This is a genomic window from Nocardioides pyridinolyticus (assembly GCF_054653575.1).
The window spans coordinates 1-113,811 of record NZ_BAAIFY010000003.1; the positions used below are offsets into that span (position 1 = coordinate 1).

Annotated in this window: 108 protein-coding genes, 2 tRNA genes and 1 pseudogene (1 of these 111 only partly in view); 49 read left to right on the forward strand and 62 right to left on the reverse strand. The window is 73.0% G+C overall.

Features of this window, described 5'->3' with window-relative positions; genetic code table 11:
• The 8 genes and pseudogenes from ACYQ0U_RS03560 to ACYQ0U_RS03595 all read right to left on the reverse strand — a co-directional run.
• A pseudogene (locus ACYQ0U_RS03560) lies at positions 1-255 on the reverse strand (Fe-S oxidoreductase); the annotation flags it as partial.
• Positions 256-454: 199 nt separating this feature from the next.
• The gene (locus ACYQ0U_RS03565) at positions 455-2,890 is read right to left on the reverse strand and encodes a hypothetical protein (RefSeq protein ID WP_459969488.1); all 2,436 of its coding nucleotides are present in this window, start codon (positions 2,888-2,890) and stop codon (positions 455-457) included.
• 88 nt (positions 2,891-2,978) lie between these two features.
• Positions 2,979-3,899 (reverse strand): DMT family transporter, encoded by a 921-nt coding sequence (locus ACYQ0U_RS03570; protein ID WP_459969490.1) that lies wholly within the window; start codon positions 3,897-3,899, stop codon positions 2,979-2,981.
• A gap of 142 nt (positions 3,900-4,041) precedes the next feature.
• Positions 4,042-4,809 carry an IclR family transcriptional regulator gene (locus ACYQ0U_RS03575; RefSeq protein ID WP_459969492.1) on the reverse strand — a complete coding sequence of 256 codons (768 nt, stop codon included), beginning with the start codon at positions 4,807-4,809 and terminating at the stop codon, positions 4,042-4,044.
• 34 nt (positions 4,810-4,843) lie between these two features.
• The gene (locus ACYQ0U_RS03580) at positions 4,844-5,197 is read right to left on the reverse strand and encodes a hypothetical protein (RefSeq protein ID WP_459969494.1); all 354 of its coding nucleotides are present in this window, start codon (positions 5,195-5,197) and stop codon (positions 4,844-4,846) included.
• A gap of 43 nt (positions 5,198-5,240) precedes the next feature.
• Entirely contained in the window at positions 5,241-6,437 is a 1,197-nt protein-coding gene (locus tag ACYQ0U_RS03585) for an MFS transporter (RefSeq protein ID WP_459969496.1), read from the reverse strand.
• Positions 6,438-6,528: 91 nt separating this feature from the next.
• A complete protein-coding gene (locus ACYQ0U_RS03590; RefSeq protein WP_459969498.1) occupies positions 6,529-7,788 on the reverse strand; it encodes a choice-of-anchor P family protein in 1,260 nt (419 codons plus the stop codon).
• 123 nt (positions 7,789-7,911) lie between these two features.
• Positions 7,912-9,195: a choice-of-anchor P family protein gene (locus ACYQ0U_RS03595; RefSeq protein WP_459969500.1), complete on the reverse strand. Its 1,284-nt coding sequence runs from the start codon at positions 9,193-9,195 to the stop codon at positions 7,912-7,914.
• 220 nt (positions 9,196-9,415) lie between these two features.
• Between ACYQ0U_RS03595 and hutH the strand changes: the two genes are divergently transcribed.
• Together hutH and hutU are read left to right on the forward strand one after the other, a co-directional pair.
• Positions 9,416-10,960: a histidine ammonia-lyase gene (hutH, locus tag ACYQ0U_RS03600; RefSeq protein ID WP_459969978.1), complete on the forward strand. Its 1,545-nt coding sequence runs from the start codon at positions 9,416-9,418 to the stop codon at positions 10,958-10,960.
• Positions 10,957-12,612: a urocanate hydratase gene (hutU, locus tag ACYQ0U_RS03605; protein WP_459969502.1), complete on the forward strand. Its 1,656-nt coding sequence runs from the start codon at positions 10,957-10,959 to the stop codon at positions 12,610-12,612. The genes hutH and hutU overlap by 4 nt, the downstream gene beginning before the upstream one ends.
• A gap of 50 nt (positions 12,613-12,662) precedes the next feature.
• On the opposite strand, the gene ACYQ0U_RS03610 is transcribed toward hutU, so the two are convergent.
• The 8 genes from ACYQ0U_RS03610 to ACYQ0U_RS03645 form a co-directional block, all read right to left on the reverse strand.
• A complete protein-coding gene (locus ACYQ0U_RS03610; RefSeq protein WP_459969504.1) occupies positions 12,663-12,806 on the reverse strand; it encodes a hypothetical protein in 144 nt (47 codons plus the stop codon).
• 71 nt (positions 12,807-12,877) lie between these two features.
• Positions 12,878-13,099 (reverse strand): hypothetical protein, encoded by a 222-nt coding sequence (locus ACYQ0U_RS03615; RefSeq protein ID WP_459969506.1) that lies wholly within the window; start codon positions 13,097-13,099, stop codon positions 12,878-12,880.
• Positions 13,096-13,632 carry a hypothetical protein gene (locus ACYQ0U_RS03620; protein WP_459969510.1) on the reverse strand — a complete coding sequence of 179 codons (537 nt, stop codon included), beginning with the start codon at positions 13,630-13,632 and terminating at the stop codon, positions 13,096-13,098. Before ACYQ0U_RS03620 ends, ACYQ0U_RS03615 begins: the two co-directional genes overlap by 4 nt.
• Before the next feature lie 58 nt (positions 13,633-13,690).
• Positions 13,691-14,554 carry an HpcH/HpaI aldolase/citrate lyase family protein gene (locus ACYQ0U_RS03625; RefSeq protein WP_459969512.1) on the reverse strand — a complete coding sequence of 288 codons (864 nt, stop codon included), beginning with the start codon at positions 14,552-14,554 and terminating at the stop codon, positions 13,691-13,693.
• Positions 14,551-15,642 (reverse strand): HpcH/HpaI aldolase/citrate lyase family protein, encoded by a 1,092-nt coding sequence (locus ACYQ0U_RS03630; RefSeq protein ID WP_459969514.1) that lies wholly within the window; start codon positions 15,640-15,642, stop codon positions 14,551-14,553. Before ACYQ0U_RS03630 ends, ACYQ0U_RS03625 begins: the two co-directional genes overlap by 4 nt.
• Positions 15,643-15,789: 147 nt before the next feature.
• Positions 15,790-16,647: a 3-hydroxybutyryl-CoA dehydrogenase gene (locus ACYQ0U_RS03635; protein ID WP_459969516.1), complete on the reverse strand. Its 858-nt coding sequence runs from the start codon at positions 16,645-16,647 to the stop codon at positions 15,790-15,792.
• Positions 16,641-17,171 (reverse strand): DnaJ family domain-containing protein, encoded by a 531-nt coding sequence (locus ACYQ0U_RS03640; RefSeq protein WP_459969518.1) that lies wholly within the window; start codon positions 17,169-17,171, stop codon positions 16,641-16,643. Before ACYQ0U_RS03640 ends, ACYQ0U_RS03635 begins: the two co-directional genes overlap by 7 nt.
• 156 nt (positions 17,172-17,327) lie before the next feature.
• Positions 17,328-17,930, reverse strand: coding sequence for a nitroreductase family protein (locus ACYQ0U_RS03645; protein WP_459969520.1), 603 nt, complete (start codon positions 17,928-17,930; stop codon positions 17,328-17,330).
• 10 nt (positions 17,931-17,940) lie between these two features.
• Between ACYQ0U_RS03645 and ACYQ0U_RS03650 the strand changes: the two genes are divergently transcribed.
• From ACYQ0U_RS03650 to ACYQ0U_RS03710, 13 genes are all read left to right on the forward strand, one after another.
• Positions 17,941-19,125, forward strand: coding sequence for an allantoate amidohydrolase (locus tag ACYQ0U_RS03650; protein WP_459969522.1), 1,185 nt, complete (start codon positions 17,941-17,943; stop codon positions 19,123-19,125).
• Positions 19,122-20,420, forward strand: coding sequence for a formimidoylglutamate deiminase (locus tag ACYQ0U_RS03655; RefSeq protein WP_459969524.1), 1,299 nt, complete (start codon positions 19,122-19,124; stop codon positions 20,418-20,420). The genes ACYQ0U_RS03650 and ACYQ0U_RS03655 overlap by 4 nt, the downstream gene beginning before the upstream one ends.
• Positions 20,405-21,550, forward strand: a complete 1,146-nt coding sequence (gene hutI, locus ACYQ0U_RS03660; protein WP_459969526.1) for an imidazolonepropionase — start codon at positions 20,405-20,407, stop codon at positions 21,548-21,550. The genes ACYQ0U_RS03655 and hutI overlap by 16 nt, the downstream gene beginning before the upstream one ends.
• Before the next feature lie 107 nt (positions 21,551-21,657).
• Positions 21,658-21,816, forward strand: coding sequence for a hypothetical protein (locus ACYQ0U_RS03665; RefSeq protein ID WP_459969528.1), 159 nt, complete (start codon positions 21,658-21,660; stop codon positions 21,814-21,816).
• A 57-nt stretch (positions 21,817-21,873) separates the two neighbouring features.
• Positions 21,874-24,837 (forward strand): helix-turn-helix transcriptional regulator, encoded by a 2,964-nt coding sequence (locus ACYQ0U_RS03670; protein WP_459969532.1) that lies wholly within the window; start codon positions 21,874-21,876, stop codon positions 24,835-24,837.
• 80 nt (positions 24,838-24,917) lie between these two features.
• Complete coding sequence (locus ACYQ0U_RS03675; protein ID WP_459969535.1) at positions 24,918-25,109, forward strand: hypothetical protein; 192 nt, start codon at positions 24,918-24,920, stop codon at positions 25,107-25,109.
• Positions 25,110-25,118: 9 nt separating this feature from the next.
• Entirely contained in the window at positions 25,119-26,228 is a 1,110-nt protein-coding gene (locus tag ACYQ0U_RS03680) for a cupin domain-containing protein (RefSeq protein WP_459969537.1), read from the forward strand.
• A complete protein-coding gene (locus tag ACYQ0U_RS03685; protein ID WP_459969539.1) occupies positions 26,225-27,121 on the forward strand; it encodes a ferredoxin family protein in 897 nt (298 codons plus the stop codon). The genes ACYQ0U_RS03680 and ACYQ0U_RS03685 overlap by 4 nt, the downstream gene beginning before the upstream one ends.
• 22 nt (positions 27,122-27,143) lie before the next feature.
• Positions 27,144-28,004 carry a 4,5-DOPA-extradiol-dioxygenase gene (gene ygiD, locus ACYQ0U_RS03690; protein ID WP_459969541.1) on the forward strand — a complete coding sequence of 287 codons (861 nt, stop codon included), beginning with the start codon at positions 27,144-27,146 and terminating at the stop codon, positions 28,002-28,004.
• Between the two features lie 37 nt (positions 28,005-28,041).
• Positions 28,042-30,405 carry an excinuclease ABC subunit UvrA gene (gene uvrA, locus ACYQ0U_RS03695; RefSeq protein WP_459969543.1) on the forward strand — a complete coding sequence of 788 codons (2,364 nt, stop codon included), beginning with the start codon at positions 28,042-28,044 and terminating at the stop codon, positions 30,403-30,405.
• Between the two features lie 33 nt (positions 30,406-30,438).
• On the forward strand, positions 30,439-31,833 hold the full coding sequence (locus ACYQ0U_RS03700; RefSeq protein WP_459969545.1) for a cytochrome P450: 1,395 nt from the start codon (positions 30,439-30,441) through the stop codon (positions 31,831-31,833).
• A gap of 96 nt (positions 31,834-31,929) precedes the next feature.
• Positions 31,930-32,340, forward strand: a complete 411-nt coding sequence (locus tag ACYQ0U_RS03705; RefSeq protein WP_459969548.1) for a hypothetical protein — start codon at positions 31,930-31,932, stop codon at positions 32,338-32,340.
• Positions 32,341-32,435: 95 nt separating this feature from the next.
• Positions 32,436-33,719 (forward strand): MFS transporter, encoded by a 1,284-nt coding sequence (locus tag ACYQ0U_RS03710; RefSeq protein ID WP_459969550.1) that lies wholly within the window; start codon positions 32,436-32,438, stop codon positions 33,717-33,719.
• Positions 33,720-33,735: 16 nt separating this feature from the next.
• On the opposite strand, the gene ACYQ0U_RS03715 is transcribed toward ACYQ0U_RS03710, so the two are convergent.
• On the reverse strand, positions 33,736-34,299 hold the full coding sequence (locus tag ACYQ0U_RS03715; protein WP_459969552.1) for a protein-L-isoaspartate O-methyltransferase family protein: 564 nt from the start codon (positions 34,297-34,299) through the stop codon (positions 33,736-33,738).
• Positions 34,300-34,360: 61 nt separating this feature from the next.
• Between ACYQ0U_RS03715 and ACYQ0U_RS03720 the strand changes: the two genes are divergently transcribed.
• Together ACYQ0U_RS03720 and ACYQ0U_RS03725 are read left to right on the forward strand one after the other, a co-directional pair.
• Complete coding sequence (locus ACYQ0U_RS03720; protein ID WP_459969554.1) at positions 34,361-34,738, forward strand: PLD nuclease N-terminal domain-containing protein; 378 nt, start codon at positions 34,361-34,363, stop codon at positions 34,736-34,738.
• Positions 34,739-34,784: 46 nt separating this feature from the next.
• Positions 34,785-35,000, forward strand: coding sequence for a hypothetical protein (locus ACYQ0U_RS03725; RefSeq protein ID WP_459969556.1), 216 nt, complete (start codon positions 34,785-34,787; stop codon positions 34,998-35,000).
• 3 nt (positions 35,001-35,003) lie between these two features.
• On the opposite strand, the gene ACYQ0U_RS03730 is transcribed toward ACYQ0U_RS03725, so the two are convergent.
• From ACYQ0U_RS03730 to ACYQ0U_RS03765, 8 genes are all read right to left on the reverse strand, one after another.
• Positions 35,004-35,462, reverse strand: a complete 459-nt coding sequence (locus ACYQ0U_RS03730; protein WP_459969558.1) for a cupin domain-containing protein — start codon at positions 35,460-35,462, stop codon at positions 35,004-35,006.
• A 367-nt stretch (positions 35,463-35,829) separates the two neighbouring features.
• Positions 35,830-37,041: an HNH endonuclease signature motif containing protein gene (locus ACYQ0U_RS03735; protein ID WP_459969561.1), complete on the reverse strand. Its 1,212-nt coding sequence runs from the start codon at positions 37,039-37,041 to the stop codon at positions 35,830-35,832.
• Between the two features lie 264 nt (positions 37,042-37,305).
• Positions 37,306-38,466: a class I SAM-dependent methyltransferase gene (locus tag ACYQ0U_RS03740; protein WP_459969563.1), complete on the reverse strand. Its 1,161-nt coding sequence runs from the start codon at positions 38,464-38,466 to the stop codon at positions 37,306-37,308.
• On the reverse strand, positions 38,463-40,406 hold the full coding sequence (locus ACYQ0U_RS03745) for an FAD-dependent oxidoreductase (RefSeq protein WP_459969566.1): 1,944 nt from the start codon (positions 40,404-40,406) through the stop codon (positions 38,463-38,465). Before ACYQ0U_RS03745 ends, ACYQ0U_RS03740 begins: the two co-directional genes overlap by 4 nt.
• The gene (locus tag ACYQ0U_RS03750; protein WP_459969568.1) at positions 40,399-41,115 is read right to left on the reverse strand and encodes an anti-sigma factor; all 717 of its coding nucleotides are present in this window, start codon (positions 41,113-41,115) and stop codon (positions 40,399-40,401) included. The genes ACYQ0U_RS03745 and ACYQ0U_RS03750 overlap by 8 nt, the downstream gene beginning before the upstream one ends.
• Complete coding sequence (locus ACYQ0U_RS03755) at positions 41,112-41,714, reverse strand: sigma-70 family RNA polymerase sigma factor (RefSeq protein ID WP_459969570.1); 603 nt, start codon at positions 41,712-41,714, stop codon at positions 41,112-41,114. The genes ACYQ0U_RS03750 and ACYQ0U_RS03755 overlap by 4 nt, the downstream gene beginning before the upstream one ends.
• A gap of 30 nt (positions 41,715-41,744) precedes the next feature.
• A complete protein-coding gene (locus tag ACYQ0U_RS03760; protein ID WP_459969572.1) occupies positions 41,745-42,401 on the reverse strand; it encodes a fasciclin domain-containing protein in 657 nt (218 codons plus the stop codon).
• A gap of 68 nt (positions 42,402-42,469) precedes the next feature.
• Complete coding sequence (locus tag ACYQ0U_RS03765; RefSeq protein ID WP_459969574.1) at positions 42,470-43,969, reverse strand: molybdopterin-dependent oxidoreductase; 1,500 nt, start codon at positions 43,967-43,969, stop codon at positions 42,470-42,472.
• A 132-nt stretch (positions 43,970-44,101) separates the two neighbouring features.
• Here ACYQ0U_RS03765 and ACYQ0U_RS03770 point away from each other — a divergent pair, with 132 nt between their 5' ends.
• The 6 genes from ACYQ0U_RS03770 to ACYQ0U_RS03795 all read left to right on the forward strand — a co-directional run bounded on the left by ACYQ0U_RS03770 (position 44,102) and on the right by ACYQ0U_RS03795 (position 56,726).
• The gene (locus ACYQ0U_RS03770) at positions 44,102-49,612 is read left to right on the forward strand and encodes a DUF7507 domain-containing protein (RefSeq protein WP_459969577.1); all 5,511 of its coding nucleotides are present in this window, start codon (positions 44,102-44,104) and stop codon (positions 49,610-49,612) included.
• Positions 49,613-49,660: 48 nt separating this feature from the next.
• Positions 49,661-50,407 (forward strand): enoyl-CoA hydratase-related protein, encoded by a 747-nt coding sequence (locus tag ACYQ0U_RS03775; RefSeq protein ID WP_459969578.1) that lies wholly within the window; start codon positions 49,661-49,663, stop codon positions 50,405-50,407.
• A gap of 223 nt (positions 50,408-50,630) precedes the next feature.
• Complete coding sequence (locus tag ACYQ0U_RS03780) at positions 50,631-52,817, forward strand: HelD family protein (RefSeq protein WP_459969580.1); 2,187 nt, start codon at positions 50,631-50,633, stop codon at positions 52,815-52,817.
• A 68-nt stretch (positions 52,818-52,885) separates the two neighbouring features.
• Positions 52,886-54,808 carry an anthranilate synthase family protein gene (locus tag ACYQ0U_RS03785; protein ID WP_459969582.1) on the forward strand — a complete coding sequence of 641 codons (1,923 nt, stop codon included), beginning with the start codon at positions 52,886-52,888 and terminating at the stop codon, positions 54,806-54,808.
• Positions 54,809-54,915: 107 nt separating this feature from the next.
• Positions 54,916-55,479 carry an anthranilate synthase component II gene (locus ACYQ0U_RS03790; protein WP_459969584.1) on the forward strand — a complete coding sequence of 188 codons (564 nt, stop codon included), beginning with the start codon at positions 54,916-54,918 and terminating at the stop codon, positions 55,477-55,479.
• Positions 55,476-56,726 (forward strand): anthranilate synthase component I family protein, encoded by a 1,251-nt coding sequence (locus ACYQ0U_RS03795; RefSeq protein ID WP_459969586.1) that lies wholly within the window; start codon positions 55,476-55,478, stop codon positions 56,724-56,726. Before ACYQ0U_RS03790 ends, ACYQ0U_RS03795 begins: the two co-directional genes overlap by 4 nt.
• Before the next feature lie 7 nt (positions 56,727-56,733).
• On the opposite strand, the gene ACYQ0U_RS03800 is transcribed toward ACYQ0U_RS03795, so the two are convergent.
• Genes ACYQ0U_RS03800 through ACYQ0U_RS03835 form a run of 8 tightly spaced genes read right to left on the reverse strand, consistent with a single transcriptional unit; the run spans position 56,734 to position 62,729 of the window.
• A complete protein-coding gene (locus ACYQ0U_RS03800) occupies positions 56,734-57,579 on the reverse strand; it encodes an acyl-CoA thioesterase domain-containing protein (RefSeq protein WP_459969588.1) in 846 nt (281 codons plus the stop codon).
• A 4-nt stretch (positions 57,580-57,583) separates the two neighbouring features.
• The gene (locus tag ACYQ0U_RS03805) at positions 57,584-58,099 is read right to left on the reverse strand and encodes a hypothetical protein (RefSeq protein ID WP_459969591.1); all 516 of its coding nucleotides are present in this window, start codon (positions 58,097-58,099) and stop codon (positions 57,584-57,586) included.
• A complete protein-coding gene (locus ACYQ0U_RS03810; RefSeq protein WP_459969594.1) occupies positions 58,096-59,526 on the reverse strand; it encodes a sensor histidine kinase in 1,431 nt (476 codons plus the stop codon). Before ACYQ0U_RS03810 ends, ACYQ0U_RS03805 begins: the two co-directional genes overlap by 4 nt.
• Positions 59,523-60,227, reverse strand: a complete 705-nt coding sequence (locus ACYQ0U_RS03815; protein ID WP_459969596.1) for a response regulator transcription factor — start codon at positions 60,225-60,227, stop codon at positions 59,523-59,525. The genes ACYQ0U_RS03810 and ACYQ0U_RS03815 overlap by 4 nt, the downstream gene beginning before the upstream one ends.
• A gap of 53 nt (positions 60,228-60,280) precedes the next feature.
• A complete protein-coding gene (locus ACYQ0U_RS03820; RefSeq protein WP_459969599.1) occupies positions 60,281-61,147 on the reverse strand; it encodes a fructosamine kinase family protein in 867 nt (288 codons plus the stop codon).
• Positions 61,144-61,638 carry a low molecular weight protein-tyrosine-phosphatase gene (locus ACYQ0U_RS03825; RefSeq protein ID WP_459969601.1) on the reverse strand — a complete coding sequence of 165 codons (495 nt, stop codon included), beginning with the start codon at positions 61,636-61,638 and terminating at the stop codon, positions 61,144-61,146. The genes ACYQ0U_RS03820 and ACYQ0U_RS03825 overlap by 4 nt, the downstream gene beginning before the upstream one ends.
• Complete coding sequence (locus ACYQ0U_RS03830) at positions 61,619-62,020, reverse strand: phage holin family protein (RefSeq protein WP_459969603.1); 402 nt, start codon at positions 62,018-62,020, stop codon at positions 61,619-61,621. Before ACYQ0U_RS03830 ends, ACYQ0U_RS03825 begins: the two co-directional genes overlap by 20 nt.
• 10 nt (positions 62,021-62,030) lie before the next feature.
• Entirely contained in the window at positions 62,031-62,729 is a 699-nt protein-coding gene (locus ACYQ0U_RS03835; protein ID WP_459969605.1) for a GntR family transcriptional regulator, read from the reverse strand.
• Between the two features lie 72 nt (positions 62,730-62,801).
• Here ACYQ0U_RS03835 and ACYQ0U_RS03840 point away from each other — a divergent pair, with 72 nt between their 5' ends.
• From ACYQ0U_RS03840 to ACYQ0U_RS03860, 5 genes are all read left to right on the forward strand, one after another.
• Positions 62,802-63,686: a dimethylarginine dimethylaminohydrolase family protein gene (locus ACYQ0U_RS03840; protein ID WP_459969607.1), complete on the forward strand. Its 885-nt coding sequence runs from the start codon at positions 62,802-62,804 to the stop codon at positions 63,684-63,686.
• 116 nt (positions 63,687-63,802) lie between these two features.
• The gene (locus ACYQ0U_RS03845; RefSeq protein WP_459969608.1) at positions 63,803-64,354 is read left to right on the forward strand and encodes a VanZ family protein; all 552 of its coding nucleotides are present in this window, start codon (positions 63,803-63,805) and stop codon (positions 64,352-64,354) included.
• A 9-nt stretch (positions 64,355-64,363) separates the two neighbouring features.
• Positions 64,364-65,434 (forward strand): histidinol-phosphate transaminase, encoded by a 1,071-nt coding sequence (gene hisC, locus ACYQ0U_RS03850; RefSeq protein WP_459969609.1) that lies wholly within the window; start codon positions 64,364-64,366, stop codon positions 65,432-65,434.
• Positions 65,435-65,485: 51 nt separating this feature from the next.
• Entirely contained in the window at positions 65,486-66,643 is a 1,158-nt protein-coding gene (locus tag ACYQ0U_RS03855) for a glycoside hydrolase family 3 N-terminal domain-containing protein (RefSeq protein ID WP_459969611.1), read from the forward strand.
• Complete coding sequence (locus ACYQ0U_RS03860; RefSeq protein WP_459969613.1) at positions 66,640-67,584, forward strand: glutathione S-transferase family protein; 945 nt, start codon at positions 66,640-66,642, stop codon at positions 67,582-67,584. Before ACYQ0U_RS03855 ends, ACYQ0U_RS03860 begins: the two co-directional genes overlap by 4 nt.
• A gap of 96 nt (positions 67,585-67,680) precedes the next feature.
• Here the strand turns inward: ACYQ0U_RS03860 and ACYQ0U_RS03865 are convergent, their stop codons facing one another.
• From ACYQ0U_RS03865 to ACYQ0U_RS03875, 3 genes are all read right to left on the reverse strand, one after another.
• On the reverse strand, positions 67,681-67,968 hold the full coding sequence (locus tag ACYQ0U_RS03865) for a DUF1905 domain-containing protein (RefSeq protein WP_459969615.1): 288 nt from the start codon (positions 67,966-67,968) through the stop codon (positions 67,681-67,683).
• Positions 67,969-67,986: 18 nt separating this feature from the next.
• Positions 67,987-68,955 (reverse strand): family 43 glycosylhydrolase, encoded by a 969-nt coding sequence (locus ACYQ0U_RS03870; protein WP_459969617.1) that lies wholly within the window; start codon positions 68,953-68,955, stop codon positions 67,987-67,989.
• A gap of 121 nt (positions 68,956-69,076) precedes the next feature.
• Complete coding sequence (locus tag ACYQ0U_RS03875; protein WP_459969619.1) at positions 69,077-69,856, reverse strand: helix-turn-helix transcriptional regulator; 780 nt, start codon at positions 69,854-69,856, stop codon at positions 69,077-69,079.
• A gap of 263 nt (positions 69,857-70,119) precedes the next feature.
• On the opposite strand from ACYQ0U_RS03875, the gene pdhA reads away from it, so the two are divergent.
• From pdhA to ACYQ0U_RS03890, 3 genes are read left to right on the forward strand one after another with little or no spacing between them, the layout of a single operon-like run.
• Positions 70,120-71,289 (forward strand): pyruvate dehydrogenase (acetyl-transferring) E1 component subunit alpha, encoded by a 1,170-nt coding sequence (pdhA, locus tag ACYQ0U_RS03880; RefSeq protein WP_459969621.1) that lies wholly within the window; start codon positions 70,120-70,122, stop codon positions 71,287-71,289.
• The gene (locus tag ACYQ0U_RS03885) at positions 71,289-72,278 is read left to right on the forward strand and encodes an alpha-ketoacid dehydrogenase subunit beta (RefSeq protein WP_459969623.1); all 990 of its coding nucleotides are present in this window, start codon (positions 71,289-71,291) and stop codon (positions 72,276-72,278) included. The genes pdhA and ACYQ0U_RS03885 overlap by 1 nt, the downstream gene beginning before the upstream one ends.
• Positions 72,279-72,293: 15 nt before the next feature.
• Entirely contained in the window at positions 72,294-73,673 is a 1,380-nt protein-coding gene (locus ACYQ0U_RS03890) for a dihydrolipoamide acetyltransferase family protein (protein WP_459969626.1), read from the forward strand.
• A gap of 82 nt (positions 73,674-73,755) precedes the next feature.
• On the opposite strand, the gene ACYQ0U_RS03895 is transcribed toward ACYQ0U_RS03890, so the two are convergent.
• Complete coding sequence (locus tag ACYQ0U_RS03895; RefSeq protein ID WP_459969628.1) at positions 73,756-75,597, reverse strand: M20/M25/M40 family metallo-hydrolase; 1,842 nt, start codon at positions 75,595-75,597, stop codon at positions 73,756-73,758.
• A gap of 110 nt (positions 75,598-75,707) precedes the next feature.
• On the opposite strand from ACYQ0U_RS03895, the gene ACYQ0U_RS03900 reads away from it, so the two are divergent.
• Complete coding sequence (locus ACYQ0U_RS03900; protein ID WP_459969630.1) at positions 75,708-76,754, forward strand: serine/threonine-protein kinase; 1,047 nt, start codon at positions 75,708-75,710, stop codon at positions 76,752-76,754.
• A 94-nt stretch (positions 76,755-76,848) separates the two neighbouring features.
• Here the strand turns inward: ACYQ0U_RS03900 and ACYQ0U_RS03905 are convergent, their stop codons facing one another.
• From ACYQ0U_RS03905 to ACYQ0U_RS03950, 10 genes are all read right to left on the reverse strand, one after another.
• Complete coding sequence (locus ACYQ0U_RS03905) at positions 76,849-78,327, reverse strand: carboxyl transferase domain-containing protein (protein ID WP_459969632.1); 1,479 nt, start codon at positions 78,325-78,327, stop codon at positions 76,849-76,851.
• Between the two features lie 60 nt (positions 78,328-78,387).
• Positions 78,388-78,966 carry a Rossmann-fold NAD(P)-binding domain-containing protein gene (locus ACYQ0U_RS03910; RefSeq protein ID WP_459969634.1) on the reverse strand — a complete coding sequence of 193 codons (579 nt, stop codon included), beginning with the start codon at positions 78,964-78,966 and terminating at the stop codon, positions 78,388-78,390.
• 172 nt (positions 78,967-79,138) lie between these two features.
• Complete coding sequence (locus ACYQ0U_RS03915; RefSeq protein ID WP_459969636.1) at positions 79,139-79,528, reverse strand: response regulator; 390 nt, start codon at positions 79,526-79,528, stop codon at positions 79,139-79,141.
• The gene (locus ACYQ0U_RS03920; protein ID WP_459969639.1) at positions 79,525-80,085 is read right to left on the reverse strand and encodes a hypothetical protein; all 561 of its coding nucleotides are present in this window, start codon (positions 80,083-80,085) and stop codon (positions 79,525-79,527) included. Before ACYQ0U_RS03920 ends, ACYQ0U_RS03915 begins: the two co-directional genes overlap by 4 nt.
• Positions 80,082-80,561, reverse strand: coding sequence for a pyruvoyl-dependent arginine decarboxylase (locus tag ACYQ0U_RS03925; protein WP_459969641.1), 480 nt, complete (start codon positions 80,559-80,561; stop codon positions 80,082-80,084). The genes ACYQ0U_RS03920 and ACYQ0U_RS03925 overlap by 4 nt, the downstream gene beginning before the upstream one ends.
• Positions 80,558-82,642, reverse strand: coding sequence for a sensor histidine kinase (locus ACYQ0U_RS03930; RefSeq protein WP_459969643.1), 2,085 nt, complete (start codon positions 82,640-82,642; stop codon positions 80,558-80,560). The genes ACYQ0U_RS03925 and ACYQ0U_RS03930 overlap by 4 nt, the downstream gene beginning before the upstream one ends.
• Positions 82,643-82,781: 139 nt before the next feature.
• A complete protein-coding gene (locus ACYQ0U_RS03935) occupies positions 82,782-84,188 on the reverse strand; it encodes a M1 family metallopeptidase (RefSeq protein ID WP_459969646.1) in 1,407 nt (468 codons plus the stop codon).
• Positions 84,185-84,751, reverse strand: coding sequence for an RNA polymerase sigma factor (locus tag ACYQ0U_RS03940; protein WP_459969648.1), 567 nt, complete (start codon positions 84,749-84,751; stop codon positions 84,185-84,187). The genes ACYQ0U_RS03935 and ACYQ0U_RS03940 overlap by 4 nt, the downstream gene beginning before the upstream one ends.
• 62 nt (positions 84,752-84,813) lie before the next feature.
• Positions 84,814-85,632: an ABC transporter permease gene (locus tag ACYQ0U_RS03945; RefSeq protein ID WP_459969650.1), complete on the reverse strand. Its 819-nt coding sequence runs from the start codon at positions 85,630-85,632 to the stop codon at positions 84,814-84,816.
• Entirely contained in the window at positions 85,629-86,540 is a 912-nt protein-coding gene (locus tag ACYQ0U_RS03950; protein WP_459969652.1) for an ABC transporter ATP-binding protein, read from the reverse strand. The genes ACYQ0U_RS03945 and ACYQ0U_RS03950 overlap by 4 nt, the downstream gene beginning before the upstream one ends.
• Before the next feature lie 121 nt (positions 86,541-86,661).
• Between ACYQ0U_RS03950 and ACYQ0U_RS03955 the strand changes: the two genes are divergently transcribed.
• Positions 86,662-88,140: a serine/threonine-protein kinase gene (locus ACYQ0U_RS03955; RefSeq protein WP_459969980.1), complete on the forward strand. Its 1,479-nt coding sequence runs from the start codon at positions 86,662-86,664 to the stop codon at positions 88,138-88,140.
• 12 nt (positions 88,141-88,152) lie between these two features.
• Here the strand turns inward: ACYQ0U_RS03955 and ACYQ0U_RS03960 are convergent, their stop codons facing one another.
• Positions 88,153-88,800 (reverse strand): hypothetical protein, encoded by a 648-nt coding sequence (locus ACYQ0U_RS03960; protein ID WP_459969654.1) that lies wholly within the window; start codon positions 88,798-88,800, stop codon positions 88,153-88,155.
• 77 nt (positions 88,801-88,877) lie between these two features.
• Between ACYQ0U_RS03960 and paaN the strand changes: the two genes are divergently transcribed.
• Both paaN and ACYQ0U_RS03970 read left to right on the forward strand, forming a co-directional pair.
• The gene (paaN, locus tag ACYQ0U_RS03965) at positions 88,878-90,548 is read left to right on the forward strand and encodes a phenylacetic acid degradation protein PaaN (RefSeq protein ID WP_459969657.1); all 1,671 of its coding nucleotides are present in this window, start codon (positions 88,878-88,880) and stop codon (positions 90,546-90,548) included.
• Between the two features lie 199 nt (positions 90,549-90,747).
• Positions 90,748-92,169 carry a DHA2 family efflux MFS transporter permease subunit gene (locus ACYQ0U_RS03970; protein ID WP_459969660.1) on the forward strand — a complete coding sequence of 474 codons (1,422 nt, stop codon included), beginning with the start codon at positions 90,748-90,750 and terminating at the stop codon, positions 92,167-92,169.
• A gap of 73 nt (positions 92,170-92,242) precedes the next feature.
• Here the strand turns inward: ACYQ0U_RS03970 and ACYQ0U_RS03975 are convergent, their stop codons facing one another.
• The 5 genes from ACYQ0U_RS03975 to ACYQ0U_RS03995 all read right to left on the reverse strand — a co-directional run bounded on the left by ACYQ0U_RS03975 (position 92,243) and on the right by ACYQ0U_RS03995 (position 96,826).
• Positions 92,243-93,484, reverse strand: coding sequence for an arginine deiminase (locus ACYQ0U_RS03975; protein WP_459969662.1), 1,242 nt, complete (start codon positions 93,482-93,484; stop codon positions 92,243-92,245).
• 9 nt (positions 93,485-93,493) lie between these two features.
• Complete coding sequence (locus ACYQ0U_RS03980; protein WP_459969664.1) at positions 93,494-94,078, reverse strand: TMEM165/GDT1 family protein; 585 nt, start codon at positions 94,076-94,078, stop codon at positions 93,494-93,496.
• Positions 94,078-95,214 (reverse strand): nickel pincer cofactor biosynthesis protein LarC, encoded by a 1,137-nt coding sequence (gene larC, locus ACYQ0U_RS03985; RefSeq protein WP_459969666.1) that lies wholly within the window; start codon positions 95,212-95,214, stop codon positions 94,078-94,080. Before larC ends, ACYQ0U_RS03980 begins: the two co-directional genes overlap by 1 nt.
• The gene (gene larB / locus ACYQ0U_RS03990) at positions 95,211-95,897 is read right to left on the reverse strand and encodes a nickel pincer cofactor biosynthesis protein LarB (RefSeq protein WP_459969668.1); all 687 of its coding nucleotides are present in this window, start codon (positions 95,895-95,897) and stop codon (positions 95,211-95,213) included. Before larB ends, larC begins: the two co-directional genes overlap by 4 nt.
• A 74-nt stretch (positions 95,898-95,971) precedes the next feature.
• Complete coding sequence (locus ACYQ0U_RS03995; RefSeq protein WP_459969670.1) at positions 95,972-96,826, reverse strand: prephenate dehydratase; 855 nt, start codon at positions 96,824-96,826, stop codon at positions 95,972-95,974.
• 70 nt (positions 96,827-96,896) lie between these two features.
• Between ACYQ0U_RS03995 and ACYQ0U_RS04000 the strand changes: the two genes are divergently transcribed.
• From ACYQ0U_RS04000 to ACYQ0U_RS04010, 3 genes are all read left to right on the forward strand, one after another.
• Positions 96,897-97,286, forward strand: coding sequence for a DUF4446 family protein (locus ACYQ0U_RS04000; RefSeq protein ID WP_459969672.1), 390 nt, complete (start codon positions 96,897-96,899; stop codon positions 97,284-97,286).
• A 283-nt stretch (positions 97,287-97,569) separates the two neighbouring features.
• Positions 97,570-98,919 (forward strand): hemolysin family protein, encoded by a 1,350-nt coding sequence (locus ACYQ0U_RS04005; RefSeq protein WP_459969674.1) that lies wholly within the window; start codon positions 97,570-97,572, stop codon positions 98,917-98,919.
• Positions 98,919-99,938 carry a CNNM domain-containing protein gene (locus ACYQ0U_RS04010; RefSeq protein WP_459969675.1) on the forward strand — a complete coding sequence of 340 codons (1,020 nt, stop codon included), beginning with the start codon at positions 98,919-98,921 and terminating at the stop codon, positions 99,936-99,938. Before ACYQ0U_RS04005 ends, ACYQ0U_RS04010 begins: the two co-directional genes overlap by 1 nt.
• A 3-nt stretch (positions 99,939-99,941) precedes the next feature.
• On the opposite strand, the gene ACYQ0U_RS04015 is transcribed toward ACYQ0U_RS04010, so the two are convergent.
• Positions 99,942-101,513, reverse strand: a complete 1,572-nt coding sequence (locus ACYQ0U_RS04015) for a bifunctional phosphatase PAP2/diacylglycerol kinase family protein (RefSeq protein ID WP_459969677.1) — start codon at positions 101,511-101,513, stop codon at positions 99,942-99,944.
• 67 nt (positions 101,514-101,580) lie between these two features.
• On the opposite strand from ACYQ0U_RS04015, the gene serS reads away from it, so the two are divergent.
• From serS to ACYQ0U_RS04040, 5 genes are read left to right on the forward strand one after another with little or no spacing between them, the layout of a single operon-like run.
• Positions 101,581-102,855: a serine--tRNA ligase gene (serS, locus tag ACYQ0U_RS04020; protein WP_459969679.1), complete on the forward strand. Its 1,275-nt coding sequence runs from the start codon at positions 101,581-101,583 to the stop codon at positions 102,853-102,855.
• A complete protein-coding gene (locus tag ACYQ0U_RS04025) occupies positions 102,852-103,679 on the forward strand; it encodes an HAD family hydrolase (RefSeq protein WP_459969681.1) in 828 nt (275 codons plus the stop codon). The genes serS and ACYQ0U_RS04025 overlap by 4 nt, the downstream gene beginning before the upstream one ends.
• Entirely contained in the window at positions 103,676-104,158 is a 483-nt protein-coding gene (locus tag ACYQ0U_RS04030) for a GNAT family N-acetyltransferase (protein ID WP_459969683.1), read from the forward strand. Before ACYQ0U_RS04025 ends, ACYQ0U_RS04030 begins: the two co-directional genes overlap by 4 nt.
• Complete coding sequence (locus ACYQ0U_RS04035; RefSeq protein WP_459969685.1) at positions 104,155-104,940, forward strand: Cof-type HAD-IIB family hydrolase; 786 nt, start codon at positions 104,155-104,157, stop codon at positions 104,938-104,940. Before ACYQ0U_RS04030 ends, ACYQ0U_RS04035 begins: the two co-directional genes overlap by 4 nt.
• A 14-nt stretch (positions 104,941-104,954) precedes the next feature.
• Positions 104,955-105,524: a hypothetical protein gene (locus tag ACYQ0U_RS04040; protein ID WP_459969688.1), complete on the forward strand. Its 570-nt coding sequence runs from the start codon at positions 104,955-104,957 to the stop codon at positions 105,522-105,524.
• Positions 105,525-105,562: 38 nt separating this feature from the next.
• Here the strand turns inward: ACYQ0U_RS04040 and ACYQ0U_RS04045 are convergent, their stop codons facing one another.
• The 4 genes from ACYQ0U_RS04045 to mobA form a co-directional block, all read right to left on the reverse strand.
• Complete coding sequence (locus ACYQ0U_RS04045; protein ID WP_459969690.1) at positions 105,563-106,108, reverse strand: bacterial proteasome activator family protein; 546 nt, start codon at positions 106,106-106,108, stop codon at positions 105,563-105,565.
• A 108-nt stretch (positions 106,109-106,216) separates the two neighbouring features.
• Positions 106,217-107,194, reverse strand: coding sequence for an NAD(P)H-quinone oxidoreductase (locus tag ACYQ0U_RS04050; protein WP_459969692.1), 978 nt, complete (start codon positions 107,192-107,194; stop codon positions 106,217-106,219).
• Positions 107,195-107,212: 18 nt separating this feature from the next.
• Positions 107,213-107,536, reverse strand: a complete 324-nt coding sequence (locus ACYQ0U_RS04055; protein WP_459969694.1) for a DUF6457 domain-containing protein — start codon at positions 107,534-107,536, stop codon at positions 107,213-107,215.
• A gap of 44 nt (positions 107,537-107,580) precedes the next feature.
• The gene (gene mobA / locus ACYQ0U_RS04060; protein WP_459969696.1) at positions 107,581-108,138 is read right to left on the reverse strand and encodes a molybdenum cofactor guanylyltransferase; all 558 of its coding nucleotides are present in this window, start codon (positions 108,136-108,138) and stop codon (positions 107,581-107,583) included.
• A gap of 18 nt (positions 108,139-108,156) precedes the next feature.
• Between mobA and ACYQ0U_RS04065 the strand changes: the two genes are divergently transcribed.
• The 3 genes from ACYQ0U_RS04065 to ACYQ0U_RS04075 all read left to right on the forward strand — a co-directional run bounded on the left by ACYQ0U_RS04065 (position 108,157) and on the right by ACYQ0U_RS04075 (position 110,404).
• Positions 108,157-108,921 (forward strand): carbon-nitrogen hydrolase family protein, encoded by a 765-nt coding sequence (locus ACYQ0U_RS04065; RefSeq protein ID WP_459969698.1) that lies wholly within the window; start codon positions 108,157-108,159, stop codon positions 108,919-108,921.
• Positions 108,922-108,932: 11 nt separating this feature from the next.
• The gene (locus tag ACYQ0U_RS04070) at positions 108,933-110,009 is read left to right on the forward strand and encodes a hypothetical protein (RefSeq protein WP_459969700.1); all 1,077 of its coding nucleotides are present in this window, start codon (positions 108,933-108,935) and stop codon (positions 110,007-110,009) included.
• A 164-nt stretch (positions 110,010-110,173) separates the two neighbouring features.
• Entirely contained in the window at positions 110,174-110,404 is a 231-nt protein-coding gene (locus tag ACYQ0U_RS04075) for a biotin/lipoyl-binding carrier protein (RefSeq protein WP_459969702.1), read from the forward strand.
• On the opposite strand, the gene ACYQ0U_RS04080 is transcribed toward ACYQ0U_RS04075, so the two are convergent.
• Together ACYQ0U_RS04080 and ACYQ0U_RS04085 are read right to left on the reverse strand one after the other, a co-directional pair.
• Positions 110,405-110,489, reverse strand: a tRNA-Ser gene (locus tag ACYQ0U_RS04080).
• Between the two features lie 48 nt (positions 110,490-110,537).
• Positions 110,538-110,921: a hypothetical protein gene (locus ACYQ0U_RS04085; RefSeq protein WP_459969704.1), complete on the reverse strand. Its 384-nt coding sequence runs from the start codon at positions 110,919-110,921 to the stop codon at positions 110,538-110,540.
• 109 nt (positions 110,922-111,030) lie between these two features.
• Here ACYQ0U_RS04085 and ACYQ0U_RS04090 point away from each other — a divergent pair, with 109 nt between their 5' ends.
• The 3 genes from ACYQ0U_RS04090 to ACYQ0U_RS04100 all read left to right on the forward strand — a co-directional run bounded on the left by ACYQ0U_RS04090 (position 111,031) and on the right by ACYQ0U_RS04100 (position 111,997).
• Positions 111,031-111,498, forward strand: coding sequence for a hypothetical protein (locus tag ACYQ0U_RS04090; protein WP_459969706.1), 468 nt, complete (start codon positions 111,031-111,033; stop codon positions 111,496-111,498).
• A gap of 67 nt (positions 111,499-111,565) precedes the next feature.
• Positions 111,566-111,659 (forward strand) — tRNA-Ser (locus ACYQ0U_RS04095).
• 206 nt (positions 111,660-111,865) lie between these two features.
• The gene (locus tag ACYQ0U_RS04100; RefSeq protein WP_459969708.1) at positions 111,866-111,997 is read left to right on the forward strand and encodes a hypothetical protein; all 132 of its coding nucleotides are present in this window, start codon (positions 111,866-111,868) and stop codon (positions 111,995-111,997) included.
• Positions 111,998-112,126: 129 nt separating this feature from the next.
• Here the strand turns inward: ACYQ0U_RS04100 and ACYQ0U_RS04105 are convergent, their stop codons facing one another.
• A complete protein-coding gene (locus ACYQ0U_RS04105; RefSeq protein ID WP_459969709.1) occupies positions 112,127-113,143 on the reverse strand; it encodes a LuxR family transcriptional regulator in 1,017 nt (338 codons plus the stop codon).
• 125 nt (positions 113,144-113,268) lie between these two features.
• Positions 113,269-113,811, reverse strand: the final stretch of a protein-coding gene (locus ACYQ0U_RS04110) for a phosphoenolpyruvate carboxykinase (GTP) (protein ID WP_459969711.1). 1,281 nt of this gene lie beyond the right edge of the window; the window shows 543 of its 1,824 coding nt (coding positions 1,282-1,824); the start codon falls outside the window, past its right edge; it ends in the stop codon at positions 113,269-113,271.

The window sequence follows — 113,811 nt, forward strand, 5'->3', positions numbered from 1 at the left end:
GGCGTCGAAGAGCTGCCCGAACGCCGTGAGGAGCGTGAAGAACAGGAGCCCGAACCCGACGAAGACGAACCAGTGCGCGGCGCCGACCAGGGTCCACTGCAGCATCCGGGTGTGCCCCAGCGTCTCCTTGAGCAGGGCCGCGAGGCGGGCGCCCTTGTGGTCGGTGCGCTGGGCCGGCTGCCCGATCCGGACCACGCCCAAGATCCCCCGGACCGCCCGAACGAACAGGGCGGTGCCGACAGTGGCGAAGGCCAACGAGACAACGATGGCGACAATCTGCAGGGGCTGCATGGGAGAGCGACTCCTCGGGTCCGTGATGCTCCTCGGCGCCCGCGGGGCGCGCCCGTGAGCCTATTCCCCGCGCTCCGTGGCGTCAGTGCCGGGAGTGCGTGAGAAGGATCCTACCGGCAGGTAACATCTCGGCCGGGTCAGCCCACGATCGCGACGGTGGGATTCAACGGGACCGGAGGCCGAGGACGCGGCCGGTGGGGGAGAGCTCGACGGTGACCATGACCTTCGGGTCGCCGGCCTTCCTCGCGCAGAAGGAGTAGGTCGTGCCGAGCCGCTGGTAGGGCTGCCCGACGGCCGTCATCACCTGACGGGTCGTCATCCCGGGCTCGACCAGTGAGCGCACCGCCGCCACCGGCTTGCGGAGGTCGGGGTTGCGGCACGAGTCCGGGGCGATGCCCTGGGCGCGCTCCCACGTCTGGAGGTAGGCCTCCGCGCCGCGGGCCATGTCGTCCTGGATCCTGGCACCGTCGCCCGCCTGCGCGGCCTCGGCGACCATCGCCAGGTCCTCGATCCAGTCGGGGTAGAGGCCGTACTGCGCGACGCCGTCGGCGTTGATGTCGTAGACCCGCTTGCCGGCGTGCTGCTGCCCGACGCGTACGCCGCCGAGGCCGGTGAACGGGTAGGTGACCGGGTTCGCGACGCCGGTGCCGCGCGGGTCGCCCTGCGCGCCGAGCCCGTTCATGTCGGCGCCGTACCCGAGGCCCCAGTAGTAGCGGGGGTCCGCCCAGCCGACGTGGGACTTCCACTTCTCGACGAAGCCGGTCGAGTCGCCGGCGTACGGGGCGATGAAGCCGCCCTGCTCGTAGATCCGCGGGTAGGCATCGGGGGTCGACCAGGAGTGGCTGGACATGACGCCGTGGTAGCCGAGCTCCTCGGTCTGGTCGAGCGCCTCGACCCGCGCCTTCACGCTCATGTGGTCGGGGTCGAAAAGCATGTGCCGCTCGGCGAGCTGGTCGATCGTGTACTCGCCCAGCGTGGTCAGGCCGCGGCTGTTGCAGTGCTCCGGCGGGCCGTAGACCGGGACCGCGGGGAGGCTGCCCTGGCCGAAGATCTCCGCGATCGCGCCGAACAGCGCGTCCTGCTGGCCGGCGCTGATGTCCGGCGCCGCGATCTGGCTGTGGTCGTGCGCGCCCGGGATCTCGGGCTCGCAGTGCTGCATGTCCCAGAAGGTGCCGGTCTCCATGAAGTTCGCGCTGTTGACCGCGACGCCCACCTCGCCGTTGTCGCCGGCGATGCCGGCGAGCGCGTTGTCGAACTTGTTGACCAGCTCCATCTGCCGCACGCCGAGCGCCTCGACCTCGTCGAGCTGCCGGTCGATGTCCTCGATCGAGCAGGCCGGGACGTCGCCCTGCCCCGGGACGACCTTGAACGTGCAGCCGAACGGCACGCTGGTCTCGATGCCCATGACCACGGCCATCTTCCCGGCGTTGATCACCTCGCGGGCCTGCCAGGGGTCGGTGACGATCCGGTAGAAGCCCTTGCCGGGGCCGCCGAACTGGGCGTCGATGTAGTCCTGCATGTCGTACATGTCCCGCGCCTGGAGGCGCACCGAGTCCATGTCGTCACAGGAGTTGTGCTTGATCGGGTAGAGCTGGCAGAGCTGGTTGTTCTCGACCAGGAGGTTCACGAAGATCCGCTGCCCGCCGCGCCACGAGCGCTCGAGCCAGCGGTAGTAGGTCCCCTCGTGGGTCAGCGAGTTCGGCGCCGGCCAGTCCTTGAACGTCGGCCAGCCCACGGGATCGTGGTGCGGCTCGCCGGACAGGACCGACTCCAGCACGCCGCCGTACCCGCCGGACGCGGAGTGGTCCGGGCAGTCGACGAGCGCGTACGGCGCGCCGAACTCGTGCCAGGGCCGGCCGCAGTGCGCGTCGCCGCCGAGGAACTCGAAGGCCATGCCGTGGGTGTGGGCATCGACGTAGCCGCGCACCTCCTGGAACGGCGTGATGCCGGCGTGTGGCCGGCCGGTGACGCCGATCTGGGACTCGGGGTAGGCGGTGCAGCCGGTCGCCTTCGTCGGGCGGAACGCCGAGGCGCCCTCGAGCCGGAGGCCGTCCCCGCCGTTCTGGAAGGTGTAGCGCCCCGACGGCCTGCGGGCGATCCGCCAGATCGTCGCCTTGCCCGGCTCGGCCGCGCGCTCGCCGCCGGCGACGACGACGAACTGCCGGTCGGCGTCGTAGATGAGGTACTTCCCGAGGTCGGTCGGCTTGAAGAAGAACGGCTCGCCGCCGCGGGTCAGCGTGTAGCAGCCGTTGGCCAGCGCGTAGCGGTTCTGGGGATGCTCGAGCCGCGACCCGGTCACCGGCACCGAGGTCAGCTCGGGGTCGGGGAGCGCCCGCTCGCCGTCGACGTACGCCGCCGCCTCGGCCTTCTCGCGCGCGGAGGTCGGGTCCTGCGTGCTCTCGCCGAGCTCGCCCGCGCGGGAGAGGGCGTTCTTGTCCGTCTTCAGTGCGGCGGCCGCCTGGCCGGCGTGCGCGAACCGCTCGCCGAGGCCGCCGGGGCGGATCCCCGCCGCGCCCCCGAGGCCGACGGCGCCGCCGAGGACCAGTGCTCCTGCCGTGACGGCCCAGACCAGGCGCCGGCTCGTGGACCGCTCGCTCACCGCGTGACTCCCGTCGTCGTGTCCCGTTCCAACGAGGGACTTCGGACCGGGTGATGGTTCCCGCCCGGCACCGGGGGGAACCGACGGTCTAGCCCGGCGGCGGGACCTCGGGCTCGCGGCCGAGCCCGGCCACCGCGGCGAGGATCAGCACGCCACCGAGGAGGCCGGCCGCGCCGAGCCGCTCGTCGAGCAGGAGCGCGGCCAGGACGGCGGCGGTGAGTGGCTCGAGCAGGGTGGCGATCGCGGCCGAGCTGCCGGGGGCGGTGCGCAGCCCGGCGTAGAAGAGCAGGTAGGCCAGCCCCATCGTCAGCACGCCGAGATAGACGAGCGTCAGGCTCACCACCGGGTCGCCCAGCGCCTCGACCTGGAGGCCCGAGACCAGCGCCAGCGGGGCGAGCGCGAGCGCGCCGACGGTCGTGCTCGCGGTCGCGAGGCTGAGCGGCGGCGTCCGCTGCGCGAGGCCGTGCCCGACGACGGCGGTGAGGGCGTACGCCGTCCCCGACCCGATCGAGGCCAGCACGCCCAGCGTCGGATGCGGACCGCCGGCGGAGCCGGCCGAGACGCTCACCAGCACCAGGCCGACGAGCGCGGCGGCGAGCACGAGGAGGTCGGTGCGGCCGGGGGCGCGACGGCGGCGCAGGCTCTCGACGACCGTCACGAGCACCGGAGCGAGGCCGAGGCTCACCACGGTCGAGACGGTCACGCCGACCGCGACCACGGCCGCGAAGTAGAGCGCCTGGTACGCCGCCGTGGCGACGCCGACGATCGCGACCCGTCCCGGGTGCTGGCGCACGAGCACGCGCAGGTCCCCGAGTTGGCGGACGACCGCGACGGCCACGAGCAGGAACAGGGCGCCGATGAGCATCCGCCAGGCGCTGATCGTCACGACCGACATCGACTGCGCGTCGCGGATCACGTGCACCGCGAGACCGCCGGTGCCCCAGAGGACGCCGGCGAGGCAGATCTGGAGCAGACCCAGGCGGGCGTACCCGGCGTGGGAGGGGGACATGGCGGTGCTCCTGGGACGGCGGTCCTGCGGCGGGGACTCCTGGTGGCGGAGCCAGTCATCGTGGCGGATCGCGGCGCGTGGCGCATGTGGATATCGGGATGTGGCCGCTGGGCTGTTGACCGCCGAAACCCCGCGCGCGCGGCTACCCCGGGTCCGCGCGTCCCCCGATCCGGCGGGTCAGCCGGGTGGCCGTCCGGGTGACCGCGTCGACCAGCGCCTGGCCCTCGACGTCCTCGAGGTCGTCGGGGTAGGTCGCCGCGACCGCCGCGACCGGGTGCTGGTTGTGGTCGAGGACCGGGACCGCGACGCTGGCCAGGCCGGGCGTGACCTCACCGTCCTCGACGGCGTACCCCCGCTGCCGGGTCTCCGACAGCACGGTGCGCAGGGCGCTGAGCGTGCGGGGGCCGCGGCCGTGCCGGTCGACGAAGTCGGCGGGCGTCGAGTAGAGCGCGCGGACCTGGCTGCCGGGCAGCCGCGCCAGGATCGCGCGGCCGCTGGCGGTGAGGTGGGCGGGCAGCCGGACCCCGACGTCGGTGACGAGCGGCGGCCGGCCGGGGGCGCGCTCCTCGAGCACGTAGAGCACCTCGCGGCCGTGCAGGATCGCCAGGTGCGCCGACTGGGCGGTCCGGTCGACCAGCTCGGCGAGCGGGCGGCGCGCGATCCGCTGGAGCGGCTCCTGCCGGGCGTAGCCGCTGCCGACCTCGAACGCCGCCGGGCCGAGCCCGAAGCGGTGCTCGTCGACGAGGTGCACGACGAAGCCCTCCTCCTCCATGGCGCGGAGGAGGTGGTACGTCGTGCTGCGCGGCAGGTCGCACGCGCGCATGATCCGGTCCAGCGGGACGGGGTCGGGCTGGCCGGCCAGGAACCGGAGCACCCGCAGCGCGCGGGTCGCGGCGGGCACCTGGCTCATGCCCCGAGGTTAGGGCCCTGAGGCCCGGGCCTGCCTACGGCTCCCGGCGGTGCGTCCCCCGGTCGGTGTCGGGGTCGAGTCGGTCCGCCGTGCGGATCGAGTCCTCGCGGTGCGCCTCCTCGAGGTGGGCCTGACGCTCGGCCTCGGCGACGCGCTGGGCGGCCCGCTCCTCCTCGGCCCGGGCCTGGGCGAGCTCGGCCTCGGCGGCGGCGAGCTCCTGCTGGGCGCTGTCGACCGCGCCGGTCTGGGCGGCGGCCTTCGCGCGCAGCTGCTCCGCGCGCTGGCGGCGCTGCTCGGCCCGGCGCTGGCGGGCCGCCATGAGGACGGCGACCGCGACGGCGAGGACGACCAGGACGGCGATGACGAGGACGAGAATGGTGCTGTTCATGGATTCCTCCCTGATGAGCTCCCCCACGGGGCCGTACCCAGCGTCAGGCGAGGTCACGCTCGTCGCGCACCGGCACCAGGGGCGCGGCGACCACCGGCAGCAGGGCGCTGAGGGCGAACGTCGCGGCGAAGCCGACGTGCGCGATCGCAGTCCCGGCCAGCGGCGGAACGGCCGAGGCGGTGAGGAACTGGGCCGTGTTCTGGACGCCGAGCGCGCGCCCGGACCAGAACGGTCCGGCCCGCTCGGCGACGGCGGTGAACGCGAGGCCGTTGTCGGCGACGGTCACCACGGTGGCCACGACGACCAGCAGCACCGCGACGCCGAGGTCGAGGGCGGCGGTGAGGCCGAGCAGCGCCATGCTGCCGGCCGCGGCGAGGGCGACCCAGCGCAGGGGGCGCATCCGGCTGCCCACGACGTCGGAGAGGTGGCCGGCCGCGATCCGGCCCAGCGCGCCGGCGACCTGGGCGACCGCGACGACGGTGCCGGCGGCGGCCGGGGACCAGTCACGGTCCTGCACCAGCCAGACCAGCGCGAAGGTCCACACGAGGAACTGCGGCGCGACCAGCAGCACCGACACCCCGTGGATCCGGGCCAGGAAGGAGTTCCGGCGGTACGGGCTGGCGACGGCCTCGGCGGTCCGCTCGGCCGGCCGGGGAGGGTCGAGGACCACCGCGGCGACCATCGCGGCGGCGAGCGCGCACGCGACCGTCGGCACCCAGAGGGCGGCGTGGGCGCCGGCCCGGTCGGCCACGACCGCCACGGACACGGCGGCGATGCCGACGCCGATCGGCTGGGCCATCTGGCGGATGCCCATCGCCAGTCCCCGCCGCTCGGGCGGGAACCAGCCGACGACGACGCGGCCGCTCGCCGCGTTGGTGCTGGCCGCGGTGGCGCCGGCGAGGACGAGCGTGACCACGAGCAGCGGCGTACCCCTCGAGAGGGCGCCGGCGACACCGCAGGCGATGGTGGCCGCGAGCCCGGTCAGCAGCACGAACCGCTCACCGCGGTGGTCGGTGACCCACCCCCAGGCGACCAGGGTGAGCATCACGCCGAGGGTGGGCGCGGCCGCGACGGCGCCGGCCTGGGTGAGGCTCATCCCCGAGGCGTGCAGGGTCGGGATCAGGAACGCCGGGCCGTGGATCATGACGGCGGCGGCGGCCTGGGCCAGCGTGCTCGCGCCGAGCATGGCCCAACGCCGCGCGGCGCCGACGTCCGACACGGGAGCGATCGTCTGGGTCATCGGACCCAGTCAACGCCCCTGCGGCCGGTCGCCGGCGCCACGTCTCGCGTGGTGGGCCAGGGCGGGTCTCCCACGTCTGGGGAGACGTGCCCTAGCGGCGGATCGTGGTCTGGGCGATGCCGAGGTCGAGCACGGCACCGGAGCCGTCGAGCAGGGTGATCCGCAGCGCGACGACCTTGAGGCCGCTCGGCAGCCGCTCGACGAGGTGGGGCTCGAGCTTCGCCACGCCGGGGATCTCCATCACCTGGTCGAGCGGCAGCTCCCGCGGCTCGCCGTTCACCGTCATCGCGCCGATCCGGGTGCCCTGGGTGCTGCGGTCCAGCTTGCCACCGGCCATCCGGGTGACGCTCGCCTTGCCGACGACCGCCTCGATCTCCAGTTGGCCGTCACCGAGGCTGAGCCCGGCGATCGAGCCGCGCTCCCAGGCCTCGCTGCGGTCCGAGAACCGCTTCGCCCACTCCTTGGAGCTCACACCCTCGACGTGCAGGCCGCCACCGAGGTCGAGGTCGACGTCGTCCTTGCCGAGGATCCTGCCCTGCGTGCCCTGGCAGGGCATCAGCGACAGCGGGTTGCGGCCGCTGATCAGCACGCCGCCGAGGATGCTGGCCTCGGTGCCGGCGGAGTAGCCGCCGAACCGGCCCCACTTCACGCCGGACAGCGCCTGTGCCCCGCTGCGCGCGACGAAGACCTCGGTGCCGCTCGGGAGGAGCTTCACCCGGAGCGCGACCGCCCACGCCTGGGCGCTGGTGGCGTTCTGCCGCTCGCGGACGTCGCCGACCGCGAGGCGGGCCAGGCCCGGGATCTCGACCGGCTGGCCCGGAGACGGGATGTCGATCTCCTGGGCCGGGCCGACCGGTGGCGTCAGCACGATCCGCCCGATGCTGGTCTTGGTCTCGGCGTGGAACCGGCGGCCGTCGTACCAGGCGTGCGACAGCGAGGTGACGCCGCGGATGCTGAGCGTGCCCAGCGGCGACTCGGCGAGCACCACCTCGGCGGTCGAGCTGCGCGAGTAGGAGTGCCGGGCGGCACCGTCGCGCCGGGTCCAGACCCGGGTCTTCACGCCCGAAGCCGTGCCGGCGTCGGGAAGTGCGACCTCGGCGACCACGTTGCCGCGGTCGATGCCGGGCTGCACCGAGCAGCCGATCGCGGTGAACGCGGTCATCCCGGAGTCGGCGGGTACGTCGCTGCCCTCGGCGCGCGTGCCGTAGGCACCGGCCTTCAGGGCGATGTCGGACCCGGCGCGCGGCGCCGGCTCGCGCACGGGCGCCGCCCCGGCGGGGGCCGGGACGAGCGTCGTGCCGAGCGCGGCGACGGCGAGCACGGCGAGGGTGGACAGGGGTCGTCGAAGCATGGTCGAGCTCCCGAGGGGTTCCGGGCTGGGCGGCCCCCTTCTCGAGCCGTGCTGGTGTGTGTCTTTTCCGAATGAAGTCCGACCGAAACCAGGTCTAGACAGGCTCGGGGTGCGGGCGGCGGGTCAGTTCGGCCGGATCTGGAGGCGAGCCTGGCCGAAGTCGAAGACGGACCCGGAGCCGTCGAGGAGCGTGACCCGCAGGGCGACCACGTGGATGCCGGACGGGATCTTCTCGACCACGAACCGCTCCAGCTTGGCCACACCGGGGATCTCGAGGACGCCGGTGTCGGGGAACTCCTGCTCCTCGCCGTTGGCGACGATCGTCCCGACCTTCGATCCCTTGATGCTCGTGGTCACCTTGCGGCCCTCGCGGGTCACGTTGGCCTGGCCGACGATGCCCTCGACGTCGAGCTGGCCGCCGCCCAGGTTCATGTGGCTCACGGTGGCCCGCTCGTAGGCGGTGCTCCGCTTGGCGAGCTCCTTGCCCATCTGCTCGGTCTTGAGACCGGTCGCGAGCAACTGTCCGCCGAGGTCGCTGTCGATGGACCGCTTCGACCACACCTTGCCGCGGGTGCCCTGGCAGGGCATCAGCGTCAGGGGGGTCCGGCCGCTGGTGACGTGGCCGTCGGCGGCGGTCCCCTGGGTCGCGGCGGAGAAGCCGCGGAAGATGCCGTGCTTGACGCCGGTGAGCGCCTGCGCCTTGGCCTGGCTGATCACCGAGCGGGATCCGCTGGCGGTCTTCTCGATGATGAGTGCGTTCGCCTGGGCGTGCGCGCCGTCGGCGTTCAGGCGCTCCTTGATGGTGCCGACGGCGATGGTCGCGATCCCGGGCACCTCGACCGGCTGGCCCGGCGAGGGGGCCTCGAGCTCCTGCGGCTCGCCGCCGCCCTCGGGCATGAGCGTGATCGAGCCGACGTTGGTGCGGGTGTGGGCGTGGAAGCCCTGGTTGTCGTGCCAGGCGCGCGCGAAGGAGACGATGCCGCGCAGCTCGACCGAGCCGAGCCCGGACTGGGCGATGACGAGCTTCTGGATGGAGTTGCGGGTGTAGGACGAGATCGCGTCGCCCGCCCGGCGGGTCCACACCTCGGTCTTGACGTTCGAGGCCTGGCCGAGGTCCGGGTAGGTCACCTCGGTCTCGTGGTTCTCCCTGTCGATGCCGACCCGGGTGGCGCAGCCGATGGCGATGTACGCCGTCTCGTCCGACTCGGAGGGGACGTCACCGCCGGTCGCCCGGCTGCCGAAGCCCGAGGCCTTGAGGGCGAGGTCGACGGACTTCCCCGCGCGCTCGGCGGGCTGCTGGGCGTGGGCAGTGCCGCCCAGCGTCGCGGTGAGGAGGCCGACGGTGAGGGCGCCGGCCGAGGCCACCGCCATCGTCCGTGCCGCCGTCCGGGCCGTCGTTCGTGCCACTGATCGGGTTGTCGCTCGTCGTGTCATGGTTCGCTCCCTCGTTGGTGCGGCGTCCCTCCCGGATGGGCCCCCGACGCCGAGTTGGTCGTGCTGGTCCAACGGGCCGTCACCACCGGGTGTTATGGCGTGTGAGTTAAGTCTCGGATGCCAGACACCGGCGGGTGTGGGCCGTCTGGCACGTTGTTCCTAGCCCCGCGACGATTGCTGCATGGTCGCTGGGATGGTCGCTGGCACGGTCACGGTGGGGGTCGGACCCGTGTCGTTCGCGGAGCTCGTGGCGGTCGCCCGGAACGGCGCACCGGTGGAGCTGGGAGAGGACGCGCTCCTGGCGATCGACCGCGCCCGGGGGGTCGTCGAGGAGCTGGCCACGGCGGAGACCCCGGCCTACGGCGTCTCGACCGGCTTCGGTGCGCTGGCGACCCGGCACATCCCGAGCGGGAGGCGGGCCCAGCTCCAGCGCTCGCTCGTCCGCTCCCACGCGGCCGGCTCCGGCCCCGAGGTCGAGCGCGAGGTCGTGCGGGGGCTGATGCTGCTGCGGCTGTCGACGCTGGCGACCGGCCATACCGGCGTACGCCGGGAGACGGCGGAGCTGCTCGCCGCGCTGCTGACCCACGGGATCACGCCGGTGGTGCGGGAGTACGGCTCGCTCGGTTGCTCCGGCGACCTGGCGCCGCTCGCCCACTGCGCGCTCGCGCTCCTGGGCGAGGGCGAGGTCCGCGACGCGGCCGGGCGGCTGGTGCCCGCCGCCGAGGCGCTCGCCGCCGCCGGCCTCGCCCCGGTCGAGCTCGCCGCGAAGGAGGGGCTCGCGCTCATCAACGGCACCGACGGCATGCTCGGCATGCTCGTGATGGCCATCGAGGACCTCCGGATGCTGCTGCGCACCGCGGACATCGCGGCGGCGATGTCGGTCGAGGCGCAGCTCGGCACCGACCGCGTGTTCGCACCCGAGCTCCAGGCGATCCGTCCACACCCCGGCCAGGCGCTGTCCGCCGCGAACCTCACCGCGCTGCTCGCCGACTCCGGCGTGGTCGCGTCGCACCGCGGCCCGGACTGCAACCGCGTGCAGGACGCCTACTCGCTGCGCTGCTCGCCGCAGGTGCACGGCGCCGCCCGCGACACCGTCGAGCACGCCGCGGCCGTCGCTGGCCGCGAGCTCGCCTCCGCGATCGACAACCCGGTCGTCCTCGGCGACCGCGTCGAGTCGAACGGCAACTTCCACGGCGCGCCGGTGGCCTACGTGCTCGACTTCCTGGCGATCGTCGCCGCCGACGTGGCCTCGATCAGCGAGCGGCGTACCGACCGCTTCCTCGACAAGGCCCGCAACCACGGGCTGCCGCCGTTCCTCGCCGACGACCCGGGCGTCGACAGCGGTCACATGATCGCCCAGTACACCCAGGCGGCGATCGTCTCCGAGCTCAAGCGGCTGGCCGTCCCGGCGTCGGTCGACTCGATCCCCTCCAGCGCCATGCAGGAGGACCACGTCTCGATGGGCTGGTCGGCCGCACGCAAGCTCCGCCGGGCCGTCGACGGCCTCACTCGCGTCGTCGCGATCGAGGTGTTCACCGCGGCGCGCGCGCTCGACCTGCGTGCCCCGCTCCGGCCCTCGCCCGCGACCGGGGCCGTCGTCGGGCTACTCCGCTCCTCCGGCGTCGCGGGCCCCGGCCCCGACCGCCACCTCTCGCCCGAGATCGAGGCCGCCGTCGCGCTGGTCGCCTCGGGTGCCGTCCTGTCCGCCGCCGAGTCCGTGATCGGAGAACTGCGATGACCAACCCCCGCCTGCCCATCCACGCGGCCCACGGCACGGAGCTCACGGCCCGGTCGTGGCAGACCGAGGCACCGCTGCGGATGCTGATGAACAACCTCGACCCCGAGGTCGCCGAGCGCCCCGAGGACCTCGTCGTCTACGGCGGCACCGGCAGGGCCGCGCGCAGCTGGGAGGCGTACGACGCGCTCGTCCGGACGCTGTCGACCCTCGCCGACGACGAGACGATGCTCGTGCAGTCCGGCAAGCCGGTCGGCGTCATGCGCACCCACGAGTGGGCGCCCCGCGTGCTCATCGCGAACTCCAACCTCGTCGGCGACTGGGCGAACTGGGAGGAGTTCCGCCGGCTCGAGGACCTCGGCCTGACCATGTACGGCCAGATGACCGCCGGTTCGTGGATCTACATCGGCACCCAGGGCATCCTCCAGGGCACCTTCGAGACGTTCGCCGCGGTGGCCGACAAGAGGTTCGGTGGGACGCTGGCGGGGACCATCACGGTCACCGCCGGCCTCGGCGGCATGGGCGGGGCGCAGCCGCTGGCGGTCACGATGAACGACGGCGTCGTCATCTGCCTCGAGTGTGACGAGTCCCGGATCCAGCGGCGGATCGACCACCGCTACCTCGACGTCCGCGCCTCGTCGCTGGAGGAGGCGGTGGAGTGGGCGGTCGCGGCGCGCGCCGAGCGCCGACCGCTGTCGATCGGCGTGCTCGGCAACGCCGCCGCGATGCTGCCCGAGCTGCTGGAGATGGACGCGCCGATCGACATCGTCACCGACCAGACCTCGGCGCACGACCCGCTGTTCTACCTGCCGGTCGGCGTGCCGTTCGAGGAGTGGGCGGCCCGCCGTACCGCCGATCCGGACGGCTTCACCAAGGAGGCCCAGGGGTCGATGGCCGCGCACGTGCGGGCGATGGTCGACTTCCAGGACCGTGGTGCCGAGGTGTTCGACTACGGCAACTCGATCCGCGACGAGGCCCGCAAGGGCGGCTACGACCGGGCCTTCGCGTTCCCGGGCTTCGTGCCGGCCTACATCCGGCCGCTGTTCTGCGAGGGCAAGGGCCCGTTCCGCTGGGCCGCGCTGTCCGGCGAGCCCGCCGACATCGCCGCGACCGACCGGGCGATCCTCGAGCTGTTCCCCGAGAACGAGCGACTGCGGAAGTGGATCACGATGGCCGGCGAGCGCGTGCACTTCCAGGGCCTGCCCGCCCGCATCTGCTGGCTCGGGTACGGCGAGCGGCACCTCGCCGGCCTGAGGTTCAACGAGATGGTGGCGAGCGGCGAGCTCTCGGCCCCCATCGTCATCGGGCGCGACCACCTCGACTGCGGATCCGTCGCCTCGCCGTACCGGGAGACCGAGGGGATGCTCGACGGCTCCGACGCCATCTCGGACTGGGCGATCCTCAACGCGCTGGTGAACACCGCGTCCGGCGCGACCTGGGTCTCGTTCCACCACGGTGGCGGCGTCGGCATGGGCCGCTCGCTGCACGCCGGGCAGGTGTGCGTCGCGGACGGGACGCCGCTCGCGGCCCAGAAGATCGAGCGTGTGCTGACCAACGACCCGGGCATGGGCGTCATCAGGCACGTCGACGCGGGCTACGACCGCGCGGTCGAGGTCGCGCGCGAGCGCGGGGTGCGCGTGCCCATGTCACCGTGAGCCGGTGACGACGCGGCCGGCTCGGACGGCGAACGGGACAACCCGTCGCGCTAGAAGACCCTTCGCCGGGTGCCGCCGATCGGCACCAGGTTCAGGATGAGCCCGACGATCAGCAGGATGATGCCGATCGTGGTGAGCACCGGAATGTTGGCCAGCAGCCCGATGAGCAGCAGGACCAGTCCCAGAATGACCATGATGTGTTTCCTCCCTGTCGTGTCCCCCCCGGACGTGCTTACCCCTTGGGTGGGACAGGTCAAACCTCGAGCTATCGCCGACGGCGGAGCCAGGAACGCCGCGGGGGCGCCACGAGGTGGTCCATGTCGGCGATCAGGTAGACGAGCCCGGTGACCACCCCGCCGATCGGCGGCGCCGCCTCGTGCTCCGCGGCCGAGAGCAGGAGCTCGGCCTCGAAGCCGAGGGTGCGGACCCGGGCCCGGTGGAAGGTCCGGCCGGTCAGCTCGAGGATGCGCGTGTCCGCGGCGATCACGTGCCGGACAGTCGCGCGAACGCCGATACCGGGTCGTCGCCGAAGAGACCTACCGGGAGGAAGGACTCGGCCGCCCAGGGCAGCCCCGTGCCCAGCGAGGCGTCGTAGGCCGCCAGGTCGGGGTGCGCCTCGACCTCGTGGGCGAGCGCGGTGACCGCCGCGGCTTGCTGGGACGGGCCGGCGGGGAGCAGGCGCGCGTGTACGAGCTGGCAGCACAGCCGGGTGACGATCTCCTCGACTTCGGCGACGTCCGGGACGTCGGCGACCACGAGGTCGTCGCCGACCGCCGTCACCTCGCTCAGCCGTGCGCCCGGCGGACCGGCGAACGAGGGCACCACGTCGAGTACCTCGCTGGCCGACCGTGTGATGGTCAGCCGGACACCCGAGGGGTCCTCGAACCGGATGAGCTCCTCATCGCCGAACCGTGCGACCGGGGTCAGCCGCCCGGGGATCCGCGCGAGCGCGGCACCGAGGGCCGCGATCGGATCTTCGTCAGGACCAGCGATGCCGAGACATTCCAGGGACGACGCCATGCAGGCAGTCTTCCCTCGGCCGTGGGACCTCACCCAGAGCGGCGGCGGGCTGTGGAGATCAGCCGAGACCGGCGATGGCCTCGTGGATGCTCAGCGTCCGGCGGGCGGACTCGACGTGGAGGCTCTCGACCATCTTGCCGTTGTAGGTGACGACACCGGAGCCCTGGCCGTCCTCGAAGGCCTGGATCAGGCCGCGGGCGTCCTCGACCGCCTGCTCGGACGGCGCAAATGCGCTGTTGGCGCCCTCGACCTGGCCCGGGTGGATCAGCGTCTTGCCGTCGAAGCCCATCTGCCGGCCCTGCGTGCACTCGGCGAGGAAGCCCTCGGTGTCCTTGACGTCGTTGTAGACGCCGTCGAGGACCGCGATGCCGGCCGCGCGCGCGGCGAGCAGGATCTGGTGCAGGCTCGGCAGGATCGGGGCGCGGCCGGGCACGTGCTCGGCGTACAGCTCCTTGACCAGGTCGTTGGTGCCGACCACGAAGCAGGACAGCCGTTCGCTCGCGCGGGCGATGCTGAGCACGTCGAGGACGGCGACCGGGGTCTCGATCATCGCCCAGAGCTTCGTGTGCTCCGGTGCGCCGTGCCTCTCCAGCGCGGCCACGAGCTGGTGGACCTCGTCGGCGCTGTCGACCTTGGGGACGACGACCGCGGCGGGGCCGGCCTGGGCGGCGGCCGCGAGGTCGGCGTCGTGCCACTCGGTGCCGATGCCGTTGACGCGGATCGTGACGGTGCGTCGGCCGTACTCACCGCTCGCGACGGCGGCGCACGCGGCCTCGCGGGCCGCCGGCTTGGCGTCGGGCGCGACGGCGTCCTCGAGGTCGAGGATGAGGCCGTCGCACGGGATCGTCTTGGCCTTCTCCAGCGCGCGCTCGTTGGAGCTCGGCATGTAGAGGACGCTGCGGAGGGGGACGAAGTCGGTCACGCGATCTCCTCGTACTGCTTCTTCAGCTCGGGGTCGACGGCGGCGAGCTGCTCGGCCAGCTCGACCATCACCAGGCACTGCTTGAGGGAGGCGTCGTCCTCCATCTTGCCGTCGAGCATCACCGCGCCGGTGCCGTCGCCCATCGCGGCGACCACGCGACGGGCGTGCGCGACGTCCTCGACGCTGGGGCTGAACACCTTGTTGGCGATGGCGATCTGCTTGGGGTGCAGGCTCCACGTGCCGACGCAGCCGAGCAGGAAGGCGTTGCGGAACTGGTCCTCGCAGGCCACCACGTCGGCGATGTCGCCGAACGGGCCGTAGTAGGGGTAGATCCCGTGCATCGCGCAGGCGTCGACCATCCGCGCGATCGTGTAGTGCCACAGGTCCTGCTGGTACGTCGCCCTGCGGGCCTCGATGTTCGCGACGCCGTTCTCGCTCGGCGGGTCCTGGCGCACGAGGTAGCCGGGGTGGCCGCCGCCGACGCGGGTGGTCTTCATCCGGCGGTCCGCCGCGAGGTCGGCCGGGCCGAGGGAGATGCCCTGCATGCGCGGGCTGGCGCCGCAGATCTCCTCGACGTTCGCGACGCCGCGCGCGGTCTCGAGGATCGCGTGCACGAGGATCGGCCGGTCGAGTCCGGCCTTGGCCTCGAGCTGGGCGAGCAGCCGGTCGACGTAGTGGATGTCCTCGGCGCCCTGCACCTTCGGCACCATGACCACGTCGAGCTTGTCGCCGATCGCGGGGACGAGCGTGGTCAGGTCGTCGAGCACCCACGGGCTGTCGAGGGAGTTGATCCGCGTCCACAGCTGGGTCGGCCCGCTCCCTCCTCCCAGGTTGGCGGTGCTCCTCGCGATCTCGACCAGGCCCTCGCGCGCGGCCACCTTGTTGTCGGCCTTGATCGCGTCCTCGAGGTTGCCGAGCAGGACGTCGACCGTGCCCACCATGTCGGGCACCTTCGCCGCCATCTTGGCGTTGCTCGGGTCGAAGAAGTGGATGGCCCGGCTCGGGCGCGCCGGGATCTCGGTGAGAGGGGTCGGCGCCCCCACCGCCAGGGGCCGGAAGAAGTCCTTCGCGCTGCGGGATCCGCTCATGGGGCGGAACGTAGCAGCGGATCCTTACTCGTCGGTATGACGGATCTGACACGCCGCCGTGCGTGTAACGCCGGGTTATTCGCTGTTCCCACCGGATTGCACGGGGGTGGGAGGAGCCGGTAACCCGGCGTTACAAGCGAGCGCGCCTCAGCTGTAGGTGTAGAACCCGCGCCCCGACTTCCGGCCGAGCAGGCCGGCGTCGACCATCCGCTGGAGCAGCGGCGGGGCGGCGTAGAGCGGCTCCTTGAACTCCTCGTAGAGCGACTCGGCGACGGCCTTGGTGGTGTCCAGGCCGATCAGGTCGGCGAGGGCCAGGGGGCCCTGTGGGTGGGCGGCGCCGAGCACCAGGCCGCGGTCGATGTCCTCGGCGGAGGCGAAGCCGGACTCGTACATCCGGATCGCGGAGAGGATGAACGGGATCAGCAGCGCGTTGACCACGAAGCCGGCGCGGTCCTGGCAGTCGATGGCCTGCTTGCCCAGACCCTCCTCCACCCAGGCCCGCGATCGCGCGGTGGTGTCGGGCGAGGTCAGCAGCGACGGCACGAGCTCGACGAGCTGGAGCACCGGGACCGGGTTGAAGAAGTGGATGCCGATCACCTGGGTCGGGCGCGAGGTGACGACGCCCAGCTTCATGATCGGGATCGAGGAGGTGTTGGAGGCGAGGATCGCGTCCGGCGCCGTGACGATCGCGTCCAGCGACTTGAACAGCGCGACCTTCGCGGCCTCGTCCTCGACGATCGCCTCGACGACCACGTCGCGGTCGGCCAGTACGTCGAGGTCCGCGACCACGCGGATGCGGCCGAGGACCTCGTCGGCGGACCCCTCCGATGGGCGCAGCTTGCCCTTGGCCTCCGCGCGCTGGAGCGACTTCTCCAGCCGCCCGAGCGCCGCCTTCGCGGCGTCCTCGCTCGACTCGACGACGACCACGTCCTGCCCGGCTCGCGCGCTGACCTCCGCGATGCCCGACCCCATCAGGCCGCCACCGACCACACCGACGTTCAACATGTCCCTCCCTCGGTCCGTCTCCTCCGCCGATTCCACCAGGGCCGTCGGCGGGACGGTGCGGCGGGTTCGGCTCGCGGGACGGTACGGCGCGCGGCGTACCGCTCCTTCCATGCCGCGACGGTCGCCTCGACGTCGCGCGGCATGGTGACGAGAGGCGGGCCGGGGCTGAGCGAGTAGCGGGCCCTGATCACCCGGGCGTTGAAGTCCTCGACGTGCTCACGGACCTGCCTCTCGCTGTGGTAGCGGTCCAGCTCGTCATCGAGGGCGGCGTCCTCCTTGCGCAGCGCCACGCTGGGCGGGAGCACCACGATGCGCTCGCGCTCGACCAGCTTCTTCAGCCACCAGTCGGGGTCGTGGGCGTCGCCGAGCCCCTCGATCGGCTTGCCCTTCCCTGGCAGGTCGTCGAAGTCCCCGCGCTCCATCGCCTGCCGGACCTGCAGGTCCACCCACGTCTGCTGCTGCTGGACGCGTGCCCGGGCGGCGGCGCGGCTGGCCGCCCGATCGGGGTCGCGCTCCTGGGGCATCTCCTCCAGATTACTGAGCCAGTGGGACCGGCGCAGACCGCGCGATGCCCGGTCGGAGGCGTCGTCACGGGCGCACCCGAGACGTCTCGGATGCGAGACCCGGCGTGCGGCGAGGTCGTTGACCGCGTCCGCTGGTGCCGGTGGACTGGGCTCGTGTCACCAGCGCCCGCGATGCACCAGGCCGTCCATCGGCTTGCGCGCCCGCTTGGCGGGAGAGCCCTGCGCGCCGACGGTCTCGGCCGGGTGGCCGATCGTCACGACGCCCACCGGGTCGAAGTCGTCCGGGATCCCGAACGCCGCCCGGACGGCCGCCTCCCGCGGCGGCGGCACGCCGATGAAGCACGAGCCGAGGCCGTGGTCGGTCGCCGTCTGCAGGATCAGCAGTGCCGCCATCGCGGTGTCCATGTCCCAGAACGGCTTGGGCCAGCGCGTCTCGTCCCGGTCCGCCCAGCCCTTGTCGGGCTGGGCGTAGCGGTCCAGGTACGCCGCCTTGCTCGAGCACGGCAGGATCACGATCGGGGCCTTCATCATCCCGGCCAGCCACCGGTCGGGGTGCTCGATGTCGTCCGCGGTCGCCTCCCAGAAGCGGCGGACGTCCTCGGGAGTGTCGAGCAGGAGGAAGGCCCAGCCCTGGCTGAACCCGGCGTTCGGCGCGCGGGTCGCGTTGCGCAGCGCGAGGTCGACCACCGCCGGGTCGACCGGGGCCGTGCTGTAGTTGCGGATCATCTTGCGGCGGCGTACGACGTCCTGGAACTCCATGAGGAGCAGCGTGCCTGACGACTTCGAGCGGATGTGGGCCGCCCTCGCGCCGATCGGCCGGTCGGCCCGCAGCGGCGGCTACTTCCGGCAGCCTTTCACGGCGCCGGAGCAGGAGCTCCGGGCGTGGTTCGCCGAGCAGTGCAGCGCCCGCGGGCTGCGGGTGGAGGCCGACGGCTTCGGCAACGTCGTGGGGTGGTGGGACGCCGGCGACGGGCCGGGCGTGCTGACCGGCTCGCACCTGGACTCCGTGCTCGACGGCGGCGCGTACGACGGACCGCTCGGCGTGGTGTCCGCGCTGGCCGCCGTCGACCTGATGCGCTCGCGCGGCGTCGTGCCGGCGCGGCCGGTCGGGGTGTCGGTGTTCGCCGAGGAGGAGGGCTCGCGCTTCGGGCTGGCGTGCCTGGGCTCGCGGCTGGCGACCGGCGCGACCTCGTGGGAGTCCGCGCGGACGCTGACCGACCGCGACGGCGTGGCGCTCGGCGACCTGCTGCCCGGTGGCGGGTCGACGCTGCTGGACGGCGTCGGGACGTTCGTGGAGCTGCACGTCGAGCAGGGCCGCGACCTCGTCGACCGGGGCGCGGCGATCGGGGTGGCGGGCGAGATCTGGCCGCACGGGCGCTACCGATTCGACTTCTTCGGCGCGGCCAACCACGCCGGCACGACCCGGATGGAGGACCGGGCCGACCCGATGCTCACCTACGCGTTCACCGCCCTCGGCGCGAACAAGCAGGCCCGGCTGGCCGGGCAGCGCGCCACCTTCGGCCGGGTCGTGGTGGAGCCCAACGGCACCAACGCCGTGCCGTCGCTCGTGACCGCGTGGCTCGACGCGCGCTGCTCGACCGACGCCGGGCTGGCCTCGCTCGCGGCGGCCATCGAGGCGCAGGCGAGCGACCGCGCCCGGCGCGACGGCACCGCGCTGACCGTGACCCCGGAGTCGGTCTCGGGCTCGGTCGTCTTCGACCCCGACCTGGCCGCGGCGGTCGCCGCCGACCACGAGGGCGGGGACTGGCCGATCATCGCGACGCAGGCCGGCCACGACGCCGGGATCCTCTCGGCCGCGGGGATCCCCACCGCGATGCTCTTCGTCCGCAACCCCACCGGCGTCTCCCACTCGCCCGCGGAGCACGCCGAGATCGCCGACTGCCTCGTGGGCGTCTCGGCGCTGGCCGACACCCTCGAACGGCTGACCCGGTGACGGGCCCGAGGTCGGCGTACCTCCTCGAGCGGGCGTGGGTCGACGGTGCCGTCCGGGACGAGGTGCTGGTCGAGGTCGAGGGCGGCCTCATCACAGCGGTCACATGGGCACCACTTCTCGTGGGAAACCCGCCCGACACGCCGGGTGGCGACGGCGTGTCGGGCGGGTTTCACCGGGTACCCGGTGAAACCCGCCGCCTGCCCGGCCTCACCATCCCCGGCCTCACCAACGACCACAGCCACGCGTTCCACCGGGCGTTGCGGGGACGGACCCAGCGCGAGCGGGGGACGTTCTGGACGTGGCGCGAGCAGATGTACGCGGTGGCCGAGCGGCTGACGCCGGACACGTACGTCGCGATCGCCCGGGCGACCTACCGGGAGATGGTCGCGGCCGGCTACACGAGCGTCAGCGAGTTCCACTACCTCCACGACCCCGAGCCGGCGATGGGGGAGGCGCTCCGGGAGGCCGCGCGCGAGGCCGGCATCGGCTTCACCCTGCTCGACGCCTGCTACGTCAGCAGCGGCTTCGGCGCACCCCCCGAGGGCGTCCAGCGGCGCTACAGCGACGGCACCGCGGAGCAGTGGGCCGAGCGCGTGGGTGACGGGCCGGCCGCGATCCACTCGGTGCGCGCGGTGCCCCGCGACCAGCTGCACGTCTTCCGCGGCCGCGCCCCGCTGCACGTCCACCTCTCCGAGCAGCGGCAGGAGAACGAGGCCTGCCTGGCGGCGTACGGCGTCACCCCGACCCGCCTGCTCCACGACGAGGGCCTCCTCGGGCCGGGCACGACGGTCGTCCACGCCACCCACCTCACCGACGAGGACGTCGAGCTCCTCGGCAGCACCCGCACCAACGCCTGCATCACGCCCACCACCGAGCGCGACCTCGCCGACGGCATCGGGCCGGCCCGGCGGCTGGCCGAGGCGGGCTGCCGCCTCACGATCGGCAGCGACAGCCACGCGGTCGTCGACCCGTTCGAGGAGCTGCGCGGCCTGGAGATGGACGAGCGGCTGGCGACGCAGGAGCGCGGGCACTGGTCCGCGGCGGAGCTGCTCGCGGTCGGTACGGCGGGGCGCCGGATCGCCGTCGGGGAGCCGGCCGACCTCGTCACCCTCGACACCCGGACGCCGCGCACCGCCGGCACCGGCGCCGCCGAGCACACCGCCGTCTACGCCGCGACGGCCGCCGACGTCACCCACGTCGTCGTCGCGGGCGAGCGGGTCTACACGAGCACCGACGACGAGGAGATCGGGCGCGAGCTCGATCAGGCGGTGGGAGCACTGTGGCCACGACCCTGATCACCCACATCGGCGAGCTGTTCACCGCCGACCCCGAGGGGCCGCTCACGATCGAGGACGCCGCGCTCGTCGTGGACGGCAGCACGATCGCCTGGACCGGCCCGGCGTCCGCGGCCCCGGACGCCGACGAGCGCGTCGACGCCGGCGGCCGCGCGGTGATCCCGGGCTTCGTCGACTCCCACTCCCACCTGGTCTTCGCCGGCGACCGGGCGCCGGAGTTCGCCGCCCGGATGGCCGGCACGCCGTACGCCGCCGGCGGCATCCGCACCACGGTCGCGGCCACCCGGGCGGCCACCGACGAGCAGCTCACCAGCCACGTCGCCCGGCTCGTGGCCGAGATGCGCCGCCAGGGCACGACGACCGTCGAGATCAAGAGCGGCTACGGCCTCACCGTCCACGACGAGGCCAGGTCGCTGGCGGTGGCCCGGCAGTTCACCGAGGAGACGACGTTCCTCGGGGCGCACGTCGTGCCCGAGGGTGACCCGGGGGAGTACGTCGACCTCGTGACCGGCCCGATGCTGGAGGCCGCGCGGGAGCACGCCCGCTGGATCGACGTCTTCTGCGAGCGCGGCGCCTTCGACGGCGACCAGGCTCGCGCGATCCTGGCCGCCGGCGAGGCGGCCGGCCTGCGCGGCCGCCTCCACGCCAACCAGCTCGGTCCCGGCCCCGGCGTGCAGCTCGCCGCCGAGCTCGGGCTGGTCGCGGTCGACCACTGCACCCACCTCGTGGACGCGGACGTGGCCGCCCTCGCCGACAGCGGCACCATCGCCACCCTGTTGCCGGGCGTGGAGTTCTCCACCCGCCAGCCCTACCCCGACGCCCGGCGGCTCATCGACGCCGGCGTGAAGGTCGCGATCGCCTCGGACTGCAACCCGGGGTCGTGCTTCACCAGTTCGCTGCCGCTCTGCGTCGCGCTCGCCGTCCGCGAGATGGGGATGACGCCGGCCGAGGCCGTGCACGCGGCGACGTACCGCGGCGCGGAGGCGCTGGACCGTGACGACGTCGGCGCGCTCGTGCCCGGCCGCCGGGCCGACCTGGTGGTGCTCGACGCGCCCAGCCACGTGCACCTGGCCTACCGTCCCGGTGTCCCGCTGGTGGCCGCGACCTGGCTCGGCGGCCGCCCGGCCTAAGACCCTCGGACGCTTCCGACGCCTCGGATAAGGCACCTTCCCGATGTGCCGGGCTACCTCAGACGAGCAACCTCCTCGTCACCGACCACGGAGCTGAGGAGCCCACCATGTACGAGAACAACCTGAACCGGGACCTGCTGAAGAGCGAGATGGACTACCGGGTCGGTCGCGTCCGCGACCAGATCGCCGGGCGCCGGCGCCGGCGCCGCCGGACGCTGGTCCGCCGGGGAGACGCGGGAGACGTCGGCTGGACCACCGTCCGCTGACCCGGGCGGAGCGAAATGCCCCCGCAGTCCACAGCTGAACAGGACAGACTGTCCGACGTGGCAACCCACACCTCTCGGACACTCGTCGGACGAGACGCCGAGCTCGCGGAGGTCGCTTCGCTGCTCGGCGTCTCCTCGTCAATGGGGTCATCGGGCGGAGCGTCCGCGGGTACGAAGGGGAGCACGCCCGGCACCGCTGTGCTGCTCTCCGGCGACGCCGGTGTCGGCAAGACCCGCCTGCTGACCGAGCTGCGCGACCTCGCCTTCACCGAGGGCTGGCAGGTCGTGGCCGGGCACTGCCTCGACTTCGGGGACAGCGCGCTGCCCTACCTCCCGTTCTCGGAGGTGCTCGGCCGGGTCGCCGCCGACCTCCCCGAGACCGTCGACGAGGTCGCCGCCCGGCACCCCGTCCTGGCCCGGCTCCAGCCCGGGCGCCGGATGATGGGCCACCAGGACCGCGAGGAGAGCAGCGCGCTCGACCGCGGCGACCTGTTCGAGGCGGTCCATGCGCTCCTGGAGGCCATCGCCGCCAAGGCCCCGCTGCTCCTCGTCATCGAGGACACCCACTGGGCCGACCAGTCGACCCGCGACATGCTCAGCTTCCTCTTCTCCCGGCCGTTCTCGGGGCCCGTGGCGATCGTGGCGTCGTACCGCTCCGACGACCTCCACCGCCGCCACCCGCTCCGCCGCCAGGTCGCCGAGTGGAGCCGGATCCGCGGCGTGCGGCGTCTCGCGCTCTCCCCGCTCCCGGAGGACGCGGTGCGCGCGCTCATCGCCGAGCTCGTGCCCGAGGGCCTCGCCGAGAAGGAGCTGAGCGGCATCGTCGACCGCGCCGAGGGCAACGCCTTCTTCGTCGAGGAGCTCACCAGCGCCGCCGCGGGTCCGGGCCGGTGGGTGCCCGACGACCTCGCCGACGTCCTCCTCGTCCGGCTCGACCGGCTCGACGACACCGCGCGGCAGGTGGTCCGCGCCGCCAGCGTCGCCGGCCGCCGGGTCGCCCACGACCTGCTGGCCGCGGTCTCCGAGCTCGGCGACGGCGCGCTCGACGAAGGCCTGCGCAAGGCCGTCGAGATGAACATCCTGGTCGCCAGCGACGGCCGCTACTCCTTCCGGCACGCGCTGCTCGGCGAGGCGGTGTACGACGACCTGCTGCCCGGCGAGCGGGTGCGGCTGCACGGCCGGTACGTCGCGGCGCTCCGGTCCGGCGCCGCGAGCGGGACCGCGGCCGAGCTGGCCCGGCACGCCCGGCTGGCGCTGGACCTCGACACCGCGCTGACGGCCAGCATCCAGGCCGGCAACGAGGCGTCCCGGGTCGGCGGCCCCGACGAGGCGGCGTACCACTACCAGCAGGCGCTCCAGCTGCTCGTCGACCCGCGGCGCTCGGCGAGGGTCGACCTCGACCTGTCCAAGCTCGTCGTGAGCGCGGCCGAGGCGCTGCTGGCCAGCGGGGACCCCGAGCGCGCGGTGAAGGTCGTGGCCGAGCAGGTCGAGCGGCTGCCGGTCGAGGCGCCGTCGAGCTGGCGAGCGCGGATGCTCGCCACGCAGGCCCAGATGATGCTGATGACCGAGGGCACCGACCCCTTCCCCGTCATCGAGGACGCCGTCGCGCTGGTCCCGGACGGGGAGAGCGGGCTGCGCACCCGGGTGCTCGCCGTCCACGCGCGGGTCCTCGCGGGCTACGGCCGCTACGAGGAGGCGCAGGCGGTCGGCATGGAGGCCCTCACCCTCGCCGAGAAGCTCGACCTCGCCGAGCTCGCCGCCGACGTGATCACCACCCTGTCGGGCCTGAAGAAGGCGGGTCCGAAGGAGGGGCTGCGGGCGGCGCTGTCCGACGCCGTCGCCCGGGCCCAGGAGTCCGGCGCGCTCTCCTCCGAGCTGCGCGCCCGCTACCTGCTCGGTCGCTCCTACCAGGACTGGGCGGAGTTCGACGAGACCATCGCGTGGTTCCGCGGCACCGTCGAGCGCGGTGCCGAGGCCGGCATCCCGTTCGCCCCCTGGGCGTTCGAGGCGCGGTGGCAGCTCGCGTGGGTGTACGACGTGCTCGGCCGCTGGGACGACGTGATGGCGCTGACCGACTTCAGCCAGGAGTCTCCGCCGCCGATCCCCCGGGCCCTCATCGAGCCGCTGCGCCTGCAGATCCGGCTGGCCCGCGGCGAGGACGTGTCGGACGAGGCCCGCGCGCTGCGCAAGTTCTGGGCCCGCGAGGGCGGGGTGGCGATCACCGCGAGCGCCGTCGAGATGGACGCCGCCGGCCACCGCGGCGACGCCGCCGGCGCCGTCGAGGCCTACGACGAGGTGGTCGCCGTGCTCAGCCGGATCTGGCACGAGTGGTTCAGCGCCCGCATCCGCCTCGGCGCCCTGGCCATCGCGGCGATCAACCGGGTCGTGCCGTCGATGTCGGCCGCCGAGCGCGCGCAGTACGCCGAGCGGGTCGACCGGATCCACGCCGACGGTCACGTCGTCCTCGAGCGCTACTCCGACCCCTCCGGCCACTGGGGACCGGAGGGCCGCGCGTGGGTCAAGCGGCTCGACGCCGAGACGCTGCGGTTCCGCTGGCTGGCCGGGATCGACGCCCCGCCGCAGGACGCGCTCGTCGAGACGTGGCGCGAGACGATCGTGATGTTCGCGGACTTCGGCCACGTGCACGAGCTCGCCCGGGTGCGCACCGCGCTCGCCGGGATCCTTCGGGCCACCGGCGACGCGGCCGGCGCCCGCGAGCACGGCGACGCGGCCCGCGAGGTGGCGCACGCGCTCGGCGCCGTACGGCTCCTGGAGGACCTCAAGGCGGTCGGCAGCACGCCGGCGCGCACCGAGGCGCCGCCGGACGCCCTGACCCCGCGCGAGACCGAGATCCTCGCGCTGGTCGCCGCGGGCCGGTCCAACGGCGAGATCGGCAAGCAGCTGTTCATCAGCGCGAAGACCGTGTCGGTCCACGTCTCGAACATCCTCGGCAAGCTCGGCGCGTCCGGCCGCACCGAGGCCGCCGCGATCGCGCGCCGCCGGGGACTGCTGCCGGAGTAGCCGCCGATCAGTCCGGGTACTCCTTGTTCGCCGGTCGGCGCCGCTGCAGACTGGCGACACACCACCTTCGAGGAGGACAGATGACCGACGGATCCCTGAGCGACGACGACATGACCACCGGTCCCGTGGTGGACCAGAGCGCCGGCGGCGACGCCGACGGCACCGACGGTGACGGCTCCGACGGCGACGCCACGGACACCACCGACGGTGACGGCAGCGACAGCGACGGCAGCGACAGCGACGGCACCGACGGCGACGGCACCGACGGCTGAGTGCCCCGAGTGACGGCACTCGACCTGCTGAGCGGTGACGCCCAGACCTTCCTCACCAAGGTCTGGGCGTCCCGCGTGCACCTCCACCGCACCGACCCCGACGACCTGGTCGGCCTGCTGTCGCTCGACGACGCCGACCACCTGCTGACCTCGACGGCGATCCGTACGCCGTCCATCCGGATGGCCAAGGACGGCTCGGTCCTGCCGGAGTCCGCCTACACCCGCGGCGCGACGCTCGCGGGCAAGCCGCTCACCGGCCTGGTCGACTCGGCCAAGGCCCTCGCGCTCTTCGGCGACGGCGCGACCGTCGTGTTCCAGGGCCTGCACCGGTACTGGCCGCCGCTGACCCGCCTCATCGCCGAGCTCGAGCTGGAGCTCGGCCACCCGTGCCAGGCCAACGCCTACCTCACGCCGCCCGGCTCGCAGGGCTTCGCGGTCCACTCCGACACCCACGACGTCTTCGTGTTCCAGGCCGCCGGCTCCAAGCTGTGGGAGGTCCACGGGCAGGACGGCCCCGAGGACGTGCTGCTCGAGCCCGGCCTCTCCATGTACCTCCCGACCGGCACCCCGCACGCCGCCCGCGCGCAGGACACGGTCTCCCTGCACGTCACCATCGGCATCAACCAGCTCACCTGGCGCGGCCTGGTCGAGCGCTCGCTGAAGGACGTCCTGGCCGGCGTACCCGACGAGCACCTGCCGGCCGGCTACCTCGACGACCCCGCCCTGCTCTCCGGCGCGCTCGCCGACCGGCTGACCGCCCTCGCCGAGGAGGTACGCCGCGTGGACGCGGTCGGTGCGGTCGAGGCGGAGGTCAAGCGGTTCCTCACGAGCCGCCCGCCGCGACTGCCGGGCGGGCTCCACGACGTGCTCGGGACGGTCGAGGAGTCGACCACCCTGCGCCGCCGGCCCGGCCACCCCTGCGTGCTGCTGGACCGCGGCGAGCAGGTCGAGGTGCTGCTCGGCGACCGCGCGATGACGGTCCCGGCCTGGATCCGGCCGGCCCTCGAGGAGGTCCGCGCCCGCGAGACCCTGACCCCCGCCGACCTCCCGCTCGACCGGCAGAGCAGCCTGGTCCTGTGCCGGCGCCTGGTCCGGGAAGGGCTGCTGGAGATCGCGTGACGTTCCGCTGCGCGGCCGAGAGCCTGCTGCGGGACGAGCCCGTCGGCGGCACGGCCACCCATGTCCGCACCTGGCTGCTGCTCGAGCACGTCGGGCCGTGGGGCGACGACGCGCTGCTCGACGCCCGCCTGCCCGACGGCCTCGGCGCCGCGCTCAAGCAGCAGGCGCGGGCGCTGCGGGCGAAGATCCTGCTGATCCGCCGCTTCAGCTCCAAGCCGGACGGCGCCGGGCTGCGCGTCTTCGCCGCCCACGCCGACCCGGTCGCGCCGCGCCTGGAGTCCGGCACTGTCACCGACCCGCGCGAGGTGCTCGACCTCGACCTGACGGCGTTCCGCGAGGGCGGCACCAGCGGGCTGGCGGCGTACGACGGGTCGCTGTTCTGCGTCTGCACCAACGGCCGCCACGACGCCTGCTGCGCCGAGCGCGGCCGGCCGGTCGCCCGGGCGCTCGACCAGGCCCACCCCGAGGAGACCTGGGAGGTCTCGCACATCGGCGGGGACCGGTTCGCGGCCAACATGGTCGTGCTCCCGCACGGCCTCTACTACGGGCGGCTCGACCCGGTGTCGTCGATCGCGGTCGCGGGCGCGCACCTCGCCGGCGAGCTCGACCTCGACCACCTGCGCGGCCGGTCGTCGCACCCGATGGCCGTGCAGGCGGCGGAGATCCATCTGCGCCGCGAGCTCGGCGCGACCCGCGAGGGCGACCTGCGGCTGACCCGGCGCCAGGTCGACGGCGACGTCACCACCTCCACGTGGACCGTGGCTGGCGGGAGCTACGAGGTCGCCGTCCGCACGCACCGCGACCAGGCGACCGCGAGCCGCCTGACCTGCCGGGCGCAGCGCGACAACCCCGTGCCCCGGCACGAGATCCTGACGGCGGAGCGGAGCTCCTGAGGGCCAGGGGCACACTGGGACCATGACCGAGCTGATGCCGGCCGCGTTCTTCGGTCACGGCAACCCGATGAACGCGCTCTCCGACAACCGGTACACCGCCGCCTGGCGCGCGTTCGGACAGTCCGTGCCGCGGCCGCGCGTGATCCTCGTGGTCAGCGCGCACTGGTACATCAACGCCACCGCGGTCACCGCGATGCCGCGGCCGCGCACGATCCACGACTTCTACGGCTTCCCGCAGGAGCTCTTCGAGGTCGACTACCCGGCGCCCGGGATGCCGGAGCTGGCCGCGGAGGTCAGCGACGTGGTCAAGCCGACCTGGGTCGGGGCCGATGTCGACAGCTGGGGCATCGACCACGGCACCTGGTCGGTGCTCGTGCACGCCTTCCCCGACGCCTCGATCCCCGTCGTCCAGCTGAGCATCAACGCCGACAAGCCGCTCGACTACCACCTCGAGCTGGGCGCCAAGCTGCACGCGCTGCGGTCCCGGGGCGTGCTCATCGCGACCAGCGGCAACGTCGTGCACAACCTGGGCGGCATGGACTGGCAGCTCGCCGACGACGGCTACGACTGGGCGCAGCGCTTCGACGAGGCCGCGAAGGAGCGGATGCTCGGCAACCCCACGGACTTCGCCGCGCTCGACGCGCACGCCGACTACGCCCACGCCGTCCCGACCCCGGACCACTTCATCCCGGCGCTCTACCTCGCCGGGCTCGCCGACGCGGCCGGGCAGACCAGCGACACCCGGGTCCTCGTCGACGGCTACGCCTACGGATCCCTCTCGATGACGGCCTACACCCTGGGCCTGGCCACCCCGGAGTCGTCGACCGCGGGCGGGTCCCCGCAGCCGCCGCCCGGCCTGCCTCCCGACGGCTCCAACATCTAGGGCATGGTCCGAGCCCGGTGAGTGGGTACGGGTCGGCGTGACCGATCCGACCGACCACTTCGTCCGTGTGCGCGGCGCCAGCGAGCACAACCTGCGGAACGTCGACGTCGACATCCCCCGGGACGCGATGGTCGCGTTCACCGGCGTCTCGGGCTCGGGGAAGTCCTCGCTCGCGTTCGGGACGCTGTACGCCGAGGCGCAGCGCCGCTACTTCGAGTCGGTGGCGCCGTACGCCCGCCGGCTGCTGCACCAGGTCGGCGCGCCGCACGTGCAGGAGATCACCGGCCTGCCCCCGGCGGTCGCGCTCCAGCAGCGCCGCAGCGCGGCGAGCGCCCGCTCGACGGTCGGCACGATCACCACGCTCTCGAACCTGCTGCGGATGCTCTACTCGCGGGCCGGCACCTACCCGCGCGGGGCGCCGCGGCTGGAGGCGGAGGCCTTCTCGCCCAACACCGTGGCGGGCGCCTGCCCGCGGTGCCACGGGCTCGGCGAGGTGCACGACGTCGCCGAGGACCTGCTCGTGCCGGATCCGTCGCTGAGCATCCGGGAGGGCGCGATCGCGGCCTGGCCCGGCGCCTGGCAGGGCGCCAACCTGCGCAGCGTGGTCGCCGGCCTCGGGATCGACATCGACCGTCCCTGGCGCCGGCTGCGGAAGAAGGACCGCGACTGGCTGCTCTACACCGACGAGCAGCCGCAGGTGCTGGTCGAGCCGGAGCGCGACCGGGTCGACTACGGCTACTACGGCACGTTCTGGAGCGCCCGCGCCCACGTGATGCACGTGCTCGCCGACTCCAAGAGCGAGCGGATGCGCGAGCGCGCGATGCGGTTCGTCCGCAGCGTCCCCTGCCCCGAGTGCCGGGGCAGCGGCCTCCGGCCGGAGGCGCTCGCCGTGACGTACGCCGGCCGCCCGATCGACGAGGTCAACGCGCTCCCGCTCGCGGAGGTGGCCGGCGTGCTACGGGCCGCTCCCGAGGTCGCCGAGGAGGTCGCCGAGGCCGCGGAGCGGATCTGTGCCGACCTGGTCGCCCGGATCGAGGTGCTGCTCGACCTCGGGCTGGGCTACCTCAGCCTCGGGCGCCCCTCCACGACGCTCTCGCCGGGTGAGGCCCAGCGGCTGCGGATCGCGACGCAGCTGCGCTCGGGCCTCTTCGGCGTGGTCTACGTGCTCGACGAGCCGTCCGCCGGGCTGCACCCCGCCGACGCGGAGCCGCTGCTCGACGTGCTCGACCGGCTCAAGGCCGCGGGCAACTCGCTGTTCGTCGTCGAGCACGACCTGGACGTGGTCCGCCGGGCCGACTGGGTCGTCGACATCGGCCCGGGCGCCGGCGAGGGCGGTGGGCAGGTGCTCTACAGCGGGCCGGTCGACGGCCTGGCCGAGGTCGGGTCGTCGGTCACCGGCCGCTACCTCGCGGGGCGCGGTGACCGGGTCGAGCGCGACGCCCGGTCGCCGCAGGGCTGGCTGCGGCTGGACGGTGTCACCCGCCACAACCTGCGCGACGTCTCGGTCGAGTTCCCGCTGTGCGTGCTGACCGCGGTCACCGGGGTCTCCGGGTCGGGGAAGTCGACCCTGGTCAGCCAGGTGCTCGCCGGGGACCCGGAGGTGACGGCGTCCTTCGACCGGGTCGTGCTGGTCGACCAGCGCCCGATCGGCCGGACGCCGCGGTCCAACCTGGCCACCTACACCGGCCTGTTCGACGCGGTGCGCCGGCTGTACGCCGCCACCGACGAGGCCCGCGCCCGCGGCTACGGCGCCGGCCGATTCTCGTTCAACGTCGCGGAGGGACGGTGCGAGACCTGTCAGGGCGAGGGCTTCGTGGAGATCGAGCTGCTGTTCCTGCCCGGCACCTACGCCCCGTGCCCGACCTGCCACGGCGCGCGCTACAACGCCGAGACGCTGGAGGTGACCCACCGCGGGCGGACGATCGCGGACGTGCTGGCGATGTCGGTCGACGAGGCCGGCGAGTTCCTCGCCGACGTGCCGGCGCCCGCCCGCAGCCTGGCGACCCTGCGCGAGGTCGGCCTCGGCTACCTGCGACTGGGCCAGCCCGCGACCGAGCTGAGCGGGGGCGAGGCGCAGCGGATCAAGCTCGCCAGCGAGCTCCAGCGCGCCCACCGCGGCCACGCGCTCTACCTCCTCGACGAGCCGACGGCCGGCCTGCACCCCGCCGACATCACGCTGCTGCTCCGCCAGCTGCACCGGCTGGTCGACGCGGGCAACACCGTCGTGCTCGTCGAGCACGACCTCGGCACGATCGCCTCGGCCGACTGGGTGATCGACCTCGGCCCCGGCGGTGGCGACGCCGGCGGCCGCGTGGTCGCCACGGGCTCCCCGGAGGAGGTGGCCCGCGCGGACGGCAGCGCGACGGCGCCGTACCTCGCCCGGAGGCTGCGACACTATTGACGAGTGTTCAATAGCGGGCGTACGGTCGGACGCGTGACGATCCTGGACGACGTCGACCAGCTCACGACCCAGCGCTTCCGCCGGATGAGCCCCGGCAACCAGGAGAAGCCGCCGCCCGTGGACCGGTCCGGCCTGCCGCCGGGCCCGCGCTGGCCGGTGCTCCTCCAGACCGCGGGCCTGCTGCGGTTCCGGCACTGGTTCCACCCCTACCTGCGGCGCAGGTACGGCGACGTCTTCACCGTCCGCCTCGCGCCGGGCGGCCGGCCGCTGGTGTTCTTCACCCGGCCCGAGCACGCCAAGGAGATCTTCGCCGGCGACCCCGGGGTCTTCCACGCCGGCAAGGCCAACGGCATCCTCGGCCCGATCATGGGCGAGCACTCGCTGCTGCTCCAGGACAGCTCGGAGCACAAGCGGGCGCGCAAGCTGCTGATGCCGGCGTTCAACGGGCACGCGCTGCGGGAGTACCAGGCGCTCGTCACCGAGGTGGCCCGGGCCGAGGTGGCGACCTGGCGCCCGGGACAGGAGTTCCGCAGCCTGGACCGGATGAACGCGCTGACGCTCGAGGTGATCCTGCGCGTGGTCTTCGGCGTGACCGACGAGCGGCGGCTCGCGGAGCTGCGGCCGCGGGTCAACAGGACCGTGGGCATCAGCCCGGCGATCCTGCTGGGCTGGGGCTACCCGTGGCTCCAGAAGTTCGGCCCGTGGAAGGCGACCATCGACAACCAGCGCGAGCTGGACCGGCTGATGTACGCCGAGATCCGCGAGCGCCGCGCCGCGCCGGACCTGGCCGACCGCACCGACGTGCTGTCCAAGCTGATCGTGCAGGGCGAGGAGGGCGACGCCACCCAGGAACGCCTGAGCGACACCGAGCTGCGCGACCAGCTCGTGACGCTGCTGCTCGCCGGGCACGAGACGACGGCCAGCGCCCTGGCCTGGGCGCTCTACGAGGCCGGCCGCGACCCCGAACTGCACGCGCGCTGCCGCCAGGCCGCGCTCGAGGGCGACGACGACTTCCTCGACGCCGTGCTCAAGGAGTCGATGCGGCTGCACCCGATCATCCCGATGGTGGTGCGGACGCTCATGCAGCCGGCCACGATCGCGGGCTGGGACCTGCCGCGCGGCACCACGGTCGGGCCGTCGATCATCATCGCCCACCACCGCGAGGACAACCACCCGGACCCGGAGGTGTTCCGGCCGGAGCGGTTCCTCGGCCAGAACCCGCCCACCAACACGTGGATCCCGTTCGGCGGCGGGGTGCGCCGCTGCATCGGCGCGGGCTTCGCGATGATGGAGGGCGTCGCCGTGCTGCGCGAGGTGTTCACGGCGTACGACGTCGCCGCGGTCGGCAGCGACGAGCCCCAGGTCCGCAACATCACCAGCGTCCCGCGGCGGGGCGCCCGGATCCGGGTGACGACGCCCGGTCGGTGACGCACGTCCGGGTGGCGTCGACCGACGTCCGTAGCCCGCGCCCGGATCACCAACGTTGGCGTTGTCGTGCCCCACCGTGCGCGGGACGCTCGTCGCATGGAGGGCGTGGAGGTCGCCGCCGCCCTGGACGGTCGCCGGATCCAGAGGCTCGACGACGGCTGGCCTGCGCTCGAGGGCACCGTCTCCGTCGTCGCCCTGCCGGACCCGCGCACCGGAGTGGGAGCGGTCCGGTTGACCTTCCCCACCGAGAAGGTCGACGTCTGGGACTACATCCTGAGATCAGAAGGTGAGGCCGGCTTCACCTCCAAGGTGCAGCTCGTCAGTGCGCGGGGACCAGCCCCCGTATCGCATCGGGTGACTCGCGTCGCCCGGTTGGGCATGCCCCGAGAAGACGGTCGCCCGGCCTACGAGCTCGACTTCGAGATCGCGAAGGGCGCCGTGAACGAAGCACCCTCGATCCTCTTCCTCGCAGCACGCGGAAGCATCGCTCGGGTGGACCCGGGCTAGTCGGACGGTGGGGAGCAGTCATGGATCTTGCTGACGACGACGGCGGCTGAAAAACACCTCGCCGACGGTGTTCGCCGGTGAGAGCATTCCCCCTCGTGATCGAACGCCTGCGCGCCCTGCGGATGGACACCACGCCGCTGCGCACCTCCCGTGACTTCCGGCTGCTGTTCCTTGCCGGCACGGTCTTCTACTTCGGCGCGATGATCACCTACGTCGCGGTGCCCTACCAGGTCTACCAGCTGACCGGCTCCAACCTCGCGGTCGGCGCGATCGGCCTCGTGGAGATCGTGCCGATCATCGTGTTCGGCCTGTACGGCGGCGCGCTCGCCGACCACGTCGACCGGCGCAGGCTGCTGATCTGGACCGGCGTCGGGCAGGCGGTCTTCACCGGGGTCCTGGCGCTCAACGCCTTCCGCGCCGAGCCCGACGTCTGGGTGATCTTCGTGGTCGCGGTCGCGCTGATCTCCTGCTCCTCGCTCCAGCGCCCCTCCCGCGAGGCGCTGCTGCCGCGCACGGTGCGCCACGACGAGCTCCCGGCGGCCAACGCCCTGGGCAGCTTCGGGATGCAGATCGGCCTGCTCGCCGGCCCGGCGATCGGCGGCGTGCTCGTCGCGTACGTCGGCATCGGCTGGTGCTTCCTCATCGACGTGTGCGGCCTGCTGGTCGCGTCGTTCCTCTACCTGCGGATGCGGTCCTACCCGCACCGCGACGAGACCACCCCGCCGAGCCTCGCGGGCATCAAGGACGGCATGGTCTACGCGTTCCGTCGCCGCGACCTGCTCGGCACCTACTTCGTCGACACCGTGGCGATGATGTTCGCGGCGCCGGTCGTGCTGTTCCCCGCGCTCGTCGAGGAGGTCTTCGACCAGCCGCAGCTGCTCGGCATGCTCTACACGGCCGAGGTCCTGGGCGCGATGGTGGCGACCGCGCTGAGCGGCTGGACCGCGCGGGTGCACCACCACGGCCGCGCGATCGTCCTGGCGGCCGCGGCGTACGGCGCGATGATCGCGCTGGCCGGGCTCATGCCGTCGATCTGGCTGGTCGCGCTGTTCCTCGCGCTGGCGGGCGCGGCCGACATGATCTCCGGCATCTTCCGGTCGACGGTGTGGAGCCAGACCATCCCCGAGGCGATGCGCGGACGCCTGGCGGGCATCGAGATGCTGTCGTACTCCCTCGGCCCGCTGTCCGGCCAGGTCCGCGCCGGCGTCACCGCCGACCTCTGGTCGGTGCGCGGCGCGATCACCTCCGGTGGCCTCGCGTGCGTCGCCGGTGTCTCGATCACCGCGGCGATCCTGCGCGACTTCTGGACCTACGACGCCCGCACCGACGAGCACGCCGTCACCGAGCGCGAGGTGCGTCGCGCCGCCGGCGAGGAGTAGCCCTCGGTCCGCGCGGTCAGACGAGCGGCACGAACCGGTAGTACCCGTGCCGGCTCACGACCGGCTCCCCGTCGCCCTTCTCGACCAGCAGCATCTCCCCGGCCACCGGCACCACCAGGCGCCCGGCCGGGGCGAGCTGGTCCACGAGGGTGGTGGGCAGCTCGCCTGCCGCCGCCGAGACGAGGATCCGGTCGTACGGCGCACCGGCCGGGTCGCCGTACTCCACGGGCGTCGCCTGCTCGATCCGCGCCCAGGGCCAGTCGCCGTGCGCCAGGTTCGCCCTCCCGTACTCCACGAGCTCCGGGACGAGCTCGAGGCCGAGCACGCTGCCGCCCGGCCCGGTCAGGTGGGCGAGCAGCCCGGTCGTCCAACCCGAGCCCGAGCCCACGTCGAGCACCCGGTCGCCCTCCCGCACCTCGAGGAGGCGCAGCATGTTCGCGACCGTGCGCGGCTGGGAGTTGGTCTGCCCGTGGCCGATCTCGATCGGCCCGTCGTACGCCGCCCGCCGCCGCTGGGCCCGCGGCAGGAACCACGTGCGCGGCACTGCCGCGAACGCCGCGTCGACCCGGTCGGGCGCCATGCTCGAAGTGTTCCACGGCAATCGCCTGACGCCGCCCCCTCCGCGGGGTGACACTTCGGCAGTGATCAAGCTCGAGCTGCTTCTCGGGGTCGTCACGTTCGCGCTCTGGGTGTACTGCCTGGTCGACGCGATCGGCGCCCAGCCCGCCAGGGTCCGCAACCTGCCCAAGGTCGCGTGGATCGTCCTCATCCTGTTCTTCCCGCTCATCGGGTCGGTCGCCTGGCTCGTCGCCGGCCGGCCGGACAGCGGCGGCCCCCGCCGCTCGCCCTACGAGCGCGAGGTCCCGGGCTTCCCGGAGTACGACCGTCCCGGCCGCGCCGCCGCCGTCGACCCGGCCAAGGACGAGGAGTTCCTCCGCCAGGTCCGCGAGCGCGCCGAGGCGCAGCGCAAGGCGTACGAGGAGAAGAAGAAGCGCGAGCGGGAGTCCGAGTCGGACTGATCGTCGTGTGCCACCATGCCGGTGGACATCAACGTCGGGAGGCGCCGTGGAGCGAGCGTTCTACTTCTGGACCGGTGCGATCCTCGCCGGGTTCTGGGGGTTCTTCGCTGTCTGGACCTATGGCTCCCACGACCCCGACGGGTCCCGCACCAACATGTTCTGGCTCAGCGTCGGCGGCACGATCGTGGGCGTCGTCCTCCTGCTCGTGGCCGTCATCGCGACGGCGGTGGGGATCGCGCTCCGCGAACGAGCCTCCGAGTGACTCCTAGCGCATCTCTGGATAGTCGCCCAGTACCTCGGTGCCGTACTCGGCAGCGAGGGCTGCCAACCGCTCGGGGTCGGTGAGCAGTTCCTCCTCGCCGATCGCGGCGACCGCTGCGAAGATCCGCTCGAATCCGGGCGGGGACACGATGGTCAGCATGCGTACTGGGTCGGCGGACAATCGTCGAAGCGCATGCGGCGTGCCCCTGGGAACCACGATGAAGGCGCCACTCGAGGCCTCGGACGTGATCCCGTCGGACCAGAGCTCCACCCGCCCTTCGAGCACGTAGAACGACTCCTCGGCGTCGGGGTGAGCGTGCAGCGGAGTCGTCTCCGCCCAGAACCTCTCCTCCATGAGCGAGTAGGCGTCTGCGACGTGCGAACCGTCGGTCTTGAAGTGATACGTGGACCCCAAGGCAGTGACCTCATCTCCACCTGTGGGAAGCAGAAACACTGACGACATCGGCTCCCCCTGACGACCGGTGGGCCAAACGCGGGCCCGGACTCAGGTGCACAAGGATGCCCCGAGAGCGAGGTCGATGTCACGCATGGCGCTGCCGGTCGAGCCGGCGACGGTCAGCACCGCCAGGCGATGACCGGTGAAGAGCGCACTCCCCTCCGCTGCGCCCCTCTTCACGAGGCACTGCAGAGCACGACGGCAGCAGCGCCACCGACCAGGACGCCGCGCGCGTCGTCGTGGTGCCACCTGACTTCGAGGCGGGCTGGCGGCGCGACCGGGTAGCTCGCCATAGCGCCGTCCTTCCCGCTCAGGCTCGGCACTCCGTGAGCACAGGTACTCGCATCGACGCTCCCATGCCGAAGGCACGGATCTAGCCCCGCCGACGGTGCCGGCGGGGTGGGGTCAGTCGATATGTCGTGGGTGGACGAGGCCCATGGGTGAGGTCCACTCGATGGTGTGGGGGTCGAGGAGTCGGTAGGTCCAGCCGCCGGTGGTCTTGAGCCGGTGATGGCCTCGACACAAGGGGCAGGAGGTTGGCGGTGGTGGTCGCGCCGTGCGGGTAGGGGTCGCGGTGGTCGAGGTCGCAGCCCCGGGCGGGGCGGTCGCAGTCGGCGAACACGCAGGTGCGGAACCTTGCCCGGACCTGTTCCTTCATCAGCGGGGTCGGTGAGTAGGCGCCGGTGGACATCTCCTCGGCCAGGTCCAGGACGGGTCGGACCGTCACCCGCGTGCCCGCCTCCTGGCACCACTCCTGGACCTGCTCCGGGGTGACCACGGACCGGGTGTTCTCGACCTCGACCATGGCCTGCCCGGGTCGGGCGTGGGCATAGAGCACCAGCTCGCGCTGGGCGGGCTCACCGGTGCCTCCGGTGGTGCCGACCATCCCGAGGGCCATGGAGCGGCGCACGTCGAGCGGGAGGGTGGGGTCGAGGGTGGCGGCGGTGGCGGTGAGGAATTCGTCGAAGGCCAGGGCGTCGGCGAGCCCGGCCCAGGCGGTGATGGGGACCTGGCCGGTGGCGCTGATCCCGCGGTACTGGACCTGGACGCCGCGCTGCTCGGCCTCGGCCAGGCGACGCCGCTCGGCCTCGGCGGGGTCGTGCTCGGCGCGGGCCTGCTCGACCTGGCGTTCGATCTCGGCCCACGAGCACCTGCTCGCCACGATCGCCAGCCGCTGGTCGACCGCGGCAGCCGCCTCGGGGGACAGGGTGCGGGTGTCCTGGGCGATCTTGCGGGCCTTGAACACCGCCACCTCCCCGGCCATCACCCGTCCCCAGATCCGGGGGAGCCGGTAGCACAGCTCGATCGCGTCGCCGATGAGCCGGGCGCCGGGCTCGTGCTTCATCCCGACCGCCAGCGCGAACTCGGCGACCGCGGACTCATCGATCGTCGGGGCACCAGCGCCGGCGACCTCCAGGGGCCGCATCCCCCACTCGATCTCCGGCTCGGGCTCGTCGCCGGGGTTCAGCTGCGCCCACTGCACGGCCTGGACCAGCTGCTCGACCTGCGCGTCCGCGATCACCGTAGCGGTGTCCCGGGCAGCGGTCAGCACCTCCTCGGCGCGGATGCGGGTGGTGGCTGCCATAGGTCCACTCAACCAGGACCCACCGACAGTCGAAGGCCCCAGAACCCCTTGTCCACAAGGGATCTGAGAATTCGAAGGTAAAGAAAGAATTCTGCCCCGGCCATTCTGCTACGGCCCGGGCCACCACGGTCGACCCCAGCGGACCAGAAACCCGACGGCGGACCGTAACCCGCGTTCCGGTGACCCCAGGCTGCGGTGACCACCCATCCCTGTAAGTCCGCGAAGCCGACGGACCCGCAGCTTGGCGACACCAGGGCGAGGAGGTCAGGCACCCGGCCGCTCCAGCGTCAGCTGCTGCACGTCGAGGTAGCCCGAGGCGAAGCCGGCGCGCGAGTAGGCCAGGTAGAAGTGCCACATCCGGATGAAGGTCTCGTCGAAGCCGAGCTCGAGGACGTCGGCGCGCCGGGCGAGGAACGTCTCGTCCCAGCGGCGGAGCGTCTCGGCGTAGTCCGGCCCGAACGCGAGCCGGTCGACGACCGCGAGCGTCGTCTCGGCCGCGCAGACGTCGTCGATCACCTGCGCCGACGGGAGGAAGCCGCCGGGGAAGATGTACTTGTTGATCCACGTGTAGCTGCCGCGCGTCGCGAGCATCCGGTCGTGCGGCATGAGGATCGCCTGGATCCCGACCCGCCCGCCGGGCGCGAGGACCCGGTCCAGGGTCTGGAAGTACGCCGGCCAGTACTCCCAGCCGACGGCCTCGACCATCTCCACGGAGACGACGGCGTCGTAGGTCCCGGTGACCTCGCGGTAGTCGCAGAGGTCGACCTCGACCCGGTCGGCGAACCCCGCGTCGGCGATCCGCTTGCGGGCGAGCTCCTGCTGCTCGGTGGAGAGCGTGATCGACCGGACGGTGGCGCCGCGGGCGGCCGCACGGACGGCCAACTCGCCCCAGCCGGTGCCGATCTCGAGCACCCGGGTGCCCTCCTCGACCCGGGCGGCGTCGAGGAGACGGTCGATCTTGCGCAGTTGGGCCTCGTGGAGGTCCGAGGAGGTGTCGAAGAGCGCGGCGGAGTAGGTCATCGACTCGTCGAGGAACAGGCGGAACAGGTCGTTGGAGAGGTCGTAGTGGTGGGCGATCAGCTCACGCGACTGCTCCGTGCTCGGCCGGTGCCGCGCGGGGGTACGCCGCCCGACGAGTCGCCGCGCCCGCTGGAGCGGACGCGGGACCAGGTCGGCGATGTCGGCCGCGAGGACGGTGAGGAAGCCGGCCAGGTCAGGCGCGTCCCAGGCGCCGGACAGGTAGGCCTCCCCGAAGCCGATGAGCCCGTCGCGGCCCAGCCGGTCGAAGAACTCCTCGGGCCGGTGCACGACCATGAGCGGGCCGCCGCGCCCGATCGAGCGGCCGTCGAGGGACACCGCGACGTCGAGCCGGTCGACGGCGCCGACGAACAGCCGTCGTGCGACGGCCGACCGGAGTGAGGTCACCGGACACCTTCCTGGTGGTGGGCGGGGCGGGGACGGACCGGCAGGCGGCGCAGCCAGAGCACGATGCCGTGCAGCCGGATCAGCAGGGCGCCGCGCAGGGCGGCGGGTGCCGCGCGCAGCGCGCCGTGGGTGGAGCGCGTGCCCTGGAGCGAGGCGCTGAAGACGGCACCGTCGTCGGAGTGCAGGGTCACGGCCACGTCGAGCCGCTCGTGCGGGACGGGGACGGCGAGGTCGTACCAGCCGTCGGTGCCGTGGAACGGCGAGACGTACATCGCCTTGTCGGTGCGGGCCCGGCCGTTCGCGTCCGGGTGGACGAGGTAGGCGTGCCGGTCGCCGTAGGTGTTGTGCACCTCGACCACGACGCACGGCCGGTCGCCCTCGGGGTTCACCCAGAAGACGCTGATCGGGTTGAAGCAGTAGCCGAATACGCGCGGGTGCGCGGCCAGCCACACCTTCCCCGACCCGAGCTTGATCCCGTGCCGGGCCAGGAAGTCGGCGAGGTTCTGCCGGATCGTGGACGACGGGTCGCCGAGGTGGTCGCGCGGCTCGAACCCGCCCAGGAGTCCCGCGGAGGGCAGGTGGTCGAGGTCGACCAGCCACGTGTGCGACCGGTGCGTGAAGGTACGCCGGAACGGAGACCGCCGGGTGTGCCGGATCGTCGTCTCGTAGACGCCGGTCGCCGGCACCGGCGGCGCGTCCCACGACAGCCCGAGCCGCTCGACCGCGGCGAGCCCGGAGCGCGCGCCGTCCTCGTGGAATCCCCAGCCGTGGTAGGCGCCCGCGAACACCACGCGGTCCGAGTCGATCTCCGGCAGGCGGGCCTGCGCGGCGACCGAGGCCGGCGTGTAGAGCGGGTGCTCGTACTCCATCCGCTCGATGACCCGGTCCGGGTCGACGAGGTGCTCGCCGCCGAGCGTGACCAGGTAGTGCGTGTCGGTCGGCAGCCGCTGGAGCCGGGTCAGGTCGTAGGTCACCGTGACGTGGCCGAGATCGTCGGCCGGGCGCCGGAAGTTCCACGAGGCCCACGCCCGCCGGGCCTCCGGCAGCAGGGACGTGTCGGTGTGCAGCAGCGCGACGTTCGGCGAATAGCCGATCGCGCCGAGCACCTCGCGCTGCGCGGGCGTCGGGTCCGCCAGCATCGCCAGCGCCTGCGACGGGTGCGTGGCGATCACCACGGCGTCGTACGACGCGACCCGGCCGTTGCCGTCGGTGATCTCCACGAGGTCGCCGATGTCGGCGATCGACGTCACCTTGGCGCCGGTGCGCACCTCGTGGATCGCGGCGCCGACCCGGCGGACGTACTCGTGCGAGCCGCCGGTCACCGTGCGCCACCGCGGTGACCCCGTGATGCTGAGCATCCCGTGGTGCTCGAGGAACGCGAACAGGTAGCGGGCCGGGTACTCCAGCGCCACGGCCGGGTCGCACGACCAGACGGCCGCGACCAGCGGCTCCATGAAGTGCCGGCGGAAGTACGGGGAGAACCCGTGCCGCTCCAGGAACTCCGCCAGCGTCACGTCGTCGCGCAGCCGCCGGGCCAGCCGGTGGAAGCGCGGGACCTCCGCCAGCATCCGCAGGTACGCCGGACGTCCGAGATTGCTCGGCGAGGGGAAGAGCCCCGTGGCGCCGAGCGCACCGGCGTACTCCAGCCCGGTGGCGTCGTCGCGCACCGACATCGACATCTCGGAGTCCTGGGTGCTGACCCCGAGCTCGCGGAACAGCCGCAGCAGCGTGGGATAGGTGCGCTCGTTGTGCACGATGAAGCCGGTGTCGACGGCCAGCCCGCCGGACCCGTCCTCGACCCCGTCCTCGATCCAGTGGGTGTCGGCGTGGCCGCCGAGCCGGTCGTCGGCCTCGTAGAGGGTGACCCGCGCGGAGCGGGACGCGACGTAGGCCGCCGTCAGGCCGGCAACGCCGGACCCGACGACGGCGATCTCACGCACTCGGCCTCGCGAAGTCGAACAGCGCGATCGGCTCGGACGTCGGCTTCGGCGAACCCCCCTCGGGCTCCACGGTGATCCCGACGGCGGTCGCCGTCGCTGCATCTCCCTCGAGGACGACCGTCTGGTCGGCCTCGACCGGCATCAGTCCGGCCGACACCATGCCCTCGTCGGGCTGGGCGTACCAGAGCTGGAACACCTTGCCCTCCGGCGGCGCCGCCATGTCCGTGGTGACGATGACCGACCGGCCCACCGAGTCGGAGTGGGTGACGGTCGCGGTGGAGCCGTCCTTGAACTCGAGCGTGGACTCGCGGGCGTCGGGCGCCCGCAGCACCTGGTCGGCCACGGAGAGCTGGACCTCGCTGGCCTCGTCCCACGGCTGCTGGGCGACCACGACACCGCCCCCGGCGATCAGTGCTGCCGCTGCCGCGGCCACCAGAAACCGGGCGGTACGCCGCCGCCGGACCGTGGCGGCGGACACCTCGGGCGGCAGCGGACGCACGGTCCGGATGCCGGCGAGCACGCGGTCCCGCAGCTCGGGGGGCGGCTCGGTGGTCGTCGTCTCGGCGATCATCGCGGCGGCCTCGCGGAGGCTCGCCACCTCCGCCTGGCACTCGGCGCACTCGGCCAGGTGCCGCTCGAAGGCGGCCCGCTCGAGGTCGTCGAGCGCGTCCACGGCGTATGCGCCGGACAGCGCGTGGATCTCGGTCATGAGCTCACCCCCAGGGCGTCGCGCAACCGGATCAGGCCGTCGCGGATGCGAGTCTTGGCGGTGCCGACCGGCAGGTCGAGCATGGTCGCCACCTCCGTGTGTGTGTATCCCCCGAGGAACGCGAGGCCGACGGCCTCGCGCTGCACGGATGTCAGGTTGGCGAGGGCCCCGCGGACGCGGTGCGCCTCGATGGAGGCCTGGGCGGCCTCGGCGGTCGCGTCATGCGCGACGTGCTGGTTCTGCGTCTCGTAGGTGACGTCGCGGCGGCTGGCCGCCTCGGCCGAGCGGACCCGGTCGACCGCCTTGCGGTGGGTGATCGTCAGCAGCCAGGCGAGGGGGCTGCCGCGGTCGGGGTCGAAGCGGGACGCCGTCCGCCAGATCTCCAGGAAGGCCTCCTGGGTGACCTCCTCGGCCTGCGCCGGGTCGCGAACCACCCGCAGCGCGAGCCCGTGGACGCGCGACGCGGTGGCGTCGTAGAGCTGTGCGAACGCCGCTTCGTCGCCCCGGCTCGAGAGCCGCAGCAGCTCGACGAGGTCAGGGCCGGACGCCCCGTCCGCTGGGGACGGGGCGCCGGCGCCGACGGGCCTCAGGTGTTCCACTTCTGAATCCTCGCGGATGACCGGTCAGGGTCAGGGCATCAGGACGGAGTCGATGACGTACACCGTCGCGTTGGCCGTCGGGATGTTGCCGCACAGCACCGCCGCGCCGGCCTCGCCCACGGTGAAGTCCTCACCGGAGCCCTCGACCGTCAGCTCGGTGCCTTCGAGCGTCTCGTGGGTGCCCGCGAGCTGCTCGGGCGTGAGCTCTCCCGGGACGACGTGGTAGCTCAGGATCTTGGTGAGGGTGGGCTTGTCGGCCAGGACGGCCTTGAGGTCCTTGGCCGGGATCTGCGCGAACGCGTCGTCGGTCGGCGCGAACACCGTGATGCCATCGGCGGAGTTCAGGGTGTCGACCAGGCCGGCCTCGCCGACGGCGGTGACCAGCGTCTTGAGCAGCGGGTTCGCGCTCGCGGCGGTGGCGACCGGCTCGGTGGCCATGCCGTTGAAGGACCCGGCGCCGTCGGCGGGGATCGAGGAGCAGCCGGCGCCGAAGGTCTGGGCCCCGGCGTCCGTCGTGTCGCTGCCCATGTCGTCGGAGGTCGACTCGTCCATCGGCGACTCGCTGCTCGCCGAGGAGGACGTGTCGGCCGCGGTGTCGCCGGAGTCGTCGCTGCAGGCAGCGAGACCGAGGGTGGCGGCGAGGGCGAATGCGGCGAGGCCGCTGGTACGGCGCAGGGAGCGGTTCATGGTGAAGCCTTCCGTGGGGGTCTGGACGTGAGGTGTTCGGTGCTGTGGGGGGATCGGATTGGTGTGACTCAGGCGACGTTCACGACGATCTGCTGGATGCCGCTGGAGCCTCCGGGGAACGGCGTCGCGCGGACGGCGGTCTGCACATCGCCCTCGCCGTCGACGGCGCGGACGGCGAGCGTGTGCTGGCCGGTCTCGGCGGTCCACGGCAGGTACCACTGCCGCCAGTAGTCGTGGCCGGCGGACGGGCCGAGCCGGGCCTGCTGCCAGGGGCCGCCGTCCACGCGCACCTCGACCTTCGCGACCCCGCCCTGGTGCTGGGCCCAGGCGATGCCGCCGATCACCGTCCGTCCCGGCTCGACGGTCGCGAGCGGCTTCGGGGTGTCGATCCGGCTGGAGATCTTGATCGGGGCGTCGGTCGCCCAGTCCCGCTGGGTCCAGTAGGCATCCTGCTCGGCGTAGGTGGTCAGCGTCATCCGGCTGATCCACTTGCACGCGCTGACGAACCCGTAGAGCCCGGGCACGACCATCCGCGCCGGGAAGCCGTGCTCGCGGATGAGCGAGGCGCCGTTCATGCCCACCGCGATCATCGCGTCGCGACCATCGGTCGCGAGGTCGAGCGGCGTGCTGATCGTCATGCCGTCGACGTCGGTGCTCAGGATCTGGTCGGCACCCGTGCCGTCGATGCCCGCGCGGCCCAGCAGGTCGGTCAGCCGGACACCGAGCCAGCGCGCGGCCCCGATGTAGCGGCCGCCGACCTCGTTCGAGACGCAGGTGAGGGTGATGTCGCGCTCGATCAGCTCCATCGCCAGGAGATCGTCGAAGGTGAACGTCACCTCCCGCTCGACGTCGCCGTCGATGGTGAGCGTCCAGCCGTCGACGTCGACGATCGGTAGGGTGAGTCGCGTGTCGACGCGGTAGAAGTCGGCGGTGGGCGTGCGGAACGGCGTGATGCCCTCGATGCGGTCCTCGAGGCCGGCCGGGAAGGATCCCGCCGGGTCGGCGGCCGCAGGGAGGTCCACGGCCGTGAGGCCGGTGCGGTACGACGTGATCCAGCGTCCCGCGCCGGCCAGACCGGCCGCGGCGACCGCCAGCACGCCGCCGGCGACCAGCACCCCCCGCCGCCCGCCGGCGGCGGGGGAGGGCCGGACGGTCCGGACCAGCCAGACCAGCGCGCCGACGCCGGCAGCGCCGGCGACCAGGCTCGGCAGCACGTCGAGCGCGGTCGCCCCGGATCGGGTCACGGCGGCCACCGCGGGGATCGCGACGAGCGCGACGAGCAGCGTCGCGCCGTACGCGAGCCGGCGTCGGGCCAGCAGCCCGGCGACCGCGGCCAGCACCAGTACGCCGGCCAGCACGGACCCGACGAGCACCGCCTTGTCGTGCGTGCCGAACTCCCGGATCGCCCACTCCTTCAGGGGTGTGGGCGTCAGGTCGATGACGGTGGAGCCCACGACGACGACCGGTGACGACGCGGGCTCGAGGAGGCTCGCGGCCAGATGGCCGGCGGCGACCCCCACGACCGCGGAGAGCAGGCCGAGGACGGCATGGGTGAGTCGGTTCCTCATGCAGGTGGTTCGGAGCGGACCGAACCTCAGGATTTGCTCAAGACGGGGTGTGCGCCCCGGATCCACCCCTACGGTTGCCCAGAAGTCGCATCTGTACTGCCCGGGAACGGGCTGAGGCTGGGGGGCCAGGCGATGACGTCGCTGACGCGCGCAATTTCGGAGCATCCGCACGACCGGGCACGCCGGTACGCCGTGATCGTGCTGTCCGTGGCACTGGTCCTCGGAGCCCTCTCCCTGGTGCTGCTGCCCGCGGCGCCCGCGCAGGCGACCGGGTCCGCCGGGTCGTCCAGCTCACCGCGGTTCGTGTGCACCACCGACGCGGTCTACAGCATCGACGGCGACTCGCACGTGCTGAGCAGGATCAACCCGACGGCCGGCACGCTGACGTCGAACGGCACCATCCCGGCGAGCAGCCGCGACGACCTCAACGCGCTCGCGCTGCCCAGCGGCGGGGGGCGCTACATCTACGCGTTCAACCGGGCCGACAACCAGGTCGTCCGCTTCGACGCTGACACCAACGACGCCGACACGTGGAACGCGCCCGCGAACACCAGCGCCAGCAGCGTGATCGCCGGCGCCATCAACCCGGCCAACGGCATCTACTACTACGCCTCCGGCGGCTCGACCTGGAAGGTGTTCGCGTTCAACACGAACACCAACGCCTCCATCGGTCAGGTCGCGACGATCTCGGGCCTCTCCAACAACGGTGACTTCGCCTTCGACGCCGTCGGCAACCTGTACGTCGTCAGCAACGCCAGCACCACGGCCGCCGGGACCTTCGCGCGCGTCAACGCGCCGGTCCCCACCAGCGCGGGCAGCTCGGCCCTCGCCGCGACGGTCCTCGCGACCCTGCCGGACAACTCCGGCCAGTACGCCTCGATGGCCTTCAACGCCGACGGCCACCTCGTCATCGGCACCAGCTCCGGCAAGGTGCTCAAGGTCAACCCGTCCAGCGGCGCGCTCGTCCAGACCAAGACCGTCTCGGCCAGCCTCTCCGACATGGCGTCGTGCAGCGCGCCGAGCACCGCATCGGTCCGCGTCGACCTGCCGCAGGGTCGCCACCACAACAACGACCAGTTCAAGGTGACGCTCACCGGCGGCGGCGTGACCAGCGGCAACACGGGCACGACCACCGGCACCGACACCGGGCTCCAGGACGACGCCGGCGAGGTCGCCGGCCCGGTCGTCGTGCTGCCGAGCACGACCTACACGATCACCCAGACCACCGGGAACGGCACCACGGACCTGAACGACTACACCACCACGTGGAAGTGCGTGAAGAGCGCGGACGGCACCACCGTCGCGCAGGGCACCGGCAACGGTGGCACCTTCACGATGCCGTCGACCTCGGGCCACACCGTGGTCTGCACGTTCACGAACCTGCCGCTGAACCCGGCCATCGAGATCGACAAGACCGGAAGCGCGATCAACGACCTGGACGGCAACGGCCCGGACGCCGGCGACACGATCACCTACGGCTTCAAGGTCACCAACACCGGCAACGTCGCACTGAGCGCCATCGCGGTCACCGACGTCAAGGTCGGCACGGTGACCTGCCCGCAGACGACGCTGGCCGTGGGCGCGAGCATGACCTGCACGCCCAAGACCTACCCGCTGACCCAGGCCGACGTCACCGCCGGCAAGGTCGACAACACCGCGACCGTGACCGGCACGGGCCCGGGCGGCCAGACCGTGACCGACGACGACAGCGTCTCCACCACGGTGCCCGCGAACCCGGCCATCGCGCTCGACAAGACCGCGGGACCGATCACCGACGTCGACGGCAACGGCCCGGACGCCGGCGACACCATCACCTACTCGTTCAAGGTGACCAACACCGGCAACGTCCCGCTGAACCCCGTCACGGTCAGCGACCCCAAGGTCGGCACCGTCACCTGCTCGCCGAACCAGCTGGCCCCGGGAGCCACCGTCGCCTGCACGGCCACGCCGTACGCCCTGACCCAGGCCGACGTGAACGCGGGCCGGGTGGACAACACCGCGACCGCCACCGGCAAGCCGCCGACCGGCGGGAACGTCACCGCGACCGACGCGGTCACGGTCGTCGTCCCGATGGTCCCGAAGATCGAGATCGACAAGAGCGCCGGGGCGCTCAACGACCTCGACGGCAACGGCGCCGACGCGGGTGACCAGATCAGCTACTCGTTCGTCGTGACCAACACCGGCAACGTCGCGCTGACCCTGGTCGCGGTCAACGACCCGAAGCTCGGCGGCGCGATCCCGTGCCCGACCACGACGCTCAACCCGGGTCAGTCGATGACCTGCCCCACCAAGGTCTACACGCTGACGCAGGCCGACGTGAACGCGGGCCGGGTGGACAACACCGCGACCGTCACCGGCAAGCCGCCGGTGGGCGACGAGGTCACCGCCGACGACTCGACCACGACGGGCCTCCAGGGCACGCCCGCGATCGAGCTCGACAAGACCGCGAGCGCCATCCTCGACCAGGACGGCAACGGCGCGGACGCCGGAGACAAGATCAGCTACACGTTCAAGGTGACCAACGTCGGCACCGTGACGCTGGACCCGTGGTCGGTCTCCGACCCGAAGGTCGGCGCCATCACCTGCCCGACCGACCCGCTCGCGCCCGGGCAGAGCAAGACCTGCACGGTCGCGAGCTACACCCTCACCCAGGCCGACGTGGACGCCGGCAAGGTCGACAACACCGCGACCGCGACCGGCAAGCCGCCGGCGGGGGCGAACGTGACCGACACGGACTCGACGAGCACCCCGGTCCCGGCGTACCCGTCGATCCTGCTGGACAAGACGGCCGGTGCGGTCACCGACACCGACGGCAACGGCCCGGACGCCGGCGACACCATCGCCTACTCGTTCAAGGTGACCAACACCGGCAACGTGACGCTGAACCCGGTGACGGTCGCGGACCCGAAGGTCGGCCCCGTGACCTGCCCGACGACGCCGCTCGCCCCGGGCGCCCAGGTCACCTGCACCGCGGTGACCTACCCGCTGACCCAGGCCGACGTGAACCACGGCAAGGTCGACAACACCGCGACCGCGACCGGCAAGCCGCCGGTCGGGAGCAGCGTGAACGACACGGACTCGACCACGACCCCGGTCCCGGCCGCTCCGGCCATCACGCTGAGGAAGACCGCGAGCGCGATCGACGACACCGACGGCAACGGGCCGGACGCCGGCGACAGGATCACCTACGGCTTCACGGTGACCAACACCGGCAACGTGACCCTCACCCCGGTCACGGTGACCGACCCCAAGGTCGGCGCCGTCACCTGCTCGCCGAACCAGCTCGCCCCGGGAGCGAGCGTCACCTGCACCGCGGCGCCGTACGTCCTGACCCAGGCCGACCTGAACGCCGGCAAGGTCGACAACACCGCGACGGCGTCGGGCAAGCCCCCGGTGGGCTCCGAGGTGACCGCGCAGGACTCGACCACGACGCCGGTCGCGCCCACCGCGAGCATCAACCTGGTGAAGACCGCCAGCACGGTGCACGACGTCAACGGCAACGGCATCGACGACGGTGACACGATCACCTACACGTTCCGGGTCACGAACACCGGCAACGTCACGCTGACCAACATCACCGTCGCCGACCCCAAGGTCGGTCCGGTGACCTGCCCGAGCGCGCCGCTGGCTCCCGGTGCGTCGATGGACTGCGACCCGCGCGTCTACACGCTCACCCAGGAGGACATCGACCACGGCTCGGTGGACAACACCGCCGAGGTGACCGGGACCCCGCCGAGCGGTGGCACCGTCACCGACGACGACTCCCGGACCGTGGACCTGCCGGCCACCGGCTCGATCCAGCTCTCCAAGACCGCGAGCGCGATCGACGACGTGGACGGCAACGGGCCGGACGCCGGCGACACCATCACCTACTCGTTCCGGGTGACCAACACCGGCAACGTCAAGCTCGACCCGGTGACGGTCTCGGACCCGAAGGTCGGCCCGGTCACCTGCCCGTCGGGCGGCCTCGAGCCCGACCAGTCCTTCGACTGCACGGACGTGACCTACACGATCACCCAGGCCGACGTGACCGCGGGCAGGGTCGACAACACCGCGACCGCGACCGGCAAGACGCCCGGCGGCGGCACCGTGCAGGACTCCGACGCCACGACGACCCCGGTCCAGCCGACGGTCACGAACATCAAGGTCAAGAAGACCGTCGACGACGCGACGCCGCGGGTCGGTGACGTGATCACCTACACGCTGACCGTCACCAACACCGGTGCCGCGGACGCGATGGACGTGGTCGTGACCGACGCCCTGCCGAGCGGGGTGACCTACGTGTCCGCGGACACCCCGTGCACCCGGTCCGGCTCGACCGTCGCCTGCGCCCTCGGCAAGGTGCCGGCCGGGGCCACCCGCACCCTGGACGTCCAGGCCAGGGTGGACCCGCTGCCGGCGATCGGCGCCGACCACCAGCACCTGTTCGACGTGCAGAAGACCGAGGTGCACGTGGACGTCGACTACGACGACCGGGCGACCGGCACCGTCTCCTGCATGCCGGGCTACGTCGTCACCGACGGGTCGGGCCGCATCGACCACGTCGACCAGGGCACCGGCACCCTCGCCGACGTCCACATGACGGAGAACCGGGCGATCGGCAACGACAGCTGGCGGACGACGTTCGTGAACGAGGCCATGGGCCGGGCCCAGGCCAAGGTGTTCGCGGTCTGCGTGAAGACCGAGAGCGAGACGGTCGGCAACCACCACCACGACATCGTGGTGGGGGCGCAGCTGTCCGAGACCCACGCCCTGCCCACCGGCCGCACCGACATCACGATGACGTGCGGCCCGGGCCAGACCCCGATCCAGCCGGGTTACCAGCTGAACGGGACCGCCCCCGTCGTCACGACGTACCCCGACGGCGTCAACGGCTGGCGCTTCGGCGTCGTCAACGACGGCGGCGCGACCGCGGGCACCTTCACGATGCGCTGCCTGGACGACCTGGTGAGCACCGCGAACGGGCACACCCACCAGCTGGGTCTCGACGAGATCCGCAGGACGGTGACCGTCCCGGCCGGGCAGGCGGCGGAGTTCACGCTCACCTGCGCGGACGACGCCAAGGGCATCGTCGCCGGCTACGACGTCGACCCCGGTCTCGTCGTCCTCGGCAACGACCCGCGGCCGATCATCCGGGTGTTCAAGCTCTACAACCCGAGCAACGGCCCGCTGTCGGCGAGGCTCTACCTGCTCTGCCTGGAGAACCGCACCGAGAGGGGCGCCGACCAGGGCGGCACCATCAAGAACACGGCGACCGTGACGACGTCGACCCCGGAGACGACGAGCACCGACAACAGCTCGAGCGTCACCGTCCAGGTCGACACCTCGCCCGCGGTGGTCCCGGTGGCCCCGCTCGTGGCGTCGCCCTCGTCCAAGGTCGTCTCCACCACCGTGAAGTGCGGTGCGGGCGGCGGCACCTGCCAGGGCGTGGCCACGCTGGTCGCGGCGTCGACGACGAAGATCGGCGGCACGACCGTGAAGGCCGGCACCGTCCTCGCCAAGGGCGGCTACCGGATCAAGTCCGGCGCGAAGGCGACGCTGCGCCTGACCAAGACCGCCCTCGGCAAGAAGCTGCTGGGCAAGATGAAGAAGGCGCACCTGAAGATCGGCGGCGACGTCCGGACGGTGCGCATCAAGCACTGACCTCGGGCCGACGGGTGACGGGGTCGGGGGTGGGGCAGGATGGGCCCCATGCCCGAGCTCGTGCACTACGCCGCCGCGGACTCCGTCGCCACCATCACCCTCGACTCGCCGCACAACCGCAACGCGCTCTCGCGCCAGCTGGTGACCGAGCTGTTCGAGCGGCTCGAGCGGGCCGGGTCCGACCCGGACGTGAAGGTCGTGCTGCTGACCTCGGCCGACCGCGTGTTCTGCTCCGGCGCCGACCTCTCCGAGGCGTCCTCGGGCGGCATGGAGGAGGGCGCCCGGCGGGTCGTCGACCTCCAGCGGCTGATCCTCACCCTCGACAAGCCCGTCGTCACGAAGGTCGTCGGCGCGACCCGGGCCGGGGGCATCGGCATCGTCGCGGCCTCGGACATCGTCCTCGTGTCCACGGACGCGACCTTCGCGCTCACCGAGGTCAAGCTCGGGCTCGCGGCCGCCATCATCTCGCTCACCGTGCACGCCCGGATGAACCCGCGCGCCGCCGCGCTGACCACGCTCGGCGGCGAGGTGTTCACCGGCACCGAGGCGGCGGCGTACGGCCTGGCGACGACGGCGGTGCCCACCGACGAGCTCGACGCCGAGGTCGCGAAGGTCTGCGCGTCCCTCGCCACCGGCGCCGCCCAGGGCCTGCGCGAGTCGAAGCGGATCCTCAACCGCGACCTGGTCGCCCGGCTCGACGAGCGGGGCGGCGAGCTGGCGGAGCTGTCGGCGCGGCTGTTCGCCTCCGACGAGGCGCGCGAGGCGATGACGGCGTTCCTTTCCCGGAAGAAGTAGGGCGGGTCTTCCGGTCCGGCGCCGTCGCGAGCGGCGCTCCGCGCCGATCTGTCAAGGCGGAGGTGCGAAGGCGCGCCGGAGGCCCGTCGAGTCGCCGACAACGCCGCCAGATCGGATGCGGAGGGTCGCGCAGCAGGCGATCCCGGATCCCGAAGACGCGCCCGTCCAGGCGCAGGTAGGCTTGTTCACTTGCCGGAACGGTCCGGGACGAGGGGAACAAGCGTTGTCTGAAGAGCTGGTCGAGCGCGAGATCGCCGCCGAGCAGGCGTTCGTGGACCGGGTGTACGTGCAGCTGGCCGAGTCCGCGAAGGCCGCGCAGGCGATCGCCAAGGAGGGCCACAGCCGCGGGCGGCTGGGCCACGAGGGCGGCCTCGTGGAGCGCGACGCCATGGTGTTCCAGGCCGCACGCCGGATGGCGCAGCTCGACGCCGCGCACGAGGGGCTGGTCTTCGGCCGCCTCGACCTGCGCGAGGAGGTCGACCCGGAGCCTCGCTACATCGGCCGGATCGGCCTGCGCGACGCCAACCGCGACTCACTCCTGATCGACTGGCGCGCCCCCGCCGCCGCCGTGTTCTACCAGGCCACCGCCGCCGAGCCGCACGACGTCGTGCGCCGCCGGGTGCTGCGCAGCGCCGGCCCGAAGGTCGTCGGCGTGGAGGACGAGCTCCTCGACGCCGAGGCCGAGACCTCGCTGCCGATCGTCGGCGAGGGCGCGCTGATGGCGCAGCTCTCCCGCGCTCGCGACCGCTCGATGCACTCGATCGTCGCGACCATCCAGGCCGAGCAGGACCGGGCGATCCGGGCGCCGGGCAAGGGCGTGGTGTCGATCTCCGGCGGCCCCGGCACCGGCAAGACCGTGGTCGCGCTGCACCGCGCGGCCTTCCTCCTCTACAACGACCGCCGGCGCTACGAGAGCGGCGGCGTGCTGATCGTCGGCCCGAGCGGCGTGTTCATGCGCTACATCGAGCGGGTCCTCCCGAGCCTCGGCGAGACCGCGGTCGCGCTGCGGTCGCTCGGCGAGGTGGTCGACGGCGTCCGTGCTACCCGCCACGACGACCCCGCGGTCGCGGACGTCAAGGGTGCGCAGCGCATGGCCGAGCTGCTCCGGCGTACCGCACGGCAGCAGGCGCCCGGCAGCCCGCGCGAGTTCCGGGTCTTCTGGCGCGACGACACGATCGTGCTCGACCGCGGCGAGCTCGGTCGGCTGCGCCGCCAGCTGATGTCCCAGGGCCGCCGCAACCGGCAGCTGCCCAAGGTGGCCAACACCCTGCTCGACGCCATGTGGCGCCAGGTCCGCGGCGAGCGCGGCCGGGACCGCGGCCGCGCGGCGTTCAACGACGACATGCTCGGCAACCGCGACTTCCTGGACTTCGTGGCCGCCTGGTGGCCGCCGCTGGACGCGCTCACCGTCTTCGGCTGGCTGCGCGACCCCGAGCTGCTCTCCCGGGTCGGCGACGGTGTGCTCAGCCCCGAGGAGCAGCGGCTGCTCTCGAAGTCGTGGACCGAGTCCACGGCGCTCACCGTCGAGGACATCCCGCTGCTCGACGAGCTGCGCTACGCGATCGGCGACGTGCCGACCCGCACCGACGACGAGCGCGACCTCGACGAGACCGGCCTGCTCGAAGGCGGCGTCGACGTCCAGGAGCTGTTCACCGCCGCCGACCGCGAGTTCGCGCCGAGCGGCCGGGCCTGGGCGCCGCCCACGCACCGCATCGAGGACGACCCGTTCGCGCACGTCCTCGTCGACGAGGCCCAGGACCTCACGCCGATGCAGTGGCGGATGGTCGGCCGCCGGGGCCGTACGGCGTCGTGGACGATCGTCGGCGACCCGGCCCAGTCCTCGTGGCCGGTGCCGGCCGAGGCCGCCGAGGCCCGGGCCGCCGCGCTGGAGGGCAAGGACCTCCACGAGTTCCACCTCTCGACCAACTACCGCAACTCCTCGGAGATCTACGCCTTCGCCGCGGCGTACGCCGAGCGGGTCGGCCTCGACGCCGACCTGCCGACCGCCGTCCGGTCGACCGGCGTCGACCCGCAGGCCGTCGAGGGCGTCGCGGACGCCGACCTCGAGTCCGCGACCCGCGCGGCGGTGGCCGAGATCGCCGGACGCGTCGAGGGCACGGTCGGCATCGTGGTGCCGGTCGCCCGGCGCTCGGAGGCCAACGCCTGGCTGGCGTCCTGGTCGGAGTTCGCCGACGACGCCCCGGGAGCCCGCGCCGCCATCGACTCCTCGGTCACCCCGTCCGGCGACGACCGGATCGTCGTGCTGACCGGCCTCGACACCAAGGGCCTGGAGTTCGACGGCATCGTGGTGGTGCGGCCGCAGGAGATCGAGGACGAGTCCGCCACCGGCCGGGCCACCCTCTACGTCGTGCTGACCCGCGCGACCCAGCTCCTCACCACGCTGTCCTGACCTGTCGTGATGCGCGAGCGCCGCGGACAGGTGCGGGCCGGTCATCGGCTGACCCCTAGATTGGTCGCATGACGAACACGCCTTCAGCCCGGGAAGCCATCGCGGCCGTCCAGGAGCACGAGGCGTGGGCGATCATCCGGCGCTCCACGAGGGCCGGCGACCGCGACACCGTCGGGGTCGTCGGGGGGACGCGCCGCGTGGTGGAGTCGATCCTCGACGTCCCCCTCGAGCAGGGCGTGCCGAAGGACGGCCACATCGCGGACCGGCTGCTCGCGGTGCCGTTCCGGCAGGTGCGTGAGCGCGGGTTCGAGGCGCACGACGACGAGACCCCGCTGGTCGTCGTCGACGTCGAGGCCGAGCTGGAGTTCACGGTGGCCGAGGTGATCGAGGCGATCGACGCCGTACCCGTGGAGTTCGCGGACCGCGGTGGCTTCGAGACCGACGACGAGGACTACGGCAAGCTCGTCGCCGCGATCATCGAGGACGAGATCGGCCAGGGCGAGGGCGCGAACCTGGTGATCGGACGCCACTACCGCGCGACCGTCGCGGACTGGGGCGCCGGCAAGGCGCTCGAGGTGTTCCGCCGGCTGCTCGAGCGCGAGCGCGGGGCGTACTGGACCTTCCTGTTCTTCACGGGGGACCGCTACCTGATCGGCGCGAGCCCGGAGCGGCACGTGACCATCCACGGCGGCGACGTCCGGATGAACCCGATCAGCGGCACCTTCCGGATCCCGCGCGAGGGTGACGTCCGCGCGCAGCTGCTGGAGTTCCTCGACGACGAGAAGGAGATCTACGAGCTCTTCATGGTCGTCGACGAGGAGCTCAAGATGATGTGCGACATCTGCCACGAGGGTGGTCAGGTGCTCGGCCCGTTCCTCAAGCCGATGAGCCGCCTGGTGCACACCGAGTACCTCCTCGCCGGCCGCACCAGCCGTGACCCGCGCGAGGTCCTGCGCGACACCATGTACGCCGCCACCGTGACCGGGTCGCCGGTGGAGAACGCCTGTCGACTGATCAAGAAGTACGAGACCGAGGGCCGCGGCTACTACGGCGCCGCGCTCGCGATCCTCGGCCGCGACGCCGAGGGCGGCCCGGTCGTCGACAGCCCGATCGTGATCCGCACCGCCGACGTGGACCTCGACGGCCGGCTCACCGTGACCGCGGGCGCGACGCTCGTGCGCGACTCGGACCCGGCGTACGAGGTCGCCGAGACGCACGCCAAGGCCGGCGGCATCCTCAGCGCCTTCGGGCTGGTCGAGCCGGCGCCGACCCCGTCGGTGAACGTCGCCGAGCTCGTGAACGACGAGGACGTGCTGCTCGCGCTCAACAAGCGCAACCGGCGGCTGTCGTCGTTCTGGCTCACCGACCAGGGCGGCTCGCCGCCCGACCCGCGGCTGGCCGGCAAGAGCGTGGTGATCCTCGACGGCGAGGACGACTTCGTGAACATGCTGCGCCACGTCCTCGGCGTGCTCGGCATGACCAGCGAGGTGGTCCGGCACGAGGACTACGCGCCCGGCTCCCTGGACGGGTTCGACCTGGTGATCGTCGGGCCCGGGCCGGGCGACCCGCGCGACGACGACGACCCGAAGATGGCCAACCTGCGTGCCGCTGTCGCCGAGCTGATGGCCGCCGAGCGGCCGTTCCTCGCGGTCTGCCTGGGCCACCAGGCGCTGTGCCACCACCTCGGCATCGGGCTGCACTACAAGGACATCGTGTTCCAGGGCACCCAGTCGCCGGTCGAGATCGAGCGCCGCACCGAGCGCGTGGGCTTCTACAACACCTTCGTCGCCCGGCTCGGCGACGACGCCGCTCCACCCGACGGGGTGAAGGTCGAGGCGGATGTCCAGACCGGTGACGTCCACCGGGTGCGCGGTCCGCACTTCCAGGGGATCCAGTTCCACGCTGAATCCATCCTCACCGAGCACGGCTACGACCTCATCCATGACTTCGTCCGAGAGCTTCTCCTCGAAACGGTTACACCGGATCACTGAGCCGCTAGACTTCGTCACGTAACACGGCGGGAACCCGCTCATGGGCCCGGTGAAGACTGCCCCCCAGCTTCATCGGGCCCTTCCCATGTGTGGAGTAGGTTGCGCCCGTGGTTCTTGACGTGGTCGTGGTCGACCACCACGACTCCTACACGTGGAACCTCGTCCACCTCGTCGCCTCGGTGACCGGCGTCCTGCCCGCTGTCGTCCAGCACGACGAGGTCTCCGCGGACGAGGTGCTCGCGCACACGCACGTGGTGCTCTCGCCCGGCCCCGGGCACCCCGCCGACCCGGCCGACTTCGCGGTCGGCCGCGCGGTGCTGGCCGCCGGCACCCGCCCGGTGCTCGGGGTCTGCCTCGGGATGCAGGGCCTCGTCACGGCGTACGGCGGGGAGGTGGGCCGGGTCGAGCCCGCCCACGGCGAGGTGGCGACCGTGACGCACGACGGCCGCGGCGTCTTCGCCGGCCTGCCCGACGGGTTCGCGGCCGTGCGCTACCACTCCCTCGCGGCGCTGTCGGTGCCCGACGAGCTCGAGGTGTCCGCGTGGGCGGGCGACGTCGTGATGGGCGTGCGGCACCGGACGCTGCCGCTGGAGGGCGTGCAGTTCCACCCCGAGTCGATCCTCTCCGAGCACGGTGCCCGCATGGTCGCGACCTTCCTGGGGATGTCGTGACCGACCCGGTGCCGTTCTTCTCCTCGGTGGCCGCCGGGCACCGGCGCTGCTTCTGGCTCGACGGCGGTGGCGCCCGCGAGTGGTCCGGGCGCCGGTCGATGGTCGGCTGGCTGGACGAGGACGACGTGTCGCTGACCTACTCGGCCGCCCGGCGCGAGGTCACCCGGCACGCCGACGGGCGGGCCGAGGTCGTCGGCTCCGACGTGTTCGCGGCGCTCGAGGCCGAGCTCGCCGCCGGCTCGCCCGACGACCACTGGGTCGGCTACCTCGGCTACGCCTGCCGCCCCGACCTGCCGGCCGCGGTGGGCGACGAGACGCCCGACGCACTGCCCGACGCGGTGTGGATGCGGCCACGTGAGCTGCGGTTCTTCGACCACGAACCCCGCGTCCCCGACGGTTTCGAGACCGGCGCAGAGCGCCTTCCTCCACCGCCCGATGCCGCCTACGCCGCGGCCTTCGCCGAGGTCCAGGAGCAGCTGCGGGCGGGTAACAGCTACGAGGTGAACCTCACCTACCGGCTCGAGGCCGACGGTCCCCGCGACCCGCTGGCGGCGTACCTGCGGCTGCGCGAGGTCAATCCGGCGCCGTACGCCGGGTTCCTGCAGCACGACGTCGACGGCGCGCGGGGGTGGCTGCTCAGCAGCAGCCCGGAGCGGTACGCGCTCATCGGCGCCGACCGCTCGCTGGAGACCAAGCCGATCAAGGGCACCACCCCGCGCGGCGCGACGCCCGCCGAGGACGAGGAGAGCCGGCGGCACCTCGCCAGCGACCCCAAGTTCCGCGCCGAGAACCTGATGATCGTCGACCTGCTCCGCAACGACCTCGCGATGGTCTGCGCACCCGGCACCGTCACGGTCCCGAGCCTGATGGACGTGGAGTCCTACGAGTCGGTGCACCAGCTGGTCAGCACCGTCCGGGGCCGCCTGCGCGACGACGTCACCACCGTCGGCGCGCTGCGCGCGCTGTTCCCGGCCGGCTCGATGACCGGCGCGCCGAAGCTGCGCACGATGCAGGTGATCGAGGACGTCGAGGACACGCCGCGTGGTGCCTACGCCGGAGCCTTCGGGTGGGTCGCCGCCGACGGCCGCGCGGACCTCGGCGTGGTGATCCGCAGCCTGATGACCGCCGGCGACGGTACCTACCGGCTCGGCACCGGGGGCGGCATCACCGTCCGGTCCGCGGTGGACGAGGAGTACGCCGAGTCGCGCTGGAAGGCCGAGCGGCTCCTGCGCGCGCTGGAGGCGTGAGCGCCCGTCAGGAGGTCGTGCGCCGCCCGTCGTCGGTGTAGCTGACCGACCCCATGTCGACCGTCCGCCGGGCGTTGGCGAGCGCCGCGACCATCACGGTGCCCAGCGGGCCCCGCCGGTCGAACATCGCCGCCGTGCCGACCGCGATCCCGTCGTGCTCGACGCGGTCGGTGGCGAGCAGGCCGATCTCGATCCCCTCGGGCTCGCGCGCGAGCGTCATCGTGATGTCGGTGTTGATGTACTCGACGCCGTTGCTGCCCCAATTCGTCACCATGCTGGTGCCGTCCGCGGTCGCGGCCGCGGCCTGGAACCCCGTCAGCGGCTGGTCCGGCACGATCGGCACCGAGGTGCTCCACGAGGCCTTGCGGTCGGCGTTCTGGTGCTCGAGGAAGTTCTGCGACCAGTCCACCGACGACTTCACGTACGGCGCGCGCGGCTGGTCGCCCGCGGGAGGCACCACGTCGAGCGGCGGCGGGACCGGGCGGTCGGTGGGCGCCCAGACCTCGCCGTCCGTGGTCTCCGACGGCTTGAGGAAGGTCGCCGTCCCGCGAGCGACCCGCTCGCCGTCCTGGGACAGGATCACGTCGACCAGGCAGATCCGCCGGCCCTCGCGCTCGATCTCGGTCGTGAGCGTGCACGGGACCATCCGGGCGGGCTTGAACAGGTCGACCGCCCAGCGAGCCGGCCGCAGGTCGGTGCGTCCGGCCCTCACCAGCGCGGCCTCAGCGGCCCAGGCGAGCGCCCCGCTCAGTGCGACGCCGTGCATCTGGTCGTCGCTCCACATGCTGCAGGCCAGGGGTGCCGGGACGAGGTCGTCGCCGTCGCGGGTGAAGAAGGAGAGCGTGTCGGTCACGCCCCTATCCTCGCGGAGCCTCGGCCGCCAGTTCGGCGAGGAGGGCCGTGGTGCTCGTCACGAGCCGGTCGCGGTCGAAGCCCTCGAGTTGGACGGCGTTGACGCTCTGCACGAGGCCGTCGGTCTGCACGAAGCCGGTGACGAGGATGCCGTCCCGGCGCTCCTTCACGGCGATCCGGGCGGCCTCGGCGCCGGGGACGTCGACGCTCTCGAGCTGCTCTGCCACGGTGCCCATCGCATCGAGCGCGCTGTCGAGACCGCCGTCGAAGTAGAGGTAGCTGACGTCGTACGCCGGGCCGCCCTTCTCCACCGGCAGGAACACGCAGCGCGGCGCGTCCTCGGTGCCGTTGTTCTCCTTGACGGTCTGGCCGGCGATCCTCCCGACCTCCTGGGCGGTCAGACCGTCGCACGGGCTCCAGCCGACACCGGCCGCGTCGGCCGCGGTCGGCTCCGGCTCGTCCGGCGACCCGCAGCCGGTCAGCGCGACGGTCATCCCGACGGTCATCACCAGGGCCCTCACGGCGCCGGGGTCCAGTCCGGGACGGGCGAGGTCGAGCCCGGCAGCCACATCGTCAGGCGGGCACCACCGGACGGTGAGACGTCGGCCTCGACGGTGCCGGAGTGCCGCTCGGCGACCTGCCGGACGATCGAGAGGCCGAGGCCGGATCCGGGCATCGCCCGGGACTCGCGCGAGCGGTAGAACCGGTCGAAGACGTGCGGCCGGTCGTCCGCCGCGATGCCCGGGCCCTCGTCGTCGACGACGAGCGCCCCGCCCTCGAGGCGGATCATCACGGTGCCGCTGGCGGGACTCCACTTCGCGGCGTTGTCGAGCAGGTTGGTCACGGCGCGCTCGATGCCGGCCTCCTCGCCGACGAGGAACCACGGCGCCAGGTCGGTCTCGAAGGTGACGCCCGGCGCGCGCCGGCGCACCCGGGCGACGGTGCGGTCGACCAGGTCGGCCAGGTCGATCTGCTCGACCACGTGGGTCAGGGGTTCGTCGCGGGACAGCTCGACCAGGTCGCCGATCAGTGTGGTCATCTCCTCGATCTGGGCGCGTACGTCGCCGAGCAGCTCCTCCTTCGCGCCGGGCGGGAGCCCGCCGGCGCTGTCGGCCTGGCTGAGCAGGTCGAGGTTGGTGCGCAGGGACGTGAGCGGGGTGCGGAGCTCGTGGCCGGCGTCGGCGACCAGTTGGCGCTGGCGGTCGCGGCTGGCGGCGAGGGCCGCGAGCATCTGGTTGAAGGCGCTGGCCAGGCGGGCGATCTCGTCGTCGCCCTCGACCGGCAGCGGCCGCAGGTCCTCGGTGCGGGCGATCTCCTCCACCGAGGCGGTCAGCCGGCGCACCGGGCGGAGGCCGTTGCGGGCGACCGCCCAGCCGGCCATGCCGGAGGCGATGACGCCGGCCAGGCCGAAGAGCAGCATCACGATGCCGAGCTTGCGGAGCACGACCTCCTGGCCGTGGAGGGACTGGGCGACGACCAGGGCCTGGCCGTCGGCCGAGGTCGGGACGGTGACGACGCGGTACGCCTGGCCGCCGGCGTAGAGGGTGCGGATGCTCTCGCGCCGCTCGCCCTTGGCCACGTCGACCTCCGGCTGGCCCAGCACCAGCGGGGAGGGCGACCGGTCGCAGGTGCGGACCGGGTGCGGGTCGCCGATCTGGATCACGGCGATGCGCACGTCGGCGGCGCCCACCGCCCAGGCCGGGATGTCGCAGCTCTCCGCCGTGGTGATGGCGGCCAGGGTCTCGGCCCCGGCCGCCTTGGTCGCGCGGTCGCGGAGGGAGTCGTCGAGGGAGGCCTGGAGCTGCATGCGCACGGTGATGTAGCCGCCGAAGGCGACCAGCAGCACAGTGGCCCCGGCGGCGATCGCGGTGAGGACGGTGACGCGGGAGGCGAGCGAGCGGCGGTAGTGCCAGCGCCCGTCCGGCCCGAGGTTCGGCAGGACGGTCACGATTCCTTCAGCACGTAGCCCACGCCGCGCACGGTGTGGATCAGGCGGGTCTCACCCTCGGCCTCGGTCTTGCGGCGCAGGTACCCGACGTAGACCTCGAGGGAGTTGGCGGTCGTGGGGAAGTCGTAGCCCCAGACCTCCTCGAGGATGAACGAGCGCTCCAGCACGCGGCGGGGCCGGCGCAGGAAGAGCTCCAGCAGGGAGAACTCGGTGCGGGTCAGCTCGATCGCGCGGTCGCCGCGCCGCACCTCGCGGGTCGCGATGTCCATGGAGAGGTCGGAGAAGGCCAGCACCTCGTCCTCCGCGTCCTCGCGCGGGGCGACCCGGCGCAGCAGCGCGCGGAGCCGGGCGAGCAGCTCCTGGAGGGCGAACGGCTTGGTCAGGTAGTCGTCGGCACCGGCGTCGAGGCCCTCGACCCGGTCGCCCACGGCGTCGCGGGCGGTGAGCACGAGGATCGGCAGGTCGTTGCCGGCGGTGCGTAGGGCGCGGGTCGCCTCGAGGCCGTCGAGCCGCGGCATCATCACGTCCATCACGACGACGTCGGGGGACGCGGCGGCGATCGCGGCGAGCGCCTCGGCGCCGTCGCCGGCGAGGGCGACGTCGTAGCCGTTGAACTCCAGCGACCGGCGGAGGGACTCCCGGACGGCCTTGTCGTCGTCGACGACGAGAACGCGAGGCCGGGGTCCGGGCGCGGTGGTCACGCCCCTACTGTGCCAGCCGAGGCTGAGCCGCCACTGAGAACCGGTGCGACCGGTCAGGCGTACCGCTTCGCGACCTCGGCCGCCCGCCCGGCGTACCCGCCGCCGAACATGCACGCGTGCACCAGCAGCGGGAACAGCTGGTGCAGCCCCACCCGGTCCTCCCAGCCGTCCGCGAGCGGCGCGGCCTCGTGGTAGGCGTCGAGCACCCGCGGCAGGTGCGGCAGGCCGAAGAGCGTGAGCATCGCGAGGTCCACCTCGCGGTGCCCGCCGTACGCCGCCGGGTCGATCAGCCACGTGTTCCCGTCGAGTCCCCAGAGGACGTTGCCGTTCCAGAGGTCGCCGTGCAGGCGGGCCGGGGGCTCCTCGGGCACCAGCTCGCCGAGGCGGGGGAGCACGGCCTCGATCGCCTCGGCGTCGGCGTCGGTCGCGGCGCCCCGGTCGCGCGCCAGCTTGAGGTAGGGGAGGACCCGGCGGGCGGCGTAGAACTCCGCCCAGGTGTCGGTGGGGCGGTTCGGCAGCGGCAGCCGGCCGATGTAGCCCTCGTGGTCCAGGCCGAAGGAGCCCGCGCCGGCCCGGTGGGTGGCGGCGAGCTCGCGGCCCAGGGCCGCCGCGGCGTCGACCGAGCTCTTGCCGGGCTCGACCCACCGGATGATCAGGCACTCGTGGTCGACGCCGAGCACGTCGGGCACGTGCGCGCCGCCGTCCGGGACGGCCTCGTCGAGCCAGCGCAGCCCGCGCGCCTCGGCGGTGAAGAAGTCGTCGGGGGCGTGGGGGAGCGTCTTCATCAGCGCGGTGGTGCCGTCGCTGAGGCGCAGCCGGGTGGCGGTCGCGACGTCTCCGCCGGCGACCGGCGCCGTGGCCACCACCGACGAGCCGAGGAGCTCCTCGGCCCGGCGGGCGACCAGCGGCTGGCGGGTCACGAGGCCCGCTCCTCGAGGGTTGCCACCAACGCTGCGGCCGTTCTCTCGACCATGGCGAGGACCTCCTCGAAACCGGAGTCCCCACCGTAGTACGGGTCCGGTACATCACCACCGGGAACGACGGGATCGAAATCGCGGAACAGCCGGACCCGCTCGCTGCGCCCGCCCAGGTCGGTGAGGTTCTGGTGGTCCATCGCGAGCACCAGGTCGGCGTCGTCGGCATCGGTGGCGGCCCACTGCCGGGCGCGGTGCCGCGAGGCGTCGTACCCGGCCGTCGTCAGCGCCGCAGCCGCCCGGCGGTCCATCGGGTCGCCGACGTGCCAGCCGCCGGTGCCCGAGCTGGTCACCACGACCCGGTCGGCCAGTCCGGCGTCGGCGAGCCGCTCCTCGAGGACGACGTGCGCCATCGGGGAGCGGCAGATGTTGCCGAGGCAGACCAGGACGACCCGGTAGGTGCCGGGCCGTCGCGGCTCAGGCGTCCTGGGTGTCACCGAAGAGCAGGCCGACGATCCACGTCACGATCGTGATCACGATCGCGCCGCCCACGGCGTTCCAGAACCCGTCGACGAAGAAGTCGGAGTCGAAGAGCCCGGCCAGCCACTCGGTGAAGAGCAGCATGAGCGCGTTGATCACCAGCAGCATCAGCCCGAGCGTGATGATGATGAACGGGATCGACAGGAACTTGATGATCGGGCTCACGAACGAGTTCACGATGCCCAGCAGCAGGGCCACGAAGAGCAGGGCCCAGAAGTTGTCGGCGATCTCGTCCCATCCGGACGGGCCGGGGAAGCCGATGTCGTCGAAGATCCACACCGCCGCGGCCAGCGCGACGAAGTTGGTGGCGAGCCACCCGAGGAATTTGAGGAGAGCCACGGGTCCGACCCTACGGGGTGAGGCGTCCGTCGAGGCCCAGGGCGCTGAGGATCGACGTCTCCGCGTCGGCGAGGTGCTTCTCCAGGAACGCCGAGGCTCCGTCGACGTCGCCGCGCTCGAGCAGCATCACCAGCTGGGTGTGGGTCTCGGCCTGGTCGTGGGCGTTGCGGCGGATCCGGTCGACCTGGGCGAGCGCGAGCTTGAGCTCGACCATGAGGCTCTCGGCCATCGCGACCAGCCGCGGGGAGTCGGCGAGGCCGACGAGTGACACGTGGAAGGCCAGGTGGCGCTCGTTGAGCTCCTGGTAGGAGCCTCCCGCGCGGACCGCGCTGGTGTAGCGCACCAGCGAGGTGCGCACGGCGTCGCGGTGCGCCTCGTCCGCCTGCGGCCAGCGGCGGACGCCGGCGCCCTCCAGGACCCAGCGGGCCCGGCAGATGTCGCGGACCGAGTCCGGATCGGGGGTGGCGACCGACACGCCGCGGTTGGGCTCGCGGGTGGCCAGCCCCTCGGCGACGAGCACGCCGAGCGCCTCGCGCACCGTCGGCCGGGAGACGCCGAGCGACTCCGCGAGGGCGACCTCGCGCAGCGGCGTACCGGACTCGAGCTCGCCGTCGAAGACCGCGCGGCGGAGCTCGTCGGCGACCCGGTCGACCGTCGAGGAGAGCTCGAGGTGGAGGGTGCCGAACCGGTTGGCGCCCGAATCGGTCATGCGGGTCATTGTGCTCTACACTCCGACTGTCAGATTGTCTGACAACCAAGCAATCATCGAGGGAGGGAATCCATGGAGCTGTCCTGGGGCCGCCACTACGTCATGGTCGAGCCGACGCACTTCCGCGTGGAGTACGTCATCAACCCGTTCATGGACCCCGCCGACCAGCCGGACCCGGCGCTGGCGATGTCGCAGTGGCGCGAGCTGGTCGCGACCATCGAGCGCCTCGGCGGCACCGTCGACGTGCTGCCGCAGCGCGCGGACGCGCCCGACATGGTCTACGCGATGAACCTCGGCCTCGGCCTGGTCCGCGAGGACGGCACCTCCCACGTCGTCATGTCCCACATGCGCTACGCCGAGCGCCGGATGGAGACCCTCTCCGCGCAGCCGTGGTTCGCCGCGCACGACTTCACGACGTCGTACGTCGGTCGCGACGGTGTCGGCGCCCACCTCGAGGCCGGCGACGCGTTCGCCTTCGGCGACGCGCTGGTCGTGGGCTACGGCCCGCGCACCGAGGAGCTCGCGCTCAAGCACCTCGCCACCGACCTCGACATCCGCGTCCGGGGGCTCCGCATCACCCACCCCGGGATGTACCACCTCGACCTGGCGTTCTGCCCGCTCGACGACCGCCGCGCGCTGGTCTGCCCCGCGGCCCTCGACGAGGCGTCGGCGGCCGCGCTGCTCGACCTCGTGCCCGAGCCGCTGGTGCTCGCCGAGGAGGAGGCGCTGACGACGTTCTGCGCGAACTCGATCGTCCTCGGCAAGTTCGTCGTGATGCCGGCCTGCCCCGACCGCGTGCGCGCGCAGCTCGAGGAGTGGGGCTTCGAGGTCGTCCTCGTCGACCTGTCGGAGTTCCACAAGGGCGGCGGCTCGATCCGCTGCCTGACCAACCCGGTCGACGTCCGCCTCGGTCGCGACCTGCCGGTCGTGCCGGGAGGCGAGGTCCTCATCCCGTAGGGCTCGCGCTCGCCCCTCATCTCCCGTCGAGACACCCGGAACGGCCCTTGCCCGGGCGGTTCAGGGGCCGTTCCGGGTGTCTCGACGGATCGACCTGCCCCGCTAACCTCGGCTGCGTGTTCCCGGTCGGTGGCGTCGAGGTCATGCTCGGCCTCGTCGTGCTCTCCGGCGTGGTCTGCGCCGCCCTGGCGGTCGTGCTCCGGCCGCGGCTCGGGTGGTGCGGCGCGCTGGCCGTCGCCGGCTTCGTGTGGTCGCTCGCGGTGATCGCGAGCATCACGTTGATCCCGGCGAACGGCGCCCCCGGCGTCGTGTCCGCGGAGGGCCGGCTGACCACCTGCTCGTGGGACATCGGCGGGCCCGCGCCCGACGGGTTCTGGATCTTCGCCGGCGGCCAGCGGATGCTCAACACCGTCGTCTTCGTGCCGTCCGGGGTCCTGCTCGTCCTCGCGCTGGCCCGGTGGCCGCGGGTCGCCTGGACCGGGGTGCCCGTGGGGCTGGCGCTGCTGGCGGCGTACTCGATCGCGATCGAGGCGACCCAGCTCGCGCTGGCCCGGATCGACCGCGCCTGCGATGTCACCGACGTCATCGACAACGTGACCGGAGCCGCGATCGGGGTGGGGATCGGGCTGCTGCTCGCCCTCGTCCTGCGCCCGTGGCGCCGCCGTTAGCCTGCTCGCATGACCACTCCTCAGCCCCGGCGGAACGTCGCGGAGATCCCGCCGTACGTCGCCGGGAAGCCGCCGACGGTGCGCCCCGGGATGACCTCCTACAAGCTGTCGTCGAACGAGAACCCCTACCCGCCGCTGCCCGGTGTCGTCGAGGCCGTGCAGGCCGGCGTCGGTGCGATGAACCGCTACCCCGACATGGGCAGCGTCGCGCTCTACGAGGCGCTGGCGCGGAGGCTCGGCGTGCCGGCCGAGCACCTCTCGGTCGCCACCGGCTCGGTCGGCCTGATCTACCAGCTGGTGCAGGCGTTCTGCGATCCCGGGGACGAGGTCGTCTTCGCCTGGCGCTCGTTCGAGGCGTACCCCATCGCGGTCACCGCGGCCGCCGCGACGGCGGTCCGGGTGCCGGTCCGCGCGGACGGCCGCCACGACCTCGACGCGATGGCCGCGGCGATCACCGACCGCACCAAGGTGGTGCTGGTCTGCACGCCGAACAACCCGACCGGCCCGGCGGTGACGCAGTCCGAGCTCGACGCGTTCATCGCGCAGGTGCCGTCCCACGTCCTCGTCGTGGTCGACGAGGCGTACGTCGAGTTCGTGCGGATGGACGACGCGGTCGACGGGATCGCGACCTACGGTCAGCACGACAACGTCGTGCTGACCCGCACGTTCTCCAAGGCCTACGGCCTGGCCGGCTTCCGGGTCGGGTACGCCGTCGCGCCCGCCCCCATCGCGGGCGCGCTGCGCGCGGTGTCGCTGCCGTTCGGCGTCTCGACCGTCGCGCAGGCCGCGGCGACCGCGTCGCTGGAGCGTGAGGACGAGCTGCTGGAGCGCGTCGAGGCGCTGGTCGCCGAGCGCGCCCGCGTCGTCGCCGGCCTGAGGGACGCGGGCTGGGACGTGCCCGAAGCGCAGGGCAACTTCGTCTGGTTCGAGCTCGGCGAGCGGACCGCGGAGTTCGCGGCCGCCGCCGACGAGGCCGGCATCGTCGTGCGCCCGTTCGCCGGCGAGGGCGCCCGGGTCTCCGTCGGCGAGACCGAGGCCAACGACCGGCTGATCCGGGTCGCCGCCGCCTTCTCCCGCTGACACGTCCCGGCGGCATCCTCGTCGCGCGGCCCGGCTTGTACGGTCTCGGGCGTGCTCTCCGTGATCCCGAACCTCGTCGTGTCGACCGTCCTCGCCGCCGGGAGCCTCGGGGCCGCCGCCCAGCCCGCCGCTCAGGAGGCGTCGCGGGAGGCGACACCGGCCCAGGTGATGCGCGGGATGTCGCTCGAGCAGCGCGTCGGCCAGCTGTTCATGGTCGGTACGCCGGCCGATCGGGTGGACCGGAGGACGCGGGCCCAGATCGGGCGCTACCACGTCGGCAACGTGATGCTCACCGGCCGCAGCTACGCCGGCGTCCGCGACCCGCGCCGGGTGTCGCGCGCGATGCGCGGCGAGGTGTCCGCGGCGTCGACCGGCAACGTGCGGCTCTTCGTGGCCACCGACCAGGAGGGCGGCCAGGTGCGGGTGCTGCAGGGGCCGGGCTTCTCCGACATCCCGTCCGCGCTGGTGCAGGGCCGCTGGTCGCTCGCCGGGCTGCGCAGCTCGGCGAAGACCTGGAGCGAGCAGCTCCGCGACGCCGGGGTGAACATGAACCTGGCGCCGGTCCTGGACACCGTGCCGAGCAAGCGAGCGGCCCGGCACAACCCACCCATCGGCAAGTACGACCGGCAGTTCGGCTACACCACGCGGGTCGTCGCCCGGCACGGTCTGGCCTTCCTGCGCGGGATGCTCGACGGCGGCGTCACGCCCACGGCGAAGCACTTCCCCGGTCTCGGCCGGGTGCACGCGAACCCCGACATCGCCGACGGCGTCACCGACCGCGTGACCACCCGGCGCGACGCCTACCTCCGGCCGTTCCGGGCGGCGGTGCGGGACGGCGTGCCGGTGGTGATGATGTCGACGGCGTACTACGAGCGGATCGACCCGAGGCGCCCGGCGGCGTTCTCGCCGGTCGTGGTCGGCACGATGCTGCGCGGCGACCTCGGCTTCACCGGCGTCGTGATCAGCGACGACCTCGCCCGCGCCCAGCAGGTGGCGGCGATCCGGCCGGCGGCCCGCGCGGTGCGCTTCCTGAAGGCCGGCGGCGACCTGGTGCTGGTCGTCGACCCCGATCCGCTCCCCGCGATGTATGCCGCCGTCCTGGCCAAGGCGCAGCGCAGTCCGGCGTTCAAGCAGCGGGTCAACTCCTCGGTGCTGCGGATCCTCCGGGCGAAGGACCGTCAGGGTCTCCTGCCTAAGGTGGCCCCATGAGTGAGGAGTCGGGGGAGTTCAAGCGCGACACGACCTACATTCCGGACCGGATCACCGAGAACGCCCGGAAGCCCGAGCACGGCCCGGTCGAGGGCGAGCTGTGGCCGGTCGAGTCCGGCCGCTACCGGCTCGTGGCCGCCCGGGCCTGCCCGTGGGCCAACCGCGCGATCATCGTGCGCGGCCTGCTGGGGCTCGAGGACGTGATCTCGATGGGGCTGTGCGGGCCGACGCACGACGAGCGCAGCTGGACCTTCGACCTCGACCCGGACGGGCGCGACCCGGTGCTCGGCTACGAGCGGCTCCAGGAGGCGTACTTCGCGCGCTTCCCGGACTACCCGCGTGGCATCACGGTGCCGGCGATGGTCGACGTGCCCTCCGGTGGCGTCGTGACCAACGACTTCCCCTGGATCACCCACGACTTCTTCTTCGAGTGGCGCGACCACCACCGTCCCGACGCGCCCGACCTCTGGCCCGACGACCTCCGCGAGGAGATGGACGAGGTCATGGAGCGGATCTTCACCGAGGTCAACAACGGGGTGTACCGCTGCGGCTTCGCGACCGGGCAGGAGGCGTACGAGGAGGCCTACGACCGGCTCTTCGCCGCGCTCGACTGGCTCGAGGACCGGCTCACCGACCGGCGCTACCTGATGGGCGACGCGATCACCGAGGCCGACGTCCGGCTGTTCACCACCCTGGTCCGCTTCGACGCGGTCTACCACGGGCACTTCAAGTGCAACCGCAACAAGTTGAGCGAGATGCCGGCGCTGTGGGGCTACGCGCGCGACCTGTACCAGACGCCGGGCTTCGGCGACACGGTCGACTTCTTCCAGATCAAGCGGCACTACTACGTCGTGCACACGAACATCAATCCCAGCCAGGTCGTCCCGAAGGGCCCGGACAACCGCGGTTGGCTGACGGAGCACGGGCGCGAGAAGCTGTAGCTCGGGCTCGTGGGGTACCCGGTTGACCGGGTATCTCCACGGTTCCCGGCCGTGGCGACGGGCGAGAACCGGGCGAACTGCCCTGGAACCCCGGCCTCAGACGTCGATCGACAGGCGCACCGCGACCACGTCGTCGAGCTCGATGCCCTCCGGCCGGCGCAGCGCGTCCTTGAGGGGCACCACGTAGGAGCCGTCCTTCGGCCACAGCGACGTGGTGACCGTGGTGTCGCCGACGGTGACGGCGGCCGGGATCATCCCCCATCCATAGGTCACGGCCGCGGCCATCTCCTGGATCCTCTCGGCCTCGTCGGGCGGCACTCGGACGAAGTGGTACGGCGCCGGGCCGCGCCAGCTGAACACCTCGCCGCTGAACTCGAGCTCCACGTGCTCAGGCTAGGCGGCTCACCAGCGGATCGGCCGCACGAACCGGCCGATCCGCGGCGTCGCGTGCCGCCAGTCCAGGTGCGCGGCGTACAGCGCCCGTCGGGCGTGCGGGTGGCCGTCGCGCCCGGAGTGGAACCGCGCCGGGCACGGCTTCGCCCGGTGGCAGGTCCAGCCGTGGAAGAACACCACGCGTCCGCGGCGGCTCACCGACAGGTCCGCGCCGCCCGGGCCACAGAGCCCATGGTTGCCGAGCAGCAGGCGCGGCCGGCTCCAGTGGTGGAGGGTGCGCGACCGGCGCCAGGTCGTGCGGTAGCCGCAGTCCTCGAACGACCCCTCGGACGTGAGGAGGAAAAGCAGGCGGCCCCGGCGCACGAGCGTCGGGTTCTCGACGACCGTGTGCCGGCTGCGCAGCAGCACCCGGCCCGCGGCGCCGTGCGCCCGGTGCCGGCCGTCGCGGCTGAGCCGGACGACCCGGATCGTGGTCGGCAGGCCCTGGGTCTTGTAGACGAGGTGCCGCCCGCCGCTGCGCGCGGTGTAGCCCGACGGGTCGATCGCGCCGCGGCGCGGGCAGACCAGCGGCGACCGGCCGGGACGGAACGCGTCGGTCGCCCGGCGGGCGGTCGCGACCCCGATGCAGCGCTTGGCCCCGCCGCGCTTCACGGCCGAGAAGTAGAGCAGCCAGCGCTTGCCGGTCCACACGAGGTCCGGCGCCCAGATCGCGGCCGGCTTCGCCCACGCGGGTCGTACGGCGAGCGCGCGGCCCGCCGGCTTCCAGGGCCCGCGCGGGGTGCGGGCGACGGCCCGCGGTGCCCGCGCGCCGGTCGACACCGCGACGTACCCGTGGGCGTAGCGCGCCACGGTCGGGTCGGCGAACCCGCTGCTGTGGAACACCGGCGCGGCCTGCCGGACCACCTCGGCGCGCGGCGTCGCGGCCGTGGTCGGCCCCCCGGTCAGCTCGACCACCAGCGCGGTGACCAGCACCGCCATCAGGGCAGCCGTGGCCGCCCGCCTCCCCCGCACCATCCACCCCGCCCCACCGTGTGCACCCGATCGTGAGGCGACAGGATGGCCCGGCCGCAGCCGGATCCGGGGAGGCACGCCGAGGACGTCAGCTGCCGCTGCTGAGCCGGAGCCCGGCCGCGAAGCGGGAGCGCACCCCCAGGGCGCCGAGGATCGCGGCGACGTCCGAGCGGATCGTGCGGACGCTGACGCCGAGCGCCTCCGCGATCGCGGCGTCGCCGAGGTCGTTGGCCAGCAGCGCGACGACCTGGTGCTGACGCGGCGTCAGTTCGGCCGGGGGCGGCACCGAGCCGCGGGCCGGGTACGACGACTCGAGGGCGAGCTCCCAGTACTTCCACGCCGCCTCGATGCACGGCCCGGCCGAGATCAGCAGCAGCGACTCCTCGCCGTCGAGCACGGGTCCGGACAGCAGCAGCAGGCGTCGGTCGGCGATCTTGAGCGACATCGGGCCCACGCCGAAGTAGTAGTCGCCGACGGGCTCGTTCGCGACCAGCACCCGGGCGTCGGGACGGGTGCCGTCGTTGTCGAGGATGCTCGTCATCCGCAGGCCCGCTGCGAGGAACCGGCGGTTGGCCGGAAGGCTCGCCCGGAGGTTGGCCGCGGTCGTCGCGTCCCGGATCGACAGCATCTCCTGCCACCCCGGGATCGCCTCGAGCAGCCAGTCGTTGATGCGGTCGAGCCCCCCGGTGAGGAGCTCGACGCCCGGCACCGATCGGCGCTGGATGCGCTCGGCCAGCTCGATGCGACGCACCTGCAGGCGCGTCGCGGCGTCCCGCGTGGCGTGCCGGACAGCGGTCGGGATGTGGTCGCGAGGTCCCAGCCCCACGCCGACCGGGCGCCGGGTGCCCGAGTCGCCCGTACCGCTCACGTCCGTCCCCGTTTCTTCCGCGAGTCGCAGAAGAAGTCTCGGCAGGTCGCGCAGGCCCCGCAACCGGAACCCGGAAAAGCGGTTCATACCGCCCCACGAGCAGACCGACCCGGATTGGCGGGGGTGACGGCGACGCGGGTAGGTTTGCCCGGCACGATTGTGTTCCGGGTCACAGGGCGCACCACCCCCGCGTCCCGTGTCCGGAGCGACCGACCTCGGCACGCGGAGACCCCGTACCCGCCGGCGATCTCGAAGGAGCGCACGTGAGCCACCAGTCATCGGGTGAGACACCCGGATTCGGACCGGACCTCGTGGAGGTGTTCGGTCCCTCGCAGCAGGACGGGGGCCCCGAGCTCGTCCAGCTGCTGACCCCGGAGGGCGAGCGGGTCGAGCACCCCGAGTTCGCCTTCGACCTCGGCGACGACGCCATCCTCGGCTTCTACCGGGACATGGTCCTCACCCGTCGCATCGACACCGAGGCCACCGCGCTCCAGCGCCACGGCGAGCTCGGGATCTGGGCCCAGCTGCTCGGCCAGGAGGCCGCGCAGATCGGCGCCGGCCGGGCGCTGCGCCCGCAGGACTTCGTCTTCCCGACCTACCGCGAGCACGGCGTCGCCTGGTGCAAGGGCGTCGACCCGCTCGACCTGCTCGGGCTCTTCCGCGGCGTGGACCAGGGCTCCTGGAACCCCGCCGACAACAACTTCGGCCTCTACACGATCGTGATCGGCGCGCAGACGCTGCACGCGACCGGCTACGCGATGGGCATGCAGCGCGACGGCGTCGTCGGCACCGGTGACCCCGACCGCGACGCCGCGGTGATCGCGCACTTCGGCGACGGCGCGTCCTCGCAGGGCGACGTCAACGAGTCGTTCATCTTCGCCGCGTCCTACAACGCCCCGGTCGTGTTCTTCTGTCAGAACAACCAGTGGGCGATCTCCGAGCCGATCGAGCGCCAGAGCCGGATCCCGCTCTACCAGCGGGCTCTGGGCTTCGGCTTCCCCGGCGTCCGGGTCGACGGCAACGACGTCCTCGCGACGTACGCCGTCACCCAGGCCGCGCTCCAGCGGGCCCGGGAGGGGCAGGGTCCCACGTTCGTCGAGGCGTACACGTACCGGATGGGTGCGCACACCACGACCGACGACCCGACGCGCTACCGGCTCTCCGACGACCTCGAGCGCTGGAAGCTCAAGGACCCGATCGCCCGCGTCGCGGCGTACCTGCGCCGCAACGGGGTCGCCGACGACGCGTTCTTCTCCGGCGTGGAGCAGGAGGCCGACGAGCTGGGCCACCGGTTGCGCGAGGGATGCAAGGCGCTGCCCGACCCGCAGCCGCTGAGCATCTTCGACCACGTCTACAGCGAGATGACCGAGGAGCTCGAGTCGCAGCGCGACGGGTTCGCGGCGTACCTCGCGAGCTTCGAGGGGGCGCACTGATGAGCGGGGCGACCCAGAGGATCACGCTCGCCAAGGGCCTCAACATGGGGCTGCGCAAGGCGATGGAGGACGACCCCAAGGTCCTGCTCATGGGTGAGGACGTCGGCAAGCTCGGCGGCGTCTTCCGGATCACCGACGGCCTGCAGAAGGACTTCGGCGAGGACCGGGTCATCGACTCGCCGCTGGCCGAGTCCGGCATCGTCGGTACGGCGGTCGGCCTGGCCCTGCGCGGCTACCGCCCCGTCGTCGAGATCCAGTTCGACGGCTTCGTCTACCCGGCGTACGACCAGATCGTCTGCCAGGTCGCGAAGCTCCAGTTCCGCAGCCAGGGCAAGCTGAAGATGCCGATGGTGATCCGGATCCCGTTCGGCGGCGGCATCGGCGCGGTCGAGCACCACAGCGAGAGCCCGGAGGCGCAGTTCGCGCACACGCCGGGCCTGAAGGTGGTCGCCTGCTCGAACCCGGTGGACGGCTACTGGATGATCCAGCAGGCCATCGCCTGCGACGACCCGGTCATCTTCCTCGAGCCCAAGCGGCAGTACCACGCCGACAAGGCCGACCTCGACGAGTCGGCGACGCCCGCGCCGCTGTTCACCTCGCGCGTCGTCCGGGCCGGCACCGACGCGACCGTGCTGGCCTACGGCCCGACGGTGAAGACCGCGATGTCCGCGGCCGAGGCCGCCGCGACCGAGGGCAAGTCGCTCGAGGTCATCGACCTGCGCACGCTCTCGCCGCTGGACATGAAGCCGGTCTACGAGTCCGTGCGCCGCACCGGCCGGGCGATCGTCGCGCACGAGGCCCACGTCAACCTCGGCATGGGCGCCGAGCTCGCCGCCCGCATCACCGAGGAGTGCTTCTACTCGCTGGAGGCCCCGGTGCTGCGCGTGGGTGCGTTCGACACCCCCTACCCCGCCTCGCGGATCGAGGAGGACTACCTCCCCGACCTGGACCGGGTGCTGGACGCCGTCGACCGCTCCCTCGCCTTCTGAACCTGGAGTTCTGACATGCCCGAGTACAAGCTGCCCGACGTGGGCGAGGGCCTCACCGAGGCCGAGATCGTCGCCTGGCACGTGCAGGTCGGCGACGTCGTCGAGATCAACCAGGTCGTCGTCGAGATCGAGACCGCGAAGTCGATCGTGGAGCTGCCCTCCCCGTTCGCGGGCGAGGTCACCGCGATCATGGTCGAGGTCGGGGTCACGGTCCCGGTCGGCACCCCGATCATCGCGATCGGCGAGCCCGCCGCGGGCTCGCCGGCGGCACCGGCCGAGATCGACCTCTCCAACCCGGCCGCCTCGGGTGGCGGCGAGGGCGAGTCGCTGGTCGGCCGCAACAAGGCCGACCGCGGCCCGGTCCGGCGCGCCCGCAAGGTCACCTCCGGCGCCGCCGCGGCGCACTGGCAGACCCAGGCGGCCTTCGAGCCGGGTGCGGCCCCGATGGTCGAGGCGGACGGGGCCGACGAGGCCGACGAGGCGCCGGTCCCGTCGACGCCGGCCGCCCCCGCGGCGGCCGCGTCGGTCCAGGTGCTGGCCAAGCCCCCGGTGCGCAAGCTGGCCAAGGACCTGGGGGTCGACATCAGCACGCTCACCCCGACCGGCCCGAACGGCACCGTGTGCCGCGAGGACGTCGAGTCGGCCGCGGGCGGCACTCCTGCCCCGGCCGCCCCGGCCCCCGCGCCGGCGGGTCGGGAGTACCGCGAGCCGATCAAGGGCGTGCGCAAGATGATGGGCCAGGCGATGGTCCAGTCGGCGTTCACGCTGCCGCACGTCACCGAGTGGGTCACCGTCGACGTCACCCGGACGATGGAGTTCGTCGAGCGGCTGAAGGCCCGGCGCGAGCTCCGCGACGTGAGGGTCTCGCCGATGCTCGTGCTCGCCCGTGCGGTGATGCTCGCCATGCGGCGTACGCCGGAGATCAACTCGTGGTGGGACGAGGCGGCCGGCGAGGTCGTCTTCAAGCGCTACGTGAACCTCGGCATCGCCGCGGCCACCCCGCGCGGCCTGGTCGTCCCGAACATCAAGGACGCCGAGGCGATGTCGCTGCCCGAGCTCGCGACCGCGCTCGGCGCGCTCGTCGACACCGCCCGCGCGGGGAAGACGCAGCCGGCCGAGATGAGCGGCGGCACGTTCACGATCACCAACGTGGGCGTCTTCGGCGTCGACGCCGGAACGCCGATCATCAACCCCGGCGAGTCCGCGATCCTGTGCTTCGGCGCGGTGAAGAAGCAGCCGTGGGTCGACGAGGCGACCGGCGAGATCGTCGCGCGCGACGTCACCACGCTGGCGCTGTCCTTCGACCACCGGCACATCGACGGAGAGAAGGGCTCGCAGTTCCTCTCCGACGTCGCCGGCATGATGCAGGACCCCGCCTCGGCGCTGCTGTTCTGATCGTCGAGTTGGGCCTCAGTCACGCTTGAGTTGGGTAGGAGTTCGCGACTCCGGCCCAACTCAACGGCGAACGAGGGCCAACTCAACGGCGGCGTTCGAAGGCGCCCAGGTCGACCCGGCCGGCGACGTGCCGGCGCTCCTGGCCGGCCGGGTGGACGTACTCCCAGCGCGGGCGCCACCGCTGCGGCACGCGCACGCCCCGGTCGATCGCCGGCGACCCCGCACGGAGGCGGAAGTCGTCGTGGGCCGGGTCGGCGAAGTGCCGCAGGCCGACCCGCCGGTTGCCCCTGGCCGGTACGCCGGAGAGCGTGGTCAGGTCGCCGGGACCGACCAGCAGGTTGTTGCGCAGCACGGCGCGGCTGCCCGCGTCCAGGCTCACGAACGTGCCCGTCGAGCGGCGGTTGACGAAGGTGTTGTTGACGACCCACAGCTGCTTCGAGCCGGTGAACCCCTCGGCGCCGTAGGAGACGAGGGCCGAGTTCTCCGAGTGCGGCCCCTGCACGATCGTGTTCCCGGCGACGAGCGAGCGACCGCCGTTCGGCAGGTCGATCGAGTAGCTCGCGGTGGAGTCGCGGTCGCTGACGAGGTTGCCGACGACGGTGTTCCGCGCGGCGCGGGACTTGAGCTCGTGGCCGGTGTCGGCGCCCCAGAGCCAGCTGCCGGTGACGGTGAGCGACCGCACCGCGCCGACGTAGATGTTGTGGGTGTAGCCGTCGCCCGCGCCGTTGCGGAAGAAACGCGACCGCCGGATGACGACGTCGCTGTCCGGCGCGGCCCCGGTCAGGATGCCGTTCTCGTTGTGGTGGAACCAGCTGCGGGTGACCGTGAGGTCGTCGCCCTCCTGGCGGATGCCGGCGCCGTTGCCGTCCGGCACTGCGGCGCCGCTGAACTCCAGCCGGTCGACGCTCGTGCGGTCGCCGGCGAGCACCCAGATCGCCTTGCCCTGGGCGCTCGCCCCGTCCGCCCGCAGGTGCGCGCGCCCCCCGGCGCCGCGCAGCGTCAGGTCGTCCTGCGTCCAGGTGGCCACGTCGCCGGCGTACGTCCCGGCGTCGATGAGCACCGTGTCGCCGTCGAGCGCGACCGCGGCCGCCGCGCTGGGCGTCCGCAGCTCCCGGTCCGGGCCGACCCGCCACGTGCGCGGCCCGCCGGCGTCGGCCGGCGCCAGGAGCGCGCCGGGCGCGAGGAGCGCGAGGCAGAGGACGGACCCGAGGACCACCGAGAGCGTGCGACGCATCGGCCCATTCTCCACACGGGGTCGACGACAGGCGCGGACCAGCGCGAGCACCAGGCTCTCGGTCACGGCGACGAGCTCGTCGACCACCACCGACTCCTCCGGCCCGTGGGCGAGGCGGACGTCGCCGGGACCGTAGTGCAGCGTGGGCACGCCGGCCGCGGAGTAGAGCCGGAGGTCGCTGCCGTACGGCGCACCCCGCTCGCGCGGCCGCGGTCCCCGGGTGACGTCGGCGTGCGCCGCGGCGACCAGGTCGTGCAGGGCGCCGTCGGCCTCGGCGTACTCCCCGCTGCCGCGTCCGTGGATCCGGCGCCCCTCGACGGTCGCCCTGAACGGGTCGTGGCGCCACTGCGCGAGGTCGCCGCTCGGCACGACGTCGACGTGGCCTTGGAGGACCAGCTCCGGCTCGCCCGGCCCGCTGGACGCGACCAGGCCCCACGCCTCCGTCCGCGTCGCCTCCCACCCGGGGAAGGCCGGGCCGGCGGTCAGCCGCGGCAGGTCGAGCTGCCACAGGTCGACGTCGAGTCCGAGCTCGCCGACCTGCTTGGCCAGCCGGTGCTGCACGTCGCACTCGGCGTCGGAGCCGCTCACCGACGGCACCGAGATCAGGTCGACGAGATCGCGGACGAGCTCGCGCTCGTCGACGAACGCGAGCGCCCGGAGCTCGAGGTCGCTGAGGTCGCGGTGGGACATGCGCGCACGCTAGTGCCGGGCGGCACACCCCGCAGGGTGATTGAGGAGATCTTCAGGGACGCGCTGTGGAGGCAGGTCTGCGCCCTCGTGAGCGCGGGTAGGAGACGCGCGTGGACAGGGTCGGGCCGTACCGCATCGTCCGCCGCCTCGGCAGCGGCGGCATGGGCGTCGTGCACGAGGCCTGGGACACCGCCCTGGAGCGGCCGGTCGCGCTCAAGGTGATCTCGCCACAGCTCGCCGACGACCCCGGCTTCCGCGGGCGGTTCACCCGCGAGGCGCGGCTCCAGGCCGCGCTCAGCTCCGAGCACGTGCTGCCCGTGTACGCGTTCGGCGAGGACGACGGCCGGCTCTGGATCGCCTCGCCCTATGTCCCCGACGGCGACCTCGGCCGGCTGCTGAAGCAGTACGGCGCGCCGCCGCGGCCGGTCGCGATCGACCTGATCGACCAGGTGGCCGCCGGGCTCGCCGACGCGCACGCCGCCGGGCTGGTGCACCGCGACATCAAGCCCGCGAACGTGCTGCTCCGTCGCGGCCCCCGCATCCGCGCCTACCTGGCGGACTTCGGCGTCGCCGGGCCGATCGGCAGCGTCCACGACGAGGCGGGCACGCCGGCCTACATGGCGCCCGAGCTGACCGCGGGCGGCGCCGCGGGCGTGGGGTCGGACGTCTACGCGCTCGGCTGCCTGCTCCGCGCGGTGCTCGCGCCCGGCGACTCGTTGCAGTCGGTGGTGGCCGTCGCGACGGCCGAGCGGCCCGACGACCGCTACTCCTCGGCCGCGGCGTTCCGGGAGGCGCTGACCGCGACGGCGCCGCGGCGGCGGCGCTGGTGGCTGGTCGCGGTCCCGATGGCGATCCTCCTCCTCGTCGTCGCGGCCGCCGGTGCCTGGGTCGTGTGGCGGGAACCCGATCCCGAGCCCTCGGGGCCGGCCGTCGACGTCGAGCGGCGCGCCGCCGACGAGCTCGCGGCGTCCCTCGAGCGGGTGATGACGCCGGCGCAGGCGGACTGCGCGGCGGCGTACCTGCTCGACGACCTGGGGTTCGCGGCGCTGGTGGACGCGGGCTTCTTCGCCCGGGACGGCGCGTTCCTGGACCCCGACCTCGCCGACGAGCCGGAGGTCAAGAGGTCGCTGACGGCGGCTACCGCCGCGTGCGCCTGAGGGGGAGCCTCTAGCTCGCTCCTCACGATGTAACGCGGGGTTAGAACGACTATGAACCCGTTCGAGCGGGGTGACCAGTCGTCGTAACCCCGCGTTACACGTAGCGGCGCGCGCGGTCCGCCGGCGACCCCGGCCCGGCGTCGAGCAACGCGGCGAGCTCGTGCTCCAGCACCGCGCCGACCCGCTGGCAGAAGGCCTCGGGCTCGTCGGCGGCGTCGGGGTGCTCGGTGACGAGCCGGTCCACGATGCCGCGTTCGCGCAGGTCGAGGGCGCGGACCTGCTGGGCGCGGGCCATCTCGGGGGCGTGGTCGAGGTCGCGGTGCACGATCGCGCTGGCGCCCTCGGGCGGGAGGGGCGAGAGCCAGGCGTGCTGGGCGGCGATCACCCGGTCGGCGGGCAGGAAGGCCAGCGCACCGCCGCCGTTGCCCTCGCCGAGCATCAGGCACAGCGTGGGCGCGCGGACGGTGATCAGCTCGCTCATGCAGCGCGCGATCTCGCCGGCCATGCCGCCGTTCTCGGCCTCGGCCGACAGCGCCGCGCCCTGGGTGTCGATGACGGTGACCAGGGGCAGGTTCAGCTCGGAGGCCAGCCGCATCCCGCGCTGGGCCTCGCGCAGCGCCTCCGGCCCCATCGGGTGCTCGGTCGTCTGGCCGCGCCGGTCCTGGCCGAGGAAGACGCACGGCGCCTGCCCGAACCGCACCAGCGCCAGCAGCAGGCCCGGGTCGTGCTCGCCCTGGCCCGTGCCGTTGAGCGGGATCACGTCGCTGGCGGCGTACTTCAGCAGGCGGCGTACGCCGGGGCGGTCGGTGCGCCGCGACCGCGTGACCGCGTCCCAGGTCTCGACATCCGGGAGCGGCGAGAGCGGGACCCGCGCGGGCACCGGCTTGATGCCGTGCCGCGGCGCGAGGATGACCGCGAGCGCGCGGTCGAGGATGCCGGCGATCTCCTCCGGCGGGAGCACGGCGTCGATGATGCCGCGGGTGTAGAGGTTCTCGGCCGTCTGCACGCCCTCGGGGAAGGGCCTGCCGTAGAGCGCCTCGTAGACGCGCGGGCCGAGGAACCCGATCAGCGCGCCGGGCTCGCCGACGGTGACATGGCCGAGCGAGCCCCACGACGCCATCACGCCGCCGGTCGTGGGGTGGCGGAGGTAGACGAGGTAGGGGAGACCGGCGTTCTTGTGCGCGGCGACGGCCGCGGTGATCCGGACCATCTGCACGAACGCCGGCGTGCCCTCCTGCATCCGGGTGCCACCGCTGACCGGGCCGGCGAGCAGCGGCAGGCCCTCGCGGGTCGCCCGCTCGATCGCCGTGACGAGCCGGTCCGCGGACGCGCGGCCGATCGACCCGGCGAGGAACCGGAACTCGCCCATCACCACCGCGACCCGGCGGCCCTTCATCAGGCCCTCGCCGGTGAGCACCGACTCGTCGACGCCGCTCTTCTCCCGCGCGGCGGCGAGCTCGGCGGCGTACTCCTCCGAGAGGGCGCCGTACGCCGGCGGCGTGTCCCACGACGTCCACGACCCCTCGTCGAGGACGAGGTCGATGAGCTCGGCGGCGGACAGGCGGCGCGTCATCCCCGGAGGATACGAGGTCGCGCGGCGAGGGCGAATGACGGCCGGCCGCCTCCCCGCTCGTCAGCCCCTCGCCGCACGACCTCGATGCCACTCCGCCAGCAGCGCGGCCTCGCGGGCGCATGACATTCCGCTCACGGGTGCGCCCTCGGTCGCCCGCACCCACGCCAGGGACGGCGCCGGGTCGTGGCTGCCGAGTCCGTCGTGCTCCGGCCGCGGCAGCCACAGCGGCAGCGACTCCGGGCCCATCCAGGACTCGACGCCCTGCGCGGAGAGGAACTCCTGCGGCACCCACACCAGGGTGGCGTCGCTGCTCACGCCGACGGCGGCCTGCGCGAGGAGGTCGCGGATCGGCAGCACCTCGCCGACGCCGTCGTAGTCGCCGGAGGTACGCCGCTCGGCGCAGCCGACGATCCACGCGGCCAGGTCGCGCACGTCGATCACCTGCATCTCGTCCTCCGGGTCGCCACCCGCGAGGACCTCCCCGCCGTCGGCCAGCCGCACCGGCCAGTAGGTGAAGCGCCCGGTCGGGTCGCCGGGGCCGACGATGAGGCCGGGCCGGACCACCGTCCACGAGGCGGCGCCGTCGCGCACGACCTGCTCGCAGGCGACCTTCATCGGGCCGTACGCCTCCGGATCCACGGAGAGGTCGACGTCCGCGGGCTGGGCGTCGCGCGACCTCGTGGCCGCGCGCGAGGGCGTCGGCGGCGACCGCCCGGGAGAGGAACACCGAACCGCCGAGCACCAGGATCTTCACCCGGCCGACCTCTCGGAGCCGGGCCGCAGGGGCAAGCGATTCAGCCCAGGGCGGACGTCAGACGCCGACGTCGTCCCAGCCGAGCATCGCGGCCACCTCGTTGCCGAGCGTCATCGGGCTGAAGGGCTTCGAGATCACGCCGACCACCGCCATGTCGTCCCACGCCTGGTTCTCGCCGACCTGGAGCTTGGCCGTCAGCAGGATGACCGGGATGTCGCGGGTGCGCTCGTCGGCCCGCAGCGCCTGGAAGGTCGCCCGGCCGTCCATGACCGGCATCATCAGGTCGAGGAGCACGGCGTCCGGCTGGTGCTCGCGGGCCAGGTCGACCGCCGCCGCGCCGCCGTTGGCGGCGAGCACGTGCCACTTCGCGACGAGCTCGAGCGCCATCTTCGTGACCTCGCGCACGGAGTCGTCGTCGTCGACGATGAGGACCGTCGGGGTCCTCACGCCGGGTCCCCGAAGGTGCCGACGTAGTAGGTCTGCCGGTCGACCGGGACCACGGTCACGTCCCCGGTCTGCTCGAGGGCGCGGGCGGCGTGCTCGCCGAAGGCGAAGCTCTCGTCGTTGAACGCGCAGATGTCCCAGCCGACCACCGCGCGGGCCTCGGCCAGGCCCAGGCCCATGCTGTGGACCAGGGCCTGGAACACCCGGGCCTGCCGGTGCTCGGCCTGCACGAGCGCGAAGCCGATGTAGTAGACCGCGCCGCGGGCGAAGGCCTCGGGGTAGTGGTGGGCGAAGTACGCCGGGCTGATCCATGGGACGGTCTCGAGGTGCCGGGTCAGCGTCGAGAGCCCGATCGGCACGCCCTCGCTCCAGGCGACGTGCTTCTCCACGCGCGGGTCGTGCATCTCCTCGAGGAACTCCTCGCGGTGCAGCAGCTGGCGGGCCACCGCCCGGGCCTCGAGCGCGCCGAAGGCCTCGCGGTAGAGGCTGTGGAAGGTCTCGGCCAGGGCCGGGTCGAGCTCGGTCTCGACGCTCACGTGCAGCTGCTGGCCGATGGTCACGGCGTACTCCACTCCGCGGTGGCGTACGCCGCGATGGCCAGGGCACAGACCGGCAGGTCGGTGCAGTGCGCGGAGACGATGGCCGTGCTGACCTCGCCGAAGTCGATGCCGCGGTGCTCGGCGAGGTCGGTGAGGCTGAGCCGGATCTGCTCCTCGACCGACTCCGGGGTCCCGCCGTGGTGCTCGACGAACAGTCCGCCGATCGTCGGGTGGATCGCCCACCCGAGACCGGCCGAGACGACCTCGCCGGGATGGTCGGCGTACGCCACCGCCTCGACGCAGTAGAGGCGGTCGCCGTGCCCGCCGCGCACCGGCTCGCCGTCGCGGATGACGGTGCTGCCGGGCGGGATGACCGACGAGAGCGGGATCAGGTTGAAGTTGGCGACCCCCGCCTGGAGCAGCGCGTGGTCGAACGCCGACAGCAGGGTGCGGCCCGTGCCGACGGCGGTGCGGACGGCGATGTCGAGCTTGTTCACGACGGTGTTTCCTCCTGCTGGACGTGCTGGTGGCTGGCGCGGGCCGCGCGTGCCGAGGGCAGTGTCAACATCACCGTGGTGCCGGCGCCGAGCTCGCTCTCGGCCCAGATCCGGCCGCCGTGGCGCTCGACGATCCCGCGGCTGATGGCCAGCCCGAGGCCGGTGCCGCCCATCTGCCGGGCGTCGGACGAGTCGACCTGCTCGAAGCGCTGGAAGATCGCATCCAGCTTGTCCTCCGGGATCCCCCGGCCCTCGTCACGCACCCGGAACAGCACGTGCCCGCCGCCGTCGGTCTGCGCGTCGAGCTGGACCACTGTTCCGGTGTCGGAGAACTTGATCGCGTTGCTCAGCAGGTTCGTGAGCGTCTGCACGATGCGGTCGGCGTCCGCGAGCACGCGACCCGTGCTGGGCCCGACGACGACGCGCACGCCGGTGGTGTCCGCGAGGCCCGCCATCTCGGTGGCGGACCGGGTCAGCAGGTCGGCCGCGTCGACCGGCACCGCGTCGACGGGCCGGTCGCCGGACTCGATGCGCTCGAGGTCGAGGATGTCGTTGATCAGGCGGGTCAGCCGCTCGCTGCTCTCGGCCGCGATCGCGGTCATCGAGCGGGCCTGCGGGGTCAGCTCGCCGAGGACGCCGCTGGAGAGCAGGTCGAGCGAGCCGCGGATCGACGTGAGCGGGGTGCGCAGCTCGTGGCTGACCACCGAGAGGAACTCGTTCTTCATCCGGTCGACCTCGCGCCGCTGGGTGACGTCGCGGAACACCACCACGGCGCCGCGCGGCAGGTCCTCGTCGACCAGCGGGCTGGCGGTGATCTCGACGTCGAACGTGGTCGCGTCGGACCGGACGTAGACGTCCTCCTTGGCGGCGGTCACGATGCCGGAGCGGATCGCCTCGGCGATGTAGCAGCCCTCGTAGGAGTACGCCGTCCCGTGCTCGTCGGGGGCGTGGAAGACGTCGTGCGCGACGCGGCCGAGCAGCTCGTCGGCGTCGTACCGCAGGGCGGAGGCGCCGGCCGGGTTCACGAACGTGATCCGTCCCTCGGCGTCGACGCCGTAGATGCCGTCGCCCACCGAGGTCAGCAGCACCTCGGTCTGCCGGGCGAGCCGGCGCAGGTCGGCGGTCTGCGCCTCGACCCGATCCTCCAGGTCCCGGCGCAGGGTCCGGTTGTCGATGGTGAGCAGGATCTGCCGGGTGGCGGCGGCGAGTGCCATCATCAGCCACAGGGCGGCGGTGGCGTAGCCGAGCCGGCCGTCGGAGCCGAGCGCCACCTGTACGGTCGCCGCGACCATCAGCACCGCGTAGACGAGGATCGCGTCGCGCACCTGGGTCGGCGCGTCGACCGCGTCGACCGCGTCGGGGGTGTCGGTGGCGACGCTGGGATACCACGCGGCCAGCGCCAGCAGCACGTAGCCGACGATCCAGCCGAGGTCGAGCAGCGTGCCGAACTCGAACTCGCCCTGCGCAGCCAGCACGGCGAAGGGCAGGTCCGCGGCGGCGTACGCGAGGAAGCCCAGCGCCAGGAGGAGCAGGGCCCGCCGGTCCGACCCGCGGCTGCGCAGCACGAGCAGCAGCGCGACGACGACGAGCACGACGTCGAGCACCGGGATGAGCAGCGTGGCCAGCTGCGAGGCGGACCCGCGGGTCTGCTCGAGCAGCTCGGAGTAGACCAGGCTGCTGGCGACGATGAGCACGGCGCCGCCGATGACCAGGCCGTCGAGGGTCATCACGACGAGGTCGATGCCCCGGCGGCGGACGCTCGGGAAGCCCAGCACCGCGAGGATGCACAGCACCAGGGCCACGGTGATGGTCAGGTTGCTGAACGCGCTCGGCGAGGTCACGGGGTCGGAGCCGACGGCGGTCGCCCACACGTTGCCGGCGATCGCGATCAGCGCGCCGCTCATGATCAGCAGCCAGGAGCGGCGGCGGCGCCCGATGGTGCGGCGGGCGCGCAGCCAGCAGCTGACCGCGGTGAACGCGCCGCTCAGCACCAGGCCGAGTGCGCTGGCCGACAGGCGCACCTCCGGGGCCGTTCCGGGCGCGAGCAGGACGGCGAAGCCGGCGCACGTGACCACGGACACGGCGAGAACGCCCCGGAAGCGCCGTCGGTGACGTTCCCATGGCATCGTGGGTCGTCCCGACCGGCTGGCCTGGTGCATGTCCTCCCCGGATTTTGCGGTTCGCGCCTGGTGCAAGCAGGTCGATGCTACCGGTGCCCGGTCATTCGCGTGGTGAATCCTCGGCCCGCAGCCAGGTCTCGAAGAACCCGGTGAGGTCCTCGCCCGTCTGCTCCGACCACCAGCCGGTGATGTCGTCGTAGGTGGCGTTGCCGTTCTCGTTGCTCTCGGGCCACTCCCGGACGAGCCGCCAGAACTCCTCGTCGCCGATCCGCCGGCGCAGCTCGTTCCACATCACCGCGGGGATGTAGTAGACGTTGCCCGAGGCGAAGGCGTCCGGGCGGTAATCCGCCGGCGGCCCGTACTGCGCCCGCAGCCCCACGTCGAGGGCGGCCCACTCGGCGAACAGCCGGTGCATGGACTTCGGCCCGTGCTCGGCCATCCAGGCGCCCTGGAGGAAGGTCGCCATCCCCTCGTTCATCCAGACGTCGCGCCAGTCCAGCGGCGTCACTGTGTCGCCGTACCAGTGGTGGGCCAGCTCGTGCACGATCACCGCGGGCGCCGTGGCGTAGGCCGTGTCGCCGAGCGTGATCATCGTCTGGGTCTCCATGCCGCTGCGCGACGGCACCACCACGAACCCCAGGCGGTCGAAGGGGTACGGGCCCAGCCGCTCCTCGAGCCAGGCCAGGCCGGCCGGCGCCGCGCGCAGCCGCTCGACGAGGTCGGCGCGGCCGCGGGGGACCCAGTAGGAGATCGGGACGCCGGACGGCGACGTGTCGGTCGTCTCCTCGAAGTCGCCGAGCGCGACCGTCACGAGGTACGACGCCGCCGGCTCGTCGAGGTGCCACCGGCTGACCGACAGCCCGTCGACGGTCTCCCGCGACCGCAGCTCGCCGTTGGCGACGCCGACCATCGGCGGTGGGACCCGCAGCGTGATGTCGTAGAGCGCCTTGTCGGACGGCTGGTCGTTCACGGCGTACCAGCTGTAGGCGCCGAACGGCTCCTGCATGGTCCACACGCCGCCACCCGGCACGACGGTCCAGCCGGTGTGCGAGAAGTCGCCGCGCTGGACCGGCGCGCGGACCGGCGCCGGAGTGCCGGAGTAGCTGAGGGAGGCGGTGTACTCGCCGTTCTCCTCGACCGGGTGCTCGACGATGAGGTCCTTGCCGTCGTGCTCGAAGGTGGTGTCGGTCCCATCGACGGTGACCGCGCCGACGACGAGCGGCTCGCCGAGGTCGAGCTGGAACTCGTCGGCGTCGGCGGTCGCGCGGAAGGTGAGCGTCTCGACGCCGTCGAGACGCTCGGCATCGGGGTCCCAGGTCAGCGTGAGGTCGTAGTGGAGGGCGTCGATCCCGGGGTCGCCGACGTCGGGGTAGACCTCGTCCTCGACGGGCGTGCTGTAGCCCTCGTCGACGTCACCGGTGGGCTCCGGCGCCGGCTCGTCGGCGCCGGACGTGCAGCCGGCGAGGAGCAGCGCGGTCACCGTGAGGGCAGCCGCAGCGGCTCTCATCCCTCACCGCGCAACAGGGGCCGGGCGAGCTTGCGGCCGTGGTGGATCTGCGCCTTGATCGTGCCGAGGGGCGCGCCCACCTGCTCGGCGATCTCCTCGTAGGAGAGCCCGTAGACGTCGCGCAGCAGCAGCGGCTCCACGAACTGCGGGTGGTCGCGCTCGATGGTCTCCATCGCCTCGAGCAGGTCGAGGCGGGTGCCGGCGATGACGCTGGTGGTGCGGGGGTCCGGCCGGTCGAGCGGGCCGACGTCGAGCGGGTCGGCGGCGGTCGCCTGGTTCTTCATGCGGCGGTACGTCGAGCGCGCGCTGTTCACCGCGACCACGTGCATCCACGTGGTGAACCGGCCCCGGCCGCCCCAGGAGCCGATCTTGCCGGCGATGTTGATCAGCGCCTCCTGGCAGGCGTCCTCGGCGTCGGGCAGGTGAGGCAGCACGCCGCGACAGACGTTGAGGGCGCGTGGCCGGATCGCCGCGAGCAGCGCCTCCAGGGCGTCGCGGTCCCCGTCCTGCGCGCGGCGCGCGAGGTCGTCGATCTCGTCCGCCGTCAGTGCCTCGATCGCCACGCAGACCACCCTTCCCCGTTGCCCGAACCCTAGTCAGGCGACGGGGAAGGGTGATCGAAGCGTTACTTGACCTCCGAGCGGAGCACGGCGACCAGGCCGGCCGCCATCGGGATCACGAGCCAGAACAGGCCGGTCACCGCGAGCTGCAGCCAGCTCTCGCCGGTCATCGAGGAGGCGTCGGTCAGGTAGCCCTGCGCGAAGTTGAAGTCGACCCACGGCTGCGCGCGCTCGAACCAGTCCTGGGTGGCCGCGAGCACCGAGGTGATCGTGGCCAGGACGAACGAGAACACGAAGTACCCGACGATCGCGCCGGCGGAGTTGCGGAACACCACGCCGAGCATGAAGCCGATCAGCATGTTGATGATCTGGAACAGGACCAGGCCGGCGAAGTCGCCACCGGTGATGTCCCAGACGGGGTCGACGCCGACGATCGCCGCGCCGAGCAGGTTGCCGAGCGCGCCGATGCCGAAGGCGAGCAGCATCGAGGCCACGCCGACGCCCAGTGCCACCGCGAGCTTGGCGCGGATGACCCGGCCGCGGTGCGGCACCAGGGTGAACGACGTGAGGCCGGTGCGCTGGCTCCACTCGCTGGTGATCGACAGGACCGCGATCACCGGCAGGATGATCGCCATCGGGATCCCGATCGCCGCGCCGAAGGTGTCGTAGGCGATCGCGTCGTCCGGCGCGAAGAGGATCACCGCGGCGGTCGTCAGGGCCGCGAGGATGCCCACACTGGCCAGCAGCCAGAAGCCGGAGCGGGTGTCGAACGACTTGCGCAGCTCGACGGACACGATCCGCGACATCGGGATCCGGGCAGGGGCCGGTCGCGCGGGGCTCTCGGCCTCGGTCCGGACGGCCTCTTCGACAACGCTGGCAGTCATGCCGCCACTCCTTCTCTCTGGGTCTCTGCGGTGAGCTCGAGGAACATCTCCTCGAGGCCGGCGCCGTCGGCGGCGCGCAGCTCGGACAGGGCGACGCCGGCGGCGAGCGCCAGGTCGCCGACGACGTGGGGGTCGGCCTCGACGCGGAGGCCGCCGGTGCCGCCGGTGCCGGACACCTGGGTGTGGGCCAGGCCGGCGGCCACGAGGGCGCGGGTCAGCGTCGGCACGTCGCGGGTGCGGACCAGGGTGCCCGCGGTGGCGAGCAGCTCGGCCTTGGTGCCCTGGGCGACGATCCGGCCCTGGCCGATGACCACCAGGTCGTCGGCGATGACCTCGATCTCGTGCAGCAGGTGGCTGGAGAGCAGGACGGTGCCGCCCTGGTCGGCGTACCCGCGGAGCAGGTCGCGCATCCACCGGATGCCGGCGGGGTCGAGGCCGTTGGCGGGCTCGTCGAGGACGAGGACCTCGGGCTCGCCGAGCAGCGCGGTCGCGATGCCGAGCCGCTGGCGCATGCCGAGGGAGTAGTTGCGGACCCGCCGGCCGGCCTCGGTGGGGGTGAGGCTGACCCGCTCGAGCATCTCGTCGACGCGGCCCCTCGGCAGCCCCATGGTGTGGGCGGCGACCGTGAGGATCTCGCGCCCGGTGCGGCCCGCGTGCTGGGCGGAGGCGTCCAGCAGGACGCCGACCTCGAGGCCGGGGTTCGGCAGGTCGGCGTACCGCCGTCCGCTGATCTCGGCGTGGCCCGAGGTGGCCGGCGTCAGGCCGACCATGATCCGCATGGTGGTGGACTTCCCGGCCCCGTTGGGGCCGAGGAAGCCGGTGACGCGGCCGGCGCGCGCCGTGAAGCTGACATCGTCGACGGCGCGGAAGCCGCCGTAGGTCTTGGTGAGTGAGTCGACCGTGATCATGGGCCAACCCTCGCGGCCGCCGGGGCGCCCCCACATCGGGGAGAGCCGGCCGCCCGCCCCTGACCCGACCCTGATGTCTCTCGGGGTCGGACCCGGACTCCCTGATAATGGGCCGGTGTCCATGCCCACCCGTCTCGGCCGGTACGCCGTGCGTCGCCGGATCGGGTCCGGCGGCTTCGCGACCGTGTGGCTCGCCTACGACGAGCAGCTCGACTCGCCGGTCGCGGTGAAGGTGCTCGCCGAGAACTGGACCGAGGACGTCGCGGTCCGGCAGCGGTTCCTCGAGGAGGGGCGGTTCCTGCGCAAGGTCGAGTCGCCCTACGTCGTCAGCGTGTACGACGCCGGCGAGCTCGACGACGGGCGGCCCTACCTGGTGATGTCCTACGCCGACCAGGGCACGCTCGCCGACCGGCTCGAGGTCGAGGGCCTGACGCCGGCCCAGGCGATGGAGGTCGTGCGGCAGGTCGGCGCGGGCCTCCAGGCGCTGCACGAGCGCGGCGTCCTGCACCGGGACGTGAAGCCGGCCAACGTGCTGTTCCGGACCGATGCCGGCGACTCCACGACCGTGCGCGCGATGGTCGCCGACCTCGGCCTCGGCAAGGCGCTCGACATGTCCTCGCGGCTGACGATGATCGCCGGCACGCCGACGTTCGTGGCACCCGAGCAGGCGCAGGGCGAGCCGCTCGACCCGCGTGCGGACCAGTACTCCCTCGCCGCGCTCACCTACCTGCTGCTGAGCGGCCGGGCGCCGTACCGGCACGCCTCGCTGGCCGCCGCGGCCGCCCCCACCGCGCCGCCGCCGATGTCGAGCGGCGACCGGACGGTGCCCGAGACGGTCGAGGCCGTGGTCCGGCGGGGGCTCTCGGTCGACCGCGAGGACCGCTGGCCCGACGTGGCGGCGTACGTCGCCGCGCTGGAGGCCGCACTGGAGGCCGAGCTCGGCGAGGACGTCGGCGGCGCGGCGCCGGCGGCCTGGCTGCCGCTCGACCCGAACCTGACCCAGCCGGGCGCCCGGCCGACCCCGCTGATCTCCCACGACCCGCTGCCGGCGCCGGTGCCGCCGAGGGCCGGCCGCGCGCGGGTGCTGGCCGGGGTGGCCGCCGGGCTGGCGGTGCTCGTGGCCGCCGGGATCGGGGGCTACCTGCTCCAGCAGCGCGGAGAGGCCGACGCCACGCTCAGCGACCGGACCGGGCAGCTCTACGTGACGGTGCCGGGCGACTGGGAGCGCACGGTCGCGCCGCGCGGCTGGCGTCCGCCGACGACCGACGGGGAGTACCCCGCGCTCTCGGTCGGCACCAGCGACGACTGGGTCGAGGACGCGGGCGCCGAGGGCATCTTCGTCGGCCTCCTCCCGGGCACCGAGCTCCCCGACCCGGTGCCGCAGCACCCCGAGTGCGCTCGCGCCCAGGAGCCGGTGGACGCGACGGTCGACGGGGACGCCTCCCGGACGGTGCTCTTCACCGGGTGTCCGGGCGGCGGCGTCGTCGTCGAGCGGGTGGTCCGGGTCGCCGAGAACCGGCTGCTCTGGGTGCAGATCCGCAGCGACGACCGCGCGACGGCGTACACCGTCCTCGACGACGTCGACACGCGCGGGATCTGAGGGAGCGGCGCCTCAGCCCTCGACCTTCCGGATGCTCGCGGCGACGTGCTCGAAGAGGTCGGTCAGGCCGGGCACGTCGACCTTGCGGCCCACGACGCTCATCTCGAACGTCGCCTCGGTGCTGCCCGGTCGGGTGGTCCAGAAGAACCGGTTGAAGCGCTGGGTCCGGGCTTCGGGATCGCGGTAGGAGAAGGAGATCGAGTCCTCGTCCTCCTCGAGGACGACCACGTCGTCGTAGGCCAGCAGGAACGCCGCCTTCTTCTGCTCGACCATCTCCTCGGTCGTGCGGTTCTCGTTGACGAGCTTCACCCGCATGCTGAAGCCGCCGACGACCGGCTCGTCCGGTGGCCGCCAGCGCAGCTCGTCGCGGTCCACGATGGTCATCACCCAGCCCGCCGGCGCGTCGTAGGACCACTGGAAGTACGGCGGCGACCCGAAGAGCCGCCGGGTGTAGTCGAGCCCGGTCCGGAGCATGGGGTAGTCGATGTCGGGCGCGAACGGCGGGGTCGGGAGCACCGGGATCGACGGCGACTGCGCCGGGACCGGCCGCGCCCTCGTGGCCTGCGCCGGGTCCTCGTGGCGCAGCAGCCCGACGCCGTACCCGGTGGCCCCGCCCACGAGCACGAGCGCGAGCGCCAGCCCGATCCACCGCACCCTCACGCGAAGGAGGGTAACCAGAAGCGTCCGGTGTGACAGTTCTGTGCGAGAGTGGCGACAATCCGTCACAGGGAGATCCGATGTCCGCGACCGCCGCCCTCTTCGACCGCCACCGCGAGCGCCTCGACGCCGCGGTCGCCGCCTGCGCCAGCCGTGCGTACTACTCCGCCTTCGACGAGTCGCCGTCGCCGCGGGTGTACGGCGAGGAGGCGGCCGGCGCCGGCCAGGCGGCCTTCGAGGCCCGGCTGGGCGGCGCGTTCCCGCTCTCCACCCCCGGCGCGTCGGGCGTCGTGGCGACCGAGCGGTCGCCGTTCGGCTTCGACCTCGGCGTGACCTACCCGCGGGCGGTGGACGTCGATGCACTCCTGTCGGCGGCGCGTGCTGGCATGAGGGCGTGGCGGGACGCCGGTCCCGACGGACGGACGGGGGTGTGCCTGGAGATCCTCTCCCGGCTGCACACGCGCATCTTCGAGCTGGCCAACGCGGTGCAGCACACGAGCGGGCAGGCGTTCGTGATGGCGTTCCAGGCGGGTGGGGCGCACGCGCTGGACCGCGCGCTGGAGGCGATCGCCTACGCGTGGACCGAGATGACCCGGACGCCGGCGACCGCGCTCTGGGAGAAGCCGGGCCGCGGCGAGCCGCTGCGCATGGAGAAGACGTTCACGGTCGTGCCGCGCGGCGTCGCGCTGGTGATCGGCTGCAACACCTTCCCCACCTGGAACTCCTGGCCGGGGCTGTTCGCCTCGCTGGTGACCGGCAACCCGGTCGTGGTGAAGCCGCACCCCCGGGCCGTGCTGCCGCTCGCGATCACCGTCGAGGCCTGCCAGCAGGTGCTGGCCGAGGCCGGGTTCGACCCGAACCTGGTGACGCTCGCGGCCGAGGAGCCCGACGACCGGCTGGCCGCGACGCTGGCGACCCGGCCCGAGGTCAAGCTGGTCGACTTCACCGGCGGCAACGCCTTCGGCGACTGGCTCGAGGAGCACGCGCGCCAGGCGACGGTCTTCACCGAGAAGGCCGGCGTGAACACGGTCGTGGTCGACTCGACGTCGGACTTCGGCGCGATGTGCCAGAACCTGGCGTTCTCGTTCTCGCTCTACTCGGGCCAGATGTGCACCGCGCCCCAGAACGTGTACCTGCCGGCGAGCGGCGTCGCGACCGAGGACGGCGTGAAGACGCCCGCGGAGGTCGCGGCCGGGATCGAGGCCGCCCTCGGGCGGTTGCTCGGCGACGACGCCCGCGCGGTCGAGCTGCTCGGCGGCATCGTCAACGACGGCGTGGTCGACCGCCTGGGCACGGCGAGCCGCCGCGGTGACGTGCTCGTCGGGAGCCGTGAGGTGCGCCATCCGTCGTACGAGAACGCGACGGTGCGCACGCCCACGCTGCTGCGGCTGACCGCGGCGGACGCCGACGTCTACGAGTCGGAGTGCTTCGGCCCGGTCGCCTACCTCATCGAGACCGGTGGCACCGACGAGTCGATCGCGCTGTTCCGCGACACCGTCCAGCGCCATGGCGCGATGACGGCCGCCGTCTACTCGACCTCCGACGAGGTCGTCGAGCAGATGCGCGAGGCCGCGCTCGACGCCGGCGTCGCGCTGTCGGAGAACCTGCTCGGCGGGGTGTTCGTGAACCAGTCGGCGGCGTTCTCCGACTTCCACGGCACCGGTGCCAACCCGGCCGCGAACGCGTCGTACACCGACGGCGCCTACGTCGCCTCGCGGTTCCGGGTGGTGCAGTCGCGCCGCCACGTGTGAGGAGGCGGATCTCGCCGCCGCCGCCGCCGATTCACCACGGTAGGCGGGTGAGCTGGCACTCCCCGCGGTGGGTACGCCGCGGGAAGTGACGAGTCACCTGCCTACCGTGATGATTTGCCAGCGGAGGCGCGGGAGGTCTGTCGATTTCGGAGCCCCGCATTCGTGGAGGTGGTGAGAGCCCTTCCACCGAGGAGACGAGATGACCGACGCGAAGAGCCGCTGGCTGGCGCTGTACGTGCTGTGCCTCGGCGACCTGATGATCGTGCTGGACTCGAGCATCGTGAACGTCGCGCTGCCGTCCATCCAGGAGGACCTGGGCTTCTCCCAGTCCGCCCTGGCGTGGGTGGTGAACGCGTACCTGCTGACCTTCGGCGGCTTCCTGCTGCTGTCGGGCCGGCTGGGTGACCTGCTCGGCAACAAGCGCGTGCTCCTGGGCGGCGTCGTGTCGTTCACGGTCGCGTCGGTGGCCTGCGGGCTCGCGCCGTCCGCCGGGTGGCTGGTCGTCGGCCGGGCCGTGCAGGGCCTGGGCGGCGCCGCGGTGTCCGCGGTCGCGCTGGCGCTGATCATGGGCCTGTTCTCCGACCCGGGCGAGCGGGCGAAGGCGATGGGCGTCTTCGGCTTCGTGATGTCCGGCGGCGGCGCCGTGGGGGTGCTGCTCGGCGGCGCGCTGACCGGACTGTTCTCCTGGCACTGGATCTTCCTGGTGAACGTCCCGGTCGGCATCGGCGTGTGGATCTCCGCCCGCCGGGTCCTCCCGGCCGACGAGGTGGTCGGCGAGGGCCCGCGCATCGACGTCCTCGGAGCCGTGCTGGTGACCGGCGCGCTGATGCTGTCGGTCTACGGCATCGTCAGCGAGCGCTGGGCGCTGCTCGGCGCGAGCGCCCTGGTCCTCGCGGTGTTCGTCCTCTGGGAGGCCCGGGTCGCCGAGCCGCTGGTGCCGCTGCGCCTCTTCCGCCTCCGCAACGTCGTCGTCTCCCAGGTGGTCGGCGTCCTCTGGGCGGCCGCGATGTTCGCCTGGTTCTTCCTGGCCGCGCTCTACCTCCAGCAGGTGCTCGGGTACGGCGCGCTCGAGGTCGGCCTCGCGTTCATCCCGACCAGCGTGGTGATGGCGGTCTGCTCACTGCGGGTGAGCGATCGGCTGGTGATGCGGTTCGGCATCCGGCGACCGCTGGTCGCCGGCCTCGGGATGGCGGCCGCGAGCCTGGCGCTGTTCTCCCGCGCTCCCGTCGGCGGCAGCTTCCTCGTCGACGTCCTGCCCTCGATGATCCTGCTCGGCGCCGGTGCCGGCATCGCCTTCAACCCGGTCCTGCTGGCCGCGATGGGCGACGTCGAGCCGCACGAGTCCGGCTTGGCCTCCGGCGTCGTGAACACCTCGTTCATGATGGGTGGTGCGCTCGGCCTCGCCGTGCTGGTCAGCATCTCGACGACCCGCACCGAGTCCCTCGCCGCGTCGGGCTCGGCCCCGCTCGAGGCCCTCAACGGGGGCTTCCAGCTGGCCTTCGCCGCCGGTGCCGCCTGCGCCCTGGTCGCCGCGGTCGTCGGTGGCGCCCTCCTCCGCCCGAAGCCGATGGTGCTGCCGGAGGACGCCCCGAGCGGTGAGCCCTGCCCCGAGGCCGCCTGAGCCGGTACCCACGGGCGATCCTGTCGTCCGGACCCGCCCTGGACGACAGGATCGTCCGTGGGTAGGCCCACGATCAGTCGCCCGTCAGCGGAGCCCGCGCGACCGGACAGCTCATGCACCGCGGTCCGCCGCGGCCGGATCCGAGCTCGGAGCCGGCGATCCGCACGACCTCGATGTCGGCGTCCTCGAGGCGGGCGTTGGTCTCGGCGTTCCGCTCGTAGGCGACCGCGACGCGAGGGGCGATGGCCAGGGTGTTGTTGCCGTCGTCCCACTGCTCGCGCTCGGCGGTGACGGGGTCGAGGCCGGTGTCGATCTGGTGCAGCGTGTCGATCTCCATCGCCTTCGCGGCGGCGACGAGGAACGGCTCGGCGTCGGCCACGCGCAGCTCCAGCTCGCGGCCCTCCTCGGCGGCCTCCTCGGCGGCGTCCGCGGCGCCGGCCGCGGTGACGGCGTACGCCGTGAGCGAGTGCGCGACGTTCGGGTACATCACGATCTTGTCGACGTCGACCATCGTGCAGACCGTGTCCAGGTGCATGGTGGCCCGCTCCTGGGTGATGGGCACGGCGAGCACGGTGTGCGCGAGACCGTCCTGGAACGCCTGTCGCGCGAACCGCTCGGCGCCGGCCGGGGTGGTGCGCTCGCCGACGCCGACGGCGATCACGCCGGGGGCGAGGAGGAGGACGTCGCCGCCCTCGACGTGCTCGTGGGACCAGCCGTGGATCTTGCGGGTGCCGCGGAAGCGCGGGTGCTCGGTGTAGATCAGCTCGGTCAGCTGGGTCTCCCGCGCGCGGGCGGGCATGGCCAGCGAGGTGATCGCGACCCGGTCCCGCACCCAGACCGACGAGTCGCGGGTGAAGAGCAGGTTCGGCAGCGGGTCGATGAGGAAGGCGTCGCTGGGGAGCAGCGAGGTCACGAGGCCGAAGCCGCCGCGGACCTCGTCGTTGCGGATGCCGGAGGTGAGGTAGCCGGTGAGCTCCGCGGGTGACGCGTCGCCGAGGAGGTCGGCGAGGTAGCCGCGGAGCGTGTCGCCGAGGTGCAGTCCGGCGAGCGCGGTCGTGATCGCGTGCGCGCGGGCCTCGTCCTGCTCGAGCGTCTCGGTGAGCAGGTCGGTCAGGTAGAGCACCTCGGTGCCGCGGTCGCGCAGCGCCTGGGCGAACGCGTCGTGCTCGTCCTGCGCCCGTGCCACCCACGGGATGCCGTCGAACAGCAACCGGTCGTTGTTGCGTGGCGTGAGCCGCTTCAGCTCGTTCCCGGGCCGGTGGAGCAGGACTGTCTCGAGGGTTCCGACCTCGCTGTCGGCGCCGTGCGCGTTCATCCTCGCACCCTAGGCGACCAGCTCGTACGCCGTCAGGGCCGCGAGGACGAGACACACCGCGGCGCCGACGAAGTGCAGGACGTGCAGCTTCACGAACCGCTGGAGCTGCCGGCCGGCGACGACCGCGAGCCCGCTGACGAGGAGGAGCGCGCCGAGCGCGCCGACGAACACCGACACCGGGTCCTCGTACTTGGCGACCAGCGAGATCGTGAGCAGCTGCGACAGGTCGCCCCACTCGGCGGCGAAGAGCACGAGGAACGACGCCATCACCGCGCGCAGCCCGTGCACGTCCTTGGTCGCGATCTCCTCGCCCTCCGCGGCCTGGTGGCTGCGGCCCTCGCGGAACAGGACGACCGCGCCCGCGAGGAACATCAGGCACGCGCCGGCCAGCACGACGCTCTCGGGCAGGAACGACGCCGCGTGGCCGAGCAGCACCGCCACGGTCGTCTGCACGGTGAAGGCGAGGCCGACGCCGATCCACACGAGGATCGGGCGGTAGCGCGTGGCGAGGACCAGCGTCGCGAGGAACGTCTTGTCCGGCAGCTCGACGACGAAGATGGCGCCCAGGGAGAGGGCGGCGACGACCGGGTCCACTACAGGTACTTCCGCGCGAGCGCCGTGGCCTCGGCGAGCACGTCGGCCACCGGGCGCCCGAGCAGGTCGGCGGCGCGGGCGACGTCGTCGTACTCCGGCTGCGCGTTGACGACCGTGCCGCGGTGGCGGGCCAGCTTGACGCTGACCGCCTGTCCGCCGACGTCGATCGAGACGAGCTCGCGGTCCAGCGCGTGCTTGGTCAGCGGCTGCTCGCGCAGGCCGATCGTGCTGGTCTGTCGGAAGACCGTGGCCCGGACGCCGTCGGCCCGGGTCGCGTCGACCAGCACGCTGAGCGTGTGCGCCGGGCGGCCCTTCTTCATGAGGATCGGCGTGAGCCAGGCGTCCGAGGCGCCGGCGTCGAGCAGCGCGGCGATCACCGCGGGCCACACCCGCGGGTCGAGGTCGTCGACGTTGCACTCGAGCAGCAGCGGCTCGCCCGCCCCGGTCGCGGCGGCCCCGGTGAAGAGGCGCAGCACGTTCGCGTGGCCCTGCGGGTCGCGCCCGCCGGCGCCGACTCCGATCTGCTCCACGGTCATGGCAGGCTGCGGGCCCCAGTCGGTGGCCAGCGTGGTCAGGAGGGCGGCACCGGTCGGCGTGCAGAGCTCCATCGGGAGGGGCCCGGCGAACGTGGGGACGCCGCGCAGCAGCTCGGCCACGGCGGGCGGCGGCACCGGCAGCGTGCCGTGCTGGGTCTGGACGGTGCCGGAGCCGACGGCGACGGGGGAGACGGTCACCGACGAGGCGCCGAGGTGCGCGAAGCCGGCGCAGACGCCGACCACGTCGGCGATCGCGTCGAGGGCGCCGACCTCGTGGAAGTGCACCTCGTCCGGCGTCGTGCCGTGCACCGCGGCCTCCGCGACCGCGAGCCGCTCGAAGACCGCCAGCGGCGTCCCGTCGAGCATCGGCCGGAGGTCGCGCCACGTGCGGTGATGGTGGGACTCGGCCGCGTCGACGTGCACCCGGGTCGCGGCCAGGCCGCCGCGGCGCACCTCCTCCATGCGCAGCGCGACCGGCTCGGGCGCGACCGCGTCGACCGCGTCCTGGAGCACCGCGAGGGGTACGCCGGCGCCGACCAGGGCTCCGAGCATCATGTCGCCGCTGGCCCCCGAGGAGGCGTCGACCCAGACGCTCGTCACCGCGGCACCGACTGGCGCGCGACCCGGGCGGCGTGCACGCCGGCGCCGTACCCGTTGTCGATGTTGACGACCGTGACGCCCGGAGCGCAGGAGTTCAGCATCGCCAGCAGCGCGGCGACGCCACCGAGCGAGGCGCCGTACCCGACGCTGGTCGGCACGGCCACGAGGGGTACGCCGGTCAGCCCGCCGACCACCGACGGCAGCGCGCCCTCCATCCCGGCGACGACCACGAGGCAGTCGGCCGCCTCGAGCCGGTCGCGGACGCCGAGCAGCCGGTGCAGGCCGGCGACGCCGACGTCGTCGATCCGGTCGACCGTCGAGCCGTGCACGGCGACGGAGAGTGCGGCCTCGGCCGCCACCGGGGCGTCGGAGGTGCCGGCGGCGACGACCGCCACGGTGCCGTGCGGCTCGGGCAGCGGGCCGAGGGTCACCGCGCGGGCCACCAGGTCGATGCTCGCCTCGGGCAGGGCACGGCTGACGACGTCGAGCGCCTCGGGTGCGAGCCGGGTCGCCAGCACGGCGCGCTCGGGGTGCTTCTCGTGCAGCGCGCGGAGGATCGCCACGACCTGGTCGGGCGTCTTGCCGGCGCCGTACACGACCTCGGGGTCGCCCGTGCGTGCGGCGCGGTCGACGTCGACGCGCGCGAATCCGAGGTCGGCGATCCGGGGATCCTGCTGTTCCACGGGCCGAACCTACTCGACCCCTCCCCGCACGGGTCCGGCGACGTCGGTCGCCGGATGCCCGATCTCGACCGAGGCTAGGAGCCGACCTGGGCGCGGAACGGGTCGGCCGGGTACACCCCGAGCACCTTGACGTCGGTGGTGAAGAACGCGAGCTCCTCGAGCGCGTTCCTCAGGCCGTCGTCCTCGGGGTGCCCGTCGACCTCGGCGAGGAACTGGGTCGCGGTGAACTCCCCGCCGACCATGTAGCTCTCCAGCTTGGTCATGTTGACGCCGTTGGTGGCGAAGCCGCCGAGCGCCTTGTACAGAGCGGCGGGCAGGTTGCGCACGTTGAAGATGAAGCTGGTGACGACCGGGCCGTTCCCGGCCGGCGCCTCGACGAGCTCGCGGGAGAGGACGACGAAGCGCGTGGTGTTGTGGTCCTCGTCCTCGACGTCCTCGGCGAGGATCTCGAGCCCGTAGATGTCGGCCGCGAGCGGCGGCGAGATCGCGGCCTGGGTGACGTCGCCGAGCTCGGAGATCTCGCGGGCGGCGCCGGCGGTGTCGCCGGAGATGAGGGGCTTGTAGCCGTGCTCGCGGATGATCCGGCGGCACTGGCCGAGCGCGTGCACGTGGCTGTGCACGGTCGTGATCGAGTCCGGGGTGGTGCCCGGGACGCCCATCAGGCAGAACCGGATCCGCAGGAAGTGCTCGGCGATGATGTGCAGCCCGGAGTCGGGCAGGAAGTGGTGGATGTCGGCGACCCGGCCGGCGATGGAGTTGTCGATCGGGATCATCGCGAGGTCCGCCTCGCCGTTCTCCACGGCCGCGAAGACGTCCTCGAACGACGCGCAGGCCAGCGCCTCCCAGTCGGGGTAGTGCTCCTTGCACACCTGGTGGGAGTTGGCGCCGGGTTCGCCCTGGTAGGCGATGCGTCGGGTCTCGAGCGTCACGTGCGTCATGGTCCCACGCCCGCGCGTGCCGCTCCGGCTCCTGTCCGTCTCCCAGACCTACCCTCGGGGAGTGGTCATCCTCGCCGTCGTCCTCGCCGCCGTCGCCGTCCTGCTCGCCGCCGTCGCGGTACGCCGGAGCGCCCCTCGCACGGGCGAAGGAGTGGACGCGCTGCCGGAGGACGTGCACGGCCTGCGCCAGGAGGTCGCCGCCCTCCGGGCCGAGGGCAAGGACGCGCTGCGGCACCTCGCGGTCGTCCGCTACGACGCGTTCGGCGACATGGGCGGACACCTCTCCTGGTCGCTCGCGCTGCTCGACGACGGCGGCCACGGCGTCGTCCTCACCTCGATCCACGGGCGCAGCGACGCACGGACCTACGCCAAGAGCGTCGTCGGCTGGTCCTGCGAGCAGCAGCTCTCCCCGGAGGAGCTCGAGGCCATCGAGCACGCGCGCCCGGCGTAGCCGGGGCGCCCGCCTCCGACGCCTCTCGACGCCGCCCTGAACTCTGCCCCGTGACGGCCGCGCTGTCGTCCGGATTTCCAGCGGCTCACGGCACGGGCGGACCTCGGGCGGATCTCGGATGGATAAGGGACGCCCCGGGTGGGGACCGTGCACTCGTGCGACCTCTGACACATTCCGGACGGGCGCGGAACTCCTGGGCCGACTCGGGCGTTGGGCGTGGCGAGATGCGCAAGAGACCTCGACGGCCGCGGGCCGCCCGACCTACTGACCGAGCGGGTGGCCGATGACCCCGATCCTTTCCCTGCTCCTGGGCCTGCTGGTGGTGCTGGCGATCACGGCCGCCACCGGCTACTTCGTGGCCCAGGAGTTCGCCTACATGGCGGTCGACCGCTCGCGGCTGAAGGCGCGCGCCGCGGCGGGCGACCCGGGCGCGAAGCGGTCCCTCGAGGTGACGCGACGCACGTCGTTCATGCTCTCCGGCGCCCAGCTCGGCATCACGGTCACCGGACTGCTCGTCGGCTACGTCGCGGAGCCGCTGATCGGCTCCGCCCTCGGCGAGGTGCTCGGCGGGGTCGGGGTGCCGACGGCGGTCGGCATCGCGGTCGGCACCGTGCTCGCGCTGGCCTTCTCGACGCTCCTCCAGATGCTCTTCGGCGAGCTGTTCCCCAAGAACCTGGCCATCGCCCGTCCCGAGCCGGTCGCCCGCTGGCTGTCCCGCTCGACGCTGGCCTACCTCCGGGTGACCGGGCCGCTGATCTGGGTGTTCGACCAGTCCTCGAACCTGCTGCTGCGCGCGATGCGCATCGAGCCGGTCCACGACGTCGAGCACTCCGCGACGCCGCGCGACCTCGAGCACATCGTCGCCGGCTCGCGTGAGACCGGTGACCTCCCGCCCGAGCTGTCGGTGCTGCTCGACCGGGTCCTGGACTTCCCCACCCGCGACGTCGAGCACGCCATGGTGCCGCGCACGCGGGTCGACGCCGTCCCGGCCGGCACCGACGTCGCCGACGTGCGCCGGCTCATGTCGACCGGCCACTCCCGCTACCCGGTGCTCGACGACCAGGGCGCCGTGCTCGGTGTCGTGCACCTCGACGACGTGCTGGACGCCCCCGCGGGCACCGACCTGGCCGGGCTGACCCGCGCGCCGCTCGTCGTCCCCACCCGGATGACGCTCCCGGACGCGCTCGAGGAGCTCACCCGCACCCGCAACGAGCTCGCCGCCGTCGTGGACGAGTACGGCGGCTTCGTCGGCGTCCTGACCCTCGAGGACCTCGCCGAGGAGCTCGTGGGCGAGCTCACCGACGAGCACGACGAGGAGGAGCCGGGTCCGGTGATGGACCCCTCCGGTGCGTTGCTCGTCCCCGGTGACCTGCCCCTGGACGAGCTGGAGCGGACCCTCGACGAGGACCTGCCGCCGGGCGACTACCAGACCCTGGCCGGCCTGGTGATCGCCGAGCACGGCCGGCTCCCGGAGGCCGGCACCGTGGTGGAGGTGCGGCTGCCCGACGACCCGGGCGACCTGCTCCACGACGACGAGCCCGCGCCGCGGTGGGCACGGCTGGAGGTCGTCGAGGTCGAGAACCACGTGCCCTCGCAGGTGCGCGTGACCGTGGTCGTGGAGGAGGACAAGTGATGGGGAGCCCGCTCGTGGTGGCCGTCGCCACCGTCGTGATCATCGCCGCCAGCGCGTTCTTCGTCGCGATCGAGTTCGCGCTGCTCGCGGCCCGCAGGCACCGGCTCGAGGACGCCGCGGCCACCAGTCGCGCCGCCCGCGCCGCGCTGCGCAGCTACTCGGAGCTGACCGTCCTGCTCGCCGGCGCCCAGCTCGGCATCACCGTGTCCGTGCTCGCGCTCGGCGCGATCACCAAGCCCGCCGTGCACTACTGGCTGACGCCGCTGTTCGAGGACTGGGGCATCGCCCCCTGGCTCGCCGACGGCGCCGGCTTCGTGCTGGCGCTCGTCGTCGTCACCTTCCTCCACCTCGTCGTGGGCGAGATGGCGCCGAAGTCCTGGGCGATCGCCCACCCCGAGCGCTCGGCGACGCTGCTGGCGATCCCCATGCGCGGTTTCATGTTCGTGACGCGGCCGCTCCTCAGGGCGCTGAACAACGCCGCCAACTGGTGCCTGCGGCGAGTCGGGGTCGAGGCGGTGGACGGGGTCGCCGCGGGCCAGAACTCCGACGACCTGCGCCAGCTCGTCGAGCACTCGGCGAACGTGGGTGCCCTCGACGCGTCGTACTCGCGCCGGCTCTCCGGCGCGCTCGACCTCGAGACGCTGACGGTCGGGGACCTCGTGCGGTCGACGCCGCCGACCTCCGTGCCGGTCGGCGCGAGCGTGGCCGACGTCCAGGAGGCCAGCCGGCGCTCGGGCCACCTCCGCATCCTCGTGGGCAGTCCCTCTCGGGCGGCCGGGGTCGTGCACGTGCGGGACACCCTGGCCGTCGGCACCACCGAGCCGGTCGAGGCCCTCACCCGCCCGGTGCTGCGGCTGCCGGCCGACACCCGGGTCTACAGTGCCCTGGCCCGGATGCGCGAGACCAGCAACCAGCTCGCCGTCGTCACCGACCCGGCCGACGCCGAGGCGGTGGTCGGCCTGGTCACCATCGCCGACCTGCTGCAGCGGCTCTTCCCGCTCCGGGAGCAGTCCGCCTGACGGTCAGCGGGGGACGCGCACCAGCAGGCGGCCGTGGACGCAGGTCATCCGCAGCTCCTTGCCGGGGCCGATCGAGTCGCCGTCGAGTTGGCGCGGGGTCTCGGCGGCCGCGCGCACGACGACGGTGTGGCCGGTCATCCGGTTGACCAGCTCGTCGGTGCGGGGGCGCCGGGCGAGGACGCGGTAGGCGAGCGGCACCCAGGAGAGGAACCTCCGCGGGTGCAGCAGGACGACGTCGATCACGCCGTCGTCGATGGCGGCGTCGGGGAGCAGCGGCATGCCGGCCTGGAGGAAGCCGACGTTGCCGACCACGACCGTGCGCGCGCGGTGCCTGGTGAACTCGCTCCCGTCGACGGACACCTCGACCCGCACGGCGGGGAACATCAGCGACTTCAGCGCGGACAGCACGTAGGCCAGCCAGCCCACCCGCTTCTTGATGTCCTCGTTGACGCCCTCCATGATCGCGGCGTCGAACCCCATGCCGGCCATCACCATGAAGTGGGTGTCCTCGAAGCCGTCGCCCGAGACCTCCACCATGTCGATCGCCCGGTCCTGCCCGGTGAGCGCGACATCGATGGCCGCGCGGATGTAGAGCGGGATGTCGAGGTTGCGGGCCAGCAGGTTGCCGGTGCCGGCGGGGACGATGCCGACCGGGATGCCGGTGCCGGCGAGCTCGGCGCAGACCTCGCGCACGGTGCCGTCGCCGCCGCAGACGATCACCAGGTCGGCGCCGCCCACGGACGCGGCCTCGGCCATGCCCGTGCCGGGGTCCGCGATGGTCGTGTAGTGCCAGGTCGGCCGCGACCAGCCGGCCTCGGCGGCCATCGCGTTGACGATCGACTCGAACTGCCCGACGTCCTCGACCTTGATCGGGTTCAGGATCACCGCGAGCTTGCGCTCGGAGACGAAGACCTCGGGCAGCGGCTCGACGCTCGCGGCGTGGCTGCGCGGCAGCGGGTTGTAGAGGGTGATGCCGAGCAGCACCAGGCCGACGCCGAGCAGCACGCCCCCGACCACGTCGGTCGGGTAGTGCCGGCCGAGCAGCACCCGGTCCAGGCAGACGAGCACGACCACGAGCACCACGCCGGCGTACGCCGCCCGGCGCAGGTTCGCGCGCCGGACCAGCATCGACACGAGGATCACCACGATGCCGCCGAGCGCGGCGGCCGAGGACGCGTGCCCGGACGGGTAGGAGTGCGTGCTGAGCAACGCGTCGGCGTTCTGCCAGGCCGGCCGGTCGCGGTCGATGAGGTTCTTGATGACCGTCGTGGCGATCGACGTCGCGATCATGACGCCCGCGGCGAAGAACGCCGCCCGGCGGTGCTTGCGGAACAGCAGCGCGAACAGCACGACGGTGTAGATCGTCATCCCGATCGTGCCGAAGCCGACCTCCACCACCCGCAGCGAGTCGTGCAGCCAGCCGATGTCGGTGGACCAGGTCTGGGTCCCCTCGCCGCGGTCGTCGACGTCGACGATCCAGGCCCACCTCGCGGCGACGCCGGCGGCGAGCAGCCCGACCAGGACGAAACAGACGACGCCCCACGTGAGGACGATGGCGCGCGGTCGGTCGAGCATGGTGCCCCAGTATGCCGGGAGGCATCTGAGGCACGAGGAACGCGCCGCCCCGGATAGCCTTGCCGACATGATCGACCCGCGCATCCTCCGAGACGACCCCGACCGCGTCCGTGCCGCCCAGGCGAAGCGCGGCCTGTCCGACGAGGTCGTGGACCGGGCGCTCTCCGCGGACGCCGCCCGCCGGGCGGCGATCGCCGAGTTCGAGGCGAAGCGGGCCGAGCAGAAGCAGCTGGGCAAGCAGGTCGCGCAGGCGCAGGGCGAGGAGAAGCAGGAGCTGCTGACCCGGACCAAGGCGCTGGCCGCCGAGGTGAAGGAGCTCGAGGCCGCCCAGGGCGTCGCCGAGGCCGCGTGGAACGACGCGATCATGTCCATCCCGAACCTGGCCGCCGACGAGGCGCCCGCCGGGGGCGAGGACGACTTCGTCGTCCTCGAGACGATCGGGACGCCGCGGGACTTCTCTGCTGAAGGGTTCGAGCCGCGCGACCACGTCGAGCTCGGCCGGATCCTGGGCGCGATCGACCTCGACCGCGGTGCCAAGGTCTCCGGCTCGCGCTTCTACTTCCTCACCGGCGTCGGCGCGGAGCTGGAGTTCGCGCTGGTCAACCTGGCCAACGAGACCGCCCGCGAGCACGGCTTCACCCAGGTGATCGCGCCGTCGATGGTCAAGCCCCGCGCGATGGAGGGCACCGGCTTCCTCGGCCAGGCCGCCGACGACGTCTACCGCATCGAGGGCCAGGACATGTACCTCGTCGGCACCTCCGAGGTGCCGATGGCGGCGTACCACTCCGACGAGATCCTCGACGGGGCCTCGCTGCCGCTGCGGTACGCCGCGTTCAGCCCGTGCTTCCGCAAGGAGGCCGGGTCGCACGGCAAGGACACCAAGGGCATCATCCGCGTGCACTGGTTCGACAAGGTCGAGATGTTCGTCTACACGACGACCGAGGAGTCGTACGCCGAGCACCAGCGCCTCCTGGAGATCGAGAAGTCGTTCCTCGACAAGCTCGAGCTGGCCTACCAGGTCATCGACACCGCGGCGGGCGACCTGGGGGTGTCGGCGCAGCGCAAGTTCGACTGCGAGGCGTGGATCCCGACCCAGGGCAAGTACCGCGAGCTGACCTCGACGTCGAACTGCACCGAGTTCCAGACCCGGCGCCTCGACATCCGCGGGCGGTTCGCGGACGGGACGAAGCCGATCGCGACCCTCAACGGCACGCTGTGCGCGATCCCGCGGGCGATCGTGGCGATCCTCGAGACCCACCAGCAGGCCGACGGCTCCGTCCGGGTGCCGAAGGCGCTCCAGAAGTGGCTGGGCCGCGAGGTGCTGGAGCCGGTCGCCCCGTGACCGACTGGCAGCCGAAGCTCGTCGCGCTCGACATCGACGGCACCATCCTGAAGTGGGTCGAGGGTGCCGGCATGACCCATGAGGAGATCGCGCCCGCGGTCAAGGCGGCGATCCATCGGGCGCTCGACGCGGGTGCGCACGTGGTGCTCGCGAGCGGCCGCTCGCCCCACGGCATGACCCGGGTCGCCGACATGCTCGAGCTGCACGCCGAGGGCGGCGACCGGCTCTGGATCGTCGCGTCCAACGGCGCGGTCGTGTTCCGCTACCCACCCGTCGAGGTGGTGCACGAGGAGACCTTCGACGCCCGCCCGGCGGTCGAGGCGATCCTCGAGCGCCAGCCGAGCGCGATCGTCGCCGTCGAGGACCGCGGCGTCGGCTACAAGGTGAGCCGCGCGTTCCCGGAGGGCGAGCTCTCCGGCGACATGGTCGTCACCGCGGTCGACGAACTGCTGGCCGCCGAGGTCAGCCGCGTGATCATCCGCGACCCCGACGCGACCGCCGACGAGTTCGTGCAGCTGGCCGAGGACCTCGGCCTGCACGGCACCAACTACGTCGTCGGCTGGACCGCGTGGCTCGACCTCGCCCCGGTCGGGGTCTCCAAGGCGTCCGGCCTGGAGTACGTCGCCCAGCAGCTCGGTCTCACGGCCGCCGACGCCCTCGCGGTCGGTGACGGCCGCAACGACCTCGAGATGTTCGAGTGGGCCGGCCGGTCGGTCGCGATGGGCCAGGCGATCCAGGACGTGCTGGATGCCGCGGACGCCGTGACCGGGAGCGTCTACGAGGACGGCCTGGCGACCGAGCTGAGTCAGTGGTTCCCGGAGTGAACCTCCCGGAGGTGGTCGTCACCGAGCGGCTCCGGCTGCCGCTGTGGACCGCCGAGGACGTCGCCGCGATCCGCTCCGGCGGGCGCCGCGACGGCTGGCACCGCGACTACCCCCGCCGGGACGACGCGGACGCCGCGACGCTGTGGCGGGCGGGTGACACCTGGGCGCCGCGGCACGTCGTCCGCGGCGTGACCGCGCTCGGCTCGATCGGCTTCTTCGGCCCGCCGCAGCAGGCCGCCGACGGCGTGCCCGAGGTCGAGGTCGGCTACGGCCTGGTCGAGGAGGCGCACGGCTTCGGCTTCGCCACGGAGGCGCTCCAGGCGCTCCTCGCGGGCACCGACGCGCTCGGTGTGCGGGTGCGCGCCAGCGTGGAGCCGACCAACAGGGCCGGCGTACGCGTGCTCGCCCGTTGCGGCTTCACCCAGCTGCGCGGCGCGGGAGAGGACGGCGAGCTGGTCATGGTCAGGCCGCTGCCGTGAGGCTGGTCGCCACCGACCTCGACGGCACGCTGGTCCGCAGCGACGGCAGCGTCTCGGCGTACAGCGCCGACGTGCTGGCGCAGGTCGAGGCCCGGGGCATCCCGGTGGTGTTCGTGACCGGGCGGCCGCTGCGCTGGGCCGAGGAGGTCTTCGAGCGCGTCGGCGAGCACGGCCTCGCGGTGGTCAGCAACGGCGCGCTCGTGTGGGACGTGGCGCGGCACCGGCCGCACCTGGAGCGCCCGATCGACCCGGAGCTCGGCCTCGCGATGTGCGCGCTGCTGCGCGAGGCGATCCCCGGCTCGGCCTTCGCCGTCGAGACCCTCGAGGGCATCGGGCTGGAGCCGGCGTTCCTCGAGCGGCACCCCGTGCCCGACGGCGCCCGCCGCGGCCCGGTCGAGGAGCTCTTCGACGAGCCGGCGCTCAAGCTGCTCGCGCGGCACGAGGAGCTCAGCGCGCAGGAGTTCTGGGACGCCGCCGAGGCGGTCGTCGAGGGCCGGCTGGTCATCACGTGGTCCTCGGCCAGCGCGCTGCTCGAGATCAGTGCGGGCGGGGTCACCAAGGCCTCGACCCTCGCGCTGCTCTGCGCCGACCTCGGGATCGACGCCGCCGAGGTGGTCGCCTTCGGCGACATGCCGAACGACCTGCCGATGCTCGCGTGGGCGGGCACGGCGTACGCCATGGCCAACGCCCACCCGACCGTCCGCGAGGCGGCCACCCACACCGCGCCGTCCAACGACGAGGACGGCGTCGCGACGGTGCTGGCCGGCCTGCTCGGCCTCTGAGGCACACTGAACGGGTGCTGACCCGACGACTGCTCGCCCTCGTGCTGACCTCCGGCGCCCTCGTGGCGACGTCGGCCGCCCCGGCGACGGCCGCCTGCGAGCACCCGAACGCGACGCTCGAACAGCAGACGGTGCGCGCCGACGCCGTGTTCACGGGCACGGTCGCCGACCGGAGCGCCACCGGCGCCGAGGTCACGTACGCGGTCGACGTCGACCTGGTGCACAAGGGCGACATCGGCGAGCAGACGACCGTCGAGACGCCGAGCGGCCCGAGGGCCTGCGGCGTCCCGGACCTGAAGGCCGGCGAGGAGTACGTCTGGTACGTCGCCCGGGACGGCGACATGCTGACCGCCACGAAGGACGGCGGTACGACGCGCGCCACCCGCGCCCACGTCCAGCAGGTCGAGGACCTGCTCGGCCAGGGCACCTCTCCCACCCCGCCCACGCCGGCCGAGGCGACGTTCACCCTCGTGGCCGGCGACCGGGCCGAGCTGAGCCGCCTCGCGGCGCCCGGCCTCGCCCTGGTGATCGTCGGCCTGCTCGGCCTGCTGCTCGCGGCGGCGCTGGGTCGCCGACGGGCGTAGGTGGCGATCCCCGGTCAACCGGGGAAGAGGCCGAGAGCCTAGAGGTACATGCCCCCGGACTCGCCGGGCGCCTGGGGCTGCTGCTCGCCCGGGCCGGGACCGCCCGGCCCGCCCTGGCCGCCCGGCATCGCCATGCCCTGGGGCAGCGCCTTGCGGATCTGCTCGAACTGCGCGCGGGCGGCCATCTGCTGGGCGTAGATCGCGGTCTGGATGCCGTGGAACAGGCCCTCGAGCCAGCCGACCAGCTGGGCCTGGGCGATCCGCAGCTCGGCGTCCGAGGGCGTGGAGTCCTCGGTGAACGGGAGCGACAGGCGCTCGAGCTCCTCGACCAGCTCCGGCGCGAGGCCGTCCTCGAGCTCCTTGATCGACGCGCGGTGGATGTCCTTGAGGCGGTTGCGGCTGGCCTCGTCCAGCGGCGCCGACTTCACCTCCTCGAGGAGCTGCCGGATCATGCTGCCGATCCGCATCACCTTGTCCGGCTGCTCGACCAGTTCGGTGACCGACCGGCTCTCGCCGTCCTCCTCCACGGTGACCGGCTGCCCGTTCGGACCGATGACGACGACCTGCTGCTCCTCCTCGCTCATGTGCGTACTCGCTTCGCTTCGTGCGCGCATGAGGCACAGGGCGCGCTGAATTGGATGATTCGCTCGCTGCGCTCGCTCATGGGCCCACGGTATCCATCGGCCGGTCGCTCAAAGCGTCAGGAGGATCTTGCCGCTGTGCTCCCCGGACTCCATGAGCGCGTGCGCGGCCGCGGCGTCCTCCAGCGGCATCGCGCCGTTGACGACCGGCTGCACCAGGCCCTCGGCCACCAGCGGCCACACGTGCTCGACGACCGAGGCGCAGATCGCGGACTTCTCCTCGACCGGACGGGAGCGGAGCGCGGTCGCGATCACGGCGCCGCGCTTGCGCAGCAGCTTGTTGATGTCGAGCTCGGCCTTCGTGCCGCCCTGCATCCCGATGATGACCAGGCGGCCCTCGGTGGCGAGCGCGTCGATGTTCCGGGCGAGGTACTTCGCGCCCATGTTGTCGAGGATGACGTCGGCGCCGCGGCCCTCGGTCGCGCGCCGGGTCTCCTCGACGAAGTCCTGCTCGCGGTAGTCCACCGCGACGTCCGCGCCGAGCGCGAGGCAGGCCGCGCGCTTCTCCTCGGTGCCCGCCGTCGTCACGACGGTCGACCCGAGCTGGTGGGCGAGCTGGACGGCGAACGACCCGATGCCGCCCGCGCCGCCGTGCACCAGCAGCGTCTCGTGGGGCTGGAGGCCGGCGATCATGAACACGTTCGACCAGACCGTGCAGGCGACCTCCGGCAGCGCGGCCGCGGTGACGAGGTCGACGCCGGCCGGGACCGGCATCAGCTGGCCGGCCGGTACGGCGACCTTCTCGGCGTACCCGCCCGCGGCGAGCAGCGCGCACGCCTCGTCGCCCACGGACCAGCCGGTCACGCCCTCGCCGACGGCGGCGACCGTGCCGCTGCACTCCATCCCGAGGATGTCGGAGGCGCCGGGCGGCGGCGGGTAGAACCCCTGCCGTTGCAGCAGGTCGGCGCGGTTGAGCGCCGCCGCGGCGACGTCGAGCACCACCTCGCCCGGGCCCGCCTCGGGGTCCGGGAGCTCGGCGACGGACAGGACCTCGGGGCCGCCGGCCCCGTCGGCGATCACAGCACGCATGGGACCGACTCTAGGGAGTCACTCCTCGTACGCGTCGCCGGTGTGGTCGACCGAGCTGTCGTCGGGCACCTCGTCGTCGACGTCGTCGGGGTCGGGCGCGTCCGCCGGCCGGTCCCAGCCGTCCGCGAGCCGCTGCGCCTTCGCCGCCAGGGCCTCGAGCTCCTCGGGGTCGGCGTCCTGCGAGGCGGCGGCGTACCCGAGCAGGAAGGTCGTGATCGGCGCGGCCGGGCGGGCGACGTTGTGAGCGGCCACCCGGGCGAGGTCCAGCAGCAGGCCCTCGTCGACCTCGGTGTCCACGTCGAGGACGTCGGAGAGCTCGTCGATCCAGTCGTGGAGGTTCACGAGAGCAAGATTTCCGAACAACTGCGGGAGTTCGCAACCCCTGGTCAGTCTTCGGTGAGATCGCGCAGGTCGGCCCACGTGTCGACGTCGCGACCCTCCTCGCCTGCCGGGGTGAGCGTCACGAGGTCGAGGTCGGCCAGCAGCCGGTGCATCGGCATGCCGTGCTGCACCTCGTGGTCGGGGCGTACGGCGTCGAGCCGGGTCGCGTCCAGGACGCCGGCCAGCTGGCGGCGCCCCGCGGAGTCGGCGAGGAAGGCGCCGTCGTGCCCCTCGGCGGCCGCGTGCAGCCGGCGGAAGGTCCAGGCCGTCACCCGGGGCATGTCGACCGCGAGCACGCCGACCGTCCGGGGCGCGCGCACCAGGGCGTCGTACCCGGTCAGCAGCGCGGCGACGGGGCCGCCGAAGCGCGGGCTCTCCCGGCAGAACGTGACCGGCCGGGTGGTCGGCACCGGGTCGCCCACGACCACCACCTCGTCCGCGTCGAGCAGCGCGTTGATCGCGTGCTCGAGCAGCGACCGGCCGCCGTGCTCGACCGAGGCCTTGTCCGCGCCGTCCATGCGCACCGCGCGGCCTCCAGCGAGCACGATCGCAGCGAAGGACATGTGTGGCAGTCTCGCAGGGTGTCCCGCTTGCGCGTCGCCCTCGTCCAGCACGCGTCCGGCCTCGAGCCGGACGCCAACCGCGCCCTGCTCGGGGAGCTGACGCCGCCCGGCGCCGACCTGGTGGTGTTCCCGGAGGCGTTCGCCCGCGACTTCGGCGAGGCCGGCTCCGACGTGAGTCCGTACGCCGAGCAGCTCGACGGGCCGTTCGCCACCGAGGTCGGCCGGGTGGCCGGGGGGCGGAGCACGACCGTGGTCGCCGGGATGTTCGAGCGCGGCGACGACCCCGACCGGCCGTTCAACACGCTGGTCGTGCGCGGCGGCGCGGAGGCGTCGTACCGCAAGATCCACCTCTACGACTCCTTCGGCTACCGCGAGTCCGACCGGCTCTCGGCCGGGGCGCTGGAGCCGGTGCTGGTCGACGTCGCCGGCTTCCGGGTCGGGTTGATGACCTGCTACGACCTGCGGTTCCCCGAGCTCGCCCGGCGGCTGGTCGACGAGGGCGCGGAGGTGCTCGTGGTGCCGGCCGCGTGGGTCGCCGGCCCCCGCAAGGTCGAGCACTGGCGCACGCTGGCCCGGGCCCGGGCCATCGAGAACACGGTGTTCGTCGTCGCGGTCGGGCAGCCCGGCCCGCGCTACAGCGGCCACTCGCTGGTCGTGGATCCGCTCGGGGACGTGCTCGCCGAGGCGGGCGAGGGGCCGGAGGTGCTGGCGGCGGAGCTCGACGCTGAGAGCCTCACCACGGCGCGCAGGACCAACCCCTCGCTGGCGAACCGGCGTCTGTAACCTTTCCCGCCGTGTCCAGGTCCGCTCCGCGTCGTCGTGCCGAGCGACCGCCGTCCCGGCGGGCCCGCGCCGCCGGCAACGCGCGGATCCGCGCCGAGCGGATCGCCGGCTCGCGCGTGCCGATCGTGCTCTGGGGGCTCACCGTGCTCGCCGGCCTCGGCGCGCTGCTGACCGCCTGCGTCGGAGACCTGGGCTCCACCTGGATCTGCGGTGCGGGCGCCGTCGCCATCACCACGGCGTACTCCTGGGCGCTCGCGGCCCGCACCGGCGGCCGACCGATCGTGGTGGGGGCGCTGGCGCTCGTGCTGGGCGTCGCGGTCGTGGTGGTCGACGACGACCGGCTGCGCACCGGGGCCGCGGTCCTGACCTGCGTGGTCGCCGCCGTCCTCGCGGTGATGGTCACCGTGCCGGCGGTGAAGTTCGTGCATGCCGTCCGGGAGGTCGTCCTCGCGATCGTGGTCGCGGCGATCGGCGCGCTCGCCGTGGTCGGCTTCGAGCCGGTCGTGGAGGTCGCCCGCTTCGAGTACGTCACGCTCGGGCTCGCGCTGCTCGGCGCCGTCGCGGTGGTCTACCGCCTCGGGGCCGGCCTGCACGGGCTCGGCCGGCGCGGCGTGGTCGCCGTGCTCGCCGGGAGCCTCGTGTTGGCCGTCACGCTCGCGTACGCCGAGCTGCTGCGTCGCTACGGCACGCCCGGTCTCCTCTCGACGCTGCTGGACGCCGTGGCGTGGAGTCGCGCCAACCTCGGGGCCTTCCCGCGGCCGCTGGAGACCGTGCTCGGCGTCCCGGCGCTGGCCTGGGGCACCCACATGCGTGCCCGTCGCCGCCAGGGCTGGTGGGTCTGCGCGTTCGGCGTCGCCGCCACCGCGCCCGTCGCCAGCTCGCTGGTGAACCCCTCCGTCGCCCTCTCCGAGGTCGGCCTGTCGGTCGGCTACGGCGTCGTCGTCGGCCTGGTCATCGGCTTCGTGGTGATCCGCCTGGACCTCGCCCTCACCGGCTCCGCCGCCGGCAGCCGGGGCCGCCGCGGGCGCCGTGCCGAGGAGGCCGCCGCCCTGCGCCCGGAGCCCGCCCGCACCCGCCCCCTGCTCTGACCCCCGTCGAGTTGGCCCGGAGTCGCACCCGAGTCGGGCTTCGTTCCCGCGCGCTGGTGACTTTCCCCGAACTCGTCGGTGACGCAGGGCCGACTCAACGGTGATTCGGGGCCCACTGGACGAGCCGATGCGGGGTACCAATCGGTAACGGCTAGGTTCGCGACATGGCTCGTGAGCAGGTGACCGAGATCGTCGCGGAGATGGTGGCGAACGTGATGAGCGTGGCCGTCGGGCCCGGCGACGCGGTCGCGCCCGGCGACACCGTCGTGCTCCTGGAGTCGATGAAGATGGAGATCCCGGTCCTCGTCGAGACGTCCGGCACCGTCCGCGCCGTCAAGGTCGCGCCCGGCGACGTCGTCCAGGAGGGCGACGTGCTGGTGGAGATCCTGCTGTAGCAGAGGGGGCGGGATTCGAACCCGCGGTGGGTCTCCCCACGACCGCTTTCAAGGCGGTTCCGATCGGCCACTCCGGCACCCCTCCGTGTGCCTCCGCCGACGGCAGGGGCACCCGAGGAGTGTAGAGGGACCCCTACTCGGAGCCGCCGAGCTCCAGCTCCACCTCGTCGTAGGCGAGGTCGTGGATCCGCTGCAGATGGTGCGACACGTCGGTGAGCAGCCGGAGCAGGTCGGCGCGGACCCCCTCGACGTCGGGGCTCTCCAGGACGCGCGGGCCCAGCGAGCCGAGCCGGTTGAGCAGCAGGGAGCGCTCGCGCAGCAGCCCGCCCTCGCGGGCGGTGACCCACCCCTCGTCGCCGTAGGCCGCCTCGGCGACCAGGGCGTCGCGGACGGCGGCCATCCGCTGCCGGACACCCCAGCGCCAGCTCCCCAGGGGGGCTCCGGGCCGTCGGGGGGCCTCGAGGGCCTGCGCAAGGCCCTGCATTGCGGTCGCCAACCCATGGGTCGTGACGGTCATGAGACCTCCCGGCGGGCCCGGAGTGGTGGGGGACTACGAGTGTCACCCCACGGACCACCGCCCACAACCCGGTGACAGGTCCCAATTCGGTGTCTTGTTCAATCAGTACGTGCAGACGTCCGACTATCGGCTCGCCCCGGCCCTCGGCGCCCGTTTCCTCGGTGCCCTGCTGGTGCTGCTGGCCCTCGTGCTCGCCGTCCTCACCCTGCTCGTGGTGGTGCTGGACTGGCCGGTCGGCGTCCTCGTGGGCGCCGCGGCGGCCGGCGTGCTCGGTGTCGCCGTGGCCGGCTGGCTCGTGCTCCGCGCGCTGCCGGTCGTCCGCTTCAGCGCGGAGGGCTACCGCGTCCGGATGATCCGCGCCGCGGGCACGAACGCCGCCGCCTGGCGCGAGGTCACCGAGGCGGTCACCGCCTCCGTGCGGAGTACGCCGGTGGTCGTGATCAAGCTCCGTGACGGACGTACCACCACCATCCCGGTGCAGGCGCTCGCCGCGGACCGGGAGGAGTTCGTCCGCGAGCTCCAGCGCTACCTCCAGGGCGGCTCCGGGTTGCGACCGCTGGGCTCGGACGGCCCCTGACCCGCCCGCGGCCCGGCCCTGATTGGTCGTCCCCGGCCGCCTCCTTGTAGCCTGTGCTCGCTGTCGGGGAGGCGTCGCCTAGTCCGGTCTATGGCGCCCGCCTGCTAAGCGGGTTTGGGGCTACAACCCCATCGAGGGTTCAAATCCCTCCGCCTCCGCCAGCCCACGGCCCCCTCCGCACCGCGGAGGGGGCCGTGTCATACCTCCGGTACGACGCCCCGTCGTGCAGAAACCTGCAGCGGTTGCAGAAATGTGCAATGCACAAATCTGAGTCATCCGTCCGTTCGCCGTTCGCCCGGCGGCTCGCCCACACTGGTGGAGCCGGGTCAACCGTGGGACCCGCAGTCGAGAAGGTGGAGAGGGAAACATGAACATTGCGCGCAAGGTCGCCATCGCGATCGTCACTGCGACGCTTAGCGTCGGCCTGCTGGGTATCTCGGCCCCGGCGAACGCCGACAGCAGCTGGTCGGGCCGCTGCGCGGCCAAGGCCTGTCGCTGATACAACACAGCTCGGTCGAGTCGGGGACCCAACTCACCCCCCACTTGTTCGGTCCCAGTGCCACCCCCGGCCCGGCTCGACCACCACGATGAAGGGCAGTGACCTCAGGTCGCTGCCCTTCATCGCATTTCACCCCTCGGTCTCGTCGTCGGGATCGTCGTCGTGGCCGGTGATGCCGCGCCGGCCGATCGTGTAGCCGAGCTGGAACCGGGTCTCGGCCTCGAACTCGTCCTTGAGGTCGGAGATGTAGCCGGCGTACGTCCGCGGGCTCACGCCGAGCCGCTTGGCCGAGACGGGGTCGGAGTGGCCCTCGATCAGCATCCGGAGCGTCATCGAGCGCTGCTCGGAGGCGATGTCCTTCATCACCGAGGCTTCCTTGCTGGTGAACGGACGTCCCCGCTCCCACGACCGCTCGAACACGTCGACCAGGTAGGCGACGACCGACGGCTCCTGCACCACGAGCGCGACCCGGTGGGTCTCCTTGCTCGGGATGATCGCGACCCGCCTGTCCACGACGATCATCCGGTTGAAGAACTCATCCAGGGTCCGCACCTCGCTGCCGAGCTCGGTGACCGTGGCGACGTACTTGCGGGTGACGGTGTTGCGCCGGGCGCTGTGCTGGTAGAGCGTGCGGATCCTGGCGCCGCGCTCGAGGAGGGCGGTGTCGCGCAGCACCGCGGTCGGCATGTCCTTCATGTCCCGGATGGCCTGGGGCTGAGCGGTGAGCATCTCCTCCTCGCAGTCCGCGACGAGGCCGGCGATGAACGGATCGATCTCCTCCAGTGGCAGGTACGTGAACGGGCCCGTCGCCGTCGCCTGGGGCGCGCGGCGCCACGCGTGCGTCAGGGCGCCGAACGCCGTCGCCCAGTGAGAGGACTCGCTCAGCAGTCGCGCGCCCTCGGCGCCGAGCGGGCTCACGACCCGGGACTGCGCCGTCGCGGGGTCCTGGGCCTCCCAGTGACCGCCGTCGGACGTCAGTCGGGCCAGACCCATGCCACGCAGGAGCTCGAGTGCCTCGACGAGCTCGCCGCCGGGCACCAGCCGCCTGTCCGTGGCGCTCAGGCCGCCCGCGGTGACGAGCTCCTCGTAGAGCGCTGTCCCCGCGCCCTCGAACAGGGCGCGCTGCTCGGGCCCGAAGGTCTCCACGCTCCCCACCCACCCCTCTCGCCCACCCCCGTGTGACCAGTGAGCATGATGATTCCACAAGCGACCAACAGCGAGGGCCCCGTCCGGCGTCGGACGGGGCCCTCGTGGCAGTGGAGGTGCGGCGGTCAGCCGCCCAGCCGGGCGCGGAGCCCGTCGAGCTCGGTCCACAGCACGGCCGGCAGGTCGTCGCCGAACTTCTCGAACCACTCCTGGATCTGCGGGATCTCGGCCTGCCACTCCTCGACGTCGACGTGCAGCGCAGCCGCCAGGTCCGCCTCGCTCATGTCGAGGCCCTCAGTGTCGAGCGAGCCCGGCGCCGGCACGTGGCCGATCGGGGTCTCGACCGCGGCGGCCTGGCCGTCGATGCGCTCGACGACCCACTTGAGCACGCGGCTGTTCTCGCCGAAGCCCGGCCACAGGAAGCCGCCCTCGTCGTCGCGGCGGAACCAGTTGACGTAGAAGATCTTCGGCAGCTTGGCGGCGTCGTTGTCCTTGCCGATGTTGATCCAGTGGCCGAAGTAGTCGCCGGCGTTGTAGCCGATGAACGGCAGCATCGCCATCGGGTCGCGGCGCACCACGCCCACGGCGCCGACCGCGGCGGCGGTGGTCTCCGAGGAGAGGGTCGCGCCGAGGAAGGTGCCGTGCGTCCAGTCGCGGGCCTCGAAGAC

Excerpts from the sequence above, each read along its gene's own strand:
- ACYQ0U_RS03570 (WP_459969490.1), bottom strand. The coding sequence starts at position 3,899 with ATGTCCCCCTCCCACGCCGGGTACGCCCGCCTGGGTCTGCTCCAGATC.
- ACYQ0U_RS03575 (WP_459969492.1), bottom strand. The coding sequence starts at position 4,809 with ATGAGCCAGGTGCCCGCCGCGACCCGCGCGCTGCGGGTGCTCCGGTTC.
- ACYQ0U_RS03580 (WP_459969494.1), bottom strand. The coding sequence starts at position 5,197 with ATGAACAGCACCATTCTCGTCCTCGTCATCGCCGTCCTGGTCGTCCTC.
- ACYQ0U_RS03585 (WP_459969496.1), bottom strand. The coding sequence starts at position 6,437 with ATGACCCAGACGATCGCTCCCGTGTCGGACGTCGGCGCCGCGCGGCGT.
- ACYQ0U_RS03590 (WP_459969498.1), bottom strand. The coding sequence starts at position 7,788 with ATGCTTCGACGACCCCTGTCCACCCTCGCCGTGCTCGCCGTCGCCGCG.
- hutH (WP_459969978.1), top strand. The coding sequence starts at position 9,416 with ATGGTCGCTGGCACGGTCACGGTGGGGGTCGGACCCGTGTCGTTCGCG.
- hutU (WP_459969502.1), top strand. The coding sequence starts at position 10,957 with ATGACCAACCCCCGCCTGCCCATCCACGCGGCCCACGGCACGGAGCTC.
- ACYQ0U_RS03610 (WP_459969504.1), bottom strand. The coding sequence starts at position 12,806 with ATGGTCATTCTGGGACTGGTCCTGCTGCTCATCGGGCTGCTGGCCAAC.
- ACYQ0U_RS03620 (WP_459969510.1), bottom strand. The coding sequence starts at position 13,632 with ATGGCGTCGTCCCTGGAATGTCTCGGCATCGCTGGTCCTGACGAAGAT.
- ACYQ0U_RS03630 (WP_459969514.1), bottom strand. The coding sequence starts at position 15,642 with ATGAGCGGATCCCGCAGCGCGAAGGACTTCTTCCGGCCCCTGGCGGTG.
- ACYQ0U_RS03635 (WP_459969516.1), bottom strand. The coding sequence starts at position 16,647 with ATGTTGAACGTCGGTGTGGTCGGTGGCGGCCTGATGGGGTCGGGCATC.
- ACYQ0U_RS03640 (WP_459969518.1), bottom strand. The coding sequence starts at position 17,171 with ATGCCCCAGGAGCGCGACCCCGATCGGGCGGCCAGCCGCGCCGCCGCC.
- ACYQ0U_RS03645 (WP_459969520.1), bottom strand. The coding sequence starts at position 17,930 with ATGGAGTTCCAGGACGTCGTACGCCGCCGCAAGATGATCCGCAACTAC.
- ACYQ0U_RS03665 (WP_459969528.1), top strand. The coding sequence starts at position 21,658 with ATGTACGAGAACAACCTGAACCGGGACCTGCTGAAGAGCGAGATGGAC.
- ACYQ0U_RS03675 (WP_459969535.1), top strand. The coding sequence starts at position 24,918 with ATGACCGACGGATCCCTGAGCGACGACGACATGACCACCGGTCCCGTG.
- ygiD (WP_459969541.1), top strand. The coding sequence starts at position 27,144 with ATGACCGAGCTGATGCCGGCCGCGTTCTTCGGTCACGGCAACCCGATG.
- ACYQ0U_RS03705 (WP_459969548.1), top strand. The coding sequence starts at position 31,930 with ATGGAGGGCGTGGAGGTCGCCGCCGCCCTGGACGGTCGCCGGATCCAG.
- ACYQ0U_RS03715 (WP_459969552.1), bottom strand. The coding sequence starts at position 34,299 with ATGGCGCCCGACCGGGTCGACGCGGCGTTCGCGGCAGTGCCGCGCACG.
- ACYQ0U_RS03730 (WP_459969558.1), bottom strand. The coding sequence starts at position 35,462 with ATGTCGTCAGTGTTTCTGCTTCCCACAGGTGGAGATGAGGTCACTGCC.
- ACYQ0U_RS03735 (WP_459969561.1), bottom strand. The coding sequence starts at position 37,041 with ATGGCAGCCACCACCCGCATCCGCGCCGAGGAGGTGCTGACCGCTGCC.
- ACYQ0U_RS03750 (WP_459969568.1), bottom strand. The coding sequence starts at position 41,115 with ATGACCGAGATCCACGCGCTGTCCGGCGCATACGCCGTGGACGCGCTC.
- ACYQ0U_RS03760 (WP_459969572.1), bottom strand. The coding sequence starts at position 42,401 with ATGAACCGCTCCCTGCGCCGTACCAGCGGCCTCGCCGCATTCGCCCTC.
- ACYQ0U_RS03765 (WP_459969574.1), bottom strand. The coding sequence starts at position 43,969 with ATGAGGAACCGACTCACCCATGCCGTCCTCGGCCTGCTCTCCGCGGTC.
- ACYQ0U_RS03770 (WP_459969577.1), top strand. The coding sequence starts at position 44,102 with ATGACGTCGCTGACGCGCGCAATTTCGGAGCATCCGCACGACCGGGCA.
- ACYQ0U_RS03775 (WP_459969578.1), top strand. The coding sequence starts at position 49,661 with ATGCCCGAGCTCGTGCACTACGCCGCCGCGGACTCCGTCGCCACCATC.
- ACYQ0U_RS03785 (WP_459969582.1), top strand. The coding sequence starts at position 52,886 with ATGACGAACACGCCTTCAGCCCGGGAAGCCATCGCGGCCGTCCAGGAG.
- ACYQ0U_RS03835 (WP_459969605.1), bottom strand. The coding sequence starts at position 62,729 with ATGACCGATTCGGGCGCCAACCGGTTCGGCACCCTCCACCTCGAGCTC.
- ACYQ0U_RS03840 (WP_459969607.1), top strand. The coding sequence starts at position 62,802 with ATGGAGCTGTCCTGGGGCCGCCACTACGTCATGGTCGAGCCGACGCAC.
- hisC (WP_459969609.1), top strand. The coding sequence starts at position 64,364 with ATGACCACTCCTCAGCCCCGGCGGAACGTCGCGGAGATCCCGCCGTAC.
- ACYQ0U_RS03860 (WP_459969613.1), top strand. The coding sequence starts at position 66,640 with ATGAGTGAGGAGTCGGGGGAGTTCAAGCGCGACACGACCTACATTCCG.
- ACYQ0U_RS03870 (WP_459969617.1), bottom strand. The coding sequence starts at position 68,955 with ATGGCGGTGCTGGTCACCGCGCTGGTGGTCGAGCTGACCGGGGGGCCG.
- ACYQ0U_RS03885 (WP_459969623.1), top strand. The coding sequence starts at position 71,289 with ATGAGCGGGGCGACCCAGAGGATCACGCTCGCCAAGGGCCTCAACATG.
- ACYQ0U_RS03890 (WP_459969626.1), top strand. The coding sequence starts at position 72,294 with ATGCCCGAGTACAAGCTGCCCGACGTGGGCGAGGGCCTCACCGAGGCC.
- ACYQ0U_RS03895 (WP_459969628.1), bottom strand. The coding sequence starts at position 75,597 with ATGTCCCACCGCGACCTCAGCGACCTCGAGCTCCGGGCGCTCGCGTTC.
- ACYQ0U_RS03905 (WP_459969632.1), bottom strand. The coding sequence starts at position 78,327 with ATGACGCGCCGCCTGTCCGCCGCCGAGCTCATCGACCTCGTCCTCGAC.
- ACYQ0U_RS03935 (WP_459969646.1), bottom strand. The coding sequence starts at position 84,188 with ATGAGAGCCGCTGCGGCTGCCCTCACGGTGACCGCGCTGCTCCTCGCC.
- ACYQ0U_RS03945 (WP_459969650.1), bottom strand. The coding sequence starts at position 85,632 with ATGACTGCCAGCGTTGTCGAAGAGGCCGTCCGGACCGAGGCCGAGAGC.
- ACYQ0U_RS03950 (WP_459969652.1), bottom strand. The coding sequence starts at position 86,540 with ATGATCACGGTCGACTCACTCACCAAGACCTACGGCGGCTTCCGCGCC.
- ACYQ0U_RS03955 (WP_459969980.1), top strand. The coding sequence starts at position 86,662 with ATGCCCACCCGTCTCGGCCGGTACGCCGTGCGTCGCCGGATCGGGTCC.
- paaN (WP_459969657.1), top strand. The coding sequence starts at position 88,878 with ATGTCCGCGACCGCCGCCCTCTTCGACCGCCACCGCGAGCGCCTCGAC.
- ACYQ0U_RS03970 (WP_459969660.1), top strand. The coding sequence starts at position 90,748 with ATGACCGACGCGAAGAGCCGCTGGCTGGCGCTGTACGTGCTGTGCCTC.
- ACYQ0U_RS03975 (WP_459969662.1), bottom strand. The coding sequence starts at position 93,484 with ATGAACGCGCACGGCGCCGACAGCGAGGTCGGAACCCTCGAGACAGTC.
- ACYQ0U_RS04005 (WP_459969674.1), top strand. The coding sequence starts at position 97,570 with ATGACCCCGATCCTTTCCCTGCTCCTGGGCCTGCTGGTGGTGCTGGCG.
- ACYQ0U_RS04010 (WP_459969675.1), top strand. The coding sequence starts at position 98,919 with ATGGGGAGCCCGCTCGTGGTGGCCGTCGCCACCGTCGTGATCATCGCC.
- ACYQ0U_RS04015 (WP_459969677.1), bottom strand. The coding sequence starts at position 101,513 with ATGCTCGACCGACCGCGCGCCATCGTCCTCACGTGGGGCGTCGTCTGT.
- serS (WP_459969679.1), top strand. The coding sequence starts at position 101,581 with ATGATCGACCCGCGCATCCTCCGAGACGACCCCGACCGCGTCCGTGCC.
- ACYQ0U_RS04045 (WP_459969690.1), bottom strand. The coding sequence starts at position 106,108 with ATGAGCGAGGAGGAGCAGCAGGTCGTCGTCATCGGTCCGAACGGGCAG.
- ACYQ0U_RS04050 (WP_459969692.1), bottom strand. The coding sequence starts at position 107,194 with ATGCGTGCTGTGATCGCCGACGGGGCCGGCGGCCCCGAGGTCCTGTCC.
- mobA (WP_459969696.1), bottom strand. The coding sequence starts at position 108,138 with ATGTCCTTCGCTGCGATCGTGCTCGCTGGAGGCCGCGCGGTGCGCATG.
- ACYQ0U_RS04075 (WP_459969702.1), top strand. The coding sequence starts at position 110,174 with ATGGCTCGTGAGCAGGTGACCGAGATCGTCGCGGAGATGGTGGCGAAC.
- ACYQ0U_RS04085 (WP_459969704.1), bottom strand. The coding sequence starts at position 110,921 with ATGACCGTCACGACCCATGGGTTGGCGACCGCAATGCAGGGCCTTGCG.
- ACYQ0U_RS04100 (WP_459969708.1), top strand. The coding sequence starts at position 111,866 with ATGAACATTGCGCGCAAGGTCGCCATCGCGATCGTCACTGCGACGCTT.